The sequence below is a fragment of the Nonomuraea sp. 3N208 genome, assembly GCF_052245935.1.
Lineage (GTDB): Bacteria > Actinomycetota > Actinomycetes > Streptosporangiales > Streptosporangiaceae > Nonomuraea.
Genome location: NZ_JBQQBR010000042.1, coordinates 1 through 113,002, shown reverse-complemented (window position 1 = coordinate 113,002; position 113,002 = coordinate 1). Strand labels below are relative to the sequence as shown.

Annotated in this window: 110 protein-coding genes, 1 tRNA gene and 5 pseudogenes (1 of these 116 cut by a window edge); 82 read left to right on the top strand and 34 right to left on the bottom strand. The window is 67.9% G+C overall.

The features are described from left to right. The 4 genes in view from nuoL to ACTWPT_RS46050 are tightly spaced (at most 11 nt apart) and all read left to right on the top strand, a layout consistent with a single transcriptional unit that may run on beyond the window. A protein-coding gene (nuoL, locus tag ACTWPT_RS46065) for an NADH-quinone oxidoreductase subunit L (protein ID WP_443183880.1) crosses the window boundary here: on the top strand, positions 1–671 show its 3' portion. The gene continues 1,174 nt to the left of window position 1, outside the view; the window shows 671 of its 1,845 coding nt (coding positions 1,175–1,845); the start codon falls outside the window, past its left edge; the stop codon is at positions 669–671. Continuing rightward, the gene (locus ACTWPT_RS46060) at positions 671–2,230 is read left to right on the top strand and encodes an NADH-quinone oxidoreductase subunit M (protein WP_443183874.1); all 1,560 of its coding nucleotides are present in this window, start codon (positions 671–673) and stop codon (positions 2,228–2,230) included. The genes nuoL and ACTWPT_RS46060 overlap by 1 nt, the downstream gene beginning before the upstream one ends. Continuing rightward, positions 2,227–3,816 carry an NADH-quinone oxidoreductase subunit NuoN gene (gene nuoN, locus ACTWPT_RS46055; protein ID WP_443183873.1) on the top strand — a complete coding sequence of 530 codons (1,590 nt, stop codon included), beginning with the start codon at positions 2,227–2,229 and terminating at the stop codon, positions 3,814–3,816. Before ACTWPT_RS46060 ends, nuoN begins: the two co-directional genes overlap by 4 nt. An 11-nt stretch (positions 3,817–3,827) precedes the next feature. Continuing rightward, positions 3,828–4,817 carry a polyprenyl synthetase family protein gene (locus tag ACTWPT_RS46050; RefSeq protein WP_443183872.1) on the top strand — a complete coding sequence of 330 codons (990 nt, stop codon included), beginning with the start codon at positions 3,828–3,830 and terminating at the stop codon, positions 4,815–4,817. Here ACTWPT_RS46050 and rarD read toward each other — a convergent pair. After that, positions 4,785–5,708, bottom strand: a complete 924-nt coding sequence (gene rarD / locus ACTWPT_RS46045; protein WP_443183871.1) for an EamA family transporter RarD — start codon at positions 5,706–5,708, stop codon at positions 4,785–4,787. The genes ACTWPT_RS46050 and rarD overlap by 33 nt on opposite strands. A 122-nt stretch (positions 5,709–5,830) precedes the next feature. On the opposite strand from rarD, the gene msrA reads away from it, so the two are divergent. From msrA to ACTWPT_RS46025, 4 genes are all read left to right on the top strand, one after another. Next, a complete protein-coding gene (msrA, locus tag ACTWPT_RS46040; protein WP_443183870.1) occupies positions 5,831–6,493 on the top strand; it encodes a peptide-methionine (S)-S-oxide reductase MsrA in 663 nt (220 codons plus the stop codon). Between the two features lie 600 nt (positions 6,494–7,093). Beyond that, a complete protein-coding gene (locus tag ACTWPT_RS46035; protein ID WP_443183869.1) occupies positions 7,094–8,116 on the top strand; it encodes a ThiF family adenylyltransferase in 1,023 nt (340 codons plus the stop codon). Further along, the gene (locus ACTWPT_RS46030; RefSeq protein WP_443183868.1) at positions 8,113–9,378 is read left to right on the top strand and encodes a hypothetical protein; all 1,266 of its coding nucleotides are present in this window, start codon (positions 8,113–8,115) and stop codon (positions 9,376–9,378) included. The genes ACTWPT_RS46035 and ACTWPT_RS46030 overlap by 4 nt, the downstream gene beginning before the upstream one ends. A 96-nt stretch (positions 9,379–9,474) precedes the next feature. Further along, positions 9,475–9,657, top strand: a complete 183-nt coding sequence (locus tag ACTWPT_RS46025) for a hypothetical protein (RefSeq protein ID WP_443183867.1) — start codon at positions 9,475–9,477, stop codon at positions 9,655–9,657. Positions 9,658–9,747: 90 nt separating this feature from the next. Here the strand turns inward: ACTWPT_RS46025 and ACTWPT_RS46020 are convergent, their stop codons facing one another. Then, the gene (locus ACTWPT_RS46020; RefSeq protein WP_443183866.1) at positions 9,748–10,749 is read right to left on the bottom strand and encodes a LysR family transcriptional regulator; all 1,002 of its coding nucleotides are present in this window, start codon (positions 10,747–10,749) and stop codon (positions 9,748–9,750) included. Positions 10,750–10,877: 128 nt separating this feature from the next. On the opposite strand from ACTWPT_RS46020, the gene ACTWPT_RS46015 reads away from it, so the two are divergent. The 11 genes and pseudogenes from ACTWPT_RS46015 to ACTWPT_RS45965 form a co-directional block, all read left to right on the top strand. After that, the gene (locus ACTWPT_RS46015) at positions 10,878–12,158 is read left to right on the top strand and encodes an MFS transporter (RefSeq protein ID WP_443183865.1); all 1,281 of its coding nucleotides are present in this window, start codon (positions 10,878–10,880) and stop codon (positions 12,156–12,158) included. Continuing rightward, positions 12,097–12,303 (top strand): annotated as a pseudogene (locus tag ACTWPT_RS46010) (helix-turn-helix domain-containing protein); the annotation flags it as partial. The gene ACTWPT_RS46015 and the pseudogene ACTWPT_RS46010, both read left to right, overlap by 62 nt. Positions 12,304–12,572: 269 nt before the next feature. Beyond that, positions 12,573–12,773, top strand: a complete 201-nt coding sequence (locus tag ACTWPT_RS46005) for a hypothetical protein (protein ID WP_443183864.1) — start codon at positions 12,573–12,575, stop codon at positions 12,771–12,773. Then, positions 12,770–13,078 carry a type II toxin-antitoxin system prevent-host-death family antitoxin gene (locus ACTWPT_RS46000; protein ID WP_443183863.1) on the top strand — a complete coding sequence of 103 codons (309 nt, stop codon included), beginning with the start codon at positions 12,770–12,772 and terminating at the stop codon, positions 13,076–13,078. The genes ACTWPT_RS46005 and ACTWPT_RS46000 overlap by 4 nt, the downstream gene beginning before the upstream one ends. Before the next feature lie 3 nt (positions 13,079–13,081). Further along, positions 13,082–13,600: a type II toxin-antitoxin system RelE family toxin gene (locus tag ACTWPT_RS45995; protein ID WP_443183862.1), complete on the top strand. Its 519-nt coding sequence runs from the start codon at positions 13,082–13,084 to the stop codon at positions 13,598–13,600. A gap of 30 nt (positions 13,601–13,630) precedes the next feature. Then, positions 13,631–13,729: pseudogene (locus tag ACTWPT_RS45990) on the top strand (peptide-methionine (S)-S-oxide reductase MsrA); the annotation flags it as partial. Positions 13,730–13,797: 68 nt separating this feature from the next. Next, positions 13,798–14,109: a hypothetical protein gene (locus ACTWPT_RS45985; RefSeq protein ID WP_443183861.1), complete on the top strand. Its 312-nt coding sequence runs from the start codon at positions 13,798–13,800 to the stop codon at positions 14,107–14,109. After that, positions 14,085–14,501: a type II toxin-antitoxin system VapC family toxin gene (locus ACTWPT_RS45980; RefSeq protein WP_443183860.1), complete on the top strand. Its 417-nt coding sequence runs from the start codon at positions 14,085–14,087 to the stop codon at positions 14,499–14,501. Before ACTWPT_RS45985 ends, ACTWPT_RS45980 begins: the two co-directional genes overlap by 25 nt. 455 nt (positions 14,502–14,956) lie before the next feature. Beyond that, complete coding sequence (locus tag ACTWPT_RS45975) at positions 14,957–15,127, top strand: transposase (RefSeq protein ID WP_443183879.1); 171 nt, start codon at positions 14,957–14,959, stop codon at positions 15,125–15,127. 262 nt (positions 15,128–15,389) lie between these two features. Beyond that, on the top strand, positions 15,390–15,776 hold the full coding sequence (locus tag ACTWPT_RS45970; protein ID WP_443183859.1) for a hypothetical protein: 387 nt from the start codon (positions 15,390–15,392) through the stop codon (positions 15,774–15,776). A 434-nt stretch (positions 15,777–16,210) separates the two neighbouring features. Then, positions 16,211–16,336 (top strand): annotated as a pseudogene (locus ACTWPT_RS45965) (peptide-methionine (S)-S-oxide reductase MsrA); the annotation flags it as partial. A gap of 393 nt (positions 16,337–16,729) precedes the next feature. Here ACTWPT_RS45965 and ACTWPT_RS45960 read toward each other — a convergent pair. The 3 genes from ACTWPT_RS45960 to ACTWPT_RS45950 all read right to left on the bottom strand — a co-directional run bounded on the left by ACTWPT_RS45960 (position 16,730) and on the right by ACTWPT_RS45950 (position 18,614). Then, entirely contained in the window at positions 16,730–17,131 is a 402-nt protein-coding gene (locus tag ACTWPT_RS45960) for a hypothetical protein (protein WP_443183858.1), read from the bottom strand. After that, the gene (locus ACTWPT_RS45955) at positions 17,131–17,748 is read right to left on the bottom strand and encodes an LGFP repeat-containing protein (protein WP_443183857.1); all 618 of its coding nucleotides are present in this window, start codon (positions 17,746–17,748) and stop codon (positions 17,131–17,133) included. The genes ACTWPT_RS45960 and ACTWPT_RS45955 overlap by 1 nt, the downstream gene beginning before the upstream one ends. 515 nt (positions 17,749–18,263) lie before the next feature. Further along, the gene (locus tag ACTWPT_RS45950) at positions 18,264–18,614 is read right to left on the bottom strand and encodes a hypothetical protein (protein ID WP_433008473.1); all 351 of its coding nucleotides are present in this window, start codon (positions 18,612–18,614) and stop codon (positions 18,264–18,266) included. Between the two features lie 84 nt (positions 18,615–18,698). On the opposite strand from ACTWPT_RS45950, the gene ACTWPT_RS45945 reads away from it, so the two are divergent. Beyond that, complete coding sequence (locus ACTWPT_RS45945) at positions 18,699–19,310, top strand: TetR/AcrR family transcriptional regulator (protein ID WP_443183856.1); 612 nt, start codon at positions 18,699–18,701, stop codon at positions 19,308–19,310. Positions 19,311–19,597: 287 nt separating this feature from the next. On the opposite strand, the gene ACTWPT_RS45940 is transcribed toward ACTWPT_RS45945, so the two are convergent. Continuing rightward, a complete protein-coding gene (locus ACTWPT_RS45940) occupies positions 19,598–20,251 on the bottom strand; it encodes a class I SAM-dependent methyltransferase (protein ID WP_443183855.1) in 654 nt (217 codons plus the stop codon). 622 nt (positions 20,252–20,873) lie between these two features. Here ACTWPT_RS45940 and ACTWPT_RS45935 point away from each other — a divergent pair. Continuing rightward, the gene (locus ACTWPT_RS45935) at positions 20,874–21,743 is read left to right on the top strand and encodes a hypothetical protein (RefSeq protein ID WP_443183854.1); all 870 of its coding nucleotides are present in this window, start codon (positions 20,874–20,876) and stop codon (positions 21,741–21,743) included. A gap of 5 nt (positions 21,744–21,748) precedes the next feature. On the opposite strand, the pseudogene ACTWPT_RS45930 reads toward ACTWPT_RS45935, so the two are convergent. Beyond that, positions 21,749–21,951: pseudogene (locus tag ACTWPT_RS45930) on the bottom strand (transposase); the annotation flags it as partial. Between the two features lie 56 nt (positions 21,952–22,007). Continuing rightward, positions 22,008–22,733 carry a MerR family transcriptional regulator gene (locus ACTWPT_RS45925; protein ID WP_443183853.1) on the bottom strand — a complete coding sequence of 242 codons (726 nt, stop codon included), beginning with the start codon at positions 22,731–22,733 and terminating at the stop codon, positions 22,008–22,010. Between the two features lie 61 nt (positions 22,734–22,794). On the opposite strand from ACTWPT_RS45925, the gene ACTWPT_RS45920 reads away from it, so the two are divergent. Continuing rightward, complete coding sequence (locus tag ACTWPT_RS45920) at positions 22,795–23,487, top strand: hypothetical protein (RefSeq protein WP_443183852.1); 693 nt, start codon at positions 22,795–22,797, stop codon at positions 23,485–23,487. 250 nt (positions 23,488–23,737) lie between these two features. Here ACTWPT_RS45920 and ACTWPT_RS45915 read toward each other — a convergent pair whose 3' ends face one another. Next, positions 23,738–24,646 (bottom strand): SGNH/GDSL hydrolase family protein, encoded by a 909-nt coding sequence (locus tag ACTWPT_RS45915; RefSeq protein ID WP_443183851.1) that lies wholly within the window; start codon positions 24,644–24,646, stop codon positions 23,738–23,740. A 234-nt stretch (positions 24,647–24,880) separates the two neighbouring features. On the opposite strand from ACTWPT_RS45915, the gene ACTWPT_RS45910 reads away from it, so the two are divergent. The 5 genes from ACTWPT_RS45910 to ACTWPT_RS45890 all read left to right on the top strand — a co-directional run bounded on the left by ACTWPT_RS45910 (position 24,881) and on the right by ACTWPT_RS45890 (position 27,738). Then, entirely contained in the window at positions 24,881–25,030 is a 150-nt protein-coding gene (locus tag ACTWPT_RS45910) for a hypothetical protein (RefSeq protein ID WP_443183850.1), read from the top strand. A gap of 148 nt (positions 25,031–25,178) precedes the next feature. Continuing rightward, the gene (locus ACTWPT_RS45905) at positions 25,179–26,072 is read left to right on the top strand and encodes an arginase family protein (protein ID WP_443183849.1); all 894 of its coding nucleotides are present in this window, start codon (positions 25,179–25,181) and stop codon (positions 26,070–26,072) included. Positions 26,073–26,233: 161 nt separating this feature from the next. Beyond that, on the top strand, positions 26,234–27,166 hold the full coding sequence (locus ACTWPT_RS45900; protein WP_443183848.1) for a GNAT family N-acetyltransferase: 933 nt from the start codon (positions 26,234–26,236) through the stop codon (positions 27,164–27,166). A gap of 249 nt (positions 27,167–27,415) precedes the next feature. Next, on the top strand, positions 27,416–27,580 hold the full coding sequence (locus ACTWPT_RS45895; RefSeq protein WP_443183847.1) for a hypothetical protein: 165 nt from the start codon (positions 27,416–27,418) through the stop codon (positions 27,578–27,580). An 11-nt stretch (positions 27,581–27,591) separates the two neighbouring features. Next, positions 27,592–27,738 (top strand): response regulator transcription factor, encoded by a 147-nt coding sequence (locus ACTWPT_RS45890; protein ID WP_443183846.1) that lies wholly within the window; start codon positions 27,592–27,594, stop codon positions 27,736–27,738. Between the two features lie 58 nt (positions 27,739–27,796). Here the strand turns inward: ACTWPT_RS45890 and ACTWPT_RS45885 are convergent, their stop codons facing one another. Continuing rightward, a complete protein-coding gene (locus ACTWPT_RS45885) occupies positions 27,797–30,259 on the bottom strand; it encodes a tetratricopeptide repeat protein (RefSeq protein WP_443183845.1) in 2,463 nt (820 codons plus the stop codon). Between the two features lie 200 nt (positions 30,260–30,459). Here ACTWPT_RS45885 and ACTWPT_RS45880 point away from each other — a divergent pair, with 200 nt between their 5' ends. Both ACTWPT_RS45880 and ACTWPT_RS45875 read left to right on the top strand, forming a co-directional pair. After that, entirely contained in the window at positions 30,460–30,915 is a 456-nt protein-coding gene (locus ACTWPT_RS45880; protein WP_443183844.1) for a carboxymuconolactone decarboxylase family protein, read from the top strand. Between the two features lie 192 nt (positions 30,916–31,107). Further along, complete coding sequence (locus ACTWPT_RS45875; protein ID WP_443183878.1) at positions 31,108–31,500, top strand: iron chaperone; 393 nt, start codon at positions 31,108–31,110, stop codon at positions 31,498–31,500. Positions 31,501–31,576: 76 nt separating this feature from the next. Here ACTWPT_RS45875 and ACTWPT_RS45870 read toward each other — a convergent pair whose 3' ends face one another. Further along, a complete protein-coding gene (locus ACTWPT_RS45870) occupies positions 31,577–32,470 on the bottom strand; it encodes a LysR family transcriptional regulator (protein WP_443183843.1) in 894 nt (297 codons plus the stop codon). A gap of 71 nt (positions 32,471–32,541) precedes the next feature. Between ACTWPT_RS45870 and ACTWPT_RS45865 the strand changes: the two genes are divergently transcribed. The 3 genes from ACTWPT_RS45865 (at position 32,542) to ACTWPT_RS45855 (ending at position 37,142) form a co-directional block, all read left to right on the top strand. Beyond that, on the top strand, positions 32,542–33,432 hold the full coding sequence (locus ACTWPT_RS45865; protein ID WP_443183842.1) for an NAD-dependent epimerase/dehydratase family protein: 891 nt from the start codon (positions 32,542–32,544) through the stop codon (positions 33,430–33,432). After that, complete coding sequence (locus tag ACTWPT_RS45860; RefSeq protein WP_443183841.1) at positions 33,423–34,301, top strand: aldo/keto reductase; 879 nt, start codon at positions 33,423–33,425, stop codon at positions 34,299–34,301. Before ACTWPT_RS45865 ends, ACTWPT_RS45860 begins: the two co-directional genes overlap by 10 nt. Positions 34,302–34,484: 183 nt before the next feature. Next, on the top strand, positions 34,485–37,142 hold the full coding sequence (locus ACTWPT_RS45855; protein ID WP_443183840.1) for a hypothetical protein: 2,658 nt from the start codon (positions 34,485–34,487) through the stop codon (positions 37,140–37,142). Between the two features lie 80 nt (positions 37,143–37,222). On the opposite strand, the gene ACTWPT_RS45850 is transcribed toward ACTWPT_RS45855, so the two are convergent. After that, the gene (locus ACTWPT_RS45850; protein WP_443183839.1) at positions 37,223–37,618 is read right to left on the bottom strand and encodes a hypothetical protein; all 396 of its coding nucleotides are present in this window, start codon (positions 37,616–37,618) and stop codon (positions 37,223–37,225) included. Between the two features lie 153 nt (positions 37,619–37,771). Here ACTWPT_RS45850 and ACTWPT_RS45845 point away from each other — a divergent pair, with 153 nt between their 5' ends. From ACTWPT_RS45845 to ACTWPT_RS45775, 15 genes are all read left to right on the top strand, one after another. Then, positions 37,772–38,191, top strand: a complete 420-nt coding sequence (locus ACTWPT_RS45845) for a VOC family protein (protein ID WP_443183838.1) — start codon at positions 37,772–37,774, stop codon at positions 38,189–38,191. 54 nt (positions 38,192–38,245) lie between these two features. After that, positions 38,246–38,617: an MmcQ/YjbR family DNA-binding protein gene (locus ACTWPT_RS45840; RefSeq protein WP_443183837.1), complete on the top strand. Its 372-nt coding sequence runs from the start codon at positions 38,246–38,248 to the stop codon at positions 38,615–38,617. A 20-nt stretch (positions 38,618–38,637) separates the two neighbouring features. Beyond that, a complete protein-coding gene (locus tag ACTWPT_RS45835; RefSeq protein WP_443183836.1) occupies positions 38,638–39,120 on the top strand; it encodes a GNAT family N-acetyltransferase in 483 nt (160 codons plus the stop codon). Positions 39,121–39,142: 22 nt separating this feature from the next. Further along, positions 39,143–39,520, top strand: a complete 378-nt coding sequence (locus ACTWPT_RS45830) for a hypothetical protein (RefSeq protein ID WP_443183835.1) — start codon at positions 39,143–39,145, stop codon at positions 39,518–39,520. Positions 39,521–39,538: 18 nt separating this feature from the next. Then, positions 39,539–40,405: a DMT family transporter gene (locus ACTWPT_RS45825; RefSeq protein WP_443183834.1), complete on the top strand. Its 867-nt coding sequence runs from the start codon at positions 39,539–39,541 to the stop codon at positions 40,403–40,405. Continuing rightward, positions 40,402–41,046, top strand: a complete 645-nt coding sequence (locus ACTWPT_RS45820; protein ID WP_443183833.1) for a GntR family transcriptional regulator — start codon at positions 40,402–40,404, stop codon at positions 41,044–41,046. The genes ACTWPT_RS45825 and ACTWPT_RS45820 overlap by 4 nt, the downstream gene beginning before the upstream one ends. Positions 41,047–41,093: 47 nt before the next feature. Further along, positions 41,094–41,444 (top strand): hypothetical protein, encoded by a 351-nt coding sequence (locus ACTWPT_RS45815; RefSeq protein WP_138672784.1) that lies wholly within the window; start codon positions 41,094–41,096, stop codon positions 41,442–41,444. 279 nt (positions 41,445–41,723) lie between these two features. Further along, positions 41,724–43,178: a sugar transferase gene (locus tag ACTWPT_RS45810; RefSeq protein ID WP_443183832.1), complete on the top strand. Its 1,455-nt coding sequence runs from the start codon at positions 41,724–41,726 to the stop codon at positions 43,176–43,178. A gap of 2 nt (positions 43,179–43,180) precedes the next feature. Continuing rightward, positions 43,181–44,248, top strand: coding sequence for a glucose-1-phosphate thymidylyltransferase (locus tag ACTWPT_RS45805; protein WP_443183831.1), 1,068 nt, complete (start codon positions 43,181–43,183; stop codon positions 44,246–44,248). Further along, complete coding sequence (gene rfbB, locus ACTWPT_RS45800; RefSeq protein WP_443183830.1) at positions 44,245–45,192, top strand: dTDP-glucose 4,6-dehydratase; 948 nt, start codon at positions 44,245–44,247, stop codon at positions 45,190–45,192. Before ACTWPT_RS45805 ends, rfbB begins: the two co-directional genes overlap by 4 nt. A 25-nt stretch (positions 45,193–45,217) precedes the next feature. Further along, positions 45,218–46,069, top strand: a complete 852-nt coding sequence (rfbD, locus tag ACTWPT_RS45795; protein WP_443183829.1) for a dTDP-4-dehydrorhamnose reductase — start codon at positions 45,218–45,220, stop codon at positions 46,067–46,069. Between the two features lie 8 nt (positions 46,070–46,077). Next, positions 46,078–47,013 (top strand): endonuclease/exonuclease/phosphatase family protein, encoded by a 936-nt coding sequence (locus tag ACTWPT_RS45790; RefSeq protein WP_443183828.1) that lies wholly within the window; start codon positions 46,078–46,080, stop codon positions 47,011–47,013. Positions 47,014–47,065: 52 nt separating this feature from the next. Then, entirely contained in the window at positions 47,066–47,845 is a 780-nt protein-coding gene (locus ACTWPT_RS45785; protein ID WP_443183827.1) for a WecB/TagA/CpsF family glycosyltransferase, read from the top strand. Next, entirely contained in the window at positions 47,842–48,957 is a 1,116-nt protein-coding gene (locus tag ACTWPT_RS45780) for a hypothetical protein (RefSeq protein WP_443183826.1), read from the top strand. The genes ACTWPT_RS45785 and ACTWPT_RS45780 overlap by 4 nt, the downstream gene beginning before the upstream one ends. Before the next feature lie 68 nt (positions 48,958–49,025). Beyond that, positions 49,026–52,838, top strand: coding sequence for a LamG-like jellyroll fold domain-containing protein (locus ACTWPT_RS45775; RefSeq protein ID WP_443183825.1), 3,813 nt, complete (start codon positions 49,026–49,028; stop codon positions 52,836–52,838). On the opposite strand, the gene ACTWPT_RS45770 is transcribed toward ACTWPT_RS45775, so the two are convergent. Together ACTWPT_RS45770 and rfbC are read right to left on the bottom strand one after the other, a co-directional pair. Next, on the bottom strand, positions 52,835–53,665 hold the full coding sequence (locus tag ACTWPT_RS45770) for a glycosyltransferase (protein ID WP_443183824.1): 831 nt from the start codon (positions 53,663–53,665) through the stop codon (positions 52,835–52,837). The genes ACTWPT_RS45775 and ACTWPT_RS45770 overlap by 4 nt on opposite strands. After that, entirely contained in the window at positions 53,659–54,216 is a 558-nt protein-coding gene (rfbC, locus tag ACTWPT_RS45765) for a dTDP-4-dehydrorhamnose 3,5-epimerase (protein WP_443183823.1), read from the bottom strand. Before rfbC ends, ACTWPT_RS45770 begins: the two co-directional genes overlap by 7 nt. Before the next feature lie 93 nt (positions 54,217–54,309). On the opposite strand from rfbC, the gene ACTWPT_RS45760 reads away from it, so the two are divergent. The 10 genes from ACTWPT_RS45760 to ACTWPT_RS45715 all read left to right on the top strand — a co-directional run bounded on the left by ACTWPT_RS45760 (position 54,310) and on the right by ACTWPT_RS45715 (position 64,374). Next, positions 54,310–55,518 carry a class I SAM-dependent methyltransferase gene (locus ACTWPT_RS45760; protein WP_443183822.1) on the top strand — a complete coding sequence of 403 codons (1,209 nt, stop codon included), beginning with the start codon at positions 54,310–54,312 and terminating at the stop codon, positions 55,516–55,518. 35 nt (positions 55,519–55,553) lie between these two features. Then, on the top strand, positions 55,554–56,294 hold the full coding sequence (locus tag ACTWPT_RS45755) for a glucose-1-phosphate cytidylyltransferase (protein ID WP_443183821.1): 741 nt from the start codon (positions 55,554–55,556) through the stop codon (positions 56,292–56,294). Next, positions 56,291–56,938: a PIG-L deacetylase family protein gene (locus ACTWPT_RS45750; RefSeq protein ID WP_443183820.1), complete on the top strand. Its 648-nt coding sequence runs from the start codon at positions 56,291–56,293 to the stop codon at positions 56,936–56,938. The genes ACTWPT_RS45755 and ACTWPT_RS45750 overlap by 4 nt, the downstream gene beginning before the upstream one ends. Then, positions 56,938–57,954, top strand: coding sequence for an NAD-dependent epimerase/dehydratase family protein (locus tag ACTWPT_RS45745; protein WP_443183819.1), 1,017 nt, complete (start codon positions 56,938–56,940; stop codon positions 57,952–57,954). The genes ACTWPT_RS45750 and ACTWPT_RS45745 overlap by 1 nt, the downstream gene beginning before the upstream one ends. Continuing rightward, a complete protein-coding gene (locus tag ACTWPT_RS45740; RefSeq protein ID WP_443183818.1) occupies positions 57,951–59,216 on the top strand; it encodes a DUF4910 domain-containing protein in 1,266 nt (421 codons plus the stop codon). The genes ACTWPT_RS45745 and ACTWPT_RS45740 overlap by 4 nt, the downstream gene beginning before the upstream one ends. Next, positions 59,213–60,193 (top strand): hypothetical protein, encoded by a 981-nt coding sequence (locus ACTWPT_RS45735; RefSeq protein WP_443183817.1) that lies wholly within the window; start codon positions 59,213–59,215, stop codon positions 60,191–60,193. Before ACTWPT_RS45740 ends, ACTWPT_RS45735 begins: the two co-directional genes overlap by 4 nt. 10 nt (positions 60,194–60,203) lie before the next feature. After that, entirely contained in the window at positions 60,204–61,679 is a 1,476-nt protein-coding gene (locus ACTWPT_RS45730; protein ID WP_443183816.1) for an oligosaccharide flippase family protein, read from the top strand. A 16-nt stretch (positions 61,680–61,695) separates the two neighbouring features. Then, entirely contained in the window at positions 61,696–62,574 is an 879-nt protein-coding gene (locus ACTWPT_RS45725) for a glycosyltransferase family 2 protein (protein WP_443183815.1), read from the top strand. A 7-nt stretch (positions 62,575–62,581) separates the two neighbouring features. Continuing rightward, positions 62,582–63,403, top strand: coding sequence for a hypothetical protein (locus tag ACTWPT_RS45720; RefSeq protein WP_443183814.1), 822 nt, complete (start codon positions 62,582–62,584; stop codon positions 63,401–63,403). A 74-nt stretch (positions 63,404–63,477) separates the two neighbouring features. Beyond that, a complete protein-coding gene (locus tag ACTWPT_RS45715; RefSeq protein WP_443183813.1) occupies positions 63,478–64,374 on the top strand; it encodes a hypothetical protein in 897 nt (298 codons plus the stop codon). Here the strand turns inward: ACTWPT_RS45715 and ACTWPT_RS45710 are convergent. Then, positions 64,367–65,494 carry an acyltransferase family protein gene (locus ACTWPT_RS45710; RefSeq protein ID WP_443183812.1) on the bottom strand — a complete coding sequence of 376 codons (1,128 nt, stop codon included), beginning with the start codon at positions 65,492–65,494 and terminating at the stop codon, positions 64,367–64,369. The genes ACTWPT_RS45715 and ACTWPT_RS45710 overlap by 8 nt on opposite strands. A 143-nt stretch (positions 65,495–65,637) precedes the next feature. On the opposite strand from ACTWPT_RS45710, the gene ACTWPT_RS45705 reads away from it, so the two are divergent. The 3 genes from ACTWPT_RS45705 to ACTWPT_RS45695 are packed head-to-tail and all read left to right on the top strand — an operon-like array spanning position 65,638 to position 68,662. Then, complete coding sequence (locus ACTWPT_RS45705; RefSeq protein WP_443183811.1) at positions 65,638–66,531, top strand: hypothetical protein; 894 nt, start codon at positions 65,638–65,640, stop codon at positions 66,529–66,531. Positions 66,532–66,539: 8 nt separating this feature from the next. After that, positions 66,540–67,271, top strand: coding sequence for a hypothetical protein (locus tag ACTWPT_RS45700; RefSeq protein WP_443183810.1), 732 nt, complete (start codon positions 66,540–66,542; stop codon positions 67,269–67,271). Continuing rightward, the gene (locus tag ACTWPT_RS45695; protein ID WP_443183809.1) at positions 67,268–68,662 is read left to right on the top strand and encodes an O-antigen ligase family protein; all 1,395 of its coding nucleotides are present in this window, start codon (positions 67,268–67,270) and stop codon (positions 68,660–68,662) included. Before ACTWPT_RS45700 ends, ACTWPT_RS45695 begins: the two co-directional genes overlap by 4 nt. On the opposite strand, the gene ACTWPT_RS45690 is transcribed toward ACTWPT_RS45695, so the two are convergent. Continuing rightward, on the bottom strand, positions 68,551–69,099 hold the full coding sequence (locus ACTWPT_RS45690; protein WP_443183808.1) for a dTDP-4-dehydrorhamnose 3,5-epimerase family protein: 549 nt from the start codon (positions 69,097–69,099) through the stop codon (positions 68,551–68,553). The two genes, ACTWPT_RS45695 and ACTWPT_RS45690, sit on opposite strands and share 112 nt — an antisense overlap. A 31-nt stretch (positions 69,100–69,130) precedes the next feature. After that, entirely contained in the window at positions 69,131–70,054 is a 924-nt protein-coding gene (locus ACTWPT_RS45685; protein ID WP_443183807.1) for a glycosyltransferase family 2 protein, read from the bottom strand. A gap of 105 nt (positions 70,055–70,159) precedes the next feature. Between ACTWPT_RS45685 and ACTWPT_RS45680 the strand changes: the two genes are divergently transcribed. From ACTWPT_RS45680 to ACTWPT_RS45665, 4 genes are all read left to right on the top strand, one after another. Beyond that, positions 70,160–70,975, top strand: coding sequence for a 2OG-Fe(II) oxygenase (locus ACTWPT_RS45680; RefSeq protein ID WP_443183806.1), 816 nt, complete (start codon positions 70,160–70,162; stop codon positions 70,973–70,975). Further along, complete coding sequence (locus tag ACTWPT_RS45675; RefSeq protein ID WP_443183805.1) at positions 70,972–71,895, top strand: hypothetical protein; 924 nt, start codon at positions 70,972–70,974, stop codon at positions 71,893–71,895. The genes ACTWPT_RS45680 and ACTWPT_RS45675 overlap by 4 nt, the downstream gene beginning before the upstream one ends. Positions 71,896–72,304: 409 nt before the next feature. Further along, positions 72,305–72,760 carry a hypothetical protein gene (locus ACTWPT_RS45670; protein ID WP_443183804.1) on the top strand — a complete coding sequence of 152 codons (456 nt, stop codon included), beginning with the start codon at positions 72,305–72,307 and terminating at the stop codon, positions 72,758–72,760. 1 nt (position 72,761) lies between these two features. Continuing rightward, a complete protein-coding gene (locus ACTWPT_RS45665) occupies positions 72,762–73,487 on the top strand; it encodes a hypothetical protein (protein ID WP_443183803.1) in 726 nt (241 codons plus the stop codon). Here the strand turns inward: ACTWPT_RS45665 and ACTWPT_RS45660 are convergent. From ACTWPT_RS45660 to ACTWPT_RS45635, 6 genes are all read right to left on the bottom strand, one after another. Then, complete coding sequence (locus ACTWPT_RS45660; protein ID WP_443183802.1) at positions 73,484–74,140, bottom strand: hypothetical protein; 657 nt, start codon at positions 74,138–74,140, stop codon at positions 73,484–73,486. The genes ACTWPT_RS45665 and ACTWPT_RS45660 overlap by 4 nt on opposite strands. A gap of 58 nt (positions 74,141–74,198) precedes the next feature. Beyond that, on the bottom strand, positions 74,199–75,101 hold the full coding sequence (locus tag ACTWPT_RS45655; protein WP_443183801.1) for an NAD-dependent epimerase/dehydratase family protein: 903 nt from the start codon (positions 75,099–75,101) through the stop codon (positions 74,199–74,201). A gap of 82 nt (positions 75,102–75,183) precedes the next feature. Further along, positions 75,184–76,230: a 2-oxoacid:ferredoxin oxidoreductase subunit beta gene (locus ACTWPT_RS45650; protein ID WP_443183800.1), complete on the bottom strand. Its 1,047-nt coding sequence runs from the start codon at positions 76,228–76,230 to the stop codon at positions 75,184–75,186. After that, complete coding sequence (locus ACTWPT_RS45645; RefSeq protein WP_443183799.1) at positions 76,223–78,067, bottom strand: 2-oxoacid:acceptor oxidoreductase subunit alpha; 1,845 nt, start codon at positions 78,065–78,067, stop codon at positions 76,223–76,225. Before ACTWPT_RS45645 ends, ACTWPT_RS45650 begins: the two co-directional genes overlap by 8 nt. A 121-nt stretch (positions 78,068–78,188) precedes the next feature. Continuing rightward, positions 78,189–78,281, bottom strand: coding sequence for a putative leader peptide (locus ACTWPT_RS45640; RefSeq protein WP_367804195.1), 93 nt, complete (start codon positions 78,279–78,281; stop codon positions 78,189–78,191). Positions 78,282–78,314: 33 nt separating this feature from the next. Further along, the gene (locus ACTWPT_RS45635) at positions 78,315–79,730 is read right to left on the bottom strand and encodes a polysaccharide deacetylase family protein (RefSeq protein WP_443183798.1); all 1,416 of its coding nucleotides are present in this window, start codon (positions 79,728–79,730) and stop codon (positions 78,315–78,317) included. A 421-nt stretch (positions 79,731–80,151) separates the two neighbouring features. Here ACTWPT_RS45635 and ACTWPT_RS45630 point away from each other — a divergent pair, with 421 nt between their 5' ends. The 5 genes from ACTWPT_RS45630 to ACTWPT_RS45610 all read left to right on the top strand — a co-directional run bounded on the left by ACTWPT_RS45630 (position 80,152) and on the right by ACTWPT_RS45610 (position 83,951). After that, complete coding sequence (locus tag ACTWPT_RS45630) at positions 80,152–80,523, top strand: NADH-quinone oxidoreductase subunit A (protein ID WP_305914519.1); 372 nt, start codon at positions 80,152–80,154, stop codon at positions 80,521–80,523. A 45-nt stretch (positions 80,524–80,568) separates the two neighbouring features. Continuing rightward, positions 80,569–81,114 (top strand): NADH-quinone oxidoreductase subunit B, encoded by a 546-nt coding sequence (locus tag ACTWPT_RS45625; RefSeq protein WP_443183797.1) that lies wholly within the window; start codon positions 80,569–80,571, stop codon positions 81,112–81,114. Then, the gene (locus ACTWPT_RS45620; protein WP_443183796.1) at positions 81,111–81,659 is read left to right on the top strand and encodes an NADH-quinone oxidoreductase subunit C; all 549 of its coding nucleotides are present in this window, start codon (positions 81,111–81,113) and stop codon (positions 81,657–81,659) included. Before ACTWPT_RS45625 ends, ACTWPT_RS45620 begins: the two co-directional genes overlap by 4 nt. A 344-nt stretch (positions 81,660–82,003) precedes the next feature. Then, positions 82,004–82,945: an NADH-quinone oxidoreductase subunit NuoH gene (gene nuoH / locus ACTWPT_RS45615; RefSeq protein WP_443183795.1), complete on the top strand. Its 942-nt coding sequence runs from the start codon at positions 82,004–82,006 to the stop codon at positions 82,943–82,945. Between the two features lie 238 nt (positions 82,946–83,183). Further along, positions 83,184–83,951 carry a hypothetical protein gene (locus ACTWPT_RS45610; RefSeq protein WP_443183794.1) on the top strand — a complete coding sequence of 256 codons (768 nt, stop codon included), beginning with the start codon at positions 83,184–83,186 and terminating at the stop codon, positions 83,949–83,951. A gap of 43 nt (positions 83,952–83,994) precedes the next feature. Here ACTWPT_RS45610 and ACTWPT_RS45605 read toward each other — a convergent pair whose 3' ends face one another. Then, positions 83,995–85,227, bottom strand: a complete 1,233-nt coding sequence (locus ACTWPT_RS45605) for a protein kinase domain-containing protein (protein WP_443183793.1) — start codon at positions 85,225–85,227, stop codon at positions 83,995–83,997. Between the two features lie 151 nt (positions 85,228–85,378). Here ACTWPT_RS45605 and ACTWPT_RS45600 point away from each other — a divergent pair, with 151 nt between their 5' ends. The 8 genes and pseudogenes from ACTWPT_RS45600 (at position 85,379) to ACTWPT_RS45565 (ending at position 96,007) form a co-directional block, all read left to right on the top strand. Continuing rightward, a complete protein-coding gene (locus ACTWPT_RS45600) occupies positions 85,379–87,058 on the top strand; it encodes a 4Fe-4S binding protein (protein WP_443183792.1) in 1,680 nt (559 codons plus the stop codon). Beyond that, on the top strand, positions 87,055–87,801 hold the full coding sequence (locus ACTWPT_RS45595) for an NADH-quinone oxidoreductase subunit J family protein (RefSeq protein ID WP_443183791.1): 747 nt from the start codon (positions 87,055–87,057) through the stop codon (positions 87,799–87,801). The genes ACTWPT_RS45600 and ACTWPT_RS45595 overlap by 4 nt, the downstream gene beginning before the upstream one ends. Further along, positions 87,801–88,115, top strand: a pseudogene (nuoK, locus tag ACTWPT_RS45590) (NADH-quinone oxidoreductase subunit NuoK); the annotation flags it as partial. The gene ACTWPT_RS45595 and the pseudogene nuoK, both read left to right, overlap by 1 nt. A gap of 266 nt (positions 88,116–88,381) precedes the next feature. Further along, positions 88,382–90,346: an NADH-quinone oxidoreductase subunit 5 family protein gene (locus ACTWPT_RS45585; protein WP_443183790.1), complete on the top strand. Its 1,965-nt coding sequence runs from the start codon at positions 88,382–88,384 to the stop codon at positions 90,344–90,346. A 76-nt stretch (positions 90,347–90,422) separates the two neighbouring features. Next, positions 90,423–92,048, top strand: coding sequence for a complex I subunit 4 family protein (locus ACTWPT_RS45580; RefSeq protein WP_443183877.1), 1,626 nt, complete (start codon positions 90,423–90,425; stop codon positions 92,046–92,048). Then, positions 92,045–93,553, top strand: a complete 1,509-nt coding sequence (locus tag ACTWPT_RS45575) for an NADH-quinone oxidoreductase subunit N (RefSeq protein ID WP_443183789.1) — start codon at positions 92,045–92,047, stop codon at positions 93,551–93,553. Before ACTWPT_RS45580 ends, ACTWPT_RS45575 begins: the two co-directional genes overlap by 4 nt. 104 nt (positions 93,554–93,657) lie before the next feature. Beyond that, entirely contained in the window at positions 93,658–94,509 is an 852-nt protein-coding gene (gene htpX, locus ACTWPT_RS45570; RefSeq protein WP_443183788.1) for a zinc metalloprotease HtpX, read from the top strand. Between the two features lie 7 nt (positions 94,510–94,516). Then, positions 94,517–96,007, top strand: coding sequence for a hypothetical protein (locus ACTWPT_RS45565; RefSeq protein WP_443183787.1), 1,491 nt, complete (start codon positions 94,517–94,519; stop codon positions 96,005–96,007). An 18-nt stretch (positions 96,008–96,025) separates the two neighbouring features. On the opposite strand, the gene ACTWPT_RS45560 is transcribed toward ACTWPT_RS45565, so the two are convergent. After that, entirely contained in the window at positions 96,026–96,496 is a 471-nt protein-coding gene (locus ACTWPT_RS45560; RefSeq protein ID WP_443183786.1) for an NUDIX hydrolase, read from the bottom strand. A gap of 262 nt (positions 96,497–96,758) precedes the next feature. Then, entirely contained in the window at positions 96,759–97,250 is a 492-nt protein-coding gene (locus ACTWPT_RS45555; RefSeq protein ID WP_443183785.1) for a YajQ family cyclic di-GMP-binding protein, read from the bottom strand. 310 nt (positions 97,251–97,560) lie between these two features. Between ACTWPT_RS45555 and ACTWPT_RS45550 the strand changes: the two genes are divergently transcribed. Then, a tRNA-Tyr gene (locus ACTWPT_RS45550) sits at positions 97,561–97,642 on the top strand. 251 nt (positions 97,643–97,893) lie between these two features. Here ACTWPT_RS45550 and ACTWPT_RS45545 read toward each other — a convergent pair. After that, on the bottom strand, positions 97,894–98,325 hold the full coding sequence (locus ACTWPT_RS45545) for a barstar family protein (RefSeq protein WP_443183784.1): 432 nt from the start codon (positions 98,323–98,325) through the stop codon (positions 97,894–97,896). Between the two features lie 436 nt (positions 98,326–98,761). Here ACTWPT_RS45545 and ACTWPT_RS45540 point away from each other — a divergent pair, with 436 nt between their 5' ends. Together ACTWPT_RS45540 and ACTWPT_RS45535 are read left to right on the top strand one after the other, a co-directional pair. Further along, positions 98,762–99,016 (top strand): helix-turn-helix transcriptional regulator, encoded by a 255-nt coding sequence (locus ACTWPT_RS45540; RefSeq protein ID WP_443183783.1) that lies wholly within the window; start codon positions 98,762–98,764, stop codon positions 99,014–99,016. Between the two features lie 19 nt (positions 99,017–99,035). After that, the gene (locus ACTWPT_RS45535) at positions 99,036–99,179 is read left to right on the top strand and encodes a hypothetical protein (protein WP_443183881.1); all 144 of its coding nucleotides are present in this window, start codon (positions 99,036–99,038) and stop codon (positions 99,177–99,179) included. 226 nt (positions 99,180–99,405) lie between these two features. Here ACTWPT_RS45535 and ACTWPT_RS45530 read toward each other — a convergent pair whose 3' ends face one another. The 5 genes from ACTWPT_RS45530 to ACTWPT_RS45510 are packed head-to-tail and all read right to left on the bottom strand — an operon-like array spanning position 99,406 to position 108,028. Then, entirely contained in the window at positions 99,406–103,422 is a 4,017-nt protein-coding gene (locus ACTWPT_RS45530; protein ID WP_443183782.1) for a glycoside hydrolase family 2 TIM barrel-domain containing protein, read from the bottom strand. Next, positions 103,419–105,239: a glycoside hydrolase family 2 protein gene (locus ACTWPT_RS45525; protein WP_443183781.1), complete on the bottom strand. Its 1,821-nt coding sequence runs from the start codon at positions 105,237–105,239 to the stop codon at positions 103,419–103,421. Before ACTWPT_RS45525 ends, ACTWPT_RS45530 begins: the two co-directional genes overlap by 4 nt. Before the next feature lie 19 nt (positions 105,240–105,258). Beyond that, positions 105,259–106,101 (bottom strand): carbohydrate ABC transporter permease, encoded by an 843-nt coding sequence (locus ACTWPT_RS45520; protein WP_443183780.1) that lies wholly within the window; start codon positions 106,099–106,101, stop codon positions 105,259–105,261. Next, a complete protein-coding gene (locus ACTWPT_RS45515) occupies positions 106,098–107,027 on the bottom strand; it encodes a carbohydrate ABC transporter permease (RefSeq protein ID WP_443183779.1) in 930 nt (309 codons plus the stop codon). Before ACTWPT_RS45515 ends, ACTWPT_RS45520 begins: the two co-directional genes overlap by 4 nt. Next, positions 107,024–108,028: a LacI family DNA-binding transcriptional regulator gene (locus tag ACTWPT_RS45510; RefSeq protein WP_443183778.1), complete on the bottom strand. Its 1,005-nt coding sequence runs from the start codon at positions 108,026–108,028 to the stop codon at positions 107,024–107,026. Before ACTWPT_RS45510 ends, ACTWPT_RS45515 begins: the two co-directional genes overlap by 4 nt. 149 nt (positions 108,029–108,177) lie before the next feature. Here ACTWPT_RS45510 and ACTWPT_RS45505 point away from each other — a divergent pair, with 149 nt between their 5' ends. Together ACTWPT_RS45505 and ACTWPT_RS45500 are read left to right on the top strand one after the other, a co-directional pair. Beyond that, positions 108,178–109,641 (top strand): extracellular solute-binding protein, encoded by a 1,464-nt coding sequence (locus ACTWPT_RS45505; protein WP_443183777.1) that lies wholly within the window; start codon positions 108,178–108,180, stop codon positions 109,639–109,641. 9 nt (positions 109,642–109,650) lie between these two features. Beyond that, on the top strand, positions 109,651–111,126 hold the full coding sequence (locus ACTWPT_RS45500) for a sulfatase-like hydrolase/transferase (RefSeq protein WP_443183776.1): 1,476 nt from the start codon (positions 109,651–109,653) through the stop codon (positions 111,124–111,126). 280 nt (positions 111,127–111,406) lie between these two features. Here the strand turns inward: ACTWPT_RS45500 and ACTWPT_RS45495 are convergent, their stop codons facing one another. Together ACTWPT_RS45495 and ACTWPT_RS45490 are read right to left on the bottom strand one after the other, a co-directional pair. After that, positions 111,407–112,306: a phosphotransferase family protein gene (locus tag ACTWPT_RS45495; protein ID WP_443183775.1), complete on the bottom strand. Its 900-nt coding sequence runs from the start codon at positions 112,304–112,306 to the stop codon at positions 111,407–111,409. Continuing rightward, positions 112,303–112,785 carry a glycine-rich domain-containing protein gene (locus tag ACTWPT_RS45490; protein WP_443183774.1) on the bottom strand — a complete coding sequence of 161 codons (483 nt, stop codon included), beginning with the start codon at positions 112,783–112,785 and terminating at the stop codon, positions 112,303–112,305. Before ACTWPT_RS45490 ends, ACTWPT_RS45495 begins: the two co-directional genes overlap by 4 nt. Positions 112,786–113,002 lie beyond the last annotated feature (217 nt).

Here is a 113,002-nt window from a genome sequence, read left to right as displayed (position 1 = left end):
TCATCGAGACCGCGGTGCACCACCAGCCCATCCTGGGCTGGCTGGCCGTGCTGGGCGCGGGCATCACCGGCTTCTACATGTCGCGGATGGTCTTCATGACCTTCTTCGGTCAGAAGCGCTGGGCCGACGACGCCCACCCGCACGAGTCCCCGCCCGTCATGACCCTGCCGCTGATCGTTCTGTCGATCGGTGCCATCGGCCTGGGTGCCTACCTCGTGGTGAACGGGACGCTGTACAGGTTCCTGATTCCCGCCGTGGGCGGCACTGTGGCGGACGCGCCGCACTTCGACCCGTTCACCACTCCTGGTCTTGTCACGCTTGCGCTCGTCGCGGTGGGCGTGGTCTTCGCCTGGATGAGGTACGGCCAGGCCGAGGTGCCCGCCGTGCAGCCGCGCGGGTCGTTCCTCACCGCGTTCGCCCGCCGCGACCTCTACGGTGACGCGCTCAACGAGTCGCTGTTCATGCGCCCTGGCCAGTGGCTGACGCGGATCGCGGTGTTCTTCGACAACCGGGGCATCGACGGGCTGGTCAACGGCCTGGCCGCGGGCATCGGCGGCAGCTCCGGGCGCCTCCGGCGGATCCAGACGGGCTTCGCCAGAACGTACGCGTTGTCCATCTTCATCGGTGCCGCCCTGCTGACCGGCGCCCTGCTCCTCGTTGGGACCATCTGATGTCACCCTGGCTTCCGATACTCATGGCGGTGCCCGTGGTGGGCGCCATCGTGGTGGCCCTGCTCCCCAAGGGCAGTGACAAGCTGGCCAAGCAGGTCACGCTGCTGGTCTCGCTGCTGGTGCTGGTGCTCACGGGCGTCATGGCCGCCGGGTTCAACCCGGCCGGCGAGCGCTTCCAGTTCAAGGCCGAGTACAACTGGATCCCCAGCTTCGGCGTGAAGTTCGGGGTCGGCGTCGACGGCGTGGCCCTCGTGCTCATCGCGCTGTCGGTGGTGTTGGTGCCGATCGTGGTGCTGGCTTCCTGGCACGACGCCGACGGAGTCAAGAGCGCCGACGGCACGGTGATCGCGCCCAAGCGGTCGGTGAAGACGTACTTCTCGTTGCTGCTGGTGCTGGAGACGATGATGATCGGCGTCTTCGCGGCGACCGACATCTTCCTCTTCTACGTCTTCTTCGAAGCGATGCTGATCCCGATGTACTTCATGATCGGCTCGTACGGCGGCGCCCAGCGGTCCTACGCGGCCGTCAAGTTCCTGCTGTACTCGCTGTTCGGCGGCCTGCTCATGCTGGTCGCGGTCATCGGGCTCTACTTCGTGGCCGGCAAGAACACGTTCATGTTCCCCGAACTGGTCGGGGCCATCCAGGACCCGGCCATGCAGAAGTGGTTGTTCGGCGGGTTCTTCATCGCCTTCGCGATCAAGGCGCCGCTGTGGCCGGTGCACACGTGGCTGCCCGACGCCGCCGCACAGGCGCCGGCCGGTGCGGCCGTGCTGCTGGTGGGCGTGCTGGACAAGGTCGGCACGTTCGGCATGCTGCGCTTCTGCCTGGAGCTGTTCCCGGACGCGGCCAAGGCGTTCACGATGCCGATCGTCGTGCTGGCGGTCATCAGCATCATCTACGGCGCCATCGTGGCCATCGGGCAGAACGACATGAAGCGGCTCATCGCCTACACGTCGATCTCACACTTCGGCTTCATCGTGCTCGGCGTGTTCGCCATGTCGGACGTCGCCCAGTCCGGCGCCGCCCTCTACATGGTCAACCACGGCTTCGCCACCGGCGCGCTGTTCCTGGCCGCGGGCTTCCTCATCGCCCGGCGCGGCTCGCCGTTCATCGGGGACTACGGAGGCGTGCAGAAGGTCGCGCCGGTGCTGGCGGGCTTCTTCCTGGTCGCCGGTCTGGCGGGGCTCTCGCTGCCCGGTCTGTCGTCGTTCGTCAGCGAGTTCATGGTCATGATCGGGACGTACTCGACCGAGGCTCACGGCTCCGGGGCGCTGACCGCGGCCGCGATCGTGTCGGCGGTGGCCGTGATCCTCGCGGCCGTCTACATCCTGTGGATGGTCCAGCGGGTCATGAACGGGCCGACCGCCGAGCCGGTCAAGGCGTTCAAGGACCTGAACGCCCGCGAGATCTGGGTGCTGGCCCCGCTGGTCGCCCTGATCATCGGGTTCGGCTTCTTCCCCAAGCCACTGCTCGACGTGATCAACCCGTCCGTGCACCAGACGCTGACCAACGTGAAGGTGCCGGTCTCCACCATCGCTGAGAAGGGGACAGGTCAGTGAACTCCATTCCAGCGCCGACGATCGAGTACGGCACGCTGGCGCCGCTGCTGGTGGTGTTCGGCGCGGCCGTCATCGGTGTGCTCGTCGAGGCGTTCGCGCCGCGATACCTGCGTAAGGCGATCCACGTACCGCTCACCCTGCTGAGCCTGCTCGGCGCGTTCGCGCTGGTGCTCGTGCAGGTGCTGCGCGGCCAGGTGTCCACCACGGCATCGGCCATGGGCGCGGTCGCGGTGGACGGGCCCGCGCTGTTCATCTGGGGCGTCATCCTTGTCCTGTCCTTCGTGTGCGTGCTGCTGATCAACGACGAGGGCCACTTCGTCGCCTCGGCCGCGGCCGTGCCGGGCAGCGCCGACGAGGAAGAGGCCGAGACCGTGAGCGGCGGCGCCGGCCACACCGAGGTGTACCCGCTGGTGCTGTTCGCGGTCGGCGGCATGCTGCTCTTCCCGGCCTCGCACGACCTGCTGATGATGTTCGTGGCACTCGAGGTCATGTCGCTGCCGCTCTACCTGCTGTGCGGCCTGGCCCGCCGGCGCCGCCTGCTGTCGCAGGAGGCGTCGATGAAGTACTTCCTGCTGGGCGCGTTCTCCTCGGCATTCTTCTTGTACGGCACCGCGATGATCTACGGGTACGCGGGCACCGTCTCGCTCCCCGGCATCAACCAGGCCCTGTCCGCGGGCGCGGCGCTCGACCCGCTGCTGATGATCGGGCTCGCGCTGCTCGGTGTGGGCCTGCTGTTCAAGATCGGTGCGGCGCCGTTCCAGGCGTGGAAGCCGGACGTCTACCAGGGCGCCCCGACCCCGATCACCGCTCTCATGGCCTCGGGCACGCTGGTCGCGGCCGTGGGCGCCGTGCTGCGGGTGTTCTGGGTGGGTCTGGGCAACCTCGACTGGAACTGGCGGCCTGTCATCTGGGTCATCGCCGCACTCACCATGGTCGTCGGCTCGGTGCTGGCGATCACGCAGACCGAGATCAAGCGCATGCTCGCCTACTCGTCCATCGCGCACGCGGGCTTCCTGCTCGTCGGCGTGATGGCCACGTTCGGCTCCGCCGAGCAGAACGCGGTCTCGCTCAAGGCGATCCTGTTCTACCTGGCCGTCTACGGCATCACGACGGTCGGCGCGTTCGCGATCGTCACGCTGGTGCGCGACCCCGGGGGCGAGGCCGGGCACCTGTCGCGCTGGGCCGGGCTCGGCAAGCGGGCTCCGATGCTGGCCGGGGTGTTCGCCTTCTTCCTGCTTGCCTTCGCCGGCATCCCGCTGACCAGCGGCTTCTTCGGCAAGTACGCCGTCTTCGCCGCCGCGCTCAACAGCGGGACGCAGCCCGGCGACTCGATGGGCGGCTGGATGGCGGGCCTGGTCGTCGTGGGTGTGGTGGCCTCGGCCGTCGCGGCGTTCTTCTACGTGCGCGTGATCGTGCTGATGTTCTTCAGCGAGCCGGCGGCCGACGGTCCGGCGATCGTGGTGCCCAGTGCGGGGACCGTGGCCGTCATCGCTGTCGCGCTGCTGGTTACGGTAGGGGTAGGGCTCTACCCGGAGTCCGTGCTCGGTGTTGCCAACGACGCTGCTAGCAGCCTGTTCATTAGATAAGGGGATCTCGTATGTCTGCGCCACCCGTGGTTGACCTTCCCATTGAGGACGAACGGTTGGCGCAGGACGTGGCCACCGGACTGGCCGCGGTGGAGAAGCTCTTGCGTTCGTCGGTGGAGAGCGAGGACGCCTTCGTCACGGAGGCGTCCAAGCACCTCATTGAGGCCGGCGGCAAGCGGTTCCGCACGCTGATGGTCCTGCTCGCCGCCCAGTTCGGCGACCCGTCGGCGCCGGGTGTCGTGCCCGGCGCGGTGGTCATCGAGCTGACCCACCTGGGCTCGCTCTACCACGACGACGTCATGGACGAGGCGCGGGTACGCCGGGGCTCCCCGTCCGCGAACGCCCGGTGGGACAACACCGTGGCGATCCTCACCGGCGACTACTTGTTCGCCCAGGCCTCCGACATCCTGGCCGACCTCGGCCCCGAGCTGATCCGCATCCAGGCGCAGACGTTCTCCCGCCTGGTCCAGGGCCAGATCCGCGAAACCGTCGGCCCGCGCGCCGGCGAGGACGCGATTGCGCATTACCTCAACGTCCTGGCCGACAAGACGGGCTCGCTGATCGCCGCTTCCGGCCGCTTCGGAGCATTGCTCTCCGGGGCCCCCGCGGACGTCGAGGAGCGGCTGAGCCGCGCCTGCGAGGCCATCGGCGTGGCCTGGCAGCTGGGGGACGATCTGCTGGACGTGGCCTCAACGGGGGCGCAGTTGGGCAAGACACAGGGGACGGACCTGCGCGAGGGCATCAAGACCCTCCCGGTCCTGTACGCCCTGGCCGCCGGCGACTCGCCGCGTCTTTCCGAGCTGCTGTCGGGCCCGGTGGCCGAGTCCGACGTGGACGAGGCGTTGACCCTGCTCCGTGCGCACCCGGCGATGGAGCGGGCGCGGGCGGAGTTGGAGGCGTGGGTGGACCGGGCGCGGGCCGACATTTCCGGTTTGCCGGATATGTCGGCGCGGGACGCCTTTTTGGCGCTATGTGACTACGTGGTTCAGCGTTCCGGCTGATCTTCTGACACGCGCGGCTGCGCGAGCCGTCCTGATGCTGTCGTAAGTGAAGATCGCCAAGGCCAGCCAGACGATCGAGAACCCGATCCACCGGCTGGGCGGCATCGTCTCCTTGGCGATCAACACACCGCACGCGAACTGCAGGATCGGCGCGATGTACTGCAACAGCCCGATCGTGCTGAGCGGCACCCTGATGGCGGCCGCCCCGAAGCAGATCAGCGGCACCGCCGTGACGATCCCCGCCCCGACCAGCAGCACGGCGTGCAGCGCCCCGTGTTGCGGGAAGGTCGCCTCCCCGCTCGCCTGCAGGAAGATCAGATACCCGAGAGCCGGCAACAACAGCACCAGCGTCTCGACGGCCAGGCTCTCGGTCGCGGCCACATTGGCCTTCTTCTTGACCAGCCCGTACACGCCGAAACTCACCGCCAACGTGAGCGCGATCCACGGCAGCCGACCGTAGTCGAGGGTCAGCACGAGCACGGCGAGCGCCCCGAACCCGACCGCCGCCCACTGCAGCGGCCGCAGCCGCTCGCGCAGCAGCACCACGCCGAACAACACGCTGACGAGCGGGTTGATGAAGTACCCGAGGGCGCTCTCCACCACGTGTCCGGTGTTGACCGCGTAGATGTAGGTGCCCCAGTTGAGGGTGACGACGATGGCGGCGACGGTGAGGAGGGCGAGCTTCCTGGGTTGCCTGGCCAGCTCCCGGATCCAGGACCAGTGCCTGCGGACGGCGAGCGCGGCGGCGACGGCGAGCAGTGACCACACCATCCGGTGCGCCAGGATCTCGATGGCCCCGGACGGCTTGAGCAGCGGCCAGTAGAGGGGGAAGAGTCCCCACATGGTGTAGGCGGCGACCCCGTACAAGACACCGCGCCGAAGGTCAGGCATGTACGCCATCTTCGCCCATTACCACCTTTAACCACAAATTCCATCCACTATACGGAAATCTGTAGATCTCCTTAAGCGTTGCTGCCTGTGTAGGCTGGCTAGAGAGCTATGGAGGTAGTGCGATGGGCTGGCTGTTCGGCGGCAACAAGACCTCGATGGTCCGACCCGAGGACGCACTCCCGGGCCGCGCGGAGACCATGGCGGTCCCGGCCCGCCACGCGGTCCTGGACGCCCCGCTGGCCCCGCCGTACCCGCCCGGCACGGAGGTCGCCGACTTCGGCCTCGGCTGCTTCTGGGGCGCCGAGCGCAAGTTCTGGCAGACCCCGGGAGTCGTCACGACGGCGGTCGGCTATCAGGGCGGCTACACGCCGAACCCGACGTACGAGGAGGTCTGCAGCGGCCGCACGGGCCACACCGAGGCCGTTCGGGTCGTCTTCGACCCCGCCAAGGTCTCCTACGAGGCGCTCCTGAAGGTCTTCTGGGAGGCCCACGACCCCACACAGGGCATGCGCCAGGGCAACGACGTCGGCACCCAATACCGCTCGGCGATTTACTACCACTCGCCGGAGCAGCAGAAGGCGGCGGAGACGTCCCGGGACGCGTACCAGAAGGTGCTGAAGGCGGCGGGCTACGGCGAGATCTCCACGGAGATCGCCGAAGCGGGGCAGTTCTTCTTCGCGGAGGATTATCACCAGCAGTATCTTCACCGCAACAAAAACGGGTATTGCGGAATCGGCGGCACTGGAGTCTCGTGCCCGGTGGGTGTCGCGCCTGCTGGCGAGTGATCTGACACTGTCACGCGTCAAGCAAGATCGTGAATCGTCGCCCCTTGTGCAAGTGGCGAGGGCAACGACCATGTTGGGGCGTCCGGCCAGGTTGAGGGCGGCGCATCGTGTGACGGATCGTGGGCCCCTGCACCCGCCCGCCCGGCACAGCCAGGACGACTCCAACCCGGGAGACGGTTTTCAACGGTTCCACAGGTGGCGATCTACGCCTCTCCCGAGGTTGTCGAAATGGGATGGAGTAACAGAACGCGTTCGATCCGTGTCAAATATGATCTTATCTGTCGATCGGCGCGCAGGTATGATCACTGATCAACAGCCGACCTCCGACCCTTACGGGAGGCAGCATGGAGAAGCGTGATCAGGTAACCGACGACAAGAAGGCCACCAAGAAGATCAAGCTTGAGATCAAGCGGCTTGAGAAGGTCGAGACCACCGGGCTGCGTGAGGGTGGCTGATCTCTAACGGGTTCGCCGGCCGGTCAGGGTACACCTGACCGGCTTCCTATGTCTTGCGACCTGGAAGGTTCTTGTGCGCGTCCCCCGCATCAAACGCGTTCATCAGCCCATGGCTTTGCCTGGTGATCGCATCATGATCGGCCTCATGCAGCAGGGCATATCCTCCGAGATCCAGGACGACGAGGAGGGCTCGATAGCCCGCCTGATCGTCCTTATGGACGGCACACGTACGGTCGACGAGGTCTGCGCCGCCTTCGCCGAAACCCATCCCGACGTCAATGAGCAGGACGTACGTGAGGTCATCTCGGGGCTGATCGCCAACGGGTTCGTCGAGGAGGCCGGTGCGCCGCTGCCGGTGAATCTCACCGATCGCGAGGCCAAGCGCTACGAGCCGGCCAGGAACTACTTCGCCTGGATCGACCCGGTTCCGCGTAGCTCGCCGTACGAGATCCAGTCCAAGATCAAGGATGCCACGGTCTGTCTGCTCGGCATCGGCGGCACGGGCTCGGCTGTGGCGGCGGGGCTGGTCTCCAGTGGCATCGGGGCTCTCCACCTGGCCGACTTCGACACCATCGAGGAAGCCAACCTCACGCGCCAGCTCCTCTACACCGAGGCGGACATCGGCCGCCCCAAGATAGATACCGCTGTCGCGCGGCTACGTCAGATGAACAGCCTGGTCAGGGTCACCGGAAGCACCGTGAAGGCCGGCGGATCCGACGATATCGCCAGGCTGATGGACGAGTGTGACGCGTTCATCCTGTGTGCGGACGAACCTCACCCGGACATCATGTTCTGGACCAACGACGCGGCGCTGCGCACAGGTACGCCGTGGTTCGTCAGCTTCTACACCGGGCCGATGGCCGTCGTCGGATCCCTGATCCCGCATCAGACCGGGTGCTGGATGTGCCTGCGGCGCCAGGAGGACCAGCGCGAGTTCAAGGCCTACGGCCGCTCGCTCACCGAGGAACGGCCCAACGCCGTGATCGCGGCCAGCGCCAACATCAGCGGGCACCTGTGCGCCCTCGAGGTGATGTACCACCTCGGCGGCCTGCCCGCACAGGCCCGCGGCCGCGTCTTCCACTGGAACTACGGCATGTGGGACCACTCCTACTACATCGACATCCCGCACTACGACGACTGCCCGGTGTGCGGAGCCGGACCGTCGTGACCGCCGTGCCGATCAGTGCCGAGAGCCTTATCGGCTTCCACCGGCTGATCGCCCGCGCGGACGACGACGATCCGGATGTCGTGGTGGTGGGCAGGGCGGAGATCGGGGAGTTCATCGAACTGCCCGCCGTGTACGGTGAGGCGATCCGGCTCCTGCGCGAGAGGCTGCCGGTCAGCGCTGTGGAGCAGCGTCTGGCGGCCGAGCAGGACGTGGAGATTGACGTCGCCGAACTCGTCGAGGCGCTGACAGAGCTTGGCTTCGTCGACTCGGTGGACAAGCACCGGCTGCCCGATCCCGGCGCGGGCGCCCCGCGCAGCCACTTCCCGTGGCTGACCGACCGGCACGTGAGCTGGATCTTCAGCCGGCCGATGAAGCTCGCATGGCTGCTGGTCGTGGGGGCGGCGCTGATCACGCTGGCGGTCAGGCCGGACCTGCTGCCGCACTACACGGACTTCTTCTGGAGCGAGTACGTCGGGCTCACGGTGCTGGTCAACACCGTGATGGTGTCGTTGACGCTCAGCACGCACGAGATGATGCATCTCATGGCGGCCCGGTCACTCGGCGTGCCGGGTCGCATCGGTTTCGGCACCCGGCTGCATAACCTCGTCGTCCAGACCGACGTCACCGGGGTTTGGGGCGTGCCCAGACGATCCCGGTATCGCGTTTACCTGGCGGGGATGGCCTGGGACTTCTTCCTCATGGCGTCGCTGACCCTGCTGGTCGCCCACGTGGCTCTGCCGCCACTGACGAAGGCCCTGTTCCAGGCGCTGGTCGTGGCAGTGCTCATGACCATCCCCTTCCAGCTCCAGGTTTACATGCGCACGGACCTGTACTACGTCCTTCGCGACCTGCTGCGTACCCGCAACCTTTTCGACGACGGGCTCGCCTTCGCCCGCTACCTACGCGCGAGGACCGTCGCGCGCCTGCGCCGTCACCCTTGCCCGATCGAGGACCCGACCAGTGAGCTCGCACCTCACGAGCGGCGGGCCACCCGCGTCTATTCCGTCTTCCTGATCATCGGTGCCACAGTCTCGCTCACCGCGTTCGCGCTGTTCGCCGCCCCGATCGCGATCGTCGCGCTGTTCCGCGCGATCGGTGCCATCGTCGACGGCTTCAACGGCGGCTCGGCACTGCTGGCGCTGGACTCCGGGCTACTGCTCCTCATCGAGGGTGCCATTCAGGCGCTCTTCGTGGTGACCTTCGTCCGGAACCATCGGCACTGGTTCAGGTGGCGCCGCTCAGCCGATCAAGGCTCTGCATAGAGTAGGGATCGGCCCTTTGCTACTTGGAGTAGCAAACTGGTTACGGCGCCAGCGGTCGATGACCTCTGACGCATTGACCCAGACACGGTGCCCGAGGTGCTCAAGAAGATCCTTCTCCTGCTGGGCAACCCTGAGGCTGGCTACCCACTCGGCGGGGGAACTGACCGGATTCCCGCAAGCTGGTGGTCGGCAGCAACACCTGGCGTGTCGAACGGGTACTGCGGCATCGGCGGGACGGGCGTGGCCTGCACGGTCGGCCTGATCTCCGGCGAGGCGTAGACCTGCGGAAATAGCTAGATCCTGGCCCTTGATCGCCCAGGCCCCTCCGGTTTCGATCTTGGGTCAGAGCCGTCTCCGGCGACACCTTCACTACAGAGTCAAGGGCGTGCCGCCTGCGGCGGCCCGCCGCGCGTCGGGTAGTCGCTGGACCGCGCTGCGGCGTGGTGTCGTTGCCCAGGACGGGAGCCAGGCCGTCTCGGGGAGCGGCGTCAGGCTTGCGAAGTGGTTGATGATCGCCCGAAGTCCCGGGTGCGGATTCGTTCTGGGGAACATGAGGGAGAGCGGGTAGGCGAGCGTCGGGTTCACGATCGGGATGCGGCGTAGGTCGTAGTTCGTCGGCCAGATGTACCGGTCGCGCGCGCCGACGAGGGTGGCCACGTCGGCGGAGTCCGCGAGGGCGTCGAGGAGTACCTCATTACCGAAGTTCGGGCCTGTAGCGTCGATGCGGAGGTCGAAGGCGGTGGCGAGCTGATCGTAGAACTCTGCCCATTCGCTTCGGGGCACGATACCCGGCACCCAGATCCGAAGCTTGCGCAGCTGAGGTGGTGTCAGTGTTCGTGCGGAGGCAAGCGGATGCCTGGGGCCGACGAGGAGTTCCAGCGGGGAGTCGAAGGCGTGGATCATTTGCACGTCGCGCGGCAGTGTGGCCGGATCGATGACGGTGCGGAACGAGGCGTCGATATCGCCTGCCTGGACGGCGGCGGCCGCCACGTGAGGGTCGTTGACCTTGAGGGTCACCACGTCGAGGTCAGTTTCGGGATGCGACCGCCAATAGTCGTGCAGAACGACGGCCTGCGCGCTTCGCAGGCCTAGAACGTCGATTCGAAGGGCCCGCGAGCCCGGCCTGACCGCGGTGACGGCGCGATCAACACCCGCGACGATACTCCGTGCGTGTGGGAGAAACGCCTGGCCGTCGAGCGTCAGTTCGACGCCTCGGGCGGTACGAGTGAACAGGCGGACCTCCAGCTCGCGCTCAAGGGCGGCGATCCGCTTCGAGACCGCCTGCTGTGTCACGCCCAGCTCGTCGGCCGCCTGTTGCAACTGTCCGAACTCGGCCGCCCGGACGAACGATCGCACTGCCTCGGTATCCATGGGTCGAGCTTATGCCCCCACAACTGATCGTTGTGGCTCGCCGAAAGGCCGTTGTTTGATTCTGCTGTTGTATAGCCGATGTGATTCAGGAGCCCAAACATCGGTTGTTACGGAGGAGTCATGTGCGCGTGAAATTGGGGTCCAGTTTCGGCTGGCTGTGGTCGGCCTACGCCGTCAGCACGTACGGCACGTGGATCGCCTTCGGAGCGTTCCCGCTCATCGCGGTTGGAGTGCTGCACTCGTCGGCATTCGCGGTTTCGCTTCTGGAGGCAGCCGGGCTTGCCGTCGCGGCGATCATTGCCGTACCGCTCGGGCTGTGGGTCGAGCACCGGTCCAAGCGTCCGGTGATGATCGCGATGGATCTGGTTCGGTTCCTCGCGATGGCGAGTGTTCCGGTCGCGTACTTCCTCGGCTTGCTGTCCTACGGCCAACTGCTGGTCGTCTCGGTCATCTCCGGAACCGCAAGCATCGCCTTCACCGCCGCATCCGGCGCGTACCTGAAATACCTCGTCCGCAGCGATCACCTCCTTGCCGCGAACGGGAGATTCGAGGGCACGAGCTGGGTGGCGACCGCGGCCGGACCGCCCCTCGGCGGTGCGCTCATCGGGCTGCTCGGCCCGGTCATCACTGTCATGGCCGACGCCCTCAGCTACCTGCTGTCCGCGCTCGGGGTCCTCCGCATCCGCGGAGGCGACGTTGCGGCCCCCCGCGACCCGGCCGCCAGGTTGCGGGGAGGCGACCTTCTTGGCGGCTGGCGGTTCATCCTCCACGACCGCGCACTACGGTGCCTGTTCCTCAACTCGATCCTGGTCGGCGGCCTGATCATGGCAACCGTCCCGCTCCTGGCCGTCCTCCTGCTGGGCGAATACCACTTCCCGGCCTGGCAATACGGGCTTGCCTTCGGCATCCCGGCACTCGGCGGCTTCGTGGGCGCCCGCCTCTCCGCACGCCTCGTGAAGCGTTACGGCCGGCACCGGGTCATGACCGTCTCCGGCTGGTTGCGATCGATCTTCCCGCTCGGTCTCGCGTTCGTCCATCCCGGCATCACCGGCCTCCTCACCGTGATCATCATCGAGGGCCTGCTGATCATATGCATGGGCATCTTCAACCCGATCTACGCCACAGAACGCCTGCAGCGGACTCCCGCGGATCATGCCGCTCGAGTCCTCACCGCATGGAGTGTCAGCAGCAAACTCGTGCAGGCCACCCTCATGGTGATCTGGGGCATCCTCGCCACACTCACCAGCCCCCTCGCCGCGATCATCATCTCCGGCGTGCTCCTGCTGGCCACCCCGCTCTTGCTGCCTAAACGGAGACACTTGTTCGATCCTGAACCCGCCCTGTCGGCGGAAGACGGCATCGACGTGGGTGAATCGCTACCGGCGCTACGGCGATCTCGGACTGCTTGACCGGTCCTCGGTCCCGCACAGGCAGCCGACCGCCACCCGTGGTCGTCTGGTCGGCCGGATCGAGAGGATGCGCCGGGAGCGCAAGTGGTCGGTCTCGCGGATCGCGTTCGAGCTGGAGCAGGAGGGCACGCCCGTCAGCCGTCGGCCTTGGCAGCTGACTGTCGTTGTCCGTGTACTCGTGGACGACCGTCCACCCTTGCCGTTCCGTCGTCTCCCGGTTCAGATGGTGCTGGTCCTGCACCCCGTGCTCGTCTCGCCTGATGTCGGCGGAAATTTCTTGCCCGGTCGGTCTGACGACCGGCGAGGCCCGAGCACTGCCGGCCGTGCCTTCGTGAGTTCTGGCTGACGCACGTCGAGGAGCGGGCTCCGTCCCTTTGTGGGCTGGATCAGCGGCGAGGGGAGCGGTCAAGCGGCATGGGTGCGCTGCCGTGGATGTACCGGTACCTCAAGGACGACGGCGTGGGCACCTTCGGCGTCGATGAGGTGCTCATCCATGGTTGGACCGGTGATGGCCAGGTGCTGGCGGTGCAGCCAGGCTGGCGTCCGGAGAGGCGTGAGGCGATGCTTGCTCCGGCATCGCGGTTCTGTGCAGAAAGATATACAGTTGATGTATGACTGTTCTGCACAACGCTACTGAGTTGAGCGTCACGGAGGCGGCCCAGCGTGGGGTCGCCCGCCTGGTGGCTGATGCGGAGCAGGGGACCGATCTGGTGGTCACCCGTCGGCATCAGCCGGTGGCGGCTGTGGTGAGCATTCGTCGGCTCAATGAACTGGAGGAGGCGGCGGCTGATCTGCGAGATCTGGCGCTCGTGCTCGCTCGGTCCGTCACAGACACGGGGGAGCGAGTCTCGCTCGATGAGGTGCTCGCCGCTTTCGGGCATACTCGAGAGTCGCTGGCCGCCATCCCGGACGACGAGTGAGTCGTGTCTGACGTCGTCTTCACGGCGCCGGCGGTCGACGACCTCCGACGCATCGGCCCGGACGCGGTCCCCAAGGTACTCAAGAACATCCTCCTTCTACTGGAGAATCCGGAGGCCGGTTACCCGCTCGGCGGGGAACTGACCGGTTTTCGGAAGCTTGTGGTGGGCCGTAACACCTGGCGTGTTGTCTACCGCATCACCGACGACAAGGCGGTGGAGATCTGCGAGGTGTGGGCCGTCGGTGAGCGAGCCGACGCGGAAGTGTACGCGGAGGCGACGGCGAGGGTTCGCGAGGCGGCTGCCGACCGTCCGGAGATCGTCCGGCTCGGCCAGGTAATCGAGCGTCTTGGCGCGCTGGCCGATCACCTGCGGGTGGAGGAAGCGCCCCCTAGAGAACCGGTTCCAGATTGGCTCGCGGACCGGTTGATTTACAAGGTCGGGATGGCCCGCGAGGACGTTGCTGCTCTTGATCTCCAAGAGGCGGTCGACGTGTGGGCTGAGTACCGGTCGAAGCCCCATTAAGCCGCACGTCTATTGCCTGAAGTGAAGTGCTACCACCAGCAATATCTTCACAAAGTTCCCAATGGGTACTGCGGGATCGGTGGCACAGGCGTTACCTGTCCGGTGGGTCTGACGTCTGGCGAGGCATAGGCCGGTGGTCGGGGGCTTGCGTAGAGCTAGGATTCGCCTTTGCTACTTCGGGTAGTAAACTGGTTTCTATGAGCATGCCTGAGCGGGAGTTCGCCCCGGGTGACGGGCCGGCGGCCAAGGTCAGCGTGTCCCTTAGGGCGGGCAACATTCGCGCTGTCCGAGAGCGGGTCGGAGCCCGTGGGTTCTCCGCCTATGTTGATGCCGCTGTGGAGCGCCAGATCGAGCGGGATCTCTTGGAAGAGGCCCTTCAAGCGAACGAGGCCGCTTCTGGGCCGATCCCGCAGCCTTTGCGTGACGAGGCAGCGGAGCTGTTCCGCCACGTCAAGTCCGCGCCTGAACTCCAGGAGGAGGACGGATGGCGCGCACACGAAGCAGGCTGAGCGCGGGCACTGTGGTTCTCGACAGCGAGGGCCTCGTGAAGTGGTGCGAGGCCGACCAGCGGGTGACCGCGTTCGTACGGGAGGCGCAAGACAACGACTTTCGGGTTGTGGTCAGCGCGATGACACCGATCGAGGCGCAAGACGTTCGCGTCAAAAACGACCGTCTCAGGTGGTACCTGTCCCGGCTGAAGATCGAACCTGTGACCGAGGACATCTCGTCACGGGCGATCGAGCTTCTTCGAGATGCCCGCCTGCATGGTCACAAGTACGCCATCGACGCTGTGGTCGCAGCTACCGCACTGCGCTCGGTGCGCCCGGTCATCGTTCTGACATCTGATGAGGACGACATGAGCAAACTGTGCGGGAAGACCGTGCAGGTGGTCCCTGTCTGAGACTACTTGCGGGGTGACCGAGCGCGAGCGTCCAGAACTGTTGCGGGAGGCGTGCTCCGCGGCTTCCCTCCCGCCGCTTGAGATAAGGCGTCGCGTGGCTCACCGCTGATCTCGAACGCCGAAGACAGTGGCGACTCGACGCCACTTGCCGGGATGCTGTTGCGGGATTGGGCGGTTTGGCGTTTGGCGCGAGGGCTCCGCCCCGTGACCCGAGCGGCGCACCAAGAAGACCCGCGGGGCCGGCGGCCAAACTGGACGAAGCGCAGCTGAGGCGGCTGTATGAACTCATCGCCGGTAATGATCCGCGTCAATTGAGTTTCGGGTTCGCGTTGTGGACGCGGGCGATGGTGGCCGAGCTGATCCGGGATCTTCGCCGTCAGCTCGCGCGGCGAATTGCGGTTCCAGCTATTTGACTAGAGTCTGGACGCCGATGCGTTCATCGGTTTCTGTAAGCGCTGATCGCCGATGCCGGACGTCCGGTGTTCCTGATCGTGGATAACTCCCGCGTCCACCGGGCCAAGAAGGTCAAGACGTTCGTCGAGGCGAGTCAGGGTGCCCTCTCGCTGTTCTTCCTGCCGCCGTATCCGCCCGAGCTCGCCGCCGATAGTCCAGAAACCACGAACTGATTGAGATCACGGCGGTTATAGGTGCAGTACGGCCCACGTGGCACCGTGTGACAAGGCGCCGCAATTCCAGTGACTTACGCACTAGCTAGCGCGCCGCTAGTGGGCCGCTAGTGGGCCGCTAGTTTTTGGACGAACCGGCGGCCAGCGATCTACGTTTGCGCGACCAGTCGGCGAACTGTGCTCAGATGATCTGTCGTCGGACTCGGTCTTGACCCAGGCTCCCCTTGGGGCGGTATCAGGACCCGTCCAGACGGAAGGAACCATGATGAAAAATCTGCTCAAGACCGCTGTGGTCGGCGCTGCCTTGGTCGCGTCGAGCCTTGCAATGGCGCAGCCGGCGATGGCCAGCTCGTTCTCGTGGAACGTCAGCGATGGCCTCATTTCCTACGACGATGCCTCGAACAAGTTCTGCGTGCGGGCGTACGACTCCGAGGGCGCCCGCCAGGTGACGGTGACCCTTACTCGGGTCAGCGGCGGCGGGTCGATCACCATCACCGACAAGAACAACTACTACGGTCACCCTGGCGGCGCGTGCCGATACCTCAACAACTATTACACGGAGAACACCTCCCTCCGCGCGACCGCCAGGTCGTACTGGGGTGAGCGCGGCACCTGGGTGGGTCGCGGGACCAGATCGTTCACCAGCTGACCAACCTGCCGGCTCCCCGCACGCCGTCCAGGCGCGTGGGGAGCCGGCTCGGCGAGGAGCGTCAATTCCGTCGATGTAAACTCCGCACGCGCCGGATACGGCTCCTGCTTGCCTTCAGAGGACGTCGTTTTGGTGGCACGAGCTCCGGCAATACGACCGTGGTCTTGTCTTCGCGAAGCGCGTAGCCCGCGCTCGGAGGGAGACCGGATTGTGGTGTCCTTGCACCCGGGGCAGCAACTGGCACGGCCCGTCCTGCCTCTGCCAGCCCTCAACCAGCGATCCTTCGCACCATCGGCATTAGAAGCGCTCATGATCATGTGGAATTGAACGATCGGAGGCCCCGTCGGGTTCGTGATCGTCCGGGTCGGACTTGTGGGGTGAGTTCCGGTGGAGGCTGCGGGAGGCGCAACCATCTATTGCCTGAGAGAAACCGCTACCACCAGCAATATCTTTTTAAGGTGCCGGACGGATATTGCGGGATCGGCGGCACCGGAGTCTCGTGCCCGGGGGTGTCGCGCCTGCTGGTGAGTGATCCAACGGCGGCCAGGCGCCCGGCATGATCGTGGGTGGTTGCTCCTTGTGCAAGTGGCGAGGGGCAACGACCGCGCTATGGAGCCCGTTCAGGCTGGCCGCCCAGCCGTGGAGACGATCTCCGCCTGTACGCCTGGTGGGCCCGCAAGCGAGCGACCCACCTCGGAGCCCACGAAGGTCGATGGTTGGCGCGGGACTTGAATCTCGCTCGCCCCACGGCCCCCAAGCTGATTACTTTGGTGGCACGTGAGTATCTTCGTGGAAGGCGAACTCATGAAGCGTAGGAGTCCGCAGGAGAAGAAGCGGTTGAGGTACGCCAAGGATCGCCGCAACGATTGCGTGAGAACGACACGAGCTCCAGGAAGAACATCCCCCGGCGCAAGAGGGCGCCTCTCGGTGCCTCCACCAGGGCGTGGAGCGATTCACGGTTGTGCCAGGCACGTGGCGCCGGCGATTCCCACGGAGAGCTCCTTGCCTGATCTGCCCTGCACACTGATGGAGTTGGTGTCGCCGGTGTAGGCCACCTCCGCTGCTGAGTCGCAGATCTCCTTGGCGGTGCTTGACTCGCTGTCGCCGAGGGTGGTCTCGATCGACACCAGCGTGCACTGGCCCTGCATGGTGACCGATCGGATGTCGGGCTGCTGCGCGTGCTGCTTGACCTTGTCGGCGGTCTCGCCGCAGGAGTCCCGGGCGGGTGCCGAGGTTACGCTCTGGCCGTCCCCGGGTGGTGGGCTCGGCGAGGGCGGGCCGGCTACGGTCTGGCCGCAGCCGGACGAGATGACCAGCGCGATGGCCAGCAGGGCGTTCCTGGAGATCCTTGCCATCAGGCGGTCACCGAGAGGGTCCAGCCCTGTCTGCAGCTGGAGCTGAAGGTTCCGTTGTCGCAGCCTTCGACGATGAACCGGTAGCCGCTGGTGGTCATCACGCGGACCCGCATCCGGCCGCTGGTGCCTCCGCCGACGTCTCGCTGTGTTCCGGCTCTGTCCGCGGCGCTGGTCCAGCGGACGAGGAAGCGGTCGTAGGAGCGGGGGGCGGTCGTGCGCCAGTCGACGTAGGCGTATCCGCCGATCGACCAGGCCGACACCACCATCTTGGGCCCTTGCCGGGGTGACCAGACCATCTGCCCGCGCAGGAAGTTCTGCCTGCGTCCGGCCCAGACGCCGTTGAGGTAGACGTCCACCTCGGAGGTGCGCGGGCAGCCCAGCGCGCTGTTCTCGCCGCCGAGCTCGCTCCACCGCGCGCCGATCAGGCCGTAGGGCTGAATGCGGCAGGCGCTCGTCACGGCCGCCCTGGTCGTCACCGTAGTGGTCGCGGTTGCGGTGCCGGCATGGGCGGGGACCCCGGCGCACAGCGTCGCGGCCAGCGCGAGCAGGGTGCCGACCGATAGCGCGCGGCGTAAGACCGCTGCTGTGGATGTACGGCTGGTGCCGACACTTGCCATGATGCGATCGTCTCGATTCTGGTGGTGTGGTGAGGCTTCTTCGGGGGCGCGCCAAGCGTGCGACACCCATGATCGACACGACAGCAGAGGCCCGTTGTCCGAGCGTCCACCGATCACGGCCAAAGCGGTGACCAGCCGAACCCGGGCGGGAAATCAGTAGCCGACGCCGGGATCGCGGAACCCTTCGAACATCCGGGGCACCGCCGCGCGTGCTGCGGCCGGCCCAGGGGCGCACGGCCTGGTGCATGAGCGCGTTGCCTGGGCCCGGCTCTTCACCCTGGAATGGCTGGGCTGCTCCCTGGTGAAGGGGCTCAGTTGCTGTTGGCATCCCGACGAGGGCCGAGGAGGAGTGGATTGGAGTGGGATCGGCTCGTCGGCCGGCTTGCGGCTGCCGTTGCTTGATCTGTCGATCGATGTGAGGGCGACGATGTCAACGATGGGCGGGCACGTGATGAGCTGGTGGGGGCGCTGCCGAGTCCACTTGAAAGGCCGCGACCTGCGTGACCTGGTTCTGGTCAGGTGGTGCTGGGCCCCAGAGGGCTGTCAGGTGTTGGCGAGCCGCTCGCGAGCGGTTCCTTAAGCTCAACAAAGATCGTGTGTGTGTCGGTGTCCCCGATGTTCTCGCCGGAATGCTCTTGAGCGCCGACCCATCGCACCTGCCCGGCTTGGAGTTCGACATCCACCTGCCGGGCGCCGGCCGCAACCCTTCTCTTGAAGGAACTCAGCGTGTACATGACGCTGTCGGGATGCCGGTGGGGTGTGGTCTTGTCGCCCGGCTTGTCCTTGTATTCCAGTACACGGATGCGCTCGTTCTCGAAGATCAGTTTGTAGAGGTCGGGATTCGTCGTGGTGGGATCGTGGTCCATGAGCGCATCACCCGGTCTGCTTCGTCAGAGCACTGACGCCGTTATGGGACTCAAGTCCCATGGGACGAAGATACCATGATGGGCATGTCAGTACCATATGAGTTGGGTGGTCGTCATCAGCAGAAGGCTCGCACGCGCCAAGCGCTCATCTCGGCCACGCGTGAGCTGCTGACACAGGGGGTCATCCCCACCGTGGAGCAGGCCGCAGCCGCAGCAGGGATCTCCCGGACGACGGCGTATCGGTACTTCCCCAACCAGCGCACGCTGCTGCTTGCCGCACATCCCGAGACCCAGCAGCAGTCGCTGTTGCCCGAGTATGCGCCCAGCGATCCGCAGGCCCGGCTCGACCTGGTCATGGAGGCTTTCACCCGGATAACGGTCGAGTGGGAACCGCAGCTGCGCACCTCGCTGCGCCTGTCGCTCGAACCGGCCCCCGACACTGACCGGCCGGTTCTCCGCGGAGGGCGAGCCATCGGCTGGATCGAGGACGCCCTGGCCCCCCTGCGCGAGACCAACCCCGAGATCGATGTGCATCGGCTCGCCGTGGCGATCCGATCCGCCAGCGGCATCGAAGCGCTGATATGGCTCACCGACATCGCCGGCCTCTCCCGTGAGGAGGCGGTGGAAACCATGCGCTGGTCGGCACACGCCCTGCTGCAAGCGGCGCTCGCCGGCGCGGCACCCTCACAGTCGTAGCCTTGCTCGTCCGACTCCGAACCTGGCCCAAGAAATAGTTCCTAGGGCAGGAGGCCTAAGAGCTGGTTCTTAGATCTGCTGACCAATCGTGGCTGAATCGTCGGGCCCGCACTGGGCTGCCCTGGCGTCTTGGAAGAAGTGGCGCGATGCTTCTCTTGGCGAGTTCGTCCAGAATCGCCTTGAGTGTCGAATACGCCTAGGCATCGAGAGCGAGGCGCGGGGGCAGCACGCATCCGACGTTACCCCCGATCACCCCCTGTCTGCGCTCAGCGCCTCGGCCATGATCGTTAGTGTTCCGTGCGGCGGGCGAGGAGGTATGCCTGCGGGAAGCCCCGGTTTGGGTCCTCACCCGGGGCGATGACCAGTCGGGCCACCTCGGCGAGCCCGGCCGTGAGCAGTAGTTCGGCTACGCGGTCGGGCGAATACCGGTAGGCGAGTGACACAAGGTGGTCGAAGGCCTCGGCCAACTCGTCGGAATCGTCGTACGCCTGGAAGCCGAGCAGCAGGTAGCCGCCGGGCGCCAGCACGCGGTGGAACTCGGCGAGTGTCCCGGAGAGTCGTTCGGGCGGGGTGTGAATGATCGAGTAGTGGGCCAGAACCCCGGCCAGGGAAGCGTCGTCCTCCGCAAGAGCATCCATCAGCCCCACCTCGAAGCGCAGCTTCGGATGAGCAACTCGGGCGAGTGCGATCATCTCCGGTGAGAAGTCGACGCCGAAGGCGTTCAAGCCGAGGGAATGCAGATGCGCCGTGACGTGGCCGGGGCCGCATCCCACGTCCGCCACCAGGCCGTCGCCGGTGGCTCGGATCAGTTCGGCGAAGACCGGGATCATCGCTTGGCCGAGTGGGCTGGAGTGGTAACGCTCAGGGATCTCCTCGGCGTAGCGGGTGGCGACGGCGTCGTACGCGGCGCGGGTAGCGGTGGAGAAGTCCGGCTCGGTCATGGAGAGCCATGCTATGCCCTGTCCGGCAGGCTGTGATCTTGCTTGTCGCGCCTGGCGCAAATCGTGCGGGCTGCCACCCGGTCGCGGTCGACGGCAGGGCCAGCAGTAAGGAGAGTGCGCTGATCACGAAGTGTTGGATGCCGGCGGGAGCGGCTTGGTTCTCAGAGGGCGTTGCGCGAGTGATGTCCCGTTGGTCGCTTGGACTGAGTGGGGCGTGCTGGTCGGGAACGTCGCGGTCGTGCTACGGACGCGGCTGAGCGAACAATCCGGGCTCGATCTCCACCAGGATTCCCAGACTGACCAGGCGTTTGAGCTTGGCGCGGACCTTCTCGGTGTTCTTCGGGACGATAGGCAGGTCCAGTGCCTGGCATAGGTCGCGAGCCCGCAAGGGGCGGCTGAGGTCGCCGAAGATGTTCAGGATCTGCCGTAGAAACCGTGATCGACGACCGTGTTCTTGAACCCCTGGTCAGCCAAGGCATGACCGAACCGGGATTGTTCACTCAGCCGCGTCCATAGCTCGACCGCGACGCTCCTGACCAGCCTGCCCTACGCAGCCCAAGCCACGAAAGGGACACCAAATCGCGCAACGCCCTCGGAGAAAGGAAGTGTTCCAGTTCAGGGAGTGGGAGAAGGCATCTGGGCTCCCCTCCGAGGGAATGGAAGGCTCAGCTGGCACGCGCGGGGCACCGAGACGCTGCCGGACGTTGACCGGCCATCTATAGGAGCCCTATTCTCGCCCGACGTGAAGCTCCTTAAGATCGCGGCGCTCGCCTGCGCCCTCATCACCCCCTTAGCCGGAACGGCGTCCGCGAACGCCTCGGCATTTCCGGTGAAAAACCCCGTCCTCACCAAGAGCGCACTATACGAGGCGGGCCCGCTGCCGCCGACGACATGCGACGAACTGCCGATTGAGCCGCACAACTCCGGGCAGGCCCGCGCCTACATTGACGAGGTCATCCGCTGCCTGGAGAACACGTGGGGGCCGTATCTGAAAAAGGCCGGCCTGCCGTATGAGCCGGTCAAAGTTCGGTACGTGAAGCGCCTGCCCAAGAACTACTGCGGTTCCGACGAAGAGGGCAGCCGGGATTCCGAGGTGTGGTATTGCGACTGGGACCGCACGCTGTCCTTCAAACTCGGCCCTTCTTGGCTTGCGTCCCCGTCCGACCTCCTGCTCTTCAACGAGGCCGCGCTGATGTACGGCTACCACGTGCAGAAGCTGACCGGCCTTTACGACGCCGGCGAAGATCTCAGGGCCGGCAGCAAAGCCGAGCATCAGGAGCAGTTCCGGCGCATGTACCTGCAGGTCGAATGTCTGGGCGGCGCCTTCATCCAGAGCGTCTGGCCGATCAAGGGCAGGACCACCGAGGATTGGAACAAGGTCCTGGGATACGTCCGGGACAACAACGTCAAGCATTGGATCCGGGTCGGTTTCCGCACCGGCGACCCGGGGTCCTGCAACACCTGGTCGGCGCCCTCGTCGAAGGTGGCTTAGAGCTGCTAACGCAACGAGGTGGGGCGTCGCCGGCAGATGAGGGCGCAGGCCAGCTTGAGGAAAGCTTCGTGGATGTCGGCGTGGTCCTCCCAGCGGATGCGCAGGCGGCGGAAGACGTGCAGCAGAGTGAAGGTCCGCTCGATGACCCAGCGCTGTTGCCTAGGCCGGAGCCGTGTTTGGTGCCGCGGCGGGCGATCAGCGGGCGGATCTGCAGCTCATGGTTGCTCCGGCGGGGCGGAGGCCTGCGGCGTTAGCGAGGAACAGTCAAGCGGCGCGGATGAACCGCAGTGGGTTCACGGTTACCTCAAGGACGATGGCGTGAGCGCCGTCGGCGTCGATGAGGTGCTCTTCCACGGTGGGACCGGTGATATCCAGGCGGTGGCGGTGCAGCCAGCCGAACAGGTCCTGCCCGGCGCGGACTACCCCTGCTGAGGGTGGAACGATGGCTCGTACGACGGTGCGGGCAGGCAGGAAGAGCTGCTCGCCGGCGCGGTCGGTGGTCACCGCGGCGGCGAATCCGCCCGTCGGCTGCCCGTGAAGCCAGGTCAGCAGGGCCGCCGGTGGCGCCGGGCAGACGGCGGCGAGTTCGGCGGGATGGTTGAGGTGCATGCGGCGGACGCGTAGCCGACGCGCGTCCACTGCGGTCTGCTGAGGCAGGATCGACATCGGCGCGGCGAGGTGGTCCTCGGCGTGAGCTGCGGTCGCGGCCAGCGTGGCGATGTCACGCCGGATGTTCGCCACGATCTCGGTCAGTGCCTGCCGCAGCTGTGTTTCGGGAGCGTCCAGCAGATCGGCGATCTGGCGCAGTGGCAGGCCGAGGCGCTGCAGTCCGCGGATGCGTTCGAGCCGGGACAGCTCGGCCACGCCGTACCAGCGGTAGCCGGTGATGCGGTCGACCGCGGCGGGAACCAGCAGTCCGATCTTGTCGTAGTGGCGCAGGGTGCGTTCGGATACGCCGACCATGCGCGCCAGTTGCCCGATCCGCCACATGGCGTCCCCTCTCCCGGCATGTTGACCTTGTCCCTGCGTCAGGGTTCTACCGTCACGGTCCATGACTGATCCGAACGATCGGCGCCGGCTCACCGGTGTGCTGCTGTTGACTTCGCTGCTAGCCATGATCGCCGGTGCGGCCATCGTGGTGCCATCGGGGTTGACCCTGAGTCCGTCCGACCCCGACGCCGCGCTGGTCGCAGTAGGCGAGCAGGTCGGGCTGCACTTGACCGAATTGGCCTTCGACGTGCTGGGCTGGCTGGCACTGACCGCGGCCGGGCTGGTGATGGCTGCTCGCCCGGCCGAGACGTCAAGACCGTATCTGGTGACGCTGGCTGGTGGCCTGCTGGCCGGCGCCGGGCTGGCAGGCCTGCTTCATGACGCCGGAAACCTGGCGCTGACCCAGTTAGCCGCCCGCCCGACGGCCCCGGCGGCCGCCACAGTGGTCTTGGCCGTCCTGCTCACCGCCAAATGGTCGGTCAATCTGGCCGGGCTGCTGTGGGTCGCTGCCACCGCCGCCGGCGCAGTGGGCATCCTGATGCCCGCCGGGCTTCGTATCACCGGCATGATCGCCGCACTTACCGGCCTGGCCGCGGTCGTGCTTCCGTGGACGACCGGGACCGACGGCCCTACGGCGGCGCTGGAACAGCTCGGGTACGCGCTCCACCTGCCCATCATGATCTGGTACGGGGTCCTGGGCTGGCGGTATCTGCGTAGGCAGCACGCGGACGTTGCTGCTTTTGATCTCCAATAGGCGGTAATCCGCCTTGTTGAGCGACACCGAGATGCCCGCGTTGAGCCGGGGAGGTCTCCAGGGACTCAAGACGAAGATCCCGTGAAGAGAGCGTGATGAAGGTCCGCGATGTGCGCCTTCCTGGCCGGTGGCACCGAGGTGTCTGCCCGGTAGGCATCGCCCCTGCGGACGAATGACGACCCGTCGTATGTGAAGGCCCCGGAGCTCCCGCATTTCCGGGGCCGAGACATATCTTGCGATCGAACGACCTTCAGAGCGTAGATGGGCCGGCGAGGACGGGGATCTTGCGTTGGACGAGGTCGGCCATGGCAGCCTGTCCCTGCTGGTTGAGGTGCAGAACCGCGTCGATGCCCTCCTGGCCCGGAGCGAGTGCATCGAATCCTCGGTAGAAGGGCGGCTCGGCCTGGCACAGCGAATGGCTCTCGAAGTCGGGCCGGAGATCGACCGAATTCACATAGGGGCTGACGAACCGGACGTTGACCCCCTGCGCCTTGGCGGCCCACGCGGCATTCCTCAGCGTCGCGTCGAGTTCTCTCGCGACCTGGTTGCCTTCCAGTCGCTCCTGCGCGCTGAACACCTGGCTGTCGCAGATCGGGTCCAGCGGGACGCCCTGGGCGTTCTCGCCTGGTGTGACCTGCTGTCCGTACCCGGTCAGCACGATCTTGGCGCGCGGGCTGCGGGCCTTGATGTCGATCAGGAGAGCCTTCAGCTTCTCGCCCATGGCCGGCAGCAGGCCTCTGATCGTCGTGGCGGGCGCGCCGGAGCAGTCCGCCTGGATGCACAGTCCGCCGAATCCGGCGAAGTCGATATCGCCGGTGCCGATGCTCAGCATGACCACGTTGGTGTTGCGCTTGAGCGCGTCGAACTGAGGGAGCTCGCCTTTGAACGATTCCCGTAGTGTTCTGATCGCCGAGCCGCTGCAGGTGACGTTCGTGAAATTCACCTGCTTGCCCCGCTGGCGGAGTTCGTTGACGATGATCGAGGAGTAAGAGTTGGCGCTGCGAAAGCAGCCTCCCTCGGTGCCCGGTTCGTAGTTGCCGGCGCCTGTGCCGGACCCATAGGAGTCACCCATCGCCACTACGTTCAGCGACGCAGTGGATTCGGCGTCGGCGGCGGCCGTAGTGGGTAATACACTTATCGTGCCGATGGCGAGAACCACTAGTAATGATTTCATGTCGGCATCTTAATGATATGCCATATAAAATCCGTGTGAATTAGTATGTTTCGTGCTTTGAATATCTCGAGGTGCACAGCGCGCTTCGGTAGGCGTCGGAAGCAGGGGTGCTGCCGGCTCGCGCGCCGGCGTTCTCCATCCGGAGCGGCGGTGCTGATCGAAGGTGAATGCTCGGCCCGCAGAGCGGTCAGACAGCCTGCCCGGTGGGGCTGACCTCCGGTGAGGCGTGATCGGCCTGGGCTGATCCACGCTGGGCTGATCAAGGAAGAGAACGCGAGGGTCTTCTGCGAGATCCTCGCGTGGCTCGCCGGGTACGAGTTCGACGACCTCGACTGGCAGGCCATCTCAGGCTCGCACTTCACAGGCTGACGCTCAGCAGCTTGCCCGCCATGCCGACGCATCCGGCGTTGTTGACCTGCCGGTCGACCTCCACCACCGCATCGGCTCGCGTCTGATGGGGGACGAACGTGGCGGGCATCTACCGGGTGAGGTCGCTGGCCGGAAGAGAGGAATGCGGATGGTGCATCGCCCGGTAGTCATTCACGTACGTACCAATCTGGGTCTACTACCCGGCGTCGAACGGCTCGGTACGGCGCTGCTGGATGAAGGGTTGGCCGAGGCCATCGGCGCGAGCGTCGGGCCGGTGGTGGAGGCGCCACCGTACTCGGGGGACCGCGCTCACCCGAGCCGGCTGCTCAACGCCGAGGCGATGGCCGAGTTGGCGCTGCGCCAGGCTGTCGTGGTGGCGGACGCGATCGAGGACGGCCGGTTGCCCGTGGTTCTCGGTGGGGACGACAGTGTGATCTTCGGTAGTTTGCTGGCGCTGCGTCGGCGAGGCGCTTACGGTTTGGTGTTTCTCGACGCGCACATCGACTTCTATCCGCCTAGCGACTCGCCGACGGGTCAGGCGTCGGATTCCGAGGTGTATCTCGCGTTCGGCTACGGTGCGGACGTGATCGCGAACGTGGACGGCGCACGACCGTTGGTCACCCCTCGGGCCGCAGCGTTGATCGGCCACCGTGACTCTGACGAGTGGCGGGACACCGGCGCGGCGCTGTCCGCCACCGATGCCCTGGTCGTCTCCCTTGAGGAACTGCGTGAGAAAGGCGCGGAGGCCACCGCCCGGCGGGCGCTCGCTCATCTGCACGACGCGGGCGTCGAGGGGTTCCTGCTGCACATCGACGCCGACGTGCTCGGTGATGCGCTCATGCCGGCGGTCGACTACCGCCTGCCCGGCGGGTTGGACCGAAGGGAGTTCGCCGTGCTCGCGGGGACGTTGCTGGCCGACGAGCGGGTCGCGTGTGTCGACGTAACGATCTACAACCCCTTGCTCGACCCGGACGGCGAGGCACGGCGTAACCTCACCGGCTGCTTGGTCGACGCGTTCAACCACGCCCGCGTCGCGTCGTAGCGGCCCGTGGATGAGGTGGTCGGCCTGACGTCCGGTGAGGCGTGATCAGCCCGGCAGAACCCATGTTGGGTGGATCAAGGGCGCCTCTGTGCTGCTCCAATCCGGCTGGTGTCGGACATTTAGCTTCAATGGTGGTCAAAAGGGTTCGCTAACCTCTTTAGGTGATCTCCTACCGTGCGATCGTCCCTGCGGACCTCCACCGCGTGACCGCTTGGGTCGTGTCCGAGCCCGTCGGCTGGATCCCTGCCGACCGTTACCTCGCGGAACTGGCCGAGAACATGTATCGGCCGGAATGGACGTGGATCGCCGAGGTCGGCGACCGAGTCGTGGGACGGGCTCTGTGGTGGGGGCCGAGGGACAGCGCGTACCCGGTCGCGCTCGACTGCCTCGACGTTGATCCCGCTGTGGGTGAGCGCACCGCCGTCGCCGCCGAGCTGATCAGGGCTGCGTTGGCGGGGTTCTCGCGGCCGGTGCAGTACGCGATCAAGGTGGCCGGCGGCTGGCGCGAGGATCCGGCCACGTCGGTGGCCGTGGAGTGGCGGCGGGCGGCAGCGCATGCGGCGGGCCTCAGCCGGGAGGTGGAGCGGCTGCAGTTCGAGTGGGCGCCGGCCGACGGGGTGCCCCCGGCGACCGGCGCGCTGCGGTTCGCCGAGGCGTCCGATGAGGAGTTCCTGGCGGTGTTCACGAGAATCGCCGAGGGCAGCCTGGATGCCCAGACCCGGGCGAGCGTGGCGGCCAAGGGAGTGGACGCGACCGCGCGCGAAGAGATGGACTTCTATCTCGGGGCGCCGGGCAAGCGGGAGTGGTGGCGGATCGCCTATTCGCACGAGGGCGAGGTGGCTGGTATGGCGATCCCGTCGGCGACGCCGTACAGCGTGAACGTGGGGTATCTCGGGGTGGTCCCGGAGTTGCGGGGGCGGGGCTATGTGGATGAGGTGCTCGGCGAGATCACCCGCATCCACGCGGCCAACGGAGCGCCGCGCGTCACCGCCACCACCGACGTGGGCAACGCGCCGATGGCGGCCGCGTTCCGGCGTGCTGGATACCGCAACACGGAGATTCGGATCAACCTCTCCAACGATCTCCGGCCCTGAGAACCGACTCGCCCGCCTCTGTGCGGGCCGGGACGAGGAAGCCGAGCGGCTGTTCGCCGAGTCGCTGGCCACGCCGGGCAGGTCCGTCGACGCTGACACAGCGCTCTGTTTCCGGGTGCTCGGCCGCTGGCTGGCCGACCTGGATGACGACGCCACCGTCGATGGTTTCGATGTGGGGCTGGGCGCGCTGCGCGGTCCGCCGACGTCGGCCCCACGCCGGTTTGGGGATTGTGGGCGCTGTTCAGCGTGGTGACCGATCGCGGGAGCGCGACGGCCTTGCGGCAACTGCGGGACATCGGTGTCGTTGTGCAGGCCGGTGCCGCGCACGGCATCGCCGACGTGGAAGCGTGGTTGCGGCATGCCCTGGCATTCCTGGAACCACGCGGCGAGGTGCGCACGACGTACTTCGGCTGATCGCGCAGCGATTGTCCAATCCCGAGATCGCACAGCGGCTCTACCTGTCGCCGCGAACGGTCGAAACCCACGTCAGCAACCTCTTGGCCAAGGCCGGAGCGTCCTCCCGCAGCGGTCTCGCCGTGCTCGTCGAATCCGGCCCGGACAAAGATCTCTGACTTCTTCCTCTACTCGGTTGATAATGCCAGTGGTCTTGATGTCGGGTTGGCGGCGTGATCAGTAGGCCGTGGGGTTGAGCTCCTGGAGGATGGCCTGACCCGCCGCGCGGTGCTCGGCGGCCGCGGCCGGGTCCGTCACGTCGAGCACGATCGCGATCCCCTGGTGGGCCAGGGTCTCCGCGTACCGGTTGCCCAGCTTCGGGGCCAGCTCCAGCGCCTGCCGGTGCAGCCGCAGGGCCTCCTCGGGCAGGCCCGCCAGCCGGCAGGTCTCACCGTAGCTGTTGAGGAAGTGGATCTTCCAGTGTTCCTCGAAGAGTTCGTCCAGCAGCGCGAACGCCTGCCGATGGCTGGCCAGCGCCTCCTCGTAGCGGCCCATCTGCCGCAGTGCGACGCCCAGGCAGTTGAGGCACCAGGCCTCGTTGTGCTTGTGTCCGTCCTCGCGGGCCAGCGCCAGCGCCTCCTGCAGGTGCTCCACCGCTTCGCCGGGCTCCTCGCGGGCGATCGCCACGCCGAGGGTGATCCGGGCCGTCAGCGGGAGTGCCGACGCGGGGTCGGTGTGCGGGATGTCCAGCGCGTGCCGGGCCAGCCGCGCCGCATCCTCGCGGTGTCCCAGCTGCAGCATCGCCCAGGCCTCGTACGCGGTCGCATGGGCCGCGCCCATCGGGCAATCGGCCTCCGTGTACAGCTTTCCCGCCAGCCGGAAAAGCTCGAGCGGCTCCTCGACGTACCCCTCGTCCCACCGCAGGTAGCCGCGGCGCATGATCAGCTCGGCCTCGAACCAGGTGTCCCCCGACTGGGACACCAGCGGTGCCGCCGCCTCGTACGCGGCTTCGGCCTCCGCCATGCGGCCCGCGTTGTACCGGGCGAAGCCCAGGTCGCTGTGCGCCTCGGCCAGGTGCAGCGGATCGCCCAGGCGCTGCGCGGCGGCCAGCGACCGCTCGAAGAGGACGTTGAGGTGCGTGGTGCCGCAGCGCCGCGCGAAGAAGGTCCGCATGAAGCGCGGCAGCTCGCACGCATGGGCGTCGGCTCCGGTGGCGACCGCCACCTCGAAGGCGGCCATCAGGTTCGAGTATTCCGTGACGAACCAGAAGAGGGCCGCCTTTTTGTCGGTGAACCGCGGCAGCTCGGCGGGGGGCCGGCCCGCGGAGGCCGCCCGGCTGCGCGACAGGAGCGGCATCGCGGCGTCGGCGGCGGCCGCCGCGTGCACGTAGTAGTCGAGCACCCGGCCCAGCGCCTGCTCCCGCTCCGCCGCCGAGTCCTGCTCCTCAGCGGCCCGGCGCGCGTGCTGGTGCACCAGGTCGTGCAGCCGGTACCGGCCGGCCGCCGGCTGCTGGACGAGGTGCGCGTCGAGCAGGTCCTCCAGCATCGCCCGGGCGCTGCGCAACGGCACGTCCGCCAGCGCCGCCGCCACGTACTCGTCGAAGGAGGACCCGAGCAGCAGGCCCAGCAAGCGGAACAAGCGGCGCTGGCCCCGGTCCAGCTGCCGTACCGACATGGCGAACGCGGTGTCGAACTCGTTCGCGCCCTCCCGCATCCGCTCGACGAGGATGCCCACGGTCCAGCCCGGCCGGTGCCGCAGCCGGGCCGCGGCCAGCCGCAAGGCCAGCGGCAGGTGGCCGCACAGCCGCAGCACCTCGGCCGCGGACTCCGGGTCGCGGGCCAGCCGGCCGTCCGGGCCGCTGGGGTCACCGCTGGCGCGGGCCAGCAACTCCGCACTCTCCTGAGGGGTCAGCACGTCCAGCGACACCGGCGGCACCTCGTCCAGGCCCAGCAGCCGGTTGCGGCTGGTGATCAGGGCGACGGAGGCGCCGGCGCCGGGCAGCAGCGGGCGGACCTGGTCAGCGTCGGCGGCGTTGTCGAGGACCACGACGGCCCGTAGGCTCGCCAGTTCTGACCGCCAGCAGGCGGCCAGTGGCTCGATGCCACCCTCCTGCGGGATCTTTTCTGAGGGGACGTCGAGCGCGGCGAGCAAGGCCCGCAGCGCGGGATCGGGATCGAGCGGTTCCCGCCCCTCGGTGAACCCGTGCAGGTCCAGATAGAGCTGGGCGTCCGGGTAGTCGGCGGCCAACCGGTGCGCGGCGTGCACCGCCAGACAGGTCTTGCCGACGCCCGCCATGCCGTCGACGGCGACCACCCGGCTGCTGTCCACCGTGGCGAGCACGGCCGCGAGCTGGGCCTGGCGTCCAGTGAAATCGGGCACGTCACGCGGCAGATCGTTGCGCGGCGGACGCGGGGCACCGGCGGGCGGCGACGGCGGCTGAACCTGGCGGCTGGTCTTCGGGGGCGCCGGCAGCGGATTCGAGGTCCGTTCCCACAGCGGGCGCAGCGGGCGGGGGTCGCGCTTGACGAGGCGGCAGAGCGCGATCACCGCGGACCAGGGCGGCACCGTCTGGCCGCTGAGGTAGCGCGACAGCGACGACGAGCTGAGACCCGTGTCCCGCGCGAGGGCCCGCACACCGAGCCCGGACAGCTCCTGCAGCATACGCAGCCGGGCGGCCAGCTCTTCCTGTGGATCGGCCATGGCCGTTCGCTGTTGCACAACCACAGTTCCCCGCCTCCCTGTCCCGCCCCGGCGGAAACTTCCCGGGCCGGGTCGCCGCTGGTAGAGCCCGTTTCAGTTGTCCCACGGTGTCCCACTGCCGTCGTCATCGTAAGCCCGCTCGGCTGTGATGGAGTCACGCCCCGAGGGAACGGGGCACCGACCCAGAGGAGAACACCGAAATGCAGTCTCGTATGCAGAACCCCGCCTTCGTCCTGTCCGGTGCGATGCAGCCCATCCAGGAGATCTTCAAGGCCGTGCACTCCGGTGGGGTGGACGGGCAGACGCTGGAGCTGGTGCATCTGCGGGTCAGCCAGATCAACGGCTGCAGCGCCTGCGTCGACGGCGGCGCCAAGACGGCCCGCAAGGCCGGAGTGAGCGACGAGAAGCTGGCCACGCTCGTCGCATGGCGGGAGACCCCGTACTTCACCGAGGAGGAGCGGGCGGCACTCGCGCTGGCCGAGGCCGCGACGCGGCTGGCCGATCGTCCCGACGCGGTGAACGACGAGATCTGGGACGCGGCCGCCACCTACTACGACGAGAAGCAGCTGGCCGCGATCGTCCTGATGATCGGCGTCACCAACCTGTTCAACCGGCTCAACGCCACGACCCGCCAGATCGCCGGTGCCTGGGGCTGACGGGCCCGCGCCGGAACGCGCTCGCGTGCTGGAAACGGGCCGTGAACGTCAGTTTCGGAGAAGCCGCCCGCAGCGGTCCCCTCGTTTGCCAATTCTCATCATGAAGCCACATACCGGAAGGAAACTGCAGTGAACGACACGAAGAAGGCCGACAGGACGTTCGACGGGTTCACGGACGAGGAACGAGCCGCGATGAAGGAGCACGCCCAGGAGCTGAAGACGGCCGCGCGCCGCGGCTCGCGCGCGACCAAAGTCGACGGGGAGCGTGACGTGCTCGCGAAGATCGCTGAGATGGCGGAAGCGGACCGAGTCATCGCCGAGCGGCTCCATGCCATCATCAAAGCCAGCGCGCCGGGCCTGTCGCCGAAACTCTGGTACGGGCAGCCCGCCTACGCCAAGGACGGCAAGATGGTCTGCTTCTTCCAACCTGCGGAGAAGTTCAAGGCGAGGTACGCGACCCTCGGCTTCAACGACCCGGCGAACCTCGACGACGGCACTATGTGGCCGACCTCCTTCGCGCTGACGGGGTTGACCGCCGCCGACGAGGCGACGATCGGCGCGCTCGTGAAGCGAGCGGTGAGCTGAGGCCCGAGGGCAGGGCGCTGGAGACCTGCCGGGACGGCGGCGCGTACTTCGGTGGAATCGAGGGCACAGGCGAGGGTCACGGGTTGGACAGGAGCTTCAGCAGGGATTCCACGTACGGCTGTGCCGGGCCTCGGTCGCGGCGGGTTGTGGCGACGCCGATGTGGCGGGACGGATTGGGTGGCTGGAGGGAGATGGCGACCAGGTCGGGGGCTTCCATGAGGGCGATCTCCGGGATGAGCGCGACGCCCACTCCGGCCGAGACAAGCGACTGGGCGAACATGTAGTCGGTCGCGCTGCAGGAGATGCGCAGCTCGAAGCCCGCCAGGGCGGCGTAGCGCCGCAGGAGGTCGACGGTCTTCAGGCACCCGAGCACCCAGCGTTCGTCGGCCAGTTCGGCAAGATGAAGGCTTTCCCGATGGGCGTAGGGATGAGTGCGAGGCAGGACGACCCGGAGCGGGTCGGTTCTGAGCGCGGTCCAGACGAGACCGGACCGGTCGCCCGGGCCGGCCGGTGGGGGCCCGTCGAAGTGGTAGGCCAGGGCGAGGTCGGCCCGTCCTTCCTTGAGTAGCGGGATGCTGTCCTCCGGCTCCCGCTCCAGGATGGTCAGCTCCACCTCGGGGTGGGCGGCGGCGAACTCCGCGAGCGCGGACGGGAGCAGCTTCCGGCCTCCGCTGGCGAACGTCGCAACCGTGAATCGGGTGCGCTCGCAGGCGAGCCGGTCGATCCGTTCCTGGGCGTCGGTCAGCTCCGCGGCGATGGCCTCCGCCGTCTCCACCAGCAGGAGGCCCGCTTCGGTGAGTGTCACGCCTCGAGTGCTGCGCTCGACGACGGCCAGGCCGAGGCCGCGTTCCAGCGCGGCGATCTGCTGCGACACGGCCGATGGGGTGAAGCGCAGCTCGGTGGCGGCCCGGTTGAAGCTGCCGTGCTTGGCCACCTCGCGCAGCACACGCAGGCGCTGGACGTCGATCATTAGTTTTCCTGTCGACTGGATAAGCAGATCGCCACTACCGCTTACGACTATAGGTTCGCCAGGCTGTGGCCATGAACAGCGTGTGTGTGATCGGCGGCAACCGGTACTTCGGAAGAGGGGTGATCGAGCGGCTGCGTGACGCGGGAACGGCCGTCACCGTGGTCAATCGTGGCTCCTCACCGGCGCCGGAAGGGGCCAGGCAGCTCATCGCCGACCGCGACGACGAGGACGGGCTGCGTGCCGCCCTCGGAGATCGCGCCTTCGACGTGGTGATCGACCAGGTTTGTTACACGCCGCAGCAGGCTGCCTCGGCGCGGCGGGTCTTCGCGGGGCGCACGCGACGGTACGTGATGACCTCCACGATCGAGGTGTATTCCGCGCTGGACAGCAACGCGCCGGTCGCCGAGGACGCAATCGATCTCGCGACCCTGCCGGTACGAATGGACCTGCCGTGGCACGAACCGGCCTTCGTCGACGAGCACTACGGGGTGGGCAAGGCTCAGGCGGAGGCGGTCTTCGCCCGTGAGCCGGTGTTCGACTTCGTGAGCGTCCGTACGGGACACGTGCTGGGCGGTGCGGACTTCACCGGGCGGCTCGACCACTACACAACGCGGATCCGCGACGGCCTCCTCGTCGGCGTACACCGGGAGCCGCGCCCGTCGTCGTTCATCAACTCCGGGGAGATCGCCGACTTCCTGGTATGGACTGCGGAGTCCGGCTTCACGGGGCCGGTGAACGCCTGTTCGCACGGGCCGTTCGACGTCACCTACCTGTGTGACGCGCTGTCCGCGGCGGCCGGAGCCGGGCCGGCGGCGTACACGACGGGCCGCGACATTTCACCGTTCTCCTTCGACCGTGCGTACGCCATGGACAACGGACGTGCCGTCCGGCTCGGCTTCGTGTTCTCGCACACTGCGGACTGGCTGCCGCGCGTCCTCTCGGAGGCCCTGGCATGCGTGTGATCGGCGGCGTTTCCGTCAGCGCGATCGGGCTGGGCGCGATGCCGCTGTCCATCGAGGGCAGGCCGGACGAGGCCAGAGCGATCGCCACGGTCCACGCGGCGCTGGACGCGGGAGTCACGCTGATCGACACGGCGGACTCCTACCACTGGCACGCCGGCGAGGCCGGGCACAACGAGCTGCTCATCGCCCGCGCGCTGGCGAGCTACGGCGGTGACACAGGCGATGTCCTCGTGGCGACCAAGGGCGGCCGGGGCCGTCCTGGCGACGGCTCCTGGACGGTGAACGGCGATCCACGTCACCTCAAGCGTGCGTGCGAGGGTTCGCTCAAGCGGCTGGGGGTCGCTGCCATCGGGCTGTACCAGCTGCACAAGCCCGATCCGGCGGTGCCGTTCGCGGAGTCGGTTGGTGCGCTCCGCGAGCTGCACGACGAAGGCAAGGTCCGGATGGTCGGGATTTCCAACGTGGACGTGCCGCAGATTCGGCAGGCCCGTCGGGAGCTCGGCGGCCGGCTGGTCTCCGTGCAGAACCGGTATTCGCCCGCGGTCCGCGACAGTGGCCCCGAGCTGTGGCTCTGCGCCGAACTCGGGATCGCGTTCCTGCCATGGAGCCCACTTGGCGGGATCTCGCGGAGCGCGCTCGAAGCGGGGGCGGCACGGCCTGCTGGGCACACCGCGTTCCACGCGATCGCCAGTGAACGGAACGTCAGCCCGCAGCAGGTGTGCCTCGCTTGGCTGCTCGCGGCCGGCCCGCATGTCATCCCGATCCCCGGCGCGAGCCGCCCGGCCTCCATCCGAGACTCCGCCGCCGCGACCGGTCTGACGCTCACAGATCAGGAGCTCGCCAGGCTCGGAGAACCCGGACGATACTAGCTCCGGCCACATGACGGATTGTGCGGTCCTGGAGCAAATCGTCGGTGAGTATGCCGTGGGCGGGCTCCGCAGGGTAAAGGCGCGGCGAAGTCGTCACCAAGGAATGTGTCAGCCCGGTCGGCCCGCATGCCGGGCTGGCAGGCTTGAAGCGGTCTTTCGGAGACGAAACCGGGCGGAGGGCTCATGCGCCTTGTCGGAGATGACCAGCAATTCGATCGCCTGCTCGACGCGGCGGGCGCCTACTGGGCTGGAAGCCGACCATCTCGGGCGGGCAGCGATCAATGTGTCGTCACCGAGGCGCTGCATCAGGACATCCGGGTCGTGATACGCAATCTCCTGATGGCGAATGCGCTGTGCGACCTGCTATCGGCCCGGCTGGTCGTGCTCACCGGCACGGATGAGGAGTGGAGCGAGGCGCTCTGGGAGCAGTACGACATCGAGCGGGCCCGGCGACTGGCCGAGGCGTTCGGGGCGGCCGAGGTCGTCAACGTGCACGACCTCGTGGACCGTCACCTGGCCGGTCGCGGCGAAAGCGCAGCTCCGGCGGGCCTCGACGCTGTGGAGAGAGCGACGCTCGTCCGGTTGGCTCGCGTGCCGCGGCTGCCTGAGACCGAGGACGAGTGGTATCGAGCGCGCCGAGACCGCACCAGGGCCTTTTCCGCCGTCTACGCACGATTGTTCGCCGACGTGCCCGCCGCCGCCCTCGTCACCAGCCATGTCGACTACGACCAGTGGGGGCTGGCGGTCGAGGCGGCCATGCGCCGGGAGATACCGGTCGTACACGTCCAGAGCACCGGGTGCATGAAGGCATATGCGCTCTTTCCAGAGCGGCGCAAGGGCCTGCGTACGTTCAGAGAGGAACTCACCGGCCTGATCGCCGAGCATTTCCAGGACCACGTATGGCCACACAGGACAGCCATCAAGGCGAACGCCGAGTTGGTGGCCAGCAGGGCGAAAGGCAATCTCGGCCGCCCGAGTTGGTGGCGGGCCGGCCGCACCAGTCAGTTCGAGCTGCAGTCAGAGACGGAGCGGCGGCAGCTGCGCCTGCTGGGATGTCAACGTTTCGGGCTGGATCCGGATCGTCCGATGTTCGCGGTCTTCAACCACGCCATTTCCGACGCTCTGGGCACCAACAGAGAGGTGTTCGACGATCTGGCCCAGTGGTTCGAGGAGACCGCGGACTTCGCCGCGCGACATGACTCGGTCAACTGGCTCTTCCTGGACCATCCCAGCCAGTCGCTCTATGACAGGACCGGGCATTTCGCCGCGGTGACAGAACGCCATGCCGAGCGCCGGCACATGGCCTTCATGCCCAGCCTCGCGCTGTCGAAGAACATGTTGTGGAGCATGACGGACCTGGGCGTGACCGTGCGCGGGAGCGTCTCGAACGAACTCCCCGCCTTCGGCATTCCGGTCATCCAGGCCGGCTGGTCGGAATGGAGCGGATGCGGGCTGTCGCACGTACCCGAGAACCGGGACGACTACTGGCGATTGCTCGGCGAGGCCATCGACCGGCATGTCAAAGGCGAGTCCATGGTGACGGAGGAGCAGCGGGAGCGCGCCCGTCTCTGGTTGTGGCTCTACCGCAGCGGAGCCGACGTGCCGTCGCCGTTGCTGCCGCACTGGGAAATGGGCGAAGGAGACACGTACGCTCATGCGCTCACCATCGCCATGCGGCACGTGGAACGCGACGGCGATCCCTTCCCATGCGCGGTACGCCGCATGTGGGAGAGGCGTGAGCCGCTCCTCACCCGGCTGGACTTCCGACATACCACCGGAATCGACCGTGCCCTCGGCCCTCCCGTACGCGCCGTGACCGAGGCTCCACCGGCAATGCTCACCGCCACCGGTTTCGACACGGCCGTCCCGCCCGCCCAGGTGCCGATGGACATCTCGAGCGGCCAGGCGGCCGAGGTGCAGGCGGCGGACCACTTCCATCGTGGGGAGCAGATCGTGGGCCGGTTCGAGCGCTCGGGGCTGGTCGGCCTCAAGGTGGCGGAAGCCGACCACGCCCTGCGCGTCACCGTCTCCCTGTCCGTGGACGATCTATCGGAGCAGGGCTGGAATCTCAAGCGAGAGACGGACGCGGATGACCAGGCGCTGCCGCGGCTCATCCAGGTCCGTGCCCAGGGGCGGTTGCGCCAGTGCCTGCTTCTGGAGAGAGGTGGTGCCAGGAAGAGGGGCACCGTCGTGTTCGACCTGATGCCCGATGAGATGCCGGCCGATGGCCTGCTCTGCATCGAGGTGCTGGACGTCACGGAAGGCAGCGGCGTCCCGGAGACGCTCCGGGGAGCCGTGGCGGGCTCGGTCATGGACGACGGCGTGGCCGGCCTGCGCATCGACCGCGTCAGGCTCCAGGAGCTCCCGGACGACGACGTCTCCGGCACCGCTCACGCGATCTTGGACGCGTCACGTTGCGAGCGCGCCTCCCTGATCAGCTCCGGCGGCCTGGTCAACCTCAAGCGACGCGGCAGCAGTTCCCTGAGCACCGGCATGTTCGTCGTCAATCCCGTTCCGCAGGGCGTCTTCGGATCCGGCGGCGACCTCATGATCCGGCTCGGCCAGCATGCGGGCGGCACCCCGGCGCGCCGCGAGCTGAGAGCGTGGCCGCGCCGGATGGCGTGGCGCCGGGCAAGGCGGGAACGCCGCATGTCAGGGGCTCCGAACGTGGGGCAGGTCCTGAGCATCCACAACGGCGATGAGGTGCCCGTGGCGCACTCGAAAACGGGCGACACCGCCGAGCTCAGCCTCCGTGCGCCGGTTGAGTCACCGCTCCTCGTCACCGTCGCTCCGGCGCAGGGCGCCGAGCCGGCCCTTATCTCCGCCGACTGGTTTCCCTGATGGTTCGTAAGGGGCGGTCAACGCCGCTTCTATGTCTGCGCCGTGGCGCTCCAGCCCCAGAGGGCGACGTGGCGGTCGGGTCAACGGTTGAACCAGCGTCGGCTCGCGGGCAGGAGCAGCGCGATGACGACGGTCACGGGGAAGAACGTGTTCGGGTGGAGGATCTGGTGCCAGGTCAGGTCGGAGTCGATGACGAGCAGGACGAAGCGCTGCGTAAGTAAGAAGATCTCGAGGACGACGGCCGTCCAGACCAGCCGTTTCCGGCGGGTCGGCCAGCGAGCCAGCACCCAGCCGGTCAGGGCCGTGATCGCGGTGCCGTAGACCAGGAGCCAGAACACCGTAACGTTCATCGTAGCGGTGGCGGCGCCGAGCATGAAGGCCAGCGCCACCAGGCTGAACGCGACATCGAGCGTCAGGATGAATCTGGCCGTTCTCACGGCTGCAGGCATGCGCCCGGTCCCGGTGGTTTCCGTCACACCGTCATTGTGGCGGGGAAACGGTGGCGCAACCATTGCCGCGAACTTCGCGTTAACCGGCCCTTTCGAGGAAGCGGCCATTGGCAGGCGGATGAAATCACCGGTGGACAGGTGGATTTGTGCAGCAGATATTAGAGGGAGAGGAGGTTCTCCATGGACGCACGCCTCGACCATCTCGTCTGCTGGGTTGCCGACCAACTGGCCTCGCTGCGTTTCTATGAGCAGGTGGTCGGGCTGCCCGGGGTGCGGGCCGACGAGTTTCGCGAGGGGAAGGCGGCGTTCCCGAGCGTGCGGGTCTCGCCCGGGACCATTCTCGATCTGATGGCGTACGAAAGCGCCAACGGCGTGGACGAGGGCACCGGCGTGACCGGCAGCGCCGGGCACCCGATCAATCATTTCTGCCTGGCCGTGAGCAGGGAGGATTTCGACGCGCTCAAGGTCCGGCTCAAACAGCACGATGTGGAGATCAGGGGCTCCGGGACCAACTCCTTCGGCGCCCAGGGCATCGCCCCTGAGACCATCTATTTCCCGGATCCGGACGGCAACGTGCTGGAAGTCCGCTATTACGAGTGACGGCGATCGCTCACCGCTTCGGAAACGTCGGCCGACTCTGGTAGACAGGGCGGCATGGGTGTGAGCATCGATGAGTTCCTGGAGATGCTGGACGAGTTGCCCGAGGTCAAGATGAGCCACGGCGGCGAGTGGATCGGCCTCAAGGTGCGGGACAAGGGGTTCGGCTACTTGTGGGAGGCGACCGAGACCGTCGGGCTCAAGGCCACGATCGAGGAGCAGATCGCGCTCGTGGCCGAGCGGCCCGAGGTGTTCGAGGTGCAGTTCACGGCCGGGCGGTTCGGGTGGGTGGTGGTCCATCTCGACAAGATCGACGCCGATGAGCTGTTCGAGCTCGTGGCGGAGGCATGGTGCCTGACCGCGCCCAAGCAGATGGTGGCCGACTTCGAGGCCGCCCACGAGATCGGGCAGCAGGTGCATCCGGGGTAATCTCGGGCAGCGTGATCCCTATGGACATTCGGCTGCGGGAATGGCGCGACAGCGACGCGACCGCGGTCCTCCAGGCGTTCCAGGCCGTCGATCTGCGCAGGCAAACCGCCTTTCCGATCGTTACGCTCAAGGACGCCCAGGGGTGGATCGCCTCGTGGGAGGGGGTCGGGCACGCCTTCGCCGTGACCGTCGGCGAGCGGGTGGTCGGCAATGTGGCGGTGGCCGGGATCGACGCGCACGACAACGGATGGGTGTCCTACTGGGTCGTGCCGGAGGCCAGGGGGCGGGGGATCGCGGCGGCGGCCACAGAAAAGCTGGCCAGGTGGGCGTTCGACGAGCTCGGGCTCTACCGGCTCGAGTTGGGGCATCGGACGAACAATCAGGCCTCGTGCCGGGTCGCCACCAAGGCCGGATTCCGGCCTGAGGGCATCGAACGGGGCAAACTCTCGTATGACGGCGTACGTTATGACGTCGAACGGCACGCGCGCCTGGCCACCGACTGACCGCTGATCTACCCTTTCATGGGTGGACAGCGAGAGTCTGGCCGCAGCCAGGCTGCTGGCGGCCCTGAGCCGGGCGTCGGAGAGTCTCGCGGAGTTGAGTCATCCGTTCGTCAGAAGCGAGCGGTTCTCCTATTTCCTCCCTGACGCCGGCGCCCGCGTCGGCACCACGTTCACGCTGCCCGACGGCCGCGAAGTACGTTTCGAGGTCTCCATCACCGTCTCCTCCGCCGCCTTCCAGGTCGAGGGGTCGATCACCGCGGAGAACGACCCGCTGCTCGAACTCCCGCGCAAGAGCCTGCCGAGCATCCGCGACGGCCTGGCTGCGTTCGACGACTACGTGGGGGAGGTGGCGGCCCCGGCGGCGCGCTTGATCGACCAGCTACTAGACGAAATTGTCTAATTGTCAGACAATGACTCCGTGAGGAATGGATCATCGGCTGTCGTCGGCGCGTCCGTGCTCTGGGGCACGGCCGGCACGGCGGGACTGCTCGTCTCCGCCGACTCCGTGGCGCTGGCCGCCGCTCGGCTGGTCATCGGGGGCACGGCGCTCGCATTGCTCGCGGGGGTGGGCATCAGGCAAGCGGTCAGGCCCGGCCTGTTGCTCGCCGCCGTGGCGGTGGCCGCCTACCAACTGTGTTTCTTCGCCGCCGTCGGTCGCACCGGCGTCGCGATCGGAACCGTGGTGGCGATCGGTAGCGGGCCCGTTTTCACCGGGATGTTGTCGTGGGTCCTGCATGGGCGGCGGCCGAGCGGCCGGTGGACCGTCGCGACCACGGCGGCTGTCTGTGGGTGCGCGGCGCTGATCGTCGGCGGCGGGGCGCAGGCGGGTGGGCGGGTCGTGTCGGGTGTCGCGTTCGCGTTGCTCGGAGGGTTGCTCTACGCCTTCTATGCCGTCATGGCGGCCCGGGCGATCGAGGGCGGGGGACAGTCCAACGCGGTCATGGGGGTGTTGTTCGGCGGGGCAGCTGTGATCATGCTGCCGGTCCTCCTCTTCGGCGGTGTGGGGTGGCTGGTGGAGCCGCGCGGGCTGGTCGCCGTGCTCTACCTAGGGCTGGGGACAACCGCCGTGGCCTATTTCCTGTACGGGCGCGGCCTGCGGACCACCCCTGTGGCCACGGCCGCCACGCTGGCGCTGGCCGAGCCGGCCGTCGCCGCGCTGCTCGGCCTGGTGGTGCTCGGCGAGCGGCTGGCCCCGATCTCGGTCGCCGGCCTTGTGCTGCTCGCGCTCAGCCTGGTCGCCGTGGCCGTACCGGAAAGGGAAAGAGCGTTAGAGTCGCAGGCGTGACGTTGCCCCTCAGACCCGTCTCCACCGTTGGGGCGCTGGCCGACGCCCTGCGCAGCAGGGTGCTGTCCGGCGAGATCGAGCCCGGCACCCCGCTGCCCGAGCAGGAGATCGCCGCGTCGTACCGGGTGGCCAGGCCGACCGTGCGCGAGGCGCTGGCGATCCTGGTCCACGAGGGACTGCTCAAGCGCGAGCGCAATCGCAGCGCGTATGTCCCCGAGGTGACGATCTCGGACCTCAACGATCTCATGTACGTGCGCCGGCCCCTCGAGGACCTCATGGCGCTGGCGATAGCTGGGCAGCGGGCCCCACAGGCGGAGGCCGCGCTGCACCGGATGGCCGCCCTGCCCGCCGACGCGCCATGGTCGGAGACCGTGGCCGAGCACATGGCGCTGCACGAGGCTTTGATCGAGGCGGTCGGCAGCCCGCGGCTCGAACGGCTCTATGGCGTGCTCGCGGCCGAGACCCGGCTGGGCCTGGTCCGGCTGCGCGAGGTCTACCAGGACAGGGACGTGCTGGTGCGCGAGCATCGCGAACTGCTCGACGCGATCGCGGACGGACCGCAGGACGCGGCCAGGGCGGCGGTGGCGGCGCATCTGGAGCACTCGTGGGGCGCCGAGGACCCCGCCCACGCGCACCATTGAGCGCGAACCCTTGCGGGACGGGCCCTGAACTCGCAAGAATCGCGGCCATGCACGGCAATCCGATGCCGGACTCCTACGTATATGTCACGGAAGAAGGCGTCACCCGTCACTACGCGGACGGGAGCGTCGAGGCCCTTGCGTGGGAGGACGTGGTGGAGGTCCGTGTCGTCACCGCATCCGGGGAAGACGTCCTGTTCATCCTGCTCGACCGTGACGGCGAGGGCTGTGTGGTGCCGCGCTCGGCCACGGACGCCACCTTTCTCGCCCGCCTGCGCTACCTGCCGGACTTCGATCTCGACCGGCTGGCCCTTGCCGCCGACTCCGCGCACGACGGAGTGGTGGTGGTCTGGCGTAGCCCGGATCCGCCGTCTGCGCTGCCGGACCTGGAGTACGACTAAACGGTTCACTGAGCGGCAATCTGCTGAAATGTCGCCGTAAATGTCACATTTCCCCTTCGGGACGCTGCATCAGATGGAGCGTTCCGTCAAGCCCTGGGCCTGCCCATCCCGCGTCCGATTGTGGACATTTGACGTTATTCCCCATGCTGGAATCGATCTTTACTCTTTAGTGGGGGCCGCCGCCCTTTAAGTGCGTGGGACTTGTCAACCCATGTGGTTCTAGGAACGTCAAGTTATCGCGGTGCACAGAGTTTCGGGGTGGTCCAAAGGGTGGAGGCTATGAGGGTGGGGACTGGGGAGTCCGCTGTTGTGCTCCTCGGGGCCGTGCCACGCCGCGCGTCCAGCATCTGGACGCGCGCGTACCTACGGCTCCTGTTATTCGGGGACACGGTATGTGCTCTGCTGGCATGCGTGTGCGTGCTCAGCATCCGGCTGATGGCCGGTGCGTTCATTCCATTGGTCGAGTTCGCGCTCGGATTCGGCCTGGTCGTCGCCTGGCCCGTCGCGCTCATGATGGGCGGCGCGTACCGCCAGCGCGCCAACGGCGAGGGGCCGGAGGAGTTCAAGGCCGTCTTCAACGGCGGCGTCGGCCTGATGGCCACGGTCGCCATCATGGCGTATGCCACGCAGACCGTCATCGCGCGCAGCTTCGTGATGGCGATGTTGCCGCTGGCGCTGCTTACCACGCTCTACTTCCGCTACCGCATGCGTAAACGTCTCCACCGAAGGAGAGCGGTGGGCGACTACATGCGCCAGGTGATCGCGGTGGGGCATCGGGAGTCGATTCTCAACCTGGTGATGCAGTTCAGGCGCCAGCCGCATCACGGAATGCAGGTGGTGGGAGCCTGCCTTCCTGAGCACGCGATGAACGTCGACCTGGACGGCATTCCCGTGCTCGGCTCCTTCGGCGACGTGGCCGCGGTGGTCGCGCGCGAGCAGGCCGACGCCGTGGCCGTGCTGGCCTGTCCGGAGCTGGACGGGGCCGCGCTGCGCCGGCTGGCCTGGAGCCTGGAGACCGCGCGTACCGATCTCTTCGTGGCTCCCGCGCTCATGGACGTGGCCGGGCCGCGCATCAGCATCAAGCCCGTCGCCGGGATGCCGCTCCTGCACGTGGAGCATCCTGACCTCGACGGCACCCGGCAGGTCGTGAAGACGGTGTTCGACCGGCTGGTCGCCGTGGCCGCACTGCTGCTTCTGGCGCTGCCGCTGCTGGCCATCGCACTGGTGATCCGCCTCACGAGCCATGGGCCCGCGCTCTTCTATCAGATCCGGGTCGGCAAAGGCGGCAAAGAGTTCCGTGTCGTGAAGTTCCGTACGATGGTGGCTGACGCCGAGCAGCTCAAGGACGCACTTCTGGATGCGAACGAATTCGACGGGGTGCTCTTCAAGATTAGGAACGATCCAAGAATTACGAAGGTAGGCGCTTTCCTGCGGAAATACTCGCTGGACGAGCTGCCCCAGCTGCTCAATGTGCTCCGTGGCGAGATGTCCCTGGTCGGGCCGCGCCCGCCGCTGCCGGAGGAGGCGGGCAGGTACGCCGCCGACGTCCGCCGCCGCCTGGTGGTCAAGCCGGGGATGACGGGGCTCTGGCAGGTCAGCGGCCGCTCCGACCTGACCTGGGAGGAGTCAGTACGCCTCGACCTGCGGTACGTGGAGAACTGGTCGCTCATCCTCGACCTGCAGATCCTCTGGAAGACCTGGTCCGTCGTCACCCGTGGAGAAGGGGCTTACTAGCGGTGAAAGCACTCGTGCTCGCCGGGGGATCGGGCACACGACTCCGACCCATCACGCACACTTCGGCCAAGCAGCTGGTCCCGGTCGCGAACAAGCCGGTCCTGTTCTACGGCCTGGAGTCCATCGCGGCGGCGGGGATCAAGGAGCTCGGCCTGGTGGTCGGCGACACGCAGCCGGAGATCGAGGCGGCCGTGGGAGACGGCTCGGCGTTCGGACTGCAGGTCACCTACCTGCGGCAGGAGGCGCCGCTCGGGCTGGCGCACGGCGTGCTGATCGCCCGCGAGTTCCTCGGTGACGAGGACTTCGTCATGTACCTGGGCGACAACTTCATCGTGGGCGGGATCAACGGCCTGGTGGACAGGTTCGCCCGCGAGCGGCCCGCGGCCCAGATCATGCTCACCAGGGTCGGCGACCCGCGCCAGTTCGGGGTGGCCGAGCTCGACGCCAAGGGACGGGTGGTCGGCCTGGAGGAGAAGCCCGCGCAGCCCAAGAGCGATCTGGCGCTGGTCGGCGTCTACCTGTTCAGCTCCGCCATCCACGCCGCGGTGGCGGAGCTCAAGCCGTCGTCGCGGGGCGAGCTGGAGATCACCGACGCGATCCAGTGGCTGATCGAGGCGGGGTTGCACGTCGAGTCATCGGTGATCTCCGGCTACTGGAAGGACACCGGCAACGTCACCGACATGCTGGAGGTCAACCGCCTGGTCCTGGAGTCGGTCGAGCCCAGGGTACGGGGACGCGTGGACGAGGTCAGCGAGCTGGTGGGCCGGGTGGTCGTCGAGAAGGGGGCCGTGGTCGAGCGGTCCAGGATCGTCGGCCCGGTGATCATCGGCAAGGGCGCGCGGATCCGGGACAGCTACGTCGGCCCTTTCACCTCCATCGGTGCCGACTGCGCCGTCACCAGCAGCGAGATCGAGTACTCGATCGTGTTGCCCAGGGCTTCCATCGCCGGGGTCGGTCGCATCGAGTCGTCGCTGATCGGCCACGACGTCGAGGTCACCCCGGCGCCCAACACGCCCAAAGCCCATCGTCTCGTCTTGGGCGATCACAGCAAGGTACAGATCAGTTCATGACACGCGTTCTTGTAACGGGCGGTGCGGGCTTCATCGGCTCCCACTTCGTCCACAATCTGCACGGTTCTCTTGCGTCCGAGTCCGGCGTGACCGTCACAGTGCTGGACAAGCTCACCTATGCCGGCAACCGGGCCAACCTCGAAGGAGTGCCGCACCAGTTCGTCCATGGGGACATCTGCGACGCCGAGCTGCTCGGCCGGGTCGTGCCCGGCCACGACCTGGTGGTGAACTTCGCGGCCGAGTCGCACGTCGACCGGTCGATCGAGGGCGCCGCCGAGTTCATGCGCACGAACGTGCTCGGCACCCAGACGTTGCTGCAGGCGTGCCTGGAGGCGGAGGTCCCGAAGGTAGTCCAGGTGTCGACCGACGAGGTGTACGGCTCGATCGACGTCGGCTCCTGGGACGAGGCCGCGCCGCTGCGGCCGCGCTCGCCGTACGCGGCGTCGAAGGCCGGTGGCGATCTGATCGCCCGCGCCTATGCGATCACCCATGGCCTGAACGTCTCGATCACCAGATGCGGCAACAACTACGGTCCGAGACAGTACCCGGAGAAGGTCATCCCGCTGTTCGTCACGAACCTGCTGCGCGGCCGGAAGGTCCCCCTGTACGGCGACGGTGGCAACATCCGCGACTGGATCCACGTCGAGGACCACTGCGCCGGCATCTGGCTGGTCGCCGAGAAGGGCGAGCCAGGCGAGGTCTACAACATCGCGGGCACGGCCGAGCTGAGCAACAAGGAGCTGACCGGCCTGCTGCTCGAAGCCTGCGGCAGGGACTGGGACGCGGTCGAGTACGTCGAGGACCGCAAGGGCCACGACCGGAGGTACTCGCTGGACGATTCCAAGCTCCGGGCGCTCGGCTACCGTCCCGAGATCTCGTTCGAGAAGGGGCTGAAGGACACGGTCCGCTGGTATGCCGAGCACTGTGACTGGTGGGCCGCATGACGGGCCGGTCGCGCCGGGAGGCGTTATGAGATGGCTCATCACGGGCGGCGGCGGCATGCTGGCCGCCGACGTCCTCGACCGGGCGGCGCTGACCGGGGAGCCGGTGCTCGCGCTTGGCCGGTCGGAGCTCGACCTGACCGACAAGCGCGCGGTACGCGACTTCGTGTCCGCCTACCGGCCCAGAGTGGTGATCAACTGTGCCGGCTGGACGGCGGTCGACGACGCGGAGACGCACGAGGACGAGGCGCTGGCGATCAACGGGCACGCGGTGGGCTGGCTGGCCGAGACCTGCTCGCGGACCGGGGCGCGGCTCCTGCATGTGTCAACCGACTACGTCTTCGACGGGGCCGCCCGCCTGCCGTACCGGGAGGATGCGCCGACCGCGCCGGTGAACGCGTACGGCAGGACCAAGCTCGCCGGGGAGCAGGCGGCGCTGGAGCACGGCCATTACGTGGTGCGCACCGCCTGGTTGTACGGTTCCGTGGGACGGAACTTCGTGACGACCATGATCAGGCTGGCGGCCGAGCGCGAGACCGTCGAGGTGGTCGACGACCAGCGTGGCCAGCCGACCTGGACGGTCGACCTGGCCGACTACCTGGTGCGGCTGGCGCAGTCCGATCTGCCGCCGGACGTTTATCACGGCACGAGCGCCGGCGAGACGACGTGGTGTGGGCTGGCCAGGGAGATCTTCACCCTCCTGGGCCTCGGTCCCGAGCGGGTGCGCCCCGTGACCTCCGCGTCCTTTCCGCGGCCGGCCAGGCGCCCGGCCAACAGTGTGCTCGCGCACACCCGGGGGGAGCCGATCCGGCACTGGAACCAGGCGCTGCACGCGGCCTGGCCGGTGCTGATGCGTGGGCGCCAGTGCAGCGTCGTTTAGGAGACTCGGTGCTGTGGCTCCTGGTGACAGGCCTGGCCGGGTGGGTGAGCCTGCGCCTGTGCGGGTGGGAGCCGAAGTTCTTCTGGTCTCAGCTGGTGTCGTTCACTCCTTACGCGGCTGCCCTCTCGCTGGTGCCGTTGGCTTTCGCGGTCGTCCTGCGTGCCGGGCCGCTGTTGGTGGCCGCGCTCGTCGTGACCGGCGCCTTCGCGGTGACCGTCCTGCCGCGCGTGGTGCCGGAGAGCAACCCGCCCGCCGGGGGTCCGGTGCTGCGGGTGATGGCCGTCAACCTGCTGCACTCCTCCGTGCTGCCGCCCGTACTGGTCGACGCCGTCGAGCGCGATCGGCCGGACGTGCTGCACCTGCTGGAGTTCACCAACCTGATGAGGGAACGGGTGGACGGGCTCGGGCTGGGAAGGCTGCTGCCGTACAAGATCGTCCTGCCGGGAACGAATTCCGAGGGCGCGGCGATCTACTCGCGCTACCCGCTGCGGCCGGCGGACACGCCGATCGAGGCCCCCGCCTTCAAGGACAGTCCGCGCCACCTCCCCGCCGTTGTCACCCTGCCGGGCGGGCAGGAGGTGGAGCTCGTCGCGGTCCACGCGTGCGCGCCCTCCGAGGGCTGGCGTACGGCGTGCTGGGCGCCGAGCATCCGGGCACTGCCACCCGCTGGAGGGCGCCTGCGGGTGCTGGCCGGAGACTTCAACTCCACCCTCGACCATGTGGTGCTGCGTGACCTGATCGCCACCGGCTACCGGGACGCCGCCGACGTCACCGGAAAGGGGCTGTCCATGACCTGGCCCTATTACGAGCAGCCGCGGCTGTTCCCGAAGGTGGCGATCGACCATGTGCTGGCCGATCGCCGGATCGCGATCCGGAGCTTCAAGACCCTGCGGCTGCCCCGGACGGACCACCGGGCGACGCTCACCGAGCTGGTTCTCCCGTGATGTCACATTTCCGGAGCTAAGACCGATATGTCATGGACGCCCAGGGGGATGGATGACGAGGTTACCGGAGCAGGCCTCCAGGAAAACGGTATTAGGGACGGTGCTGGACGCCCTCACCATGAGCCAGGTGATCTCGCACTGCGTGGCGGCGATTTCGGAGCAGAGGCGGCTCACCATCGGCGTGGTGAACGCCGCCAAGGTCGTCAACATGCGCACGGACGCTGCGTTGCGGCAGTCGGTCGTTGACAGCGATCTCGTGCTGGCCGACGGGCAGGCGGTGGTCTGGGCCGCGCGGATGCTCGGCCATCGGCTTCCTGAGCGGGTGGCGGGCATCGACCTGTTCACCGAGCTGATGGCCGAGGGAGACCGGCGCGGCTACCGCGCCTATTTCCTCGGCGCGACCGATGAGGTGCTGGCCGGAGTGCTGGCAGAGGTACGGCTGCGCTATCCCGGATTGGCCATCGCCGGCTCGCGTGACGGCTATTTCCCGGTGGAGGACTCGGCCGTCGTCGCCGCCGAGATCGCCGAATCCCAGGCCGACCTGTTGTTCCTGGGCATCACCTCGCCGAAGAAGGAGATCTTCATCCGGGAGTGGGGCGAGGCCACTCAGGCACGGATCATCCACGGCGTGGGCGGCTCGTTCGACGTGCTCGCCGGGCGCACCCGCAGGGCGCCGCTGCGCTGGCAGCGCCTGGGCCTGGAATGGCTCTACCGCATGCTGCAGGAGCCGCTGCGGCTCGGGCCGCGCTACGTGCAGACCAACGGCAGATTCCTGCTCCTGGTGCTCAGGGAGCGGGCCGGTGTCAAACGCAGGATCGAGGAGACGACGTGACGGATCACCGGATCGCTCTGCTGAGCTCCGGACATCAGGACTTCGTGGTGGGCATGGTGGACCTGGCGGTGCGCGGGCTGCCGCCGGGGTACGTCGACGGCGAGTTCGTGTTCACCCGCCGCGGCCGCCAGGACGTCGACGGGACCTGGACGGCGGTGCCGGAAGGGCGCAGCATCCGTTACGCGGCGATCGTCGCGCTCGGCGTGGCGACCCTGGAGGAGCAGCGGCAGCGGGCGGCACTGGCCGGTGACAGTCTCCTCGACCTGGTGGGCAACCTGGTCAAACGGCTACCTGAGGTGACGGGGCCCGGCGATGCCGCGCTGATCTGCTGGGCGGCGGCGGAGGCCGGGCACGCCGATCTCGATCTGGCGTTGAGCCGCCTCGCGGAGCTGGACGCGGGTCCCCAGATCTACACCGTCGAGGCGGCGTGGGTGCTGGCCGCTCTGGTCGCGGCCGGCGTGGCCGGCGACCGGGTCGAGCGCGCCCGCGAGCGGTTGCTCGGCGGGCTGGCGGGCAACCGGCTCTACCCGCACGCGCTCGGGACGGGGCCGCTGGTCCCCCGGTATCGCGCCCACGTGGGCTGCTTCGCCGATCAGGTCTACCCGCTGCAGGCGCTGGCCAGGCTGCACGCCGCCACCGGCGACGCCGAAGCGTTGCGCGCGGCCGAGCAGGTGGCGCAGGGGATCTGCCAGGCACAGGGCCCGCAGGGGGAGTGGTGGTGGCACTACGACGCCCGCACCGGGTCGGTGGTCGAGGGGTATCCGGTCTACAGCGTTCATCAGCTGGCGATGGGGCCGATGGCGCTGCTCGATCTGGCCGACGCGGGAGGCACCGCCTACGTGGCGGAAATCACCAAGGGACTCGACTGGATGATCGAGCGGCCGGCCTTCGTGCTCGATGAGCTCGCTCTGACGTGGCGCAAGGAAGCGCGGGCGGATCCGCGCAAACTGGTGCGCGGCCTGCGGGCGGTGGCGACCGGAGTGCGTCCGGGGCTACGCCTCGGCGTACTGGATCGGGTTTATCCGCCGGTTGCCGTCGACCGGGAGTGCCGGCCGTACGAGTTGGGCTGGTTGTTGTACGCGTGGCTGGCCACATGTGGACAGACCTCGTGACTTCCGGCTGATTCAGTGCGATAGATCGAATTCAGGGCTCGGGGGAGTATCGGTTCTAGGGGGTTCTCGTGTTGCGGCGGCTTTGCCATGCGCTTTTATCCGTCCTGCTGCTCACCACCGGCCTGGCGCTTGTCGCGCCATCCGCCGCGCAGGCGCTGCCGGGCAGTTTCCAGAAACAGGTCGTCTTCAGCGGGCTGACCAACCCGGCCAACATCGAGTTCGCCTCGGACGGCCGGGTGTTCGTCGCCGAGAAGAGCGGCCTGATCAAGGTCTTCGACTCCATCACCGACACCACGGCGACGATCTACGCCGACCTGCGCACGCAGGTGCACAACTTCTGGGACCGCGGGCTCCTCGGCATGGCCCTGCACCCCGACTTCCCGGCCGACCCGCGCATCTATGTCCTGTACGCCTACGACGCGGTGCCCGGTGGCACCGCGCCACGCTGGGGTACGGCAGGCGTGAGCGGTGACCCCTGCCCGACTCCGCCCGGCGCCACCGGCGACGGCTGCCTCATCACCGGGCGCTTGTCCTCACTGGCGCCCTCGGGCAGCTCCGTCGTCGAGACCCCACTGATCACCGACTGGTGCCAGCAGCACCCCAGCCACTCCGTCGGCGACCTCAAGTTCGGCTCCGACGGCATGCTCTACGCCAGCGGCGGCGACGGCGCCAGCTTCAACTTCGCCGACTACGGCCAGGACAACCTGACCAGCTCGGACATCACCCCGGACAACCCCTGCGGCGACCCGCCGTCGCCGGTCGGCACGGCGCTCACCCCACCGGCCGCCGAAGGCGGCGCGCTGCGCTCACAGGACCCGCGCACCAGCGGTGACCCGGCGAGCCTCAACGGCACCACCATCAGGATCGACCCGGACACCGGCGCGGCCGCCCCCGGCAACCCGAACGCCGGCAGCAGCGACCCCAACCTGGCCAGGATCATCGCCTACGGCCAGCGCAACCCGTTCCGCATCACCATCCGGCCGGGCACCAGCGAAGTCTGGGCCGGTGAAGTCGGCTGGAACACCTGGGAAGAGATCAACCGGATCGCCGACCCCACGGGCCCGGTGAACAACTTCGGCTGGCCCTGCTACGAGGGCTCAGGCAGGCAGGGAGGATACGACAATCTCAACCTGACCCTCTGCGAGAACCTGTACGCGGCGGGGGCGGCGGCTCACGCGCAGCCGTACTTCGCCTGGAACCACGGTTCCAGGCCCGCGCCGAACGACCCGTGCCCGTCCGGGGGCTCCTCTTCCAGCGGCGTGGCCTTCTACAACGGCGGCTCCTACCCCGACGCCTACGACGGCGCGATGTTCTTCTCCGACTACAGCCGATCGTGCGTCTGGGTCATGACCAAGGGCGCCAACGGCCTGCCCGACCCGGCGACCATCGCCACCTTCGACTCGGGAATCCCCGCGGTGGAGGTGCAGACCGGCCCAGGCGGAGACCTCTTCGCGGTCGACTACGCCAACGGGCAGATCATCCGCTACATCTACAACAACACCCCGCCGAGCGCCGTCATCGGCGCGAGCGCCACGTCGGGCAACGCGCCGCTCGCGGTGAACTTCACCTCCGCCGGCTCCGCGGACGCCGACGGCGACCCGCTCACCCTCCGGTGGGACCTGGACGGCGACGGCGAGTTCGACGACTCCACCTCGGCCACCCCGTCCTTCACCTACACCCAGCCGGGCTCCTATGTGGTGAAGCTGCGAGCCGACGACGGGCGTGGCGGCCAGGGCGACGCCACCGTCACGATCAACGTGAGCAACTCGCCGCCGACCGCGGCCATCGGCTCCCCGTCGTTCTCCCTCACCTGGGCGGTCGGAGACACGATCTCGTTCTCCGGCACCGGCACGGACGTCCAGGACGGCACGATCCCAGGGTCGCGGATGTCGTGGAAACTGATCATGCATCACTGCCCCAGCACCTGCCACGAGCACGAGATCACCACGTTCACCGGCACGAGCGGCTCCTTCGCCCCTCCGGACCACGAATATCCCGCTCACCTGGAGCTCAGGCTGACCGTGACGGACGCGCACGGCCTGACCGACACCAAGAGCGTGACACTCCAGCCGAAGACGGTGAACCTGACCTTCCAGACCACCCCCGCCGGGCTGCAGCTCGGCTTCAACAGCGAGCAGACCATCGCCCCCTTCACCCGGACGGTGATCGTGGGCTCGCACAACTCGATCTCCGCGCCCTCGCCGCAGAGTGCCGACGGCTTCAGCCACACGCTCGTCTCCTGGTCCGACGGCGGCGCGACCACCCACAACATCACCGCGCCCGCCACCGCGACGACGTATACGGCGACTTACCAGCAGTCACAGACACCGGACGGGCTGGTGGCCGCCTACGCGATGGACGAGGGCGGCGGCACGTCCGTCGTCGACGCCTCGGGCAAGGGCAACAACGGCACGGCCGCGAACACCACGTGGTCCGTCACCGGCAAGTACGGTCAGGCGCTGTCGTTCAACGGCACGTCCAGTTGGGTCACGGCGGCCGATTCCAGCACGTTGCGGTTGACCAACGGGATGACGCTGGAGGCGTGGGTCCGGCCTGCCAGCGTCACGGGGTGGCGGACGGTGTTGATGAAGGAGTTCGGCACCGATCTGGCCTACGCCATCATGGGCAGCGGTGGCAGCGGTCCTGGGGCGTTCATCTTCACCTCGTCGGGGGCGAACGCGCCGGCGCCGAGCAACCTGCCGTTGAACACATGGAGTCATGTGGCGGCCACGTACGACGGGTCCACGTTGCGGATGTTCGTCAACGGCACGCAGATGGCAACCAACCCCACGACCGGCAACCTCCGTACCGGGACGAGCCCGCTACGGATCGGTGGCAACAGCGGTTCCGGTGAGTACTTCAGCGGCCTGATCGACGAGGTCCGCATCTACAACAAGGCGCTCACCGCAGCACAGATCACCACCGACATGAACACGCCCGTCGGTCAGCAGGGACCGCCCGACACCCAGGCGCCCACCGCACCGGGCTCGCTGGCGGCGACCGGCGGATCGGGCAGCGCCCAGCTGACCTGGACGGCCTCGACCGACAACGTGGGCGTGACCGGGTATACCGTCCACCGGTCCGCCACCGCCGGGTTCACCCCGTCCGGCGCCAACCAGGTGGGCTCGACCGCGAGCACGTCGTTCACCGACTCGGGTGTCGAGGCGGGCACGTACTACTACCGCGTCGTGGCCTTCGACGGATCCAGCAACACCAGTCCGTCGTCCAACGAGGCGTCGGCGGTCGTGACCCAGCCGCCCACGGTCACCGGCCTGGTGGCCGCCTACGGAATGAACGCGGGCACCGGCACCGCCGTCGCCGACGCCTCCGGCAACGGCAACAACGGCACGGCCACCTCCGCGACCTGGGCGGCCGGCAAGTACGGTCAGGCGCTGTCGTTCAACGGCACGTCGAGTTGGGTCACGGTGGCCGATTCGAGCACGTTGCGGTTGACCAACGGGATGACCTTGGAGGCGTGGGTCCGGCCTGCCAGCGTCACGGGGTGGCGGACGGTGTTGATGAAGGAGTTCGGCACCGATCTGGCCTACGCCATCATGGGCAGCGGTGGCAGCGGTCCTGGGGCGTTCATCTTCACCTCGTCGGGGGCGAACGCGCCGGCGCCGAGCAACCTGCCGTTGAACACGTGGAGTCATGTGGCGGCCACGTACGACGGGTCCACGTTGCGGATGTTCGTCAACGGCACGCAGGTGGCAACCAACCTCACGGGCGGCAACCTGCGTACCGGGACGAGCCCGTTGCGCATCGGTGGCAACAGCGGTTCGGGTGAGTACTTCAGCGGCCTGATCGACGAGGTCCGCATCTACAACAAGGCGCTCACCGCAGCAGAGATCACCACTGATATGAACACGCCGGTCGGTTAGCTCCGGCTGCTCTCGTCACGCAACCAGGTGGTGTAGTCGCCCGCGCGGATCGCGCGGGCGGCTCTCCGCCTGGCCAGCACGGCCACCACGGCGAAGACGACCGCCGCGCCCACCAGGTGCGGCTCTCCGGCCACGATGGCCATCAGGTCGCGCATCCCCGTGCGCTCTCCGGCCGTGGCCGAGGTCTGCTCCAGCTCGTTCACGCTGGTCATGGCACGCACCCGGCGGCGCAGCAGGTCGGCGACCGTACGTGGAGGCTGGATCACCGCGCGGGCGCCGGTCACGATCACGCGCTCGTCAGGTGCGAACGCGTTCGAGGCGGCCAGGTCGTCGGCCATCGCCGGGGGCAGGGCGCGGATGCGGGCATTGCCCGCGTCGTTCACCGCGATGACGCCCCGGCCGAACAGCCCGGCGCGCACGTGCGGCAGCCGCGTCCAGATCGCGTAATAGGCGCGGACCGGCCACGGGCGATCGGCCAGCGCCAGCTCCCGCTCGGGCGCGGCGGCGAGCGGCCCGTCCGGCGCGGCCAGCACGGCCGCGAGCGCGCGAGCGGAGGCGGTGCTCAGCTCGATGTCGGCGTCCACGTACAGCCGGGGATATCCACGCGCAGCCTCATCGCCCATCCGCAGCGCCTCGCGCTTGGAGGGGACCGGCGTCGTCAGAACGCGGACATCGTACGGCTGCGCCACGGCGACCGTGCCGTCGGTGCAGCCGTTGGCCACGACGACGACGTCGAACTCGCCCGGCGCGGCGTCACGGAGCAGGCCGTCCAGCAGACGGCCGATCACCTTGGCCTCGTTGTGGGCCGGAATCACGACGCTCACCACGATGGCAGTATCCCTGCCTCACGAGCCTGCGCGAGCGTGGGCGCCGCGGCGTCCTTGGCCGAGAGGATCGGCTCACCGTCGAGCGGCCATTCGATGCCGAGCTCCGGATCCAGCGGGTGGATGCCGTGCTCGCGTGCCGGCTCGTACGCGGTGGAGCAGAGGTAGATGACCGTGGCCGATTCGCTGAGCGCCAGGAAGCCATGACCTAAGCCTTCGCCAAGGTAGATCCCACAGCGCGACACGTCGTCCAGCCGCACCGCCTCCCACTGGCCGAAGGTGGGCGAGCCCACGCGTACGTCGACGACGACGTCCAGCACCTCGCCCGCGACGCACGTGACGTATTTGGCCTGGCCCGGCGGGACGTCGGCGAAGTGGATGCCGCGCAGCACGCCGCGGCTGGAGACCGAGCAGTTCACCTGGGCGAGCTCGATCGAGTGCCCCAGCGCCTCCCGCAGGTCGGTCGCGCGGAAGGCTTCCAGGAAATCGCCACGTGGATCGCTGTGGATGCGGGGCGTGTAGAGCAATGCTCCATCGATACTCAGGCGTTTCATGAGGACACTTGTAACACTCTTTGGCGCTCACCCGAAGTACGGCTGTGGGTGGTCAAAGGGGGAAATTTTGGCTTTTTCGGGTGGGGCCCATTGTTGAGGAAATCGTGCCGGCTGTGTGGCTCGGCGGACCTGGTCGGCGTGGTGGATCTCGGGGCGACACCGCCCTGTGAGCTCTTCCTCACCGAGGAACAGCTCGACGAGCCCGAGCTCACCTATCCGCTTCACCTGCGGGTCTGCACCAGCTGCTGGCTGGCTCAGATCCCGCCGCTGATCACGCCGGAAGAGACATTTACCGAATACGCCTACTTCGCGTCCTATTCCGCCTCCTGGGTGGAGCATGCGCGGCGGTTCATCGACGCGGCTGTGGAACGTTTGAAGCCGGCGTTCGTGGTGGAGGCGGCCAGCAACGACGGCTACCTGTTGCAGCATGTGGTCGAGCGGGGCGTCAGGTGCCTGGGCATCGAACCGTCGGCCAACGTGGGGCAGGCGGCCAAGGACAAGGGCGTGCCGACGCTCACCGCGTTCCTGACGCCGGAGACGGGGGCCGCGGTGCGGGCCGAGCACGGTCCCGCAGACCTGGTCGTGGCCAACAACGTCTACGCGCACATCCCCGACGTGATCGGCTTCACCGAGGGGCTGCGCGCCCTGGTGGCCGACGACGGCTGGGTGTCGATCGAGGTCCAGCACCTGCTGACGCTCATGGAGCTGAACCAGTACGACACGATCTATCACGAGCACTTCCAGTACTACACGGTCGCCTCCGCACAGCGGGCGCTGGCCAGTGGCGGGCTGACGCTGGTGGACGTCGAGCTGCTGCCCACCCATGGCGGGTCCATCCGGCTGTGGGCGCGGCCGTCGGGGAGCCCGTCCGATCGGGTGCTCGACGTGCTGGCGCGGGAGAAGGCCGCCGGACTTCACGAACTGTCCGGCTACACCGGCTTCGCCGACCGGGTCGCACGCGTCCGCCGTGACCTGCTGCGCTTCCTCATCACTGCCGCCGAAGAAGGCAAGACGGTCGTCGGCTACGGCGCGCCCGGGAAGGGCAACACGCTGCTCAACCACTGTGGCATCCGCCAGGACCTGCTGGCCTACACGGTGGACCGCAACCCGTACAAGCACGGCAGGTTCACTCCGGGCACCAGGATCCCCATCGCTCCGCCGGAGCGCATCGCCCAAGATCGTCCGGACTATGTGCTGGTCCTGCCGTGGAACCTGCGCGAAGAGCTCACCGCTCAGCTCTCCTATGTGCACGAATGGGGAGGCCGTCTGGTCTTCCCGATCCCACACCTGGAGGTCGTGTGAAGGTCGTCCTGTTCTGCGGAGGCTTTGGTACGCGCATGCGCACCGGTGTCCCGGGCGAGGTGCCCAAGCCGATGGCGCTCGTCGGCCCGCGACCGCTGCTCTGGCACGTCATGCGCTACTACGCGCACTTCGGGCACAAGGAGTTCATCCTGTGCCTGGGCTACGGCGCCCACCACATCAAGGACTTCTTCCTCGGTTACCAGGAGGCCACGTCCAACGATTTCGTGTTACGCGGCGGCAAGGTCGAGCTGCTGTCGAGCGACATCTCCGACTGGTCGATCTCCTTCGTGCAGACCGGGCCCAACTCCCCGATCGGCGAACGGTTGCGCCGTGTCCGTCCCTATCTGGGCGGCGACGAGATGTTCCTCGCGAACTACGCGGACGTGCTCACCGACGCACCGCTGCCCGCCATCATCGACCGCTTCGTCGAATCGGGCGCGGCCGCCTCGATGATGGTCGTGCCGCCGTCCCAGACCTTCCACTGCGTGGACGTGGGCGAGAACGGCCTGGTCGGGGGGATCTCGCCGGTCAGCGAAATGCCGGTGTGGGTCAACGGTGGCTACTTCGTGCTGACCCAGGAGGTCTTCCAGCACATCCCGGAGAATGGGGACCTGGTCGCCGACGGCTGCGTGGAACTGGCCAAGCGCGGACGTCTGCTGGCCTACCCGCACCGCGGCTACTGGCGGCCGACCGACACCGTGAACCAGCGGATGGAACTGGACGAGGCCTACTCCCGCGGCGAGCGGCCTTGGGCCCTGTGGGAACGGTCCCAATGATCGGCCTGCGCGCGGGAGGGCTCACCGGCATCGTGGCGCTCGCCGCGCACTGTGACGACCTGGCGATCGGGGCGGGCGGCAGCCTGCTGACGATCTGCGCCGCCCGCCCCGGCATCCGCGTGGACGCGCTGGTGCTGTCCGGCGGCGGGAGTGAGCGCGAGTACGAGGAGCGCGCGGCGCTGGCGGACTTCTGCCCGGGCGCGGATCTCCGGGTCACCGTGCTGAAGCTGCCCGACGGCTACCTGCCGGCCAGGTGGGAGGAGGCCAAGACCGCGGTGGAGGAGCTCCGCGCCCGCACCGAACCCGGCCTGATCTTCGCGCCCTGGCGGGGCGACGCCCACCAGGACCACCGGGGACTGGCCAAGCTCGTGCCCACGGCCTTCCGCGACCACCTGACGCTCGGCTACGAGATCGTCAAATGGGACGGCGACCTCGCCGCGCCCGCCGTGTACCAGCCGCTCTCAACGGAGGTGGCGGAGCTGAAGGTGGATCTGCTCCAGCGCCACTACGCCTCCCAGCGGCACCGGCCCTGGTACGACCGCGAGGCGTTCCTGGGCCTGGCCCGCATCCGCGGCATCGAGTGCCACACCCGCTATGCCGAGGCCTTTCACGTTTCCAAGCTGACCGTCGATCTGGAGAACTGATGCGGGTACTTCTCACCGGCCACCAGGGCTACCTGGGCAGCGTGATGGCCCCCATGCTGAGTGAGGCCGGGCATCAGGTGACCGGCCTGGACTCCGGCCTGTTCGCCGACTGCCTGCTCGGCCCCGCTCCCGAGACGATCGAGGCGCACGCCGTGGACCTGCGTGACGTGGGTCCGGAACACGTGGCCGGATTCGACGCGGTGATCCACTTGGCCGCGCTGTCCAACGACCCGCTCGGCGCGCTCGCGCCCGACCTGACCTACGACATCAACCACCACGCCTCCGTCCGGCTGGCCAGGCTGGCCAAGGAGGCGGGCGTACGCCGCTTCCTGTACGCCTCCACCTGTTCGGTCTACGGCGCGTCCGGTGGCGAGGACCTGCTGGACGAGGAGGCGCCGCTGCGCCCGGTGACGCCGTACGCCGAATCCAAGGTGCGGGTCGAAGACGACCTGGTCGACCTGGCCGACGACGACTTCACGCCGGTGTTCCTGCGCAACGCCACAGCCTTCGGGTTCTCGCCGCGGCTGCGTGCCGACATCGTCCTGAACAACCTGGTGGGCCACGCGTACCTGACCGGCGAGGTCCGGGTGCTGTCCGACGGCACCCCATGGCGCCCGCTGGTGCACGCCAGGGACATCGCCGAGGCCTTCGCGGTCGCTCTCGTCGCCCCTCGCGAAGCCGTGCACGCGACGGCGTTCAACGTGGGCACCGAGGTCAACAACGTGACCGTCGCCGAGATCGCGGCCGAGGTGGTCGCCGCGGTGCCCGGATCGACGCTGATGATCACCGGCGAGACGGGAGCCGATCCGCGCTCCTATCGCGTCGACTTCTCCCGGATCAGGGCCACGCTGGGTTATGAGGCGCGCTGGACGGTCAAGGCGGGGGCGGTGGAGCTGATCGACGCCTACCGCGAACACGGCCTGACCAAGCAGGACTTCGAACGCCGCTTCACCAGGCTGGCCCGGCTCGCCGACCGGCGCGTGGCCGGCATCGTCGACGAAACCCTGCGGCCATGACCGGCGCTGATATGCACGATCTGGTACGGCGGCTCTACCCGCTGTGTCGGAGCATCACCGGCGCCGGACTGCGGCGCACCCTGGAGATCATCGGTGAGTCGATCCCGCTGGAGATCACCGAGGTGCCGACGGGGACCAACGTCCTCGACTGGACGATCCCCAGGGAATGGAACATCCGCGATGCCTACATCAAGGACGCCGCGGGGAACAAGGTGGTCGACTTCCAGGAGTCCAACCTGCACGTCGTCGGGTACAGCGTGCCGGTCGAGGCCACCATGTCCCTGGAGGAGCTGCGCGGGCACCTGCACACCCTGCCCGACCAGCCGGACCTGATCCCGTACCGGACCAGCTACTACGCCGAGACCTGGGGCTTCTGCCTGAGCCAGAACACCCTGGACGGGCTGGCGGACGGGCCGTACGAGGTCAAGATCGACGCCACGCTCGCCGACGGACACCTGACCTACGGTGAGCACGTGATCCGCGGCAGGAGCTCCGAGGAAGTGCTGATCTCCTGCCACATCTGCCATCCCTCGCTGGCCAACGACAACCTGGCCGGGGTGGCGGTGGCCGTCGCGCTGGCGCAGCGCCTGTCCGATCCCTGGTACACCTATCGGTTCATCTTCGCGCCCGGCACCATCGGCGCGATCACCTGGCTCGCGCTCAACCGGGAGAACACCGACCGGATCAGGCACGGCGTGACCCTGGCCTGCGCGGGAGACAGCGGCGCGATCACCTACAAGCGCAGCAGGCGTGGCGACGCCGAGATCGACCAGGTCTTCGCGCACGTGCTGAAGGACAGGCCGCACACCATCCTGGACTTCTCTCCCTACGGCTACGACGAGCGGCAGTATTGCTCGCCGGGCTTCAACCTCGCCGTCGGCTCGTTGACCAGGACGCCCTACGGAAGCTACCCGGAGTATCACACCTCCGCTGACAACCCCGGCTTCGTGCGTCCTGAGGCGATGGAGGACACCCTGGAGACGCTGTGGGCGGCCGTGCGGGTCCTGGAGGGCAACCGCCGCTACCAGAACCTCAGCCCGTACGGCGAGCCCCAGCTGGGAACCCGAGGCCTGTACGGGTCACTTGGCGGACGCAGTGACACGAAGCAGGCCCAGATGGCGATGTTGTGGGTGTTGAACCTTTCCGACGGGCTGAACAGCCTCCTGGACATCGCGGAACGGTCGAACCTGCCGTTCCAGGCATTGGCGGACGCGGCACACTCCCTGCAAAGCGCGGGCCTGGTGAAGGAGTGGATGGGTTGAGTCAGGCGCTGAAAGTCGGCGACGTGGTGGAGGTCCTCAACGCTGAGGAGATCCTGGCCACTCTCGATGAGAAGGGGGAGCTGGACAGCCTCCCCTTCATGCCGGAGATGCTGCGGTTCTGCGGGCAGCGGCTCACCGTGCAGAAGGTGGCCAACAAGCTCTGCGACACGATGACCAGGACCGGAATGCGGCGGATGGACGACGCCGTCCATCTGACGGCCGCCCGCTGCGACGGTTCGGCCCACGGCGGCTGCCAGACCGCGTGCCTGCTCTACTGGAAGACCGCCTGGCTCAAGCGGGTGGACGGGCCGCCCACCTCGGAGCCGGTCGTCCGCCTCGAGCGGCCGCTGCTGCCGCTCCTGGAGGTCAACACCCACAGGGAGCCGGCGCCGGAGGGCGAGGAACGTTTCCGCTGCCAGGCGACAGAGCTGCTGCGCGCGGCCCCGGAACCACTCCCGTTTCGGGACATGAGGCAGTACGTCGCAGATATCCAGGTGGGGAACGCCGGGGTCGGTTCGACCCTCCGCACGCTCCTTTTCGGGCTGTTCAACCGCTACCAGAGACTCTCCAGGAAGTTCCCGAGGTGGTTGCGTATCAAGGGTGGGCTGGCGTGGGGCTTCGTGCAGCCGGGCCCGCACACCGGCCCCACGCCGACGGGCACGACCGACCTCCAGCCGGGTGAGCTGGTCCGGATCAAGTCCAGGGAAGAGATCGTCGCCACGCTGAGCACCAAGGGGTTCAACCGCGGTCTGGGCTTCGAGGAGGACATGGCGCGTTCGTGCGGGCGCGTCGCCCGCGTGAGCGCCCGCGTCGAGCGCTGCATCGACGAGAAGAGCGGCAAGATGCTGGAGATGAAGAACCCCTGCATCGCGCTCGAAGGGATCGTCTGCGACGGCGTCTACAAATCCAACTGCCCCCGCGCGTTCGTCCCGTTCTGGCGGGAGATCTGGCTGGAGCGGATCAACGAGCCGAGCTAGGAAGGCGGGCATGGCAGAGCAACCGGGCCCGGACATCAGCGACATCGGGCGAAAGGCGGGCCGAGGGGCAGTGTGGAGCCTGCTCGGCACACTGGTCACCCGCGCGGGCTCGTTCATCCTCGGCCTGGTCCTGGCCAGGCTCCTGGCGCCGGCGGACTTCGGCATATACGCGGTCGCGCTCGCGGCCACCCAGTTCGTCATGGTGGTCAAGGACGCCGGCGTCATGTCGGCCGTCCTGCAGTGGCGGGGGCGGCTGGAGGACATCGCGCCCACGGCCACGACTCTGACGATGTTCTCCGCCGTGGGCCTGTACGCGGTCTTCTGGGTCGGCGCGCCGTACTTCTCGATGCTGGCGGGCAGCGAGGAGGCCACGTCCGTGGTGCGGATCCTCACCGCGGTGATCCTCGTCGAGGCGATCACCGCGGTGCGCAGCGCGGCCCTGTTGCGCTGGTTCCGCACGGGCAAGAACGCCAAGGCGGTCCTGGCGGGCTTCCTGGTCAACGCGCCGGTGGCCATCGTCCTCGCGGTGGGCGGCGCGGGGGCGTACAGCTTCGCCTGGGGACAGCTCGTGGGAGCCGTGGTCACCGGCGTCTTCATGCTGATCTACGCGCGGCTGCCCTACCGGCTGGGGTTCGACCGGCAGATCGCGGCCAAGCTGCTGCGGTTCGGCATTCCCTCGGCGGCCGGGATCGCCCTGGAGGTCCTGCTGCTCAACGTGGGCTACATCATCGTCGGCAACATCATGGGCAAGGACTGGCTGGGCTTCTACCTGATGGCGTTCAACGTGTCGAGCTGGGTGCCCGGCATGATCGGCAGCGCCATCCGCATGGTGTCGATCGCCGGCTTCTCCCGGCTGGCCGAACGTGACGAAGAGTCCCTGTCGCTCGGCGTGCAGAGAACCGTGCCCCTGCTCATCACCACGGTGCTGCCGCTGGCCGCCTTCATGGCGGTGCTCGCACACCCATTGATCATCTTCATCTACGGCGCGAAGTGGGAGCTGGCCGCCGGCGTGCTGCGGTTCCTGGCGGTCCTGATGGTGGTGCGCATGCTCACCTCCTTCGCCCTCGACATCCTGAACGGGCAGGGCGCCACCCGCTCGACGGTCTGGATGAACCTCGGGCACGCGGCGGCGATGATCCCGGCGGTCATCATCGGCACGCATCTCGACGGCATCCGCGGCGCCGCGATCGGGCAGGCGGCCGCGGCGGTGCTGGTCGCCCTTCCGCTCGCCATGCTCGCCGTGCACCGGGCAGGAGTACGGCTCGCGCCGGTCCTGCCCGCTCTCGCCCGCCCGGCCGTGGGAGCGGTGGTATGCGCGGCCGTCATGCTGGGCCTCTCGATGCTGACCCAGGGAAGCCCGCTCATCCAGCTCATCGTGGCGGGCGGCGGCGGCCTGCTGGCCTACACGCTGCTCGTCGTGACCCGCGACCAGTTCCACATTGTGAGCGATCGCCTGGTGCGGCTGCTTCCCGCCCGCGCGCGGTGACCTCGAGGAGTAAGCGATGCTGGTGTCCATCGGAATCCCGGTCCGCAATGGCGCGGACCGACTGGAGACGGCCGTGCGATCGGCGCTCGCCCAGGATCACACCGAGCTCGAGGTGGTGATCTCGGACAACGCCTCCACCGACGACACAGAGGAGCTCTGCCGCGAGCTGGCGAGGCAGGACAGCCGGATCGCCTACTACCGGCAGCCGCATGATCTGCACGTGATCGGGAACTTCGTGGAGGTGCTCCGGCGCGCGCGGGGCGAGTTCTTCCGCTGGATGGGCGACGACGACCTGCTCGAACCCGGCTACGTCTCCAGGACCCTGGAGCCGTTCCTGGCCGATGAGCGGCTCATCCTGGTCACCTCTGACGTCACGTACACCGGGGCGGACGGGACGGTGCACGAGCCGCGCTACCGCGGCACCCGGATGCTCTCCGACGACCCCATCGACCGCCTGGACGAGCTGTGGGACGTCGTCACCACCGAGCACCACGGACTCGATCCCCTCTACGGCCTGATGCGGCGGGAGCGGGTGGCCGCCGTGCCGCGGCCGCTGATGATCCGTGAGGACGAGGTCTACGCCACCATGCTCGCGCTGACCGCGCCTTGGGGTCACGTGCCAGAGGTGCTCGCACACCGCAATCTGCGCGAGCGGCGCCTGACCGGGATCGCCGCGGCGCTCGGCGTGCCGGCCTGGACCGCGCATTTCGCCACCACGCTGCAGTTCCGGGCGATGTATCGAGCCCTCGGCATCCTGGAGCTCTCCCCGGAGCAACGTAGTCGTGCCCGTGCCGTTCTGCTGCGTACCTATTGGCGGCGGCAGCAGCAGATGCTGGCGCACCGCAGCCGCAAACTCGCCGGGTTGGCCGCCCGCGCCGTCTCCTCGAAAGGGTGATCTCCTCTTGTTCGTTCGCATCGTGCGGCTGCTCATGCAGCCGGGCCGGATCCTGCTGGCCCTCATGCGGCGTCTGCCGTTCGGCTCGTACGAGCTGCGCTGCTCGCTCGACCTCTATCCCAGGCCGCACTACGCCTATGGCGTGCAGCAGGCGGCCGAACTGGCCAGGCGTCTCGGCATCGGCCGGATCAGCGTGGTCGAGTTCGGCGTCGCGGGGGGCGCCGGCATGGTGGAGCTCAACCGCATGGCGGCGCTGGCGACGGCCGCCTCGGGTGTGAAGATCGACGTCTACGGCTTCGACACCGGTGCCGGGCTGCCCAAACCCACTGACTTCCGGGACCTGCCCTACATCTGGCGGGAAGGCGATTTCGTCATGGACGTCGACGCCCTCCGGGCACGGCTGGGAACGGCCAGTCTGATCCTGGGCAACATCGAGGACACCGTGGGCGAGTTCCTCGACGGCGAGTGGCCGGCGCCGATCGGGTTCGTCTCCATCGACGTGGACTTCTACTCCTCGACAGCGGCGGCGCTCAAGCTGTTCAAGGGCGATCACAAGTATTTCCTGCCCCGCGTGTTCTGTTACCTCGACGACACCGTCGGCGACGACGACCAGGTCATCCACAACGACTACGTCGGCGAGCTGAGCGCGATCCGGGAGTTCAACCAGGACCACGAGCTGATGAAGCTGGCTCCGATCAACGGTCTGCGTCACAAGCGCCCGGTTCCCGCTTCCTGGAACGACAACATCCAGGCACTGCACCGCTTCGACCACCCGGACTACTCGACCTACGTCGGCAGACCGGACACGCAGACACAGCTGCCCCTGTAACCAATGTGTCTGTAACAAAGCAGTGGTCCACGGCGAGAGAGGGTAAAAGAACCACGCGAGGGGGAAGTCTCGCTATGTCCGTAATATTGGCCAACAGCCGAATCAGCGACGACGCTCGGCGTCAAAAGATCTTCAAGGGAGACGTCTTCCTCTACTCCGCGACGCCTGCCTCGACCAAGCTGATCGAGTTCGCTCGCGAGTTGATCGAGGAGGCGTTCGAGGGCCGCGACCCCCAGACCGCCCAGCACGAGATGCCAGTCGTGGAGTTCGCCGCGCTGCTCGCGGAGCTCAAGCCACGCTTCATCCACCATCCCACCAGCAAGAAGATCCTCGCTGCTGTGCTGGATGAGCTGGGCATGGCGCTGGACAAGACCTACTTCGACGTGCCGAGGCTGCGCACCTCCACTGCCGACCATTACCTCGACTCCGGCATCTCCTACGCCTACCACGCTCACCGCGACTGCTGGTACGCAGCGCCGTTCTGCCAGGTCAACTTCTGGATGCCGATCTACGAGGTGGTCCCGGAGAACGTCTTCGCCCTGCACCCGCAGTACTTCGACCGCCCCGTCCGCAACGGCAGCGGCCGCTACGACTACGCGGAATGGACGGCTGTCAGCCGGCCCACGGCCGCACAGCACATCTACAGCGACACCCGGGACCAGCCCAAGCCGGAGGAGGCGCTGGATTTGGAAACGGAGCTCCGGCTGGTGCCGGAGCCGGGCGGCATGATGCTCTTCTCCGGGGCGCACCTGCACTCCACCGTCGCCAACACCTCTGGCAGGACCCGCTTCAGCATCGACTTCCGCACCGTCCACATCGACGACGTCCGGTCCCGCGCGTCGGCGCCCAACGTGGACGCCACCTGTCGTGGCACCACCCTGCGTGACTTCTACCGGGCCGACGACCTGTCGCGCATCCCGGAAGAACTCGCGGCGGAGTACGAGGCCGAAGCGCTGGCCAAGCTCACCTGAACCGCGCACGTACGGCGTCGCGCAGGCCCTCCCAGCTCCGGTGCCGTTGGAAGGGCAATTCGAAGACCGAAGCGAACAACCACGCCGCACCCACGCACGCCGGCACGGACAGGGCGAGCGTGAGGAGGAACGCCGGCATGCCCGGTGGCACGTGCGGGGCGACGACGAGCCGGTTCACCATGACGACGATCGGTGAGTGGATCAGGTAGAGGCTGTAGGAGAAGGAGCCCAGCCGCCGGAGCGGACGGGTGTCGAGCAGTCGTACGAGCCAGACCGGCTTGCCCGTCGCCACACCCGTCAGCAGCAGCCCGGCAGCCGGGCCGACCGCCAGATCTACCCAGAAGAAGTTCGCGACCACCCATACCGGCCCGGCCACCACGATCAGCAGGAGCACCGGGAGCGCGGCCGCCGCCGCGAACCAGTGCCAGGCCAGGCGGCCCGTACGCTCCTGCGCACGCACGATGCCGGCGCAGACCGCGCCCATGGCGAAGAGCGCGGCGAACTGCGGAGTCAGCCGCATCAGCAGGTCCACGGCCGGTACGGCAGGCGCCAGCGCCCCCACCGCCACGACGATCAAGGTGACCGCGCCGAGCATCACCGCCGCGCCCATCCTGCGCAGGACCAGCAGCATCAGCGGGAAGACCAGGTAGAGCTGCGCCTCGACGGCGATCGACCACAGGGCCCCATTGGGGCTGGGGGAGCCGAAGACGTCCTGCAGCAGCAGCCCGTAGATGAGGACCGACTGCCCGGTGGGCGTCTGCTGCCCGGGCTGCGGGATGACCGTCCACGCGATCACCAGGCTGAACAGCAGCGCCGCCCAGTACGGCGGCAGGATGCGCCACGCTCGACGCTTGAAGAACGTGGGGATGCCGCCCAGCTGCCAGCCGGACCGGGCGGGCGAGACCGCCAGCGAGAAGCCCGACAGGACGATGAACACCACGACCGCGAAATGGCCGTAGAGCAGCCATCCCGTCCACCAGGGCGCGTCGTTGACCGGAAACCCGGGGAAGGACAGGAGCCAGCAATGGTGGAGGACGACGAATAACGCGGCCAGGCCCCGTATGCCGTCGAGTCCGGCAAGCCTTTCCCGCGTTGCCGGACGATCTACTGTCAACCCCACCCGAAGCCCCCGTCGCCGTAGTCGTAGGTCTATCGCTCCGACTCCGCGCGATGTAACCGTTCTGCGGCGATGTAACGTCCGGCCGTGGTATGGCGATGGTTCCTTATAGGGCAAGCATTGCTGATGCGGGGGAACGTACCAAAATGGAGTTTTGGAAGGCGATCCTTGGTCTTGTCCGGCGAATTCTGATAGGCCCGCCGCTGATCCTTCTCTCGATCTTGGTGGGCGTCGCGGTGTACGCCGTCGTTCCTGTGAGCTACACGGCCGATGTCTCCCTTGTTCTAGCCACGCCGGTGAACGGAGGCACCGTCTCCACCGACAAAACCAAACAAGGGCTCACCAACCCCTTCCTCTCCTTCAACGACGCGCTGAAGACCGGGGCCAGCATCGTCATCCTGTCGATGAACACGCAGGACGTCTGGACGCAGCTCGGCGCCCCCAAGGACGGCCCGACGGAGATCACGATCGACGACGGCCGTACCAACCCCAATGTCCTGGACATCAGCGGGCCCTACATCTACATCAGGGTCGAGAGCGAGTCTCCCGGGCAGGCCTCGGCCGTGCTCATGGTGGCACGCGACCGCGTGGCGACCGAGTTGTACAAATGGCAGAAGGCGCTCGGTGCTCCGGCGAACACCTTCATCACCTCCACCGACATCGTGCCGCCGTCCACGCCCGAGGCCGACTACAGCATGAACTGGCAGGGGGCGATCGGCGGCGGCTTGCTCTGCCTGTTCTTGGGCCTCGGCATCGCCTACGGGGTGGTGATCAGGCGCGCCGGAGCTCAGCCCAAGCGGTTGGAGCAGCCAGAGCCCTCAGCTCCCGTGGCAGCCTCAGTGCCCACGCCGGTACCCGTGACGTCCCCGTCCCCGGCGCCCGTGGTGGAGCCGGTGGAAGCGCAGGTGGACAAGCCCATCGAATTGCCGGACCTCGACGATGACAGCTCCGCCACCATGGAGTTCCCCGCCTACCGGGGGGAGCACCTCTCTCCCGTGCCCGGGCCCAGGAAGGCGAACCAGGACGACGGCGAGGAATGAGGCCCGCCATGGACTTCTGGGCGACGGCGACAGTTCTGTTCAAGCGGTGGTACGTGACGATTCCGGCCTTCCTGCTCACGATCGCAGGAGCCTTCGGCGTCTACACCGTGGCGCCCAAGACTTTCATCTCCAGCTCGGCGCTCGTTCTCACCCTGCCGATCACTGGCGGCAGCGTGCCGAGCGATCCCAAGTTCCCCAATCCGCGCACCAACCCCTTGGTCTCCTTCGACCAGGGCTTGAGCATGACCTCGTCGATCCTCATCCAGGCGCTGAACACCCCTCAGACGGCGGCCAAGGTCGGCGCGCCGATCGGGGGCGACGTCACACTGAAGATCACCAGCGGCGGGACCAACCCTGAGCTGATGCCGGCGACCCCCTTCATCGTCATCACCTGCGAGGCGCCGAGTGCTGAGCTGGCCCATGGCATCGTGGTGAAGGTCACCGAGCTGGCCCAAAAGGAGCTGCGCGCCCGGCAGCAGCAGGTCAAGGCGCCGCCCACCACCTACGTGACCGCCACCGTCGTGGTGCCGCCGACCGAACCGGACGAGAAGAAGGGCAGCCGGATGCGCAGCGCGGTGGTCACCGGGGCGCTGGCGTTCTTCATGGGCCTGTTCGCCGCCTTCGCGTTCGAGAGCTTCGCCCGGCATCGCCGGGCGCGCCGCCCGGTCATGAATGAGCCCACCCGGCTCGAGCCCGTCGCCGCCAACGGAACGCGGTCACTGGCTGGACGTGAGGGATGAAAACGACCGCCCTGCCGCGGCGCGCTGACGGCGCCACGTTGGTCGGCTTGTTCGTCCTGATCCTGCTGATTCTCCCGGCCCGCCTGGCGGTGGCCGGGCTTCCGCTGTCGCTCACGCCCGCCGAGATCATGGCCCTGGTGCTGGGCGTGGTGTGGGTGTGCGCGCAGATGATCAGTACGGCAGGTGTGGCCAAGGGCAGTAACCCGGTCCGCACCTCGATCTTCGCGTACGGCATGATCCTGCTGGCCGTCTACGGGTACACGACCTCCCTGTATCTGCCCTCCGACGAGCTCAACCTCGCCGACCACACGATCGTGCTCTACCTGGGTTACGTGAGCCTGCTGCTGGTGGTCTGCGATGGCATCGGCAGTCGCGAGCGCCTCGATTTCGTCCTCAAGGCGCTCGTGATCGGTGGCGCGTTCGCGGCGATCGTCGCCCTGATGCAGTTCAGGCTCGACTTCGACCTCACCCAGTACATGAAGATCCCCGGGCTCCGCCACACCTCCGCAGAAGAGGTGCCGACCGTGATCTCCCGGTCGGACCTGCGCCGGGTCGCCGGCACGCTCGGGCACCCGATCGAGTTCGGCGCGCTGTCGGCGATGCTGCTGCCGCTGGCCGCGCATCTCGGCTTCCAGGCGCGCAGCCGCGGTCAGGCCGCGACTCGCTGGTGGATCTGCGCCGTCATCATCGCGGCTGGCCTGATGTTCTCGGTCTCCAGGACCGCCGTGCTCGGCCTGGCGGGGGCAGGGCTGATCCTCCTGCTCGGCTGGTCCAACCGGCGCCGGATCGTCACCATCGGCGCGTTCGTGGTGTTCCTGGGCTTCATGAAGGTCCTGGCGCCGGGCCTGATCGGCACGTTCTACAACCTGTTCGCCGGCGCCGGTGACGACAGCAGCATCATGTACCGCACCCACGACTATCCCTTCGCGATGCGGGAGTTCGCCAAGAGCCCGATCTTCGGTCGTGGGCCCGGCACCTGGTATCCGTTCAAGCATCAGGTGTTCGACAACCAGTACCTGCTGTCTCTGGTGGAGACCGGGCTGCTCGGGGTGCTGGGCTTCGTCGGCGTGATCGGGTGCGGGATCGTCGTGGCCCTCCGGGTTCGCCGGCTGAGCACCGACCCGAACGTCCGCAACCTGGGACTGACCATCGCCGCCTGCCTGGTGATCCCGCTGCTGGGCGCGGCCACCTTCGACATGCTCTCCTTCCCCGGCATCACCAGTGTGATGTTCCTGCTCGTCGGCGCGGCCGGGGCGCTGCTGCGGTACGAGCGCGCGGATCAGGCGGACAAGCTGCTCGTGAGCTCCTTCCAGGAGCCCGCGGACCGGTCGCGCTCGCTGATCGCGCTGACCGGCAACGGCCACGGCAGCGCGAGGTCGGGATCGTCGTAGCGGACGGCCAGGTCCTCGGCGGGGTCGTGCTCCCTGTCGATGCGGTAACAGACATCGGCGTGCTCGGTCAGCGCCTGGTAGCCGTGCAGAATCCCCGGCGGCACGTAGAGGTTCGCGAACGACACATCGTCGAGCCGGATGGTGATGTGGGAGCCGAACGTGGGTGAGGCCGGCCGCGCGTCCACGAGGATGTCGAGCACGGCGCCGTGCGCCGTCCGCACCAGCTTGGCCTCGCCGCGACCGGAGCGGCCGTGCATGCCCCTGATAGTGCCCATACGCGAGCGCGACTGGCTGTCCTGGACGAACGCCGTGTGGTCCAGCCCGTGCTCCGCGGCAATCGCGGCGTCGAAGGTCCTGGTGAAGAAGCCTCGATCGTCGTGGCTGGGCGTCGGGACGAACAGCAGCACGCCCTCGAGCTCCAGATGCTCGACTCTCATGGTGTTCCTCTCATCCGGGTAGGTCCGGAGCTCATCCGGGTAGGGTCCGCAGCCGACGGGAGGGTCTGAGCAGGGCCACGACCGACGCCCTGGCCGTGCGGCGGCCCGCGGCGGCCCGCATCGCCTCGCCGAGCAGAACGGCGAGGTAGAAGCCGGCAGTCGCGATCTTGCCCCTGCGCCGCCGGAACAGCCGCACGCGGTTGACCGTGAGCAGCGCGGCCAGCATCGGGCTGATCTTCGCCTCGCCGCCGATGTGCTCGACCACCGCGGCGGGTTCGTACCAGAGCGTCCAGCCCTCGTCCGCGGCCCGCAGCGCGTACTCGGTCTCTTCGCTGTACAGCAGGAAGGACTCGTCCCACGCGCCGACTTCGGTGAGCGCCGCGACTGAGATGAGCATGGCGGCTCCGGTGGCCCAGTCCGCGGGGCCTGGCCGCTCGTAGCGGCCGGGGTCGACGATCATCTCGCCCAGCGTGCCGACGCGGCCTGCCAGGCGCCCGCCGATCAACGCCTCGGCCAGCGCACGGCGTACGGCTGGCGCGCGGCGAAGCGAGTGATGGAGCACGCCCTCGGTGCTGACCAGCCGGGGGACGGCGATGCCGGTGCCCGGACGGTCCAGGGCCTTGCTCAGTACAGCCAGCGAGCCGGGGTGAAGGCGGCAGTCGGGGTTCATCACGAAGATCGCATCGAGCTCGTGGAGGTCGAGCGCCGCGATCCCGGCGTTGATAGCCGCCGCGTAACCGGCGTTCCTGCCCACTTGCACGGGGCGAATGGGCAGGTCGGCGGCCTGTTCCGCGAGGCGGAGCGAGTCGTCCTTGGAGGCGTTGTCCGCCACGACGACGGCGGCCAGCCGTACCCCTCCAGCGCCCTCAGCCAGAGAGGCCAGGCAACCGCCGAGGACCGGCGCGCTGTTGTAGGTCACGATCACGATCGCAACTCGGGGAGAGCCTGGCGTCACATGTCGCCATCGCGGCCCGGCAATGGATCGTTACAAGTAACAGGTGACACTGCTGAGGCGATGAGGAGGTAGGGGCCGGTGTCGTAGAGACGGAGACACACTTTCATGCAGGATCTGCAGGCTTTCACCTTTCGCCGGGATGAGCTCTTCCCGCTCGCGGACAAATATTCCGAGCAGTTCCGTACGGCCTCGCCGTTCCGTCATGTGGTCATCGACGACTTCCTGCCGCCCGACGCGCTGGAGCCCGTCCTCGAGGAGTTCCCCGAGCCGCGAGATGCCACATGGCAGCGGTTCGACACCGCGCGCGAGGTGAAGCTGGCGCTGGCTGACACCGAACGCATGGGGTCGGCCACCCGGCACCTGCTGGCGGAGTTCAACAGCGGAGTGTTCGTCGAATTCCTCGAGCGGCTGACCGGCATCACGCAACTGGTCTCCGACCCGCACTACGAAGGCGGCGGCCTGCACCAGATCCGGCCGGGTGGCTTCCTCAAGGTGCATGCCGACTTCAACAAGAGCCGCAAGCTCAACCTCGACCGCCGGCTCAACGGCCTGCTCTACCTCAACAAGGACTGGGAGGAGAGCTACGGCGGGCACCTGCAGCTGTGGAACAAGGACATGACCGAGTGCGAGGGCAAGATCCTCCCGGTCTTCAACCGGTTCGTGCTGTTCGCCACGACCGATGACGCCAACCACGGGCATCCGGACCCGCTGACCTGTCCGGAGGATCGGGCACGGCGCTCGATGGCGCTCTACTACTACTCCAACGGCAGGCCCGAGGACGAGGTCGCCGACGAGCACACCACGCTGTTCAAGCAACGGCCCGGCGAGGCGTGGAAGAGCAATCTCCGCCAGGTCGCCAAGCGCTGGACGCCACCTGCGCTGGCCGACCTCGTCGGCAATCGGAAGACCAAGGAAACGTGAGGTCGTACGCCGGAGGCTGGTGTCTCGGTGTCGGCCTGATCGTGCTGCTCAGCGGGTGCCAGAGTTCCGGTGCCGCGCAGAAGCCGGTCGTCACCCAGCCACCCGCCACGGCTGCGTCCCCATCTGTCTCGGCTCCGTCCTCCAAGCCGCCCGAGCGGGCTTGGCCGGGGCCGGACAACACGGGTGTGCCCGAGGGCGTGGTACTGCGTAAGTCCGGCTCCATGCGGGTGACCAAGAGCGGCACGGTCCTCGACGGCGTGGAGGTGACCGGCTACATCACGGTCGAGGCCGACAACGTCACCATCCGCAACACCCGAGTCCGCGGCACCAAGGGCTGGTGGGGGATCCTCCAGCGCGAGGGGCGCACAGGGCTGAAGGTCGAGGACAGCGAGGTCTTCGGCAACGGCAAACAGCGCACCCAGTTCGGCATACTCAACCAGGGCAAGATGATCACGGTGCGCCGGGTCGACATCCACACGATCTCCAACGGGATCCTGACCCAGCAGGGTGTGGTCGAGGACTCCTACGTGCACGACCCGAAGTACTACTCCGGCGACCACACCGACATGATCATGTCGACCGGACCGCCCGCCGCCGGCACTGAGCTGATCATCCGGAACAACACCGTCATCAACACGCTCGACCAGACGGGTGCCATCGCGCTGTTCCAGGACTTCGGCGTCATCAAGGACGTGACGGTGGAGGGCAACCTGCTGGCCGGGGGTGGCTGGTCGTTGTACGCGGGCGCCGGGGTCAAGGGCAGATCGTCGAATATCAAAGTGATCGACAACGTCTTCAGCCGCAGGGTGTGGCCCAAGGGCGGAGCTGCGGGGCCGGTTTCATATTGGGATAATGACGGGACCGGAAACCTGTGGCGGGGGAACACCTGGGAAAACGGTGGGACGGTACCGCCGGGATGACGGCCATTCGTCAAATCTTGTGTGGTATTTGAGAAAGCTGAGTTTGGATGTGAATTGAGGGGAAAACGAGTCCTTTTCGTTAAAAAGCCCCTCTTAGTTCTTCCGGCATGGCTACTCTCTCCCTTTGGGGGATTCGGCGTGGCCATGATCGGAAGGAGTCGCCTGTGTCGAGGCATCGAAGGAGCAAGCGGCGTAGCGGGTGGTTATCCCTGGCCGGCGTCTCCGCCGTGGCGGTGCTGGCCGGCGGGTACGGCATCATCGCCGCTGACGTGCGGGAACCTCAGGCGGTCCTGACGGACGAGAAGGGGACCCTTGCCACGGCTTCGCCGCACGCTGCCGCCGGCCAGAGGCTCCGGCCGCGCCCCACCACCGACAAACCGCGGCCTGGGAAGGTCACGACCAGGGGTCCATGGTGGTGGCCCAGACGGCCTACCAAGAAGCCGACCTCGCGGCCGACGCGCAGACCGACCAAGACGCCGACGCTGACCGCGAGTCCTTCCGTGACTCCGACGATGACGCCCAGCACGACGGCGACCGCGACGCCTACGGCGACTCCGACGAAGACGCCAACGGCCACTCCCACGGCGACTCCGACGAGGACGCCGACCGCGACTCCGACAGAGACGCCCACTGCGACTCCGACGGTGACTTCAACGAAGACACCCACTGCGACCCCGACAGAGACTCCAACGAAGACACCCACTGCGACCCCGACAGAGACTCCGACCGCCACTCCTACGGCGACGCCTACGAAGACCCCGACCGAGACTCCGACGGCGACGCCTACGAAGACGCCGACGACCGCCCCGCCGCCGAGCGGCAACTGGCCCGGAGCCGGCAACACCGGCGTTCCCGCCGGCACTGAGATGGTCAAGAAGACCGGCTCGATCGTCATCAAGGAAGACGGCAAGGTCATCGACGGTTGGGACGTCACCGGCGACATCACGGTTGAGGCCAACAATGTCACCATCCGCAACACCCGAGTGCGGGGCCAGGACGACTATTGGGGCATCCTCCAGCGCGCGGGCTTCTCGGGCCTCAAGGTCGAGGACAGCGAGATCTTCGGCAACGGCAAGCAACGCACGCAGTTCGGCATACTCAACCAGGGCAAGATGATCACCGTGCGCCGCGTGGACATCCACACGATCTCCAACGGCATCCTCACCGACCAAGGATTGGTCGAGGACTCATACGTGCACGACCCGAAGTACTACTCCGAGGACCACACCGACATGATCATGTCAACCGGTACCGCCGCCACCGGCACCGAGCTGATCATCCGGCACAACACCGTGATCAACACGCTCGACCAGACGGGTGCGATCGCGCTCTTCCAGGACTTCGGCGTGACCCGCAACGTCACCGTGGAAGGCAACCTGCTGGCCGGGGGTGGCTGGTCGCTCTACGCGGGCGCCGGCAGGAAGGGGCTGTCCTCGAACATCAAGGTGATCGACAACGTCTTCAGTCGCAGGGTGTGGCCGAAGGGCGGCTACGCGGGCCCAGTGTCGTACTGGGACGCCAACGGGCCGGGCAACGTCTGGCGCGGCAACACCTGGGAGAGCAGCGGCGCGAGCGTGTCGGCCGCTGGCTAGCTGCGGATCGCGATGACCGATTTCACCAGCCCCGCCAGCCGTTCGAAGCGGATCTGGGACTTGGGGAAGTAGTGTCGCATCTCGGTCACGCTGAGCAACTCGACCTCCATGGCGATCATGCGGGCGGCGTCCCGGTTGGAGGTCGGGGTGTGGACGAGTGGCCAGCGGCGCAGGATCGTCGTCCGTGCGGCGAGCGGCAGGAACTGGAATCCAGGGAACAGAAAGTGCGGCTCGATCGGAAAGTAGCGGTAGGGCGTCTGCACCCAGTGTCGCTCGGCCATCTCGTGCACGGTGTCGGCGAACTGCTGTCGACGCTGGTGCCCGCCGACATGTTCGATCACCGCGTTGGAGAACACCAGGTCGTACCGCGTACCACGGATCGAGGCCGGCAGGTCGCAAGCGTCGGCGACATCGGCGCGTAGCCACGCCGGCAGGTCGACGGGCGGTTGCTCGAGGTTGACGATGTGTACGTGCGCCGGCCTGACCGGAGCGCGCATCCAGGCTCCGGCCGTACCGCCGAGGTCGAGGACGTTCATCTGGTCGAGGTCGGGGAACCGGTCGGCGAACCACTGCCACCTTCGCGCCCGCGCCTTGGCTCCCAGCGAGTCCGGAGCATCCACGAAACGACTGCGTAGGGCGTTCAGACGGCTCATCAAGGGGCTCCTCCGGCCAGATAAGTACCCCTATGCTCCCAGAATTCTGCCTGCGCGGCTAAGAGCGTGATTCTTTGTGACTTTCTTGCGACGCGTACCAATCGACTGTCCGGCGCAACCCCTCGTCCAATTCTGTGACAGGATGCCAGCCGAGCAGGTCCGCGGCCGGCGTGACGTCGCCGACCTGCGTAATATCGTGCGGGCGATCGGGGGTCGTGCCGAATTCAGGCTTCGAGCTCGGGTCGACGATTCGATAAAGCCTCTCGACGATCTCATGGGCCGGGGTCTTGAGACCGGTCCCGATATCAAGAGTGTGTCCGATCGCCTTGTCCGATTCGCCCGCCAATACGAACGCGTCGACGACATCGTCGACATAGATCCAGTCGGCGAGCTTGGTGGCCCTGGTAAGGCGGGGACGATGCCCCCCGAGGAGGCAGAGCGTCACATAGGGCACGAGCTTGGTGGTGTCGGGCTGGGCCGGCCCGTAGACCATGCTGGGGCGCAGCACGGTGACGGGCAGATCCCAGAGCCTGTGGTAGAGCTGGGCGTAGCAGGTGGCGGCCCACTTGGACATCGCGTACGCCGATGACGGCGGCGCCTGGTCGTTGCCCGGGCGCGGCTCCTCGATGGAGCCGGTGAATACGGTCTTGACGCCATTTTCATGGGCGGCGGCCAGCACGTTGACCCCGCCGATGACATTGCTCTCCAGGGTGGCACGGACGACCTCGTCACCCCTCGAACCAGTGACTTCGCCGGCGACGTGGAACAGGACGCTTGGCCGTACCGACTGGACGAGCCGGGTCGTCTCACCGGCGTCGTTCAGGTGCGCCGCGTGCCAGATCTCGCCGTGGCGAGCCTGCTGAGGGCGGCGGCTGACCGCGTGCACCTCGGCGCCGAGGGCTCGTAAGCGCGTCACCAGATGCGAGCCGATGAATCCGGCGGCCCCTGTCACCAGCACCACGGTCCCAGGCCAATTCGACATCGTGGATTGACCTCCGTGGGAAATGGAGCCGCCGGGCCGACGGCTCCATTCTCATCATCAACTAGCCGATGCGCCAGGTGTCTCCGCCCAGCAGCAGCTCGCTCAGGTCGCCTGGACCCTTCTGCTGCGCGGCCTCCTCCATCTGCTCGGCCATGGCCACCTCGTACGACGGCCGGTCCACGCTGCGGAAGACGCCGATCGGCACGTGCTCGAACGCCGGGTCGTCCAGCCTGCTCAGCGCGAAGGCGACCGACGGGTCGGGGTTGTGCGCGTCGTGCACGAGGATCTCGTCCTCGCTCACGCCGTCGCGGGCCACCACGTCAAGACTGCCGGAAGCGGCCCGGACGACCGCCTTGGAGGCGCTCACGATCGGCTGCCCGTGCTCCAGCCGCAGCGTGATGTCGTCGCGGACCTCCGGGTCCTTGAGCGGCTCAAAGGCGTTGTCGTTGAAGATGTTGCAGTTTTGGTAGATCTCCACCAGCGACGCGCCGCGGTGCGCGGTGGCCTCGCGCAGCACGGACTGCAGGTGCTTGCGGTCGGAGTCGAGGGTACGGGCCACGAACGACGCCTCCGCGCCGATGGCCAGCGAGATCGGGTTGAACGGCTTGTCCAGCGACCCCATCGGCGTCGACTTTGTGATCTTGCCGACCTCGGACGTGGGGGAGTATTGGCCCTTGGTCAGACCGTAGATCCTGTTGTTGAACAGCAGGATGTTGAGGTTGACGTTGCGGCGCAGCGCGTGGATCAGGTGGTTGCCACCGATGGACAGCGCGTCACCGTCACCCGTGATCACCCACACCGACAGATCGGGCCTGGAGGCGGACAGCCCGGTCGCGATCGCCGGCGCGCGGCCGTGGATCGAGTGGAACCCGTAGGTGTTGAGGTAGTAGGGGAACCGCGACGAGCAGCCGATGCCCGACACGAACACGATGTTCTCGCGCTTGAGCCCGAGCTCGGGCAGGAAGCTCTGCACCGCGGCCAGGATCGCGTAGTCACCGCAGCCGGGGCACCAGCGGACCTCCTGGTCGGACTTGAAGTCCTTCAGGCCCTGCTTCACATCCGTCTTGGGAACGAGCGACAAGCCCTTCCCGTTAACCAGCTCAGTCACTGTCGATCACGTCCTGGATGACTCCGGCCAGCTCCTCGGCCTTGAACGGGAGCCCGCGCACACGGTTGTAGCTGATCACGTCGACGAGGTAGCGGCCCCGCAGCAGCAGGGCCAGCTGGCCCAGGTTGATCTCGGGGAGCAGCACCTTGTCGTAGCGCTTGAGCACCTCGCCGGTGTTGGCCGGCAGCGGGTTGAGGTGGCGGAAGTGCGCCTGGGCGACCTTGCCGCCGTTCCTCCTGATCCGCCGCATGGCCGCGGCGATCGGGCCGTACGTCGAGCCCCAGCCGATGACCAGCACTTTCGCGTCGCCGTCGGGGTCGTCGACCTCGAGGTCGGGCACGTCGATGCCGGCGATCTTGGCGGCCCGGCTGCGGACCATCAGGTCGTGGTTGTCCGGGTCGTAGGAGATGTTGCCGGTGCCGTCGGCCTTCTCAATGCCGCCGATGCGGTGCTCCAGCCCGGCGGTGCCGGGGATGGCCCACGGGCGGGCGAGGGTCTCGCTGTCCCGCTTGTACGGCAGGTACTCGCCGTCGTCACCATTCGGAGTCGTCGTAAATTCTTGTGAAATATCGGGCAAGTCGGAAATTTCGGGCAGCCGCCACGGCTCCGAGCCGTTGGCCAGGTAGCCGTCCGAGAGCAGCATGACCGGGGTGCGGTACTTGACCGCGATCCTGGCCGCCTCGATGGCCGCGTCAAAGCAGTCACTCGGCGACATCGGCGCCACGATCGGCACCGGGGACTCGCCGTTGCGGCCGTACATGGCCATGAGCAGGTCGGTCTGCTCGGTCTTGGTCGGCATGCCGGTGCTCGGCCCGGCCCGCTGCACGTCCACGATGATCAACGGCAGCTCGGTGGTGACCGCCAGGCCGACCGTCTCTGCCTTGAGCGCCACACCGGGACCCGACGTGGTGGTCACGCCGAGCGCTCCGCCGAACGCGGCCCCGAGTGCCGCGCCGACGCCCGCAATCTCGTCCTCCGCCTGGAAGGTGCGGATGCCGAACTTCTTGTGCTTGCTGAGCTCGTGCAGGATGTCGCTGGCCGGGGTGATCGGGTAGGAGCCCAGGAACAGCGGCAGCTTGGACTGCACAGAGGCGGCGATCAGGCCGTAGGCGAGCGCCTGGTTGCCGGAGATGTTGCGGTAGACGCCGGGCGCCAGCTGCGCCGGCTTGACCTCGTAGGACACCGAGAAGGACTCGGTGGTCTCGCCATAGTTCCAGCCCGCCTGGAAGGCCGCGATGTTGGCCTTGGCGATCTCCGGCTTCTTTGCGAACTTTTGCTCGAGGAACTTGATGGTGTGCTCGGTGGGCCGGTGGTAGAGCCAGCTGAGCAGGCCGAGGGCGAACATGTTCTTCGACCGCTCGGCGTCCTTCTTGGACAGGTCGAAGCCCTCGAGTGCCTTGACGGTGAGCGAGGTCAGCGGCACCGCGTGGATCCGCCACTCGTTGAGCGAGTCGTCCTCCAGCGGGTTGGCGGCGTAGCCGACCTTCTGCAGGTTGCGCTTGGTGAACTCGTCCGTGTTGGCGATGATGTCCGAGCCCCGGGGCAGGTCGCCCAGGTTGGCCTTGAGTGCCGCCGGGTTCATGGCCACGAGCACGTTCGGCGCGTCGCCGGGCGTGAGGATGTCGTGGTCGGCGAAGTGGAGCTGGAAGCTCGAGACGCCCGGCAGGGTGCCTGCGGGCGCGCGGATCTCAGCCGGGAAGTTGGGCAACGTGGAAAGGTCGTTGCCGAACTCCGCCGTGCCCGCCGTGAAGCGGTCGCCGGTGAGCTGCATGCCGTCGCCGGAGTCCCCAGCGAACCGGATGATCACGCGGTCGAGTTGCTGGACCTGCTTCGTCACAGCTCAGTCCTCCTCGACGCGCCAAGGCGCGGTTGCATTAGGCGCGTTCTCTATATCCATGCTAGATCCTCGGAAGGTCGCGCGTTTGCAGCCCGCGTAAAGCGGGTAAACGCGGTCGGTCTCAGGGTGAGGTCGGAGAACAACGGCGACACAGTCCGGACGCGAGCCTGCAGAGGTCTACATGCAGGCGGGCGAACAGGACGGTTCGGGTCACGAGCGCCAACTATACGTCCCCCCAACACGTGCGCTACGTCAGGGGCTGCTTACGGGACGGCTCGCTCCCTGACCTGTACAGGCGTCCGGCCTGCATACCTGCAGAGCCGTACAACTCTGGAACGGTGACGAAGCTGTAACCCTTCCCACGCAACCTTTTGAGGATGTCCGGAACCGCGTCAACGGTTTCCCGCTGAGTGTCGTGCATAAGAATGATCGCACCTGGATGTGCTTCGCGCACGACCCGGTCCGCGATGTCGGCCGTCTTCCCGCCCTGCTCGTCGCCGGTGTCCACGTTCCAGGTAACCAGCGAGAAGCCGTGTTGGCGTGCGACGTCGCGCAGTTCGCCGCTCACCGCCCCGTAGGGCGGCCGCACCAGCGTCGGCGCCTGCCCGATAACCGCCGCGATCGTGTCCTCGGTGCGCCCCAGCGAGTCGGCGATCTTGCTGCTGGCCTGCTTCGACAGATCCCTGTGCACCCAGCTGTGGTTCCCGACCAGATGACCTTCCGCGCTCATCCTGCGCAGGAGTTCCGGCTGCGCGGCCGCGCTGCTGCCGACCGGGAAGAACGTGGCCCGCGCCCGCGTCTCCCACAGCATGTCCAGCAGCCTGCTGGTGAACGGCCCCGGCCCGTCGTCGAACGTCAGCGCGACACACTTGGCCTTGGCACAGTCCACAGTGCCGGCGTGGGTGCTGACGGCTGCGGGGCTGCTCGCGGACACGTCCTGCGGCGGGGCGCTCACGTAGGGGGGCGGGCCGCTCTCGTCGTCCCTGACGCCTGCGCCTGTCGCCCCTCGGACGCTCGCCTGAGCGCGCCGCCCCAGATCGGACAGCAGCGGCGCCGCCTCCTCCGCCGGCACCGCCACAGCCAGCCGCCCCAGCGAGCACGGCCCGATCTGGCAGTCGTCGAATTCGACCACCAGATCCCCGGCCCGGTTGAACGCCATCGAGTCGAACTGGTCGCCGTCGGCCGTGACCGCGGTCCGCTCGACCTGCTCCCCGCGCCCCTTGAGTCGCTCCCTGACCAGCGCCGCGAGCCGCCGCAGCGCGTCCTGTCCGGCCAGCAGCCCGGTTGAGCCGACCGCCTTTCCGGTGCGCGGGTCGTACCAGAGGGTCTGCGTGGAATTGCCCCAGCTCGCGGTGACGGACTCGCCGGTACGCAGCCGCACGCCGATCGCCTGGGCGGAGGCGGCGGCCAGCTGCCAGCCGATGTTCAGCTCGGGACGCGGGTAGAGGCGGCCGCCGGTGCGCTTGCGGAAATCCTGCAGTTGGCGCCGGGCCTGCGCCTGTAGAGCCCGGTTGAGCGGGGGCGCGGCGGGGAGCTCGGGGTAGTTGATGTGCACATATCGCGCCTCGCCGGAGGAATCACCTTCGGTCATCGTCCTGATGGACAGGCCGGCGACGGTGGCCGGGTCGACAAAGTCGATCAGTGTCGGCTCTGCCGGGACCACGACGTCCCGCCCGTGGGAGGAGGCGGTCAGGCCGCATCCTCCGACTGAGAGTGTTAGCAGAGCGATTCCGGAAAAGAACCGCGATTTGTGCATGTGTGTCAGAGTATGGCGTTGATCTTCCTGTTTACCCCGGTCTTGGGTGATGAGGTAAGAGGTCTTGACCGATCCTTGGTTTGAGACCCGGCTCAGCGGCCTTTTGTTCAAGATCCGGCTCCCTGGGGTTCCAGGCGAGTTGAGGTTACGGAGGGCCCGCTGGGGTTGTCGGCGGTGGCCGCGTTATTACAGGTGGGGTTGCGGGGGCCGGGGTTACGGCGGATGGGGTTGCGGGGGGATCGTCGGGGTTACGGCGGATGGGGTTGCGGGGGATCGTTGGGTCGCGATGCCTGGGGTTGTGGGCGGTCGGCGGGTTACGATCGACGTCATGGACGGCTACTTCGGGTCGTACGTGCTGGTCGCCGCGTTGCTCGCCATCGGCATCGCCATCGTGGCGGGGGCCCTGACGGCCAACCGCCTCCTCCGCCCGTCCCGTCCCACGCCCGAAAAGCTGACCACGTACGAGTGCGGGGTCGACCCGGTGGGTGAGGGCTGGGCGCAGTCGCAGGTCCGCTACTACGTCTTCACCTACCTCTACGTCGTGTTCGCGGTGGACGCAGTCTTCCTGTTCCCCTGGGCCACCGTCTTCGACGCGCCGGGCTACGGGCTGACGACGCTGGTGGAGATGTTCGTGTTCCTGGGATTCATCGCGCTCGGCATCGTGTACGCCTGGCGCAAGCGCGTGCTCACCTGGACCTAGCCCGGCCTTCTTTGCCTGACCTGCGATTCGCGCAACAATGGAATCATGGCAGCAACGGATCTCCCGATGCCCACAGTGGGGCCGATCTCCCGGTTGGCGCCCAAGCCGATGCGCTTCGTGCTCAACTGGGGTCGCCGCTATTCCCTGTGGGTGTTCAACTTCGGGCTGGCGTGCTGCGCGATCGAGTTCATCGCGACGTCGATGAGCAGGCATGACTTCATCAGGTTCGGAGTGATCCCGTTCGCGAACGGTCCGCGCCAGGCCGACCTCATGATCGTCTCAGGCACGGTCACCGACAAGATGGCCCCGGCCGTCAAACGCCTGTACGAGCAGATGCCCGACCCGAAATACGTGATCTCGTTCGGCGCCTGCTCCAACACCGGCGGCCCGTACTGGGACTCCTACTGCGTGACCAACGGTGTGGACCAGATCATCCCTGTGGACGTCTACGTGCCCGGCTGCCCGCCCAGGCCCGAGGCCCTTCTGTACGGGATCATGAAGCTCCAGGAAAAGATCGCCGAGGAGAAGCTCAGCGACCGCTACGTGTGGTCCCGCTCGCACTCGTCGTCGTCATCGGAGGAGGAGGCGTGAAGGCGGCCGCCGAGCTCTCCGCACGTTTCGGCGATCGCGCCGAGCTCTCCGAGTCGTATGGCGACACCACGATCGACGTCGCGCCCGCCGACTGGATCGAGCTGCTGACGTTCGTCCGCGACGACCTCGGCTACGCGTTCTTCGACTGGCTGACCGGCGTCGACGACCCGCCGGACGCCTTCCTCGTCGTGGCCCATGTCTACAACCCGGTCGCCGGCGAGCGGCTGCTGCTCCGCACTCGCGTGCCGCGCGCCGACCCACACCTGCCGACCGCCGTCGGCGTCTACCGGGGTGCCAACTGGCACGAGCGGGAGACGTACGAGATGTTCGGCGTCATCTTCGACGGCCACCCTTACCTGGTGCCGCTGCTGCTGCCCGACGGCTTCGAAGGCTACCCGCTACGCAAGGACTTCATCCTGGCCGCTCGCGTGGCCAAGCCCTGGCCTGGCGCCAAGGAACCCGGGGAGTCCGGACACGGGGCCCCAAGCCGCCGCAAAACGCTCCCACCGGGCGTACCCGCAGACTGGGGAGCCCCGGATGCCTGACCCACCCCGCCCTGCACCCGAGGCGCCACCGACGCCTCGTCCACGCTCGCCGTCCGCGGCCTCACCCACGGCCGGGCTCCGCTCGCTGTCCGTGGCCTCACCCACGGCCGGGCTCCGCTCGCCGCCCGCGGCGGCACGGACGGCCCACCTCCGCTCGGCGTCCCTGGTCGGTGAGGTCGGGTTGGCAACCCAGGCTCTACGCACGGCCATTCCCTGCTCGCCGTCCGGGGTGAGACCAACCGCCCGAATCTGGGCATCGCTCCCGGAACCGCCGATCGCCCTGGGCCGCCTGCTACGGCCCGATCATCGAAGTGCGCCAACCGACTCCGATGGGGAGCCGTTCAATGCTTGATGTGGTGCTGAGCTTCGCCGTCATCCTCATCGTGTTCCTGGCGCTACCCCTGATCATCGGTCAGACCGAGCACAAGGTCATGGCCCACATGCAGTCACGGCTCGGCCCCATGTACGCCGGCGGCTTCCACGGCTGGGCGCAGCTCATCGCTGACGGGGTGAAGTTCGCGCAGAAGGAGGACGTCATCCCGGCCGCGGCCGACCGCCGCATCTTCATGATCGCTCCCGGCGTGGCGCTGGTGCCGTACCTGGTGGTGCTGATCGCCATCCCCATCGACCGTGGTCGCGTGGCCGTGGACCTCGACCTGGGCCTCTTCTTCGTTCTCGCTGTCATGGGCATCGGCGTGCTCGGCTCGATCATGGCCGGCTGGGCCTCGGCCAACAAATACTCCGTGCTCGGGGGCATGCGCTCGGCCGCTCAGCTCACGTCGTACGAGCTGCCGCTGGTGCTGGCGGCCTCCTCGGTGGCGATGGCAGCGGGCACGCTGTCGATCCCGGGAATCGTCGAGGCGTGGCAGTGGTGGTGGCTGCCGTGGCAGGCGATCGGCGGCGTGGTCTTCTTCCTGGCTGGGCTGGCCGAGCTGCGGCGGCCGCCGTTCGACATGCCGATCGCCGAGTCCGAGATCATCATGGGCCCGATGACGGAATACACCGGCATGCGCTTCGCCCTGTTCATGCTCGCCGAGTACGCCGGGATCGTGGTCCTGTCCTTCCTGACCACCGTCCTGTTCCTGGGCGGCTGGCACGGCCCGTTCCTGCCCGGCTGGCTGTGGACGCTGGTCAAGGTGTTCGTGCTGGCGTTCGTCGTGATCTGGCTGCGGGTGACGTATCCGCGGCTGCGCGAGGACCAGCTTCAGAAGCTCGCCTGGGCCGGCCTCGTTCCCTTGGCTCTCGTCCAACTGGCACTCACCGGCGTCGTCAAAGTCCTCATCTGAATTTCAAGGCGGAAACTTTACATCCGCCTTATTCGTCGTTCCTGACAGGGGCCCATGGGGGATGACGAATGAAAGAGCTTCTTCCGGTAGCAGGCGCGACAAAAGGCAGCCGCTGCCCGAAAACCATCCTGACCGCCGATGGGGATTCACTGGCAGTCACCGACAACGCCTCAGGTCATTCGGTACGCCTGACGCCGGCCGCGCTTTATCACTACAGCTATGACCAGGGGACTCCTCCGTGCAGGGCCTGGCCGCATTGGACGCCGACGGCCTGGTCGTACTCGACTTGCCCGGCGAATGGCACGCGCCCCACCTGCGGTCCTTCGCGGAAAGGGCCGGAATCCCACTGGTGGACGCCCGCAACAGACCCTCAGACCATGTGCGCGCGGTCCTCGCGAGCCGCGCCCCCGGCTGGGCACGCCTACGCGGCCTCTCACGTCCCTTGCTCACCAAATGGCGCAAAACCGTAGCCATTTGCGGGGGAGTCGTCGGCTTAGGGCTCATGGCCTATCTGGCGTCCACGGGGCTGTGGGTCGCCTGGCGCGGCGTGGCCTCGATCGGCCGGCTCATTCTTGACATCGTCGATGCGAAATGGCTGGTCGCGGCTTTCAGTCCGGCATTGCTGCTCATCCGCCCCGTTATTACGAGACTGCACCGCTGGCGCGTCAAACAGGGCAGCATCGTGGGCCCGGCCAATGGCCCGTACCTGGTCGGCAAGTATCCCAGCAAGCTCCAGATCATCCAGGGAAACGACGTCATAGCCGACCTCCGCATGGGCGAGGCGCCCGGCCAGGCCTTCCGCCTGCTCCTCTACCGCTACGAGGACCTGATCGGCCTCGTCATCCTCGACCGCCCCGGCCACCCGCTCCACCATCTCCCCGGGCCCTGGCCCGCTGACGACGTGAACCGCTTCGCCACACGCAACGACCTTTTCCTGGGCGTGCACCGAGTGTCACGCGAGGAATATCTGAACCTGATCAAGAACGCCAAGGCCGCCACGCCCTGACACGCGCTGAATCGACCACCTGACGTGTGGCGTTAGTTGATCATCAGTTGATGATTGCCAACATCACATCGGAGGCCGAAGGCCGCTCCTCGGGCCGCTTGTTGAGACAACTCCCCACAATCCCGCGTAACGCAGGGGACAACGGCGACAAGTCCGGATGAACGGTGAGCACCCGGTTGAAAACCGCAGGTACGGAGTCCTCCCCGAACGCCGGCCGCCCCGTGGCCGCGAACATGATCGTCACTGCCCAGCTGAACACGTCGGAGGCCGGCCCTACCGTCTCCCCGGACAGCTGCTCAGGCGACATATACGGCGGCGTCCCCACCATCTTCCCGGACGTCATGGTCATCTGATCGAGCGCTCGAGCGATCCCGAAATCGATCACCCGTGGCCCGTCATGCCCGATCAGCACGTTACTAGGCTTGAAATCGCGATGAACGATCCCCGCCTTGTGGATGGCCGCCAGCGCGCCCGCTGTGGATAACGCCAGCCGAGTCAGGCTGTCCTCGTCGCGCGGCCCGTGCTTCCTGACGAGCTGCTCCAGCGACGGCCCTTCCACGTATTCGCTGACGATGTACGGGTATTGCCCGGTGATGTTCACGTCCAACACCCGGGCTGTGGAAAACGTCGCCACCCGCCGGGCCGCCTCCACTTCCCGCGCGAACCTCGCCCGCGCCGTCTCGTCGACCAGATCGTGCAGCACCTTCACGGCGACCCGCACCCCGTTGGGCGCCGCAGCCAGATAAACAGCCCCCTGCCCGCCACGTCCGAGTGGCTTGAGCACCCGATAGTGGCCGATCCACTCGGGCTCACCGGGTCGCCGCTGGGAGGTGGGTGCGGTGGTCCGCTGGTGCAGATCCATGGGCTGCATGTGCTGCATGTGCGGCTGGGGTTGGTGTCGGCGGTGCTGTTGGTACTGCGGGTGCTGGATGTGCAAAGGCGCGCGGAGTCGCGCCCGCACCATCATCGGCACCAGGATCCCGGAGTGGATGACACCGCCGATCCAGCTGACGACGAGCCCTAGGGACACCAGCCCGGCCAGCGGCTGAGGGATGTCGTCGAAGTTGTCGTAGGCGAGTGCCGAGATCACGAACGAGCCGATGCAGACCAGGTAGACGGAGGCGGCCACGGCCTGGAACACGCTGCGCAGCCAGAACGCCGCGAACCCGATGGTGAACGGGGTCGCCAGTCCGCACGTGAATAGGGGCAGGCAGGCCCACACGACGGCGGCCGCCCACGCCCCGCCACTGGGGCGGACTGGATGGCTGTGCTGCATGGCCGAGAGACTATCGCCCTGTCGCGGTTCATACCGGGCATGTCCTCAGCTTGTGGATAACCCCCCGCCAACCTGTGGATGGCTGTGGAAAAAACTGGGGACAACGCTCTGACTCATTCACCTGCGCCGCTAAGTGCGACATGATGTTGGTATGGGGAGGATGCCGGGAGTCGGACTGGCAAAGGGGTTGTCTATCACCCTTCGCCACATGCTGCGTAGATCGGTGACGCAGCAATATCCCGAAGTCAAGCCCGACCTACCGCCGCGCAGCCGAGGCGTCATCGCCCTGGTCGAGGAAAACTGCACTTCCTGCATGCTCTGTGCCCGGGAGTGCCCCGACTGGTGCATCTACATCGATTCCCACAAGGAGACCATCCCGGCCCCCGAGGGCGGCCGGGCCCGCCAGCGCAACGTTCTCGACCGCTTCGCCATCGACTTCTCCCTCTGCATGTACTGCGGCATCTGCATCGAGGTGTGCCCGTTCGACGCGCTCTTCTGGTCCCCGGAGTTCGAGTACGCCGAGGGCGACATCCGCAACCTCCTGCATGAGAAGGACCGGCTGGCGGCTTGGACCCAGACAGTTCCCCCGCCTCCGGCCCACGACCCCGGCGCCGAGCCACCCAAGGAACTCACCGCCGCCCCCCGCCGCCCGGCCCCCGACCGTTCCCCCCGCCCAACTGCGGATCGCGGCCCATCCGCCGACCGCCCGTCACGCCAGGGCGCCGAACGCCCTTCACGACCTGCGTCCGGCCGCGGACCTGGCCCGTCCGCCGATCACCCGGCCCGTCCGGCCACGGAAAGCACGTCCGGCCCCGCCACCGAACGGCCCTCTAGCCCGGGCGCCGAACAGCCCAACGCCGATGCCTCAGAACGCGCCGTCCACCCATCAGGTGCCCCGCCGGACATAGGGTCTTCCGAAACCTCAGACGAAGCGCGTATCCGTGCATCCGAACCAGGCAAATCCGCATCAGGCGGACCGGGCCAGCCCACCTCGGTCGAGCCGGTCGGCACCAAGCCAACCGACCGTACGCCTGCCCACGACGCCACGTCGGACCAGACCAGCGCACGCGCGACAACCACCCCCATAGGCCCGGAAGCGGCCGACCACGCCGCGGGGACGGATCCGACGGCCCACGCGCAAGACGCGAAACCGGCCACGAACGCGCCCGGCGAAGGTCCCGCAACGGCATCAGGCCCCACAGACAGACCCCAGCGTCAACGCCGGCCGATGTCGAACGTACGCGGAATCCGCCCACCCGGCGCCCTTCCCACTGGCTCCGAGCGCGAGGCCCGCACGCCGCCACCCGAAGGCACTACTTCAACCACAGGCAGCCCCGCCCCCAGCGGCCCCTCAGCCGAGCCTACCTCCGGGCCGGCGGAGGCCGGCGAGCCTACCTCCGGGCCGGCGGAGGCCGGCGAGCCTACCTCCGGGCCGGCGGAGGCCGGCGAGCCTACCTCCGGGCCGGCGGAGGCCGGCGAGCCTACCTCCGGGCCGGCGGAGGCCGGCGAGCCCACCTCCGGGCCGGCGGAGGCCGGCGAGCCCACTCCCGAGACGACCGTGAGCGACGGACCGGCTTCCGAGCCGACGGACGGACCGGAAACCGAAGCCTCCTCCACAGGAGAGCAGCCACAGGGACCGGCTTCATCCACAGGCGATCCGACATCAGAAAAGTTGTCCACAGCCTCGGCCGATCCGCAACCACGGCCCGAGCCGGAGGAGCAGACTTCTGCCGCGAGCCCTCGCAGGCGCAAGATGGCCGATCCACGGTCCATCCGCCCGCCCGGACGGCTCGGCCCTGACGAAACAAGGGAGTCCGAGGAGGAGTCGTGACCGAGACGGTGCCCTCCTACCTGTCACCCACCGGGCAAGAAATCGTGTTCTTGCTGCTGGGCGCGGTAGTGGTCGGATCGGCGCTGCTTGTCGTCACGACCAGACAACTGGTCCACGCGGCGCTTTGGCTCGTGGTCTGCTTCGGGGCCCTGGCGGGTTGTTACCTGGTGCTGACGGCCGAGTTCGTGGCCTGGGTCCAGGTGCTGATCTACGTGGGCGCGGTGGTCGTCCTGCTGTTGTTCGGCATCATGCTCACCCGAGCCCCCATCGGCCGCTCCGCGGACCTCGACAGCGGCAACCGGCTCGTCTCTGCCGCCGTGGCGCTGGCGACGGCCGCCATCCTGGTCACGGTGGTGATCGACGGATTCCGCACGGCGTACACACCCCTGATACCCGGCCCGGGCGCCGCCAAGGAATTGGGCGCAAGCGTGTTCGCCACCTGGGTGTTGCCCTTCGAGGCCCTGTCCGTGCTGCTGCTCGCCGCGCTGATCGGCGCCATCGTGCTGTCCCGTACGGACATCCCCGGCGGCGCACCACCAGACCCAACAGGCGATTCCTCACCGCCTGATCAGCCGCGGCGTCCAGCGACACCCACCCAGCCGGGGGATCCGCGCGCCCAGGCGTCCAATTCTCCCGTGCGTGCTCAGGCCCAGGGTCCCGTGCCGCACGATCACACCGCGGAAAATACGGGAGTCCGTCAGACCGGCGGTAGCTCGGCACCCGATCAACCCGGGAGTCATTAGTGCATATCGTCTACCCGGCAGTCGTCTCCGCGCTCCTCTTCTCGATCGGCGTCTACGGCGTGCTCGCCCGCCGCAACACGATCCTCGTGCTGATGTCGGTCGAGTTGATGCTCAACGCCGTCAACCTCAACCTGGTGGCCTTCGACGTATGGCTCCGCGACCGCCTGCACAGCGGTCAGGTGCTCACTCTCTTCGTCATCGTCATCGCGGCCGCCGAAGTGGGCTTGGGCCTCGCGATCGTCCTCGCCCTCTACCGCAACCGCCGTACGGTCGACATCGACCACCTCCGCGACCTCGCCGAACCCGCCGACGACCTTCCCGCTCTCAGCACCACTTCCGCCTCTTCGCCCACCCGAGCCGCGACCGACAACCTGACAGCACCTGTACGCGCTCAGGCGAGCCTCCCGGGTGACATGCCCGACCCCAAGGCCACTCCCACAGCACAGTCGTCCCATGGCACCCCTGCCTCCGATGGCGACAGCACAACCGGCACACCGAAACCCCAGGAGCACCGAGGTCACCAGCAAGACGCCAAGGACGGCCATGGAGGCGAGCAGCCGGTGAAGCGAGGTGGCAGGCTATGACGACCTTTCCGCTGCTGGCCGTCCTCCTCCCCTTCCTGGCCGCCTTCGCAGGCCTGCTGCTTTCACGCTGGCCCCACCAACGCCCAGCCACCGTCGGCCCCCCTCCGCCCCATGGGAACGGAAGCGACACCGCGCCCGAGACCGGAACACCAGAAGCAGCCGGGGAGCGTGCGAACGCCCGGGCTGCTTGGCTCGCCATCCTGCCCACCACCGCCTCAGCAGTGCTGGCCGCCTGGCTGGCCTGGGACCCGGGCTTCGCGTTCCTAGCCGGCACCACCACATCACCACAGCCCACAGGCCAGACCTATGGCACGGTTACCACCGGCGCCATCCCGATCTCGCTCACCCTCCAGGCCGACCCCCTATCCAGCCTCATCGGCGTCCTGGTAACGCTCGTAGCCCTGGCCGTACAGGTCTATTCGGTCGGATACCTCAAAGACGACCCGCGCTACCCCTCCTACAGCGCCTTCATCAGCCTGTTCACCAGCGCGATGCTCCTGGTCGTGTACGCGGGCGACCTCCTGGTCCTCTACGTCGGCTGGGAGATCATGGGTCTCTGCTCGTACCTGCTCATCGGCCACTGGTGGGAGGACAGGGGCAATTCGCGCGCCGCGGTGAAGGCGTTCCTCGTGACCCGCCTCGGTGACGTCGGCTTCCTCTTCGGGATCTTCGTGCTGGGCCAGGCGGCGGGCAGTTTCCGCATCGCCGAGGTCTTGGCGAGAGTGCCGGAGATGTCCACGGCCACTGTCGTGACCGCCACCATGCTCCTCCTGGCAGGTGTGGCAGGTAAGAGCGCCCAGGTCCCGCTGCACACGTGGCTCCCCGACGCCATGGCGGGCCCGACGCCGATCAGCGCGCTGATCCACGCCGCCACCATGGTCGCCGCCGGGATCTTCATCGTCGCCAGGCTCTTCGACGTGTTCCGCGCAGCCCCGCCCACGATGGACGTCCTGGCCGTCGTGGCGGCACTGGGCATGCTCGGCGCCGCGCTGGCCGCGCTGGCGCAGGACGACCTGAAACGGGTGCTCGCCTATTCCACGGTCAGCCAGCTCGCCTACATGGCCGGCGGCCTGGCCGCGGGCTCCGAAACGTCGGCCATCTTCCACCTGCTCACACACGGTGCGTTCAAGGCGCTGCTGTTCCTCTGCGCCGGAGCGGTGATCCACCACGTGGGCTCCAACCTGATGACGCAGATGGGCGGCCTGCGCCGGGAGCTGCCGGTCACGTTCGTGACGATGACGATAGGCTTCGCCGCCCTGATGGGCATCCCTCCGGCCAGCGGCTTCTTCAGCAAGGACGCGATCCTGGCAGCCATGGACGACGCCCTGGCCACCGGCACGCTGACGGACGCGGCAGCGCTCCTCCTGTACGGCTGCGGCCTCGCCACAGTGGCCGTCACCGGTGCGTACGCCACCCGCGCCTGGCTCCGCACGTTCTTCGGCGAGGCGAGGGCGGTGGCGCTGCCCGAGCCCGAGCCGGGCACGGCCCACGTCGTTGACGTCACGGAGGCTCCGCGGACGATGCTCGTGCCCGTCATCCTCCTCGCCGTCCCGGCCCTGTTGCTCGGCTTCGCCGGCGAGCTCCATGTGGACCTGGGCGTGGCCGCCATCAGCATCGTGCTCGCGGTGCTCGGCGTGGGGGCCGTGTACTCGTTCTGGCGCATCGACCCCATGGCCGACCCCGCCCGCCTGCTGGGCCCGCTGCGGGCGCCGTGTGAGCAGGCGTTCTATGCGGACCGGCTGTACGCCACGCTCTTTGTACGCCCGGTCCTGGCCCTGGCCAGGCTGGTCGTCAGGACGGACGACGTGGTCGTGGACGGGGCGGTACGCGGCTCCGGCAGATCGGCCCGCGGATTGTCCGGGATCCTGCGACTGGCCCAGAACGGCAACGTCCAGCTCTATGTCACCGGCGTCCTGGCCGGTGTCCTCCTGATCGCGGTGGGGGCGGTGATGTTCGCATGACCGGGCGGCCCATGAACGCAGGAGCGGTTCGCATGACCGGACGGTCCGTGAACGGTGGGGCGGTGGTGTCCGCATGATGGGCTGGATTCCCGTCGCGCTGCTGGCCGTGCCGCTGTTCGGCGCACTCGCCCTCGTCCTGGCCCCGCAGGCCCTCCGCCCGGCGCTGCGCACGTACGGACTGATCCTTTCGGGCATCACGCTGGCCCTGGCCGCCCTGCTGGTGGCGATGTTCGACTACGGCCAGGCCGCGCGGCAGCAGTTCGAGGTGGACATCCCTTGGATCCCGGGACTCGGGCTCCGCTTCCACCTCGGCGTCGACGGGATCTCGCTGCCGCTGATCGCGCTGACGGCCCTGCTGACGTTCCTGTGCTTCGTCTATCTGTCCTGGGGCAGCGCCCGAGCTCCCGGCCAGCTGATGGGCACCAGGCCGAGGGCGCTGGTGTTCACGCTGCTCGTGCTCGAAGTCGGCATGATCGGCACGTTCCTCGCCCTCGACCTGCTGCTCTTCTTCGTGTTCTTCGAGATCGTGCTGATCCCGATGTACTTCCTGATCGGCGTCTGGGGCGGCGAGGGCCGGCGGTCGGCGTCGATCAAGTTCATCCTCTACACGCTGCTCGGCTCGGTGGTGATGCTGCTCGGCCTGCTGCTGGTCTGGGCCCAGACCGGCACGCTCGACATCGAGACGCTGAGCGCGGCCCACGGCAGCGGTATGGCCAGATCGGTGCAGATCCTGGCATTCGTGGCGATCGGCATCGGCCTGGCGGTCAAGACCCCCATGTGGCCGCTGCACACCTGGCTGCCCGATGCCCACACGGAGGCACCCACCGTGGGCTCGGTGCTGCTGGCCGGGGTGCTGCTGAAGATGGGCACGTACGGCTTCGCCAGGATCGCCATCCCCATCCTCCCCGAAGGGGCGGTGGCGGTGGCGCCGTGGCTGGGCGCGTTCGCGGTGGTCGGCATCGTGTACGGGGCCCTGGCGTGCCTCGCCCAGCGCGACCTCAAACGTATGATCGCCTACTCCTCAGTCGGCCACATGGGCTTCGTCCTGCTCGGCTTCGCCACGCTGACCCCCGTCGGCATCAATGGCGCGCTCTTCGCCAACGTCGCCCACGGCCTGATCACCGGCCTGCTCTTCTTCCTGGCCGGCGCCGTCAAGGAGCGCTACCACACCGCAGACATGCCGTCGCTGGGCGGTGGCATGCTGGCAACGTTGCCGCGGCTCGGATCGGTGCTCACGTACGCGTCGATCGCCTCGCTCGGGTTGCCCGGGCTGGCCGGGTTCTGGGGCGAGATGCTGGCGCTCTACGGCTCGTATCAGCCGGCGAACGGCCTGCCCCGCGGCCTGTTCCTCACGTACATGGCGATCGGCGGCCTGGGCGCGGTCCTAACGGCCGCGTACTTCCTGGTCATGCTCTCCCGCGTCACCCATGGCCGTCCCGAGCCGGCCATCGAGCTCCGCGCTGAAGCCGCGGACGATCGCCTTGTCCGCGAAACCCCGGACGAACGCCCCGTCGTCCCTCTCGACTCGCCCCCGCAACAGATTGCCGTCCTGGAGCCATCGGCGGCAGCCGACATCAGGACCCACGAACTGCTGGCCTGGACGCCGCTCGTGGCCCTGATCCTCCTCTTCGGCCTCTGGCCGGGCCTCCTGCTCTCCCTCACCACACCGGCCGTGCAGACCCTGCTGGGAGCCATCTCATGATCCAGCAGATCGACTACTTCGTCATCGCGCCCCCTTTGGTGCTGGCCGTCGTGGCCGGCCTGGTGCTGCTGCTCGACGCTTTCCTCCCCGCCCGCCCGCGTACGAAGACCACGCTGGGCCTGATCACGCTCGCCGGCATCCTGACCTCCCTGGGCTTCGTCATAGCCCAGATGGCGATCGGCGGCGGCCAGACCTTCTGTGTCCCTCCTCACCTCGTTACCGAGGAGGTGCTCTGCTCCTTCGTCGCGGACGGCTTCACGCTGGTCTTCGCGGGCCTGGTGCTGGTGGCGGCCGTGGTCGTCGTCCTGATGTCGATGACCGAGTTGGCAGGCGGCGGCATCCCGGTCGGCGAGTGGCACTTCCTCCTGCTCTGCACCCTCGTAGGTGCGGTGACCCTGCCTGCCTCCCGTGACCTGATCATGCTGGTGGTGGCACTGGAGCTGGTCTCGCTCCCGGTGTTCGCCCTGACCGCGCTGAAGCGTTACGACGGCCGCTCCTCCGAGGCGGCCGTGAAATTGTTCGTCGTGTCCGTCGTCTCCACGGCGATCATGCTGTTCGGCGTCTCCCTCCTGTACGGCATCGCCGGCACGGTTTACCTGTCCCGCCTGGCCGCCGTCTTCAGCGGTCAGATCCCGGCGCCGGGCACGCCGCTGCCCGCCGACCAGGGCCTGCCCGCCGTCGTCACGGTCGGTGTGGTCCTTGTCGTGGCCGGGTTCGCCTTCAAGATCGCCGCCGTGCCGTTCCATTCCTGGGCGGCCGACGTCTACCAGGGCGCTCCCATCCCGGTGGCCGCCCTGCTGTCGGTCATTTCCAAGGCGACGGGGTTCGCCGGGCTGATCCTCATCCTGGTCGCGGCGTTGTCCGGGCAGGCCGCCATCTGGACCCCGATCATCGCGATCATCTCCGCGCTGACCATGACCGTGGGCAATCTGCTCGCCCTGCGTCAGCGTTCGGCCGTACGCCTGCTGGCCTGGTCCTCGGTGGCCCAGTCCGGCTACATCCTGGCCCCGCTCGCGGTCGGCACGGCTGGCGCGATCGGTGCGTCCACCGCGTATCTCGTCATCTACGCGGCCATGAACCTCGGCGCGTTCGCAGTCGTCATGCTCGTCTCCAGAACAGCCGTCCGTAACGAGCTCGACGACTACCGCGGCCTGGTCTACCGCAGCCGGGCGGCGGGCGTCGCGCTCGCATTCTGCCTGGTCTGCCTGGCCGGTCTGCCGCCGGGCCTGGCCGGGCTCTTCGCCAAGGTCTTCGTCTTCCGCGAGATCATCGAGGGCGACACCGGCTGGCTCGCGCTGGTCATGGCCGTCAACACGGTGATCGGCCTCTACTACTACGCCGTCTGGACGGCACGCCTGTTCACCCCGGCAGAGGCCACGGCGCCCGCCGCGCACCGCCCGCCACCGGCGATCTGGCCCGCTATGGGCGTGGCCGTGGCGGCGGCGATCCTGTTCTCGATCGCGCCGCAACTGGTCCTGGACGTGACCACGCTGTCCGCCAGATGACAAACCAGAAAGTCGCGCTCCGCCCTCAGTTGAGTACGGCGGGGAACGAAGAGCCGGGTCATCGTCGTTGGACGTGGTGGACCTCGACCACGAAGGGGGGAACCTTGCACCACAACGGTCTGCGCACGGCCGTGCTACTCGGCGGCCTGTCGGCGCTGATTGTCGCGGTGGGCGCGTGGTTGGGCGGCGGGACCGGTGTGCAGATCGCCCTCGTGCTCGCCCTGGTGAGCAACGGCGCCGCCTACTTCTTCTCCGACCGGATCGCGCTGTCGGCCATGCGGGCCAGGCCGGTCAGCGAGGTCGAGCAGCCCACGCTCTTCCGGATCGTGCGTGAGCTGTCCACCGAGGCCCGCCAGCCCATGCCGCGGCTGTACATCTCGCCGACGGCACAGCCGAACGCGTTCGCGACGGGCCGAAGCCCGCGCAAGGCCGCGGTGTGCGTCACGTACGGACTGACTCAGCTGCTCGACGAGGCCGAGCTGCGCGGCGTGATCGGGCACGAGCTGTCGCACGTATACAACCGGGACATTCTCGTCTCGTCCGTGGCCGGCGCGCTTGCTACGATGATCACCTGGCTCAGCTACGTGGCCGTGTTCTTCGGCGGCTCCGATGACGACGAGGGCCCGGGCTTCGTAGGCGCGCTGCTGATGATGGTCCTGGGCCCGGTAGCGGCAGGGATGGTACAGATGGCGATCTCTCGTACCAGAGAGTTCCAGGCCGACGAGTCCGGCGCCCGGCTCACGGGCGACCCGCTAGCCCTGGCCTCCGCCCTCCGCAAGATCGAGATGGGCGCCCGCCGGCTTCCGCTCCCTGAGAACAGCCGCCTCACCTCGGCTTCCCACATGATGATCGCGAACCCGTTCAGCGGCTCCGGCTTCGGCCGCCTCTTCTCGACCCACCCGCCCACGTCCGAGCGCGTCGCCCGCCTCGAGCGCATGGCCGGCTACCGCCGCTGATCGACCGATGGGCCGAACCCCCCGGCTGACCGAGGCCGAGCGCAAGCTGTGGAACGCGTTCCCCACAGGCGATTACGTCGACTTCGCCCCGCTCACGTCCGGCACCGGCTGTCCCGCCGGAGAGAACGCACCCAAGGACGGCGACACCTGGGGCCCCGAGCGCACGATCCGGGCCAAAGTGATCTCCTCTCTGCTACTCGGCGCTCGCGACGGCGGCGCCGGTCACGTCCCCGCGGTACGGGTGCGCGGTGCGCGGATCACCGGCCAGCTCACGGTCCTAGGCGGCGCCCTCCAGCACGAACTGGTGCTGAGCGGCTGCCATCTGGACGAACCCCTCCGGCTCACCAACGCCACCACCCGTACCATCCGCCTGACCGACTGCACGTTTCCCGGCCTCAGCGGGGGCGGCATGCGGGTCGCCGGCCACCTCAGCCTCTCCGGGTCCAACATCACCGGCGGCGTCCGCGTCGGCCGAGCCCAGTTCGAGAGCGGTCTGTGGCTCGGCGGCACCAAGATCGTGAGCGACGACGGCGAATGGGCCCTGTACGCGAACGCCGTCGTCGTGGACTCCGGCATGTACCTGCGCAACGCCGATCTCACCGGCGGCGTCGGCCTGGTAGGCGCCCGTCTGAACGGCGGACTCTTCCTGGAGGGCGCCACACTCCGCAATCCCGGCAAGGAAGCCCTCACGGCCGACAGCATGGTCGTCGAGGACATCATGCGCTGCACCGACGGTTTCCACGCAGAAGGCTGCGTACGGCTCCGCGGCGCCCGCATCAACGGAACGTTCTCCCTCAGCGGCACCGTGAGCAGCCCCGACACCCGCTACGCCCTCCACATGAGCCATATGGAGGTCCGCGAGCTCTACCTCAAGCCCGCCGAGCCCGTCGACGGAGTCGTCACCCTCACGAACTCGAGGTTAGGCACCCTGCACGACGACCCCGACACATGGCCGGAGAAACTTCGCCTGAACGGCCTGACATACGACCGCCTGCGCGGCTCCGGCGTCACCAGGAGGGTCGAATGGGTCACGCGCGACCCCGAGGGCTTCCGCCCGCAGCCGTACGAGCAACTGGCCGCCTGGTACCTCAGCGACGGCAACGACGCCCTGGCCCGCCGCACCCAGCTGGCCAAGCTCCGCGCCAGGCGCCAGACCCAGGGACTCGGGGGCCGGATATGGGGCCGGCTGCTCGACGTAGCGGTCGGGTACGGCTACCGACCCTGGCTGGCGGGCATGTGGTTCACGCTGCTGCTGGCGATCGGCACGGTCGTCTTCGCCCTCAACCCACCCAGAGCCCTCAAGCCAGCCGAGAGCCCAGATTTCAACTCGTTCGCATACACCTTCGACCTGCTGCTCCCTCTGCCCACATTCGGGCAACGAGAGTTTTTCGACCCGGGCGGGTGGACGCAGTGGCTGGCGTACGCGCTCATCGTCTCGGGCTGGATCCTGGCAACGGCACTGATCGCAGGCGCCACCCGAATCCTCCGCCCCCAGTGACCAGCCGACGCGGGACCGCTACGCGACTCCTCCACCCGCAATGACCGTCCGCAGGAAGGCCGCAAGATCCTCGGGATGGAAGACCTCCTCGGCGCTCTCGAGCTCCTCGACACTCCACCACCGATAACCGATCGTCGTGTCCTTCTCGATCTGCTCCATGTGCTCGAACGACACGACCGCGTCACCCACCCGTACCGTGAGAAAGACCTGGTCCTGCGTGATGGCGTAGCCCGCCCAGGAGAACTCGATGGTGCGGGCCCCGAACGGCGCGCCGAACTCCTCGACGCCAACCCAGATCCCGGCCTCCTCATACAGCTCACGCGCGGCGGCCTCGGCCGGCGTCTCACCATCCTCCAAGGCCCCGCCGACGGTGAACCAGTACGGCAGCTCGGGCTGCTCGGGATCGAATCCGTACAGCAGGAGCACCCGGTCCTGATCATCGATGGGCAGAGCGCGCGCCGCGGTGCGCCGCAGGGGAATCTTCGTCACATCCCCCGACCCTACGACCCAGGACCCGTACGCCTGGCGCCAGGCGAACCCGCACGGCGCCAGGAAAAGCCCATGGCCGGGCGCATCCTGAACGCGCCCGGCCAGGCGAGGAAAAGCCCATGGCCGGGCGCATCCTGAAACGCGCCCGGCCAGGCCCATCCATGCCATGCCACCGCAAGGAGCCGTCCGAACCCACCTCCCACGTGCCCCTCCACGCCGCGACCCCCACGACCGCGCGCCACCCCGGAGATGTCCACGACAGCTATCGGTAGTTGACGAACTGCAAAGCGATATCCAGATCCTTGCCCTTGAGCAGCGAGATGACCTCCTGCAGCTCATCCTTCTTCTTCGAGCTCACCCGAAGCTCCTCGCCCTGAATCTGCGCCTTGATCCCCTTGGGACCCTCGTCGCGAATCAGCTTGGAGATCTTCTTGGCGTGCTCCTGGTCGATGCCCTCCTTGAGGCTGACCAGCATGCGGTATTCCTTGCCGGACAGCTTGGGCTCACCAGCGTCGAGGATCTTCAGCGAGAGCCCTCGCTTGACCACCTTCTCCTTGAATACGTCGAGCGCGGCATCGGCCCGCTCCTCGCTGTTGGCCTTGATCTCGATGTTGTTCTGCCCGGACCAGCTGATGCTCGCCCCGGTGCCCTTGAAATCGAACCGATGCCCGATCTCCTTGACCGTCTGGTTCAGAGCGTTGTCGACCTCCTGCCGGTCGATCTTGCTAACGATGTCGAAAGACGAATCGGCCAAAACACCCACCCTCTCAGCTGTGACGCACTACACGGATCCCGCTTTCCCCGGCGTACGCGAACACGCGGACCCAGCGAACGAGCCTAGCCAGCATCGGCCCGCCGTGCAGGACACCGCCCCACGTACACCGATGATCACCCCTCATGATCTCTTGCCCACAACAGCACCGCTTTGCCCAGAGGGTGGATGGGGGTACCTGGGCTGGTTCCGGTCGAGCACGACGCCGCAATCCGGCACGGGACAAACCGGTGTCACGTACACCTCGGAAGTCCGCTATTCTTCTGTGTGTCGCCGCGAGAGCGGATGACAAGGCAGGTTGCCCGAGTGGCCAAAGGGAGCGGTCTGTAAAACCGTCGGCTCAGCCTACGCAAGTTCGAACCTTGCACCTGCCACACCAGCTAGAAGAGGCCCGTCACCAGCGGAAACGCGGTGACGGGCCTCTCGCTTTGTGTCCGGCCGTCCATGAGTGACACCGGCACTCTACGGTTGATCGTTCCCTATACGTTCCCTAGCGATCATGGTTGGTGGACCGCAGCGCCCGGGATGTGTCTGCGGCGACACTGGCTCCCACAATGCGCGCGTCTACCTCAGGAAGGAGCGTCACAGAGCCCTCAGGAAGGACTCAAGCACCCTGGGACGGCAATCAGCACATCCGGTGGCCGAACAGCGCCGCGGTACGCGCCTGGGCGGCGATGATGTCCAGGCTGATCTGGGCAACGTCTGGGCAGTATGCGGCGAACTTGTCGTACCCGGTGAACACTATGACGAGGCCTGTCGCCTCTCGGCGGGCGCCATACTCGAACGCCGTGACATCACTCAGGCAGTCGTTGAGGGCGTCGAGATTTCTGCCGTAGTAGTCCGGGAACTCCAGCGCCTGCGCGATCGCCGTGTGGAGATCTTCCTCATGGATCCACGCGGAGGCGTCCAGACGGACCACCTGGTAGCCGTGGGCGAGCAGCCAGTCGATGGCCTGATCCAGCAGGGCATGTCGCCCGAACAGCCGGACGAAGGAAGCGGCCATCAGGCGGAAGGCGACGTCACCGGACAGGTCGCTGTCCGGGTCGAAGGCGCTCATGCTCCTTCCGCCACCTGCACGCCCATGCCGGGGAGCCGAGCACCCGACAGGCATCGGTGCGACGCCCTGACCGCGGGATACGCCCCCTACTTCGCGGCCTATGACAACGACCCGAGCCTAGGGCCACCTTGGCGCGCCGAGGCCGTCCCGCAGCACGATCATCGCCGCTGAGCGGTCGATTCTGAATTGACAGGTAATCCTGTCAATCACGCGAGAGGCCTGCTTCGAGGCGACGCAGGGCGGCGTCGCGCTTGGGAGCGAGTGGGTCTGGCGGAAACGAGTGATGCCTCTTTCTCCAAAGCGCTGCGAGAACGGCTGCACGCGTCGGGGTGCGGCTGCATGCTTGCATGTCGCTGCTGTGCGGTCCGGCGCCACTACCGCCATTTGTACAAGGTTGGTACAGACCTTTCAGGATCATGCCCGCCAACGTGGGTGAGTGCCCGATCCGATCACGCCCCGCCTCGCTGAGCTGCGCAGACAGTTCGGCCTACGGCTGCGCGAGCTCCGCGAAGGGCACGGCCTCACCCAGGAACAACTGAGCGAATTGGCCGACATCGACCGCAAGACGATCAACCGGATCGAGAACGGCATGTACAGCCCGCACCTGGACAAGGTGTTCCAGATCGCCGACGCGCTGCGGTTGCCGACCAGGGATTTGTTCGAGTGGACTGGAGCGGCGGAGCACGGGTGATGTCCCCGGCTCCGCGCCTATGAGTACTGTGATCCAGGCATCTACGGAGATCGACCTGGAGGACGCCGCGGTGGCGCGCAAGAAGCCGGACAACTCGACGGATCGGGAGCTGGTGGCCAGGCGTTGGAGTTCGGGCAATCCGGAGTCGGCGCAGCGGTCGTAGAAGCGGAACAGCCTCTTGAGCAGGTCGTAGCGGGCTGACGATGCCCAGCAGCGTGTGCAGTGCCTCCTTCAGCTCCACGGTCTGACGGCCGCGTGCAAGGGCGGCAGCCGGATGGTCGAGGAGGTCCGCAACCTCCTGCGACCGATCGCGACGTGACTGCCGTGCCGAGCCGCACCGGGCCGTGCTGGGAGCGGCCCGGTGGCGGTCATGGTCGTCGGCCCCTTTCTCAGCCGGGGTCGCTGCGGCCTTCGAGGCGGCCGATCGCCTGGAGGCCGGCGTTGCCGCGCAGGCCCACGCCGTAGTGCCAGCCATCCAGCGCGCCGGGCCTGGTGAAGTCGATGCGGCCCTGGGTCGTGCCCGTCATGATGTGGGACCAGCCCCAGCCACCCCCGCGGTCGACCCAGGTGCTGATCGAGTTGGCGTCGAGGACGAACGCCCAGCGGTCGCCGGGCTCCAGCACCCCCGTGGCGCCGGAGGCGGCGGTGAGCCTGCCGTCGATCCTGATGTCGATGCCGTGCTGGCCCTTGATCCCGGTCCACGCCATGACGTAGTTGCGCTCGTCCTTGACCAGGCCGTTGAACAGGGCGTCCTGCCCCTTCCCGGTGCCGGCCCACCGGTCATGGTCGACGATCACGACAGCCCGGGAGCTCTTCGGCCCGGAGCCATGGGAGACCAGGCCGTAGTAGGCGCCCGGTCCCTGCGCCTGCAGCGTTCCCGCGCCGAAGGTCAGCTGCGGCAACGCCTCGGTGGCCGACGGCTTGTGGACCGTGTAGGCGGCGCTGGAATCGGTGTCGAAGGTGTCGTCCACGCCGACCTCGGGGTAGGCCTCGGGGGCGAAGGTCACCGTCGTTCTGCTGATCGCCTGGATCGCGTGCCCGTCCCAGCTCGCGGTGGCGGTGAAGTCCGCGGTCTGGCCGGTCAGCACGGTCGATTCCGCCCGTACGGTGAACGCGACGTGACGGGCCTCGCCGGGCTTCAGTGAGCTGATCACGTCCGGCTCGGCGGCGGTCGCGGTCCAGCCCTTGGGGGCCGACAGCCGTACGCGAACGTTCCGCGCCGTCTTGGCGGTGTCGTTGACGACCGAGACGATCGCCGTTCCGGCGCCGGTCGCGGTGGAGATCGCGGCCGGCGCCTGGTACACCGATAGCCGGGAGTCGACCGCCCGGAAGCGGGGACGTTCCTCGGGCACGGAGACCCGGCCGCTGACCAGCGTGGGCGGTGCGCCGTGGCGGCCCGAGCGGACGCCGAAGACGGACAGTCCGCCGCCGTCGGAGGCGAAGCGCAGCGTGACGGTGTCCTCGTCGCCGAGTTGGCGTGCGGTGATGGGGACGGCGATTCGGTAGCCGTAGCGGTTGCCGAAGTCGGCCACGAGGGAGCCCCGTGATCGACCGGCCAGCGCCGTCGGACCGTGGGGATCGTCGGGCAGCTCGATCACCGGCAGCGCGGTGCCGTTGACCGACACGGTGAGGCGGGTGGGGTAGCGGCGCGCGGTGGTCACGTTGTTGGGGTCGTACCAGCCGCGGGGCTGGGCGGCCGCGATCTCCGCGATCAGGGTGGCTCTGCGCGCCCGGCCCGTGCGGACCTCCCCGGGCAACTGGACCTCGTACTCGAAGTGGCCGCGGCCGTAACCGGTGACCCAGTCGGACCCACCGGTGGTCTTGGCCTGGGCTCCGCCGGTCCATTCCTGCGCGGTCACCGCGCCGGGGGAGAAACCGCCGTCGGGGGCGGGGGTATCGAAGGTCAGGTAGTTCTCGGCGACGGTCGGGCCGCCGGTGTCGAGCCAGATCCACACGTACCCGTTGCGCAGCTTGGCCGGCGCGGTGACCGACACGGTGCCGGCGTCGGTCACGGTGTAGCGTTCCGGGGCGAACGGCCGCGAACCGCCGCCGCCCGCGTCGGCGACCCACCGGCCTTCGTCGTCGTAGCCGCCGATCCTCCACCGGAGCGTGGCCCGCGACAGGTCGGCGTCACCGAAGTGGCTGACCTTGACCGGCACCTCGATCGCGCCGCCGCGTTCGACGGTCCGCGCCGCCGTGCCCATCAGCGAGATCGCGTCGTCCCCCTGGAACAGGTCGATGCCGCGCGGCCGGCCGTGATGGTCCATGAACTCCGGTTGGTTCGGCTGCCGGTCGAACGTGACCGGGCTCTGCACCTCCTGCTCGGTCTCCGCGAGCTGGACGCCGACGTACCCGTTGAGCTTGGGATAGGCGCGGAACAGGCCGAACGTGTGCGGCGCCTGCCCGGACCTGATGGCGAACTCGGAGTTCAGCCACGGCTGCCCGCTCTGAGCGCCGTCGTTGAAGTTCCAGGTGGAACCCGGCTTGACCTGGGCGTCGAACCCGTCCAGCAGTTTCTTCCACTCGTCGTAGCCGGCCAGGTAGTAGTGGAAGTCGTTGAGGTCGGTGTCGAGGTGGCCGTTCTGGCAGCAGGCGGAGTTGTCCACGATCAGCCGCGACGGGTCGGTGTCGCGGGCGACCCCGACCATCCTGCGGACGTACGGGAACGCCTCCGCCGGGATTGGCTGCTGCCACGGCTCCTTGCCGAGCCCCCACGCCTCGTTGAAAATCGTCCAGATCACGATCGACGGATGGTTGTGGTCCCGCTTGAGCGTGGCGCGCAGCAGCCCCTCGAACAGCCGCTCCGCCTCCGCGCCCAGGGAGTGCCAGCCCGCGTTGGGCATGTCGTACCAGATCATCAGCCCGAGCCGGTCCGCCCAGTGGTAGTAGGCGGGCTCGTTGACCTTGAGGTGGTTCCTGATCACGTTGAAGCCGAGCTTCTTGGCGTTCTTCAGGTCGAGCAGGATCGAGCCGCGGCCTGGCTCGTTCTCGGTCCCGGTACGCAGGTCGGGCCCGGCGGTGACCCCGGTGTAGGTGTACAGGCCCCACGGGTTGTAGCCCTGGTCGAGCACGCCCCTCAAATAGACCGGCCGGTTGTTGAGGTACACGTACTGGTACTCGTTCTGGTGGCCGGGCGCCCATTTCCGCTCGATCGTCCGCAGACCGAACGTCGTCCGGACGCCGTCGTCGTGGCCGAGACGGATGTCGGCGGTGTACAGGGCCGGATCGTCCGGCTCCCACAGGCGCGGCCGCGCGATCGGGATCCGCGCCGTCCCGCGCCCGTCCTCGAGCGGTACGTCCGCGCTGCCGACCACCTTGCCATCGGGGCCCCTGACCTGCACGGTGGCGCGCTGCCCGCCGTCGGCCGCGACGTCGATCCGCGCGGCCGCCACGGATGGCGTGCGCGCGTCCCCTTCGAAGGTCAGCTCGGGTGTCACCCGCGTGCCGGTGAGCCGCGCGCCCGCGTAGGGCTCGATCCACACCGACTGCCAGATCCCGCCGACGTCGCTGAACCAGCCGGTGTCCGCCCCGTTGGGCTCGCCCGTCTGCTTGCCCATCGGGTACGGCGACTCGGGCGTCGTCGGCGGCGCCACCACCCGGATCGTCACCGTGTGCGTCGAACCGGGAGCCAGCGCGCCCAACCCGGCGCTGATCTCGGTGAACCCGTCGCCGGTGTACGGCAGCACTGGCTCACCGTCAAGCCACACCGCCGCGCCCCAGTCGGCGGCCCCGACGCGCAGTCGTACCTGCTGCTTGGGGAAGTCCCTGGGCACGGTGAACGACCGCTGGTACCAGACCGTCCCCCGGTAACCGGCGAAGGCGCTGCGGAAGATCTCCTTGGTCGCCAGCTCCTCCTCGCCCCACGCGGCCAGAGACTGGTACGCGAACGGCACCCGGATCGCCTTGCCGAACGCGTGCCCAGGGGCGTACCAGCGTTCGCGCTCCCCGGCGTTCCCGGGATCGAAGTCGAACGACCAGGTCCCGTTCAGCGACAGCCACGTGTCGCCGGTGAACGGGCGCCGGTCGGCATCCGGGCGCGGGTACTCCTGCCGCGCCGGATCGGTGTCCCTGGCCAGTTCGAGGGTGACCGAACCGGCCGCGGTCGTGGACGCGAACGCGTACCCCTCCTTGCCGGCCACCACGAGCGCGCTGCTCTCCGGCACGCCGGCCAGCACGAACGTGCCGTTCTCGGCGGTCGTGGCGAACACGTCGCTCCGCGAGGCGTGCACGCTGGCCCCCTCGATCGGCGCGCCGCTGCCGGCGTCCACCACCCGGCCGCTGACCTCGATCGTGCGCCCCTCCGCGGGGGTCGCTGGCGGCGGCGGCACCGCGAGGGCGGGCGCCGTCGCCGCCAGCAGCGTCCCCGCGGTGAGCACCGCGACGGCGAAGGTGCGTCGTAACATCATCGCCCGTTCTCCGATCCGGCCTGCTCGATCGCCGCCGGGCGCAGTTGCGCCGTGCGGATCCGCGCGACGTCCAGCTTGCTCGACCGGTCGAAACGGTAGATCCCGTTCTGCTCCTGATAGACGTCGGTGAGCTGCGTGTAGCAGTAGCCGAACATGCGGGGATCGTCCAGCAGCACTCCGACCAGCCCGGCGAAGCGCCGCTGGAGATCCTCCTCACTGGCGGGCCGCTCGCCGTAACCCCAGGACTGCTCCTCGGGAGGCGCGCCCGGGTTCCACCAGATGCCGCCGAACTCGCTGCAGAAGTACGGCTGCCCCTGGTACGGCACCGACCACGCGCCCCCGTCGGGGCCAGCGTTGACGTACGGCGTCCCGTCGGCCAGGCCCGACATCAGCTTGCCGAACACCTCGGGATCCTGCTCGTAGCAGTGCGAGTCGTACACGTCGGCCCCCGGCACCCGGTGGGCGTACCCGGACGCGTCGATCACCGGCCGGGTCGGGTCGGCCGCCTTCGTGGCCAGGTACATGCCCCACGTGACGTCGTCGAGCACGGTGATCCGGTCGTGCAGCTTCTGGAAGGTCTCATTGAGCGGGCACCAGCCGACGATGGACGGGTGGGAGTAGTCGCGTTCGACCGCCTCCAGCCACTGCGTCACAAAGGAGGCGGTCGGCCGCTGGTTGTCCCACGACGGGCCGCCGCCGGTGTTGGCGCCCCAGTCCCCGAACTCGCCCCACACCAGGAATCCCATCCGGTCCGCGTGGTACAGGTACCGCTCCTCGAACACCTTCTGGTGCAACCGGGCGCCGTTGAAGCCGGCGGCCACGGCCAGCTCGATGTCGTGGCGCAGGGCCTCGTCCGAGGGCGCGGTCATCAGGCCGCCGGGGTAGTAGCCCTGGTCGAGCACGAGCCGCTGGAAGCGCACCTCGCCGTTGAGCAGCACGGCATGGCCGTCGATGGAGACCGAGCGCAGCCCGGCGTAGCTGGCGGCGGTGTCGATCACGGTGCCGTCGCCGTCGAGCAGGTCGATGCGGACGTCGTACAGGTGGGGATCCTCGGGGGACCAGAGCCGGACGCGGTCCTGCAGCAGCGGCAGCCACACCTCGGGGGCGAGGTCGAGGTCGGCGCGCGCCCGCGCCCGCACGACCTCGCCGTCCTTGTCCGACACTGTCACCTGCACCTGGTGCCCGGCGCGGGCGGCCGAGACCGGCACGGTGATCCGGAAGGCGGACGCGGCGACGTTGGGCGTGATCCGCGGCCGGGCGAGGTGCTGGGCGGGCACGGGCTCGCACCACACCGTCTGCCAGATGCCGGTGGTACGCCCGTAGTGCGCGCCGTGCCCCTCGTACGTGGTCGCCTGCTTGCCCCGCGCCTGCGGACCACTCCGCGGGTCGCGGGCCCGTACGACCACCGTGTACGTGTGCCCGGGACCGGCCGAACCGGCCAGGTCGCAGCTGAACGGCGTGAACCCGCCCCGGTGCCGTCCGGCCTCCACGCCGTCCACCCACACGGTGGCGTCGTGGTCCACCGCCTGGAAGTGCAGCAGGACCCGCCGCCCGGCCCAGCTCCGCGGCACCCGCACGGTACGGCGGTACCAGACGGCCTCGTGGAAGTCCGGGTCGCCGATGCCGGACAGCGGCGCCTCCGGGCAGAACGGCACGACGATCTCGCCGCTCAGCTCCCGGTCGAGCAACCCGCGCTCCAGCCCGGAGTCGCCCGCGTCCCGCTCGAACTGCCACGTCCCGTTCAGGCACTGCCATTCGTCGCGGACGAACTGCGGCCGCGGGTACTCGGGACGGGGGATCATGGAATTGTCAGGCACAATGCTCACTTTCGATGGATCAGGACTTGACGGCACCGGCGATGCCCTCGATGAAGTACCGCTGCAGCACGATGAACAGCACGACGACCGGCAGCAGCGAGATCGTCGCCGCGGCGGCCATGCCCGACCAGTCCGTGGCGTTCTCACCGACGAACGCCAGCATGCCGACGCTGACGGTGCGCAGGTCGGGCCGCGAGAACGTGAAGACCAGCGGCAGGAAGAACGCGTTCCAGGTGGACAGGAAGGTCAGCACGGTGACCGTGGCGGTCACCGGCTTGGCCAGTGGCAGCATGACGCGGAAGAAGATGGTTGCGAAGCCGGCGCCGTCGATGAGCGCGGCCTCGGTCAGCTCCTTGGGGATGCCGCGGAAGTAGCCGAAATAGAGCAGGATGGCCGCCACGTTCGCGGCGCCCGACATCGCCAGGATGATGCCGGTCAGCGAGTTGAGCAGGCCGAGCTTCTGGGACAGGTCGACCAGCGGGATGATGGTGTACCCGGCCGGGACGAACAGCGTGGCCACCAGGACGCCCATGATGATCTTGCGGCCGCGGAACTCGTGACGCGCGAGGACGTACCCGGTCATGGCGCACCTGACCACCACGACCACCACCGTGCACACTGTGACGATCACGGTGTTCAGCAGGTATTTGCCGAACTCCGCCTCGACCCACGCGCGCTCGTAGTTGGCCCACTCCGGTGCGTCCGGCAGCAGGTCGAGCCCCTTGGTGAACACCTCGGCCGACGTCTTGAACGACGCCGAGACCATCCACAGGAACGGGTAGATCCAGATCAGGCAGCCGATGGCGAGCGCGGCGGCGGCCAGCCACCAGGGCAGCCGGCGCAGGACCTTGGCCGCGTTCACGCCATCCCCCTGGTCCGGCGGGTAGCGCGCATCGCGAGCAGTTGCACCATGCCGACGACGCACACGAACAGGCCGAACAGCACGGCGGCCGCGGACGCGTACCCGAGCCGGGGGACTGTCGCGGCGAAGGCCCACCGGTAGATGTACACCTCGATCACCTCGGTCGAGTAGAAAGGGCCGCCGTTGGTCATGGTCAGGACGAGGTCGAAGACCTGCAGCGACGCCTCGATCGAGAGCAGGGTGATGATCACCAGGAAGGGCTTGAGCAGCGGCATGGTGATGTGGCGGAGCGTGGCCAGGGCGCCGGCGCCGTCGAGCCGGGCCGCCTCGTACACCTCGTTCGGCACGGTCTGCAGCGCGGCCAGCCAGTAGACCAGGGTGATGCCGAACCACTTCCACACGTACACGCCGATCGTCGTGCCGAGCGCCGTCGAGGACTGCCCGAGGAAGTCGATGCCGTCGGGCGCCAGTCCGACCTCGCGCAGCGCGAGGTTCACGGGGCCGCTGGCCGGGTCGAACACGAACTGCATGACGACGCCAACGATCGCCGTGGTGGTGACCACCGGCAGGAACAGGGCGGTCCTGAACAACTTGCGCAACGGCATGCGCGGCGAGTTGAGCACGATCGCGATCAGCAGCGTGACCAGCACCTGGATCGGCACCGCGACGAGCATGAACGTCAGCGTCAGCCGGAACGAGCTCCAGAACATCGGGTCAGCCAGGACTTCCTGGTAGTTGGTCAGGCCGATGAACGAAGGGCTCGCGTCGAACCCGTTCCAGTCGGTGAGGGAGTACACGTAGCTGCCGACGATCGGGTAGACCGTGAACGCGCCGTACAGGAGCACGGTTGGGGTCAGGAACAGCCAGACGTACAGGGTGGTGCGGTCGCGGCGCCGGCGCGCCGCGGAGGGAAGTGCGACCGTCATCCGCGCGCGCCCGTGGTGCTCTCGTCGACCATCAGCCGCCACGGCGCCTCGAGCTGCACGGGGGCGCTGCCGTCGCCCTCGACGCGCTCCAGCAGGCGCCGCACGGCCAGCTCGGCGATCTTCTCCTTGTCGGGCACGATGGTGGTCAGCGGCGGGGTGGCGAACCGGCCCTCCTCGATGCCGTCGAACCCGGCCACCGCGATGTCCTGCGGCACCCGCAGACCTCGCGCCAGGATCGCCCGCATCGCGCCGAGCGCCAGCAGGTCGTTGTAGCAGAACACCGCGTCCGGCGGTTCCGGCAGGTCGAGCAGCCGCTCCATCGCGAGCCGGCCGTCCTGGCGCTGGTAGCGCAGCACCGGCACGGTGAGCTCGGCACGCAGGGGAAGCCCCGCCTCTTCCAGCGCCTGCCGGTATCCGACCGACCGGTGCGCCGCGGTGTTGCCCACCGGCCGGTCCACCAGGCCGATGGCGGCGATCCGCGTCCGGCCCAGGGAGGCCAGGTGCGCGGTGGCGCTCCTGGCGGCGGCGGTGTCGTCGATGGCGACGTGGTCCACGCCCTTCACCCGCACCTCGCCCAGCGTCACCGCCGGGCACCTGCCCGCCCAGTCACGCAGCTCGTCGGGGGACAGGCCGAGCGGGCTGAAGATGAACCCGTCGAAGAGGGCGGAGCGGTCCCGCCGCATGACGATCTGCCGCTCCCGTTCCGCCACCCCCTCTGTGCGGTCGATCAGCACCGTGTAGCCGCGTTCCTCCGCCTGGTTCACCACGTGGGCGGCCAGCTCGGTGAAGTACGGCACGTCCAGCGGCAGCACGAGGGCCAGCAGGTTGGAGCGCCCCCGGTTGAGGCTGCGCGCCGCGACGTTGGGCCGGTAGCCGAGCTCGTCCAGGGCCCGCTGGACCTGGGCGCGGGTCTCCTCGGACACGTACGCGAAGTTGTTCACGACGTTGGACACGGTCCGTACGGAGACTCCCGCCAGCCGCGCCACGTCTCTTTGGGTCACCAAGGTCGTTCCCCTTCCGGTCGGAAGCCGGTGACATTTCAGTAGTGAAGAGTCTTGCCGCGCGGCATGCCGCGTGGCAAGAATGAATTTGCCACGCGGCAATATTTTTTACGACACGTTCACGGGCCGCGCGGTGAAAGGCAGGACCGATGACTGCGATGACTCGGCGAGGGTTCCTCGCCGCGGCGGGTGCCCTGACGGCCGTGGCCGCGACCAATGCGTGCGGCGGGAGTGGCGGTGCTGGGGGTGGCGGTGCCGGTGGCAACTCGCTGACCTGGTGGGACCACCAGAACCAGCTCCAGTCGGCGAAGAAGGAGATCTTCGCCCAGTTCGCCAAGAGCCCCGGCGGCGCCCCCGTCCAGTACACGTACTACAACCCCGCGAAGCTGGGCCAGGCGCTGCAGCTGGCCAAACAGAGCAACCAGCTTCCCGACCTGCGTAGCAACGCCGGGCTCACGCTGCCCGCCGCGGCGCTCGTCGCCGCCGGATGGTCGCAGCCGCTGGAGCTCAGCGCCGAGGCGAAGGCCCGGGTCCAGGACTCGCTCATCGAGGGCCTGCACATGTTCGACGGCAAGATCTACGCCTTCCCCATCTTCAGCCACCAGACCTACTCCGCGGTGACGTGGTTCAACAAGGAACTGGTCGCGCGTGCCGGGCTGGATCCAGAGGCGCCGCCGAAGACGTACGACGAGTTCCGGGCCGCGGCGCGCGCGGTGCAGAGCAAGGGCGGCGGCCAGATGTACGGCTGGGTGTGGAACATCGGCATGCCGATACGGCTGGCCGAGCAGGTCAACGACCTGGCACAGGCGGCCGGGTTCGCCGGGGCCGGCGGTGTCCGCTACGACAACGGCGAGTTCGCCTTCCACTCCGACGAGTACCTCAATGTGATCGAGTTCCTGGTCTCGCTGAGCCGGGACAAGGTGCTGGTGCCCGGGGCGAACTCCTGGCTGGACGACGTGGCCCGGGCCCGGTGGACCGCCGGGATCGCGGCGTACTACTTCGACGGTCCCTGGTGCCCCGGCGTGGCGCTGAAGGCGACGCCCGGCTTCGCGGACAAGCTCGGCGTGGGACCGATCCTGACGCCGCAGGCCGCCACCGAAGTGGCCACCTACCATGTGCCGCAGCCCGGGGACTACTGGTTGTCCTCGACGAGCAAGAACGCCGCGCTGGCGAGCAAGCTGCTGAGCGAGCACTTCACCACGGAGGAGTACTCGCGCCGGGTCGCCGACACCATGTCGCAGCCGCCGCGCGACATCTCCGTCGTCGACCAGTCCCAGGCGCACCCCGCCTACAAGAAGCTGATCGGCTGGTTCAAGGAGAGCGTCTTCCTGGCCCCCGAGCCGATCGCCGGCAACAAGGACCTCCAGCAGGTGCAGATCGCCACCAAACCGGTCACCCCCACCCTCGGGGACATCGTCCAGGGCGCGCTCACCGGCGACGTTGCCGACGTGCGCGCGGCGCTGACCAAGCTGTCCAGCGACAGCGCCGCCATGCGCGAGACGGCGATCGCGGCGGCCAAGGCCAAGGGCGCGCAGGTCAGCCTGGACGACTACGCCTTCCCCAACTGGAAGCCGCGGACGGACTACACCAAGCCGATGTACGCCGAGCGCTGACGGAGCACCGTGAACCGACCCAACATCGTGCTGATCATGACCGATCAGCAGCGGGCGGACTGGACGGCCGCGAGCGGCTTCCCCGTGGACACCATGCCCTTCCTCGACGGGCTGATGAGCGGCGGTACGCGGTTCCGGCGGGCGTACACCACCTCGCCGCTGTGCGTGCCCGCCCGGATCAGCCTGCTCACCGGGCGCTACCCGTCCGCGCACCGCGTCCGCCAGAACAGCGCCGCCCGGCACGTGCTGCGCGGGGCCGACCTGGTGGACGTGCTCCGCGACGCCGGGTACGCGCTGCACCTGGCGGGCAAGACGCACTTCCACCGCGAGCGGGCCGACTTCGACACGTTCGCAGCGCCGTACTGGCATGATCGCGGCCCGGACGGCGCGGCGACGCCCGAGCAGGCCCGTTTCGAGCAGTGGCTGGCCGAACTGGACCACTCGGTCGGGCACGAGCCGACGCCATTCCCGGTGGAGAGCCAGCTCCCGTACCGGATCGTGGACGGCGCGATAGACGCCATCGATCGGACCCCCGCCGACCGGCCGTTCCTCACCTGGTTGTCGTTTCCCGAACCGCACAACCCGTACCAGGTGCCGGAGCCGTACTTCAGCCTGTTCGACCCCGACGAGATGCCGGAACGGCTCGCAGGCCCCGAAGGCGCCGCGCGCAAGGGCGGCACGTACGCCTGGCTGCGCGAGCTGATCGAGGAGAAACGGCCCGGCTACGACGCCGAGTGGCGGCGCTACCGCGCCAACTACTGCGGCATGCTCCGACTCATCGACGACCAGCTCCGCCGGTTCTTCACCCACCTGCGTGAGACCGGGCGGGACACGGACACGCTGGTGTTCTTCGTCGCCGACCACGGCGACTACGTCGGCGACTACGGCCTGCAGCGCAAGGGCGCCGGCATGGCGGAGTGCCTGATGCGTATCCCGTTCGCCGTGGCCGGGCCGGGGGTGCGGCCGCTGGCCAACGACACCGACTTCGTCTCGCTCGCCGACCTGTTGCCGACGATCTGCGACGTCCTCGACGCCGGGATCCCGCCCGGCGTCCAGGGCCGCAGCCTGTGGCCCCTGCTCACCGGCGCTCAGTACCCGGCCGAGGAGTTCGCCACCGGGTACGGCGAACGCGGGTTCGGCGGGCTGTCCTACGGCGTCGACGAGCGCCCTCCGCTGCACTTCCCGTACGAGGGTCGCACCTTCGACGAGCTCAACACCGTCACCCAGGCCGGCACGACGGTAATGCTCCGGCGCGCCCAATGGAAGCTGCTCCTGGACGAGCGTGGCACCGGCGAGCTCTACGACCTGGAGGCCGACCCGGCGGAGCTGGACAACCGGTATGACGATCCGGCGCTCGCCGAGATCCGCGCCACCCTAACGACCGACCTCGCCCGCTGGATGATCCGCGTCCGGGACGACCTGCCGGAGGCGGCTTACACCCTTAAACGTGCACCACACAACTGGCACGCCCCGGGAGGGAGGTAGCCCCGGGCGCAGGCCAGCCAGTCCTCGGTCTCGCGGTGCTGTCTCAGCCCCACCTGGTCGAACCCGTCCCAGCCGCAGCTCGACTCCCGTCGGCCAACCGCTGATCCTCACCGCTGGTGGTCTCCCCTTTGGTCCGGAGATCAGTACGACGCGGCCCTCTGCCCACATCTAGGCCGGGGAGGGCCGCGTCTCTCCTCTGCGTGCTGCTGGTCACGCGGACGGTGGTCGGGTGGGGATCACGGTCCGGCGTGGGCCTTGTCGAGAAACACTGGGCGCCTGATCAGCCCTTCGCCTGCTGATAGGCCAGCCAGGACCGGCCCGCGTCAGCGGCGCGGGCGTGGGCTTGGCGAATCTGCTCCGGCCCGTGCTGAGCCTTGTAGAGGCGGAACAGCGTCCAGGCCGCTGCCAGGCCGGCTATGGCCTTGCGGGGTGCATCGTGCCAGTGCGGCAGCGTGGACAGGAGCTCGTCGGTCTTCTCTGGCGTGTGCCCCGCCTCGATCAGACGTGGCGCGAAGAGAGCGGCCTCCAGCCAGGCCGCGCCGCGGGCCGCGAATGACCAGTCGACGACGCGGACGCGCCCGCGCGTGACGAGCAGGTTGCCGGCGCTCAGGTCGTAGTGCAGCAGCGTGTTGCCACGCAGGGCGGACAGGCCGAACCCGTCGATCGCGGCCTCGTACAGGTCGCGGTTGGCCAGCTCACTCGAGGGCTTGTCGAGCATGTGCCGGGCCTTGGCCATCAGTGCGTCGACGTTGTCCGACACCGGCATGGCACCGTTCGGGCACGGCGTAAGCAGCGCGCCGAGCAGCGCCATCGTGTCGAGGACAGCGGGCAGGTCCTTCGACCCGGGCGAGAGGTCGGCATGGTGGGCGTTGTCGTTGACGTACTGGTGCACCATCACGTGCCACTTGCCGATGGTGTCGCTCCAGAGCATGCGCGGGGCGGGAACGTCCGCTGGCAGGCTCTGGCCCGCCCACCGCTCCCGCAGGTGCAGGCGTGCGGCCTCGTGGGTGCGCTCGATGGCCTTGAAGAACACGCGATCGCTGTCCTCGAGGTCGAGGCGGGCAGCCACCCCCGGCATGATCCCAGCCGTGGCGTTCTCCGCCTTGAGGACGTGTCCGCACTGCTCCTGGACGGCGTTGATGACGTCGTCGGGAAGCTCTTCCCAGGTAGGTCGGGTCACGGCTGCCTCCCTTCAGGGCTCGGGTCGTCGACACAGCCGGCGTAGCACTGGCTGCATTCGGCGCTGGCCAGCCACAGCTCGCTGTCCACGGTCAGGCCGAGTGCGCGCATCGCCTGAATGGTGTCACCCAGTCTGGCTACGAACGCCGCCTTGTCGCCGCCGGGTTCCTCGGGGTTGTGGTGGAGGAATCGGCCGGCGATGCGCTGGCAGAACTGGCTGTAGGCGTGGGTGTCGAGGATGAACGTGTGCCATCCCAGGTCCACCTCGGGCGACGGAGTGAGGGCCGTGACGGGGTTGTGGGCGCAGGCGTACAGGAACGCTAGCGCCTGCTCCATAATGCGGCCGGCGTGCTCGTGGGTGATGTTGTGGGTGCGGGCGATGCGGGTGGTGACCTGGTCGAACAGGCCGTGGTCGACCAGGCTACGGGGTTCGATGACGTCGGCTGCGGAGCGCTGGCCCGCAGTTGTCCAAGGACTCATGTTCACTCCCCTCAGGGTTGGTGATGTGTGCCGAATGCTGACCGGAAAATAAGGACCTCAGCCGGGCAGGCGGCAGCGAACCCCGGCCGATGATCGTCGGTGGGGTGGCCTGGGGGCGGTGTGGGTCAGGCAGCCTGGGTCAGGGTGACGGTGAAGCCGAGCGCTTGGAGTTGCCGGACGTGAGTGCGGGTCTTCTTGTCCCGGTCGATCTTGTTGG

Excerpts from the sequence above, each read along its gene's own strand:
- ACTWPT_RS46035 (WP_443183869.1), top strand. The coding sequence starts at position 7,094 with ATGCAGCAGGGCATATCCTCCGAGATCCAGGACGACGAGGAGGGCTCG.
- ACTWPT_RS45715 (WP_443183813.1), top strand. The coding sequence starts at position 63,478 with ATGTCCGTAATATTGGCCAACAGCCGAATCAGCGACGACGCTCGGCGT.
- ACTWPT_RS45985 (WP_443183861.1), top strand. The coding sequence starts at position 13,798 with ATGAGCATGCCTGAGCGGGAGTTCGCCCCGGGTGACGGGCCGGCGGCC.
- ACTWPT_RS46000 (WP_443183863.1), top strand. The coding sequence starts at position 12,770 with ATGACTGTTCTGCACAACGCTACTGAGTTGAGCGTCACGGAGGCGGCC.
- ACTWPT_RS45855 (WP_443183840.1), top strand. The coding sequence starts at position 34,485 with ATGCGCCTTGTCGGAGATGACCAGCAATTCGATCGCCTGCTCGACGCG.
- ACTWPT_RS45505 (WP_443183777.1), top strand. The coding sequence starts at position 108,178 with ATGACTGCGATGACTCGGCGAGGGTTCCTCGCCGCGGCGGGTGCCCTG.
- ACTWPT_RS46005 (WP_443183864.1), top strand. The coding sequence starts at position 12,573 with ATGGGTGCGCTGCCGTGGATGTACCGGTACCTCAAGGACGACGGCGTG.
- ACTWPT_RS45680 (WP_443183806.1), top strand. The coding sequence starts at position 70,160 with ATGCAGGATCTGCAGGCTTTCACCTTTCGCCGGGATGAGCTCTTCCCG.
- ACTWPT_RS45815 (WP_138672784.1), top strand. The coding sequence starts at position 41,094 with ATGCACGGCAATCCGATGCCGGACTCCTACGTATATGTCACGGAAGAA.
- ACTWPT_RS45885 (WP_443183845.1), bottom strand. The coding sequence starts at position 30,259 with ATGGCCGATCCACAGGAAGAGCTGGCCGCCCGGCTGCGTATGCTGCAG.
- rarD (WP_443183871.1), bottom strand. The coding sequence starts at position 5,708 with ATGCCTGACCTTCGGCGCGGTGTCTTGTACGGGGTCGCCGCCTACACC.
- rfbB (WP_443183830.1), top strand. The coding sequence starts at position 44,245 with ATGACACGCGTTCTTGTAACGGGCGGTGCGGGCTTCATCGGCTCCCAC.
- ACTWPT_RS45490 (WP_443183774.1), bottom strand. The coding sequence starts at position 112,785 with ATGAGTCCTTGGACAACTGCGGGCCAGCGCTCCGCAGCCGACGTCATC.
- ACTWPT_RS45835 (WP_443183836.1), top strand. The coding sequence starts at position 38,638 with ATGGACATTCGGCTGCGGGAATGGCGCGACAGCGACGCGACCGCGGTC.
- ACTWPT_RS45865 (WP_443183842.1), top strand. The coding sequence starts at position 32,542 with ATGAACAGCGTGTGTGTGATCGGCGGCAACCGGTACTTCGGAAGAGGG.
- ACTWPT_RS45575 (WP_443183789.1), top strand. The coding sequence starts at position 92,045 with ATGATCCAGCAGATCGACTACTTCGTCATCGCGCCCCCTTTGGTGCTG.
- ACTWPT_RS45565 (WP_443183787.1), top strand. The coding sequence starts at position 94,517 with ATGGGCCGAACCCCCCGGCTGACCGAGGCCGAGCGCAAGCTGTGGAAC.
- ACTWPT_RS45580 (WP_443183877.1), top strand. The coding sequence starts at position 90,423 with ATGGGCTGGATTCCCGTCGCGCTGCTGGCCGTGCCGCTGTTCGGCGCA.
- ACTWPT_RS45725 (WP_443183815.1), top strand. The coding sequence starts at position 61,696 with ATGCTGGTGTCCATCGGAATCCCGGTCCGCAATGGCGCGGACCGACTG.
- ACTWPT_RS46060 (WP_443183874.1), top strand. The coding sequence starts at position 671 with ATGTCACCCTGGCTTCCGATACTCATGGCGGTGCCCGTGGTGGGCGCC.
- ACTWPT_RS45860 (WP_443183841.1), top strand. The coding sequence starts at position 33,423 with ATGCGTGTGATCGGCGGCGTTTCCGTCAGCGCGATCGGGCTGGGCGCG.
- ACTWPT_RS45970 (WP_443183859.1), top strand. The coding sequence starts at position 15,390 with ATGATGAAAAATCTGCTCAAGACCGCTGTGGTCGGCGCTGCCTTGGTC.
- ACTWPT_RS45845 (WP_443183838.1), top strand. The coding sequence starts at position 37,772 with ATGGACGCACGCCTCGACCATCTCGTCTGCTGGGTTGCCGACCAACTG.
- ACTWPT_RS45530 (WP_443183782.1), bottom strand. The coding sequence starts at position 103,422 with ATGATGTTACGACGCACCTTCGCCGTCGCGGTGCTCACCGCGGGGACG.
- ACTWPT_RS45925 (WP_443183853.1), bottom strand. The coding sequence starts at position 22,733 with ATGTGGCGGATCGGGCAACTGGCGCGCATGGTCGGCGTATCCGAACGC.
- ACTWPT_RS45905 (WP_443183849.1), top strand. The coding sequence starts at position 25,179 with ATGGTGCATCGCCCGGTAGTCATTCACGTACGTACCAATCTGGGTCTA.
- ACTWPT_RS45955 (WP_443183857.1), bottom strand. The coding sequence starts at position 17,748 with ATGGCAAGTGTCGGCACCAGCCGTACATCCACAGCAGCGGTCTTACGC.
- ACTWPT_RS45660 (WP_443183802.1), bottom strand. The coding sequence starts at position 74,140 with ATGAGCCGTCTGAACGCCCTACGCAGTCGTTTCGTGGATGCTCCGGAC.
- ACTWPT_RS45755 (WP_443183821.1), top strand. The coding sequence starts at position 55,554 with ATGCGCACCGGTGTCCCGGGCGAGGTGCCCAAGCCGATGGCGCTCGTC.
- ACTWPT_RS45665 (WP_443183803.1), top strand. The coding sequence starts at position 72,762 with ATGGTCAAGAAGACCGGCTCGATCGTCATCAAGGAAGACGGCAAGGTC.
- ACTWPT_RS45880 (WP_443183844.1), top strand. The coding sequence starts at position 30,460 with ATGCAGTCTCGTATGCAGAACCCCGCCTTCGTCCTGTCCGGTGCGATG.
- ACTWPT_RS45545 (WP_443183784.1), bottom strand. The coding sequence starts at position 98,325 with ATGAGCGCCTTCGACCCGGACAGCGACCTGTCCGGTGACGTCGCCTTC.
- ACTWPT_RS46050 (WP_443183872.1), top strand. The coding sequence starts at position 3,828 with ATGTCTGCGCCACCCGTGGTTGACCTTCCCATTGAGGACGAACGGTTG.
- ACTWPT_RS45920 (WP_443183852.1), top strand. The coding sequence starts at position 22,795 with ATGACTGATCCGAACGATCGGCGCCGGCTCACCGGTGTGCTGCTGTTG.
- ACTWPT_RS45945 (WP_443183856.1), top strand. The coding sequence starts at position 18,699 with ATGTCAGTACCATATGAGTTGGGTGGTCGTCATCAGCAGAAGGCTCGC.
- ACTWPT_RS45515 (WP_443183779.1), bottom strand. The coding sequence starts at position 107,027 with ATGACGGTCGCACTTCCCTCCGCGGCGCGCCGGCGCCGCGACCGCACC.
- ACTWPT_RS45605 (WP_443183793.1), bottom strand. The coding sequence starts at position 85,227 with ATGCAGCACAGCCATCCAGTCCGCCCCAGTGGCGGGGCGTGGGCGGCC.
- ACTWPT_RS45585 (WP_443183790.1), top strand. The coding sequence starts at position 88,382 with ATGACGACCTTTCCGCTGCTGGCCGTCCTCCTCCCCTTCCTGGCCGCC.
- ACTWPT_RS45785 (WP_443183827.1), top strand. The coding sequence starts at position 47,066 with ATGACGAGGTTACCGGAGCAGGCCTCCAGGAAAACGGTATTAGGGACG.
- ACTWPT_RS45670 (WP_443183804.1), top strand. The coding sequence starts at position 72,305 with ATGGTGGTGGCCCAGACGGCCTACCAAGAAGCCGACCTCGCGGCCGAC.
- ACTWPT_RS45950 (WP_433008473.1), bottom strand. The coding sequence starts at position 18,614 with ATGGACCACGATCCCACCACGACGAATCCCGACCTCTACAAACTGATC.
- ACTWPT_RS45700 (WP_443183810.1), top strand. The coding sequence starts at position 66,540 with ATGGACTTCTGGGCGACGGCGACAGTTCTGTTCAAGCGGTGGTACGTG.
- ACTWPT_RS45705 (WP_443183811.1), top strand. The coding sequence starts at position 65,638 with ATGGAGTTTTGGAAGGCGATCCTTGGTCTTGTCCGGCGAATTCTGATA.
- ACTWPT_RS46020 (WP_443183866.1), bottom strand. The coding sequence starts at position 10,749 with ATGGATACCGAGGCAGTGCGATCGTTCGTCCGGGCGGCCGAGTTCGGA.
- ACTWPT_RS45870 (WP_443183843.1), bottom strand. The coding sequence starts at position 32,470 with ATGATCGACGTCCAGCGCCTGCGTGTGCTGCGCGAGGTGGCCAAGCAC.
- ACTWPT_RS45940 (WP_443183855.1), bottom strand. The coding sequence starts at position 20,251 with ATGACCGAGCCGGACTTCTCCACCGCTACCCGCGCCGCGTACGACGCC.
- msrA (WP_443183870.1), top strand. The coding sequence starts at position 5,831 with ATGGGCTGGCTGTTCGGCGGCAACAAGACCTCGATGGTCCGACCCGAG.
- rfbC (WP_443183823.1), bottom strand. The coding sequence starts at position 54,216 with ATGAAACGCCTGAGTATCGATGGAGCATTGCTCTACACGCCCCGCATC.
- ACTWPT_RS45695 (WP_443183809.1), top strand. The coding sequence starts at position 67,268 with ATGAAAACGACCGCCCTGCCGCGGCGCGCTGACGGCGCCACGTTGGTC.
- ACTWPT_RS45750 (WP_443183820.1), top strand. The coding sequence starts at position 56,291 with ATGATCGGCCTGCGCGCGGGAGGGCTCACCGGCATCGTGGCGCTCGCC.
- ACTWPT_RS45840 (WP_443183837.1), top strand. The coding sequence starts at position 38,246 with ATGGGTGTGAGCATCGATGAGTTCCTGGAGATGCTGGACGAGTTGCCC.
- ACTWPT_RS45690 (WP_443183808.1), bottom strand. The coding sequence starts at position 69,099 with ATGAGAGTCGAGCATCTGGAGCTCGAGGGCGTGCTGCTGTTCGTCCCG.
- ACTWPT_RS45810 (WP_443183832.1), top strand. The coding sequence starts at position 41,724 with ATGAGGGTGGGGACTGGGGAGTCCGCTGTTGTGCTCCTCGGGGCCGTG.
- ACTWPT_RS45625 (WP_443183797.1), top strand. The coding sequence starts at position 80,569 with ATGGCAGCAACGGATCTCCCGATGCCCACAGTGGGGCCGATCTCCCGG.
- ACTWPT_RS45730 (WP_443183816.1), top strand. The coding sequence starts at position 60,204 with ATGGCAGAGCAACCGGGCCCGGACATCAGCGACATCGGGCGAAAGGCG.
- ACTWPT_RS45535 (WP_443183881.1), top strand. The coding sequence starts at position 99,036 with ATGAGTACTGTGATCCAGGCATCTACGGAGATCGACCTGGAGGACGCC.
- ACTWPT_RS45875 (WP_443183878.1), top strand. The coding sequence starts at position 31,108 with ATGAAGGAGCACGCCCAGGAGCTGAAGACGGCCGCGCGCCGCGGCTCG.
- nuoH (WP_443183795.1), top strand. The coding sequence starts at position 82,004 with ATGCTTGATGTGGTGCTGAGCTTCGCCGTCATCCTCATCGTGTTCCTG.
- ACTWPT_RS45980 (WP_443183860.1), top strand. The coding sequence starts at position 14,085 with ATGGCGCGCACACGAAGCAGGCTGAGCGCGGGCACTGTGGTTCTCGAC.
- ACTWPT_RS45630 (WP_305914519.1), top strand. The coding sequence starts at position 80,152 with ATGGACGGCTACTTCGGGTCGTACGTGCTGGTCGCCGCGTTGCTCGCC.
- ACTWPT_RS45740 (WP_443183818.1), top strand. The coding sequence starts at position 57,951 with ATGACCGGCGCTGATATGCACGATCTGGTACGGCGGCTCTACCCGCTG.
- ACTWPT_RS45960 (WP_443183858.1), bottom strand. The coding sequence starts at position 17,131 with ATGGCAAGGATCTCCAGGAACGCCCTGCTGGCCATCGCGCTGGTCATC.
- ACTWPT_RS45600 (WP_443183792.1), top strand. The coding sequence starts at position 85,379 with ATGGGGAGGATGCCGGGAGTCGGACTGGCAAAGGGGTTGTCTATCACC.
- rfbD (WP_443183829.1), top strand. The coding sequence starts at position 45,218 with ATGAGATGGCTCATCACGGGCGGCGGCGGCATGCTGGCCGCCGACGTC.
- ACTWPT_RS45745 (WP_443183819.1), top strand. The coding sequence starts at position 56,938 with ATGCGGGTACTTCTCACCGGCCACCAGGGCTACCTGGGCAGCGTGATG.